Genomic DNA, 115,343 nt, shown 5'->3' on the forward strand with positions numbered 1-115,343 from the left:
ACGTCCGGTGGTCATAGCGAAGCGGGAAACGCCCGGTCCCATACCGAACCCGGAAGCTAAGCCCTTCAGCGCCGATGGTACTGCCTTCTAGCGGAGGTGGGAGAGTAGGACACCACCGGACACACACGTCAGGAAGCCCTGGTTGTGTGAAGCTTGTTAACGACGAGCTTCACACAACCAGGGCTTCTTTCGTGTTCGGCACCCTGTCGTCTGCGTTGCCTGGTCAGATGCGGCGCCGGTGGGGCGTCAATGTGAGGGTGAGCAGCGTTCTGGGGCGCGGGTGAGCCCCTCACGAAGTTGCCTGTAACGCATCCCCGGAGATGTGCGGGGGAACCGTCCCTAGGTCGCCCTTAGCGCATCGCCGGAGACTTCCGGGGGGCCTTCCCGAGGTCGCCCGTAACGCATCCTCGGCGATCAGCCGGCGGTACCGTCCTTGGGGTGCGCGTGTTGCTCATTGTGCGAGTCGTCGATGTCCAAGCCGTACCGATGATCGATCCTCTCCAGTGCCATCAGGGACTGGTCAGAAGAGGCGATCAGCTCCGGCGCTTGAAGCTGACGCGCCGTGCGCTCGACTTGACCGGCGTTCTCAAGCTCGTCGTCGACGACCTTGAGCTCAGCCATCTTCCGCGCGGTGACGAGTACGCGGCTCTCCAGGGAGCTCACGGTGCTGTTGTAGGCGCTGACCGCGTTGTCGAGTTGCCGGCCGAGTTTGCCCATGTGACTACCCATGGTCGACAACCTCGCGTGAAGCTCGCGGCCCAGATCGAGCACATGTTGCGCATTCTGCGCCAGCGACTCCTGTCGCCACGTGTAAGCTACGGTGCGGAGAAGGGCGACCAGCGTCGCCGGGGTGGCGAGCACGACGTTCCGTTCGAAGGCGTACTCGTACAGGGTCGGTGTTTGCTCGACCGCAGCGTGCAGAAAGACCTCGGACGGGACGAACATCACCACGAACTCTGGCGCGGGAGTGAACTGCTCCCAGTATTGCTTGGCCGCCAGGGCATCGATATGGCTCTTCACGTGTCGGGCGTGAGCCGCCAGCCGGGCGTTGCGCGTGGCGTCGTCCCGGGCCTCTTGAGCCTCGAGGAAACCGTTGAAGGAGACCTTCGCGTCGACGACGACGTGCTTGCCGCCGGCAAGACTGACCACCAGGTCGGGCCTGAGGCGACCGTCGGCGGTCTCCGCCATGGCCTGCTCGGTGAAGTCGACGTGCTCCAGCATTCCGGCCACCTCTACCACCCGGCGAAGCTGGATCTCACCCCACCGGCCCCGGACCTGTGGCGCACGTAGCGCCGTGACCAGCTGCTGAGTCTCCTGCCGGAGCTTCTCGGCATCCTGGCCCATGCTCTCCACCTGGGTCCGCAACGCCGCGTACGCCTCAGCACGTTCCTTCTCCAGCCGTTGCGCGTGTGCCGTCACCTTCTCCAGTTGCTCGTTCAGAGGCTTGACCAGTGCTTCGACGGCGGTGCGCCGTTGATCCAGCTCGCTCTTCGCACGGTCTTCGGATCCCTTGAAGCGCTCCGCGGCAAGCTGGAGGAACTCATCACGGTTCTGTCGTAGGGCGGCCGCAGACAGCCGCTCGAACTGCTGGCCCAGCTGTTGCTGCTCCTGGCGGAGCAGGTTGAGCTTCTCCTCCGCGTCGGAACGTGCGTGAGCCAGCTGCGTCTCCAGTCGGGCCATCTCGGCGCCGGCGTCGCGAAGTTCAAACGTGCACTGCTCGTGTCGTTGAGCAAGCTCGTCGCGCTCACCTCGTACGGCGTCCCGCTCCGCACGGGCGGAGTCGCGCGCAGCGGTCAACGTCGCCATGCGTGCCGCCGCCCGCACACGAGAGACGAGCAGGCCTAGGACACCGCCCACGGCGAAGGCGAACAAGGTTACGAGGATGCCGGCTCCGTCCATGCTTTGTACTCTGCCGCATGCCCCCGACAAAGTTGCGTACCCTAGACCCTCGTGAGCCTCACTATCGGAATCGTCGGGCTGCCGAACGTCGGCAAGTCCACACTCTTCAACGCGCTGACCAAGAACGATATCTTGGCGGCGAACTACCCGTTCGCCACCATCGAGCCGAATGTGGGCGTGGTCGGGGTCCCAGACCCCCGCATCGCCACGCTGGCGCAGATCTTCGGCTCCGCTCGTCAGATACCGGCCACGGTCGACTTCGTCGACATCGCGGGCATCGTCAAGGGAGCGTCGGAGGGGCAGGGCCTGGGTAACCAGTTTCTGGCGAACATCCGCGAGGCGGACGCCATCTGTCAGGTGATCCGGGTCTTCAACGATCCCGACGTCGTCCACGTCGAGGGACGGATCGATCCGAAGGATGACATCGAGACGATCAATACCGAACTCATTCTGGCGGACCTGCAGACGATCGAGAAGGCGCTGCCGCGGCTGGAGCGCGAGGTCAAGGGCTCCAAAGACAAGCAGGTCAACGTCGACGCGGCCCGCGAAGCGCAGGCGGTGCTGGAACGCGGGCAGACCGTCTTCACCGCCGGCCTCGATCAGGAGCCGTTGCGCGAGCTCCACCTGCTGACCGCCAAGCCGTTCCTATACGTGTTCAACATGGACGACGAGGAACTGGGAAACACCGAGCTCCGTGCCCGGTTGCAGGACCTGGTCGCTCCTGCCGAGGCGATCTTCCTCGACGCCAAGATCGAGTCCGAGCTGGTCGAGCTGGACGACGCGGAGGCGCTCGAGCTGCTGCAGTCGATCGGCCAGGAGGAGTCCGGCCTGGACATGCTCGCCCGCGTCGGCTTCGACACGCTTGGCCTGCAGACCTATCTCACCGCCGGACCGAAGGAAGCGCGGGCCTGGACCATCCGCAAGGGCGCCACCGCGCCGGAGGCCGCCGGCGTGATTCACACCGACTTCCAGCGGGGCTTCATCAAGGCCGAGATCGTCTCGTTCGATGACCTCGTCAGCGTGGGCGGCATGGTCGAGGCCAAGGCCAAAGGCCTGGTGCGCATGGAAGGCAAGGACTACGTGATGCGGGATGGCGACGTCGTGGAGTTCCGATTCAACGTCTAGCGTTGGTCGGCGATCGTCGTGGGCAGCGCAGCATCCGCGTGAACGCGCAGCGGCGTATCTATGTCGTCTGTGAGATGGAGGTGCGGACGATGGCGAACTCGTCGATCACGCCGCTGGAGGCCACGTGACCGGTCACCTGACTGTGGTCTCGGGCCTGCCCGGCGTTGGGAAGACCAGCGTGGCCGCGATCCTGGCCGCTCGCACAGGAGCGACTCATCTGTCCATCGACGCGGTCGAGGAGTCGATTCTCGGCAGCGGCCTGCCACCCGGTTGGGAGGTCGGGGTCGCTGCGTATGAGGCGACGCGCGCCATGGCCGAGATGAACCTGCGGCTCGGCCGCGATGTCGTGGTCGATGCTGTCAACGACAGTGAGGATGCGAGACAGACCTGGCGCACTGCGACCTCAGCGACCGGTGCGGTCCTCGCTTTCGTCTACCTCATGATCTCTGATGCTCGAGAGCATGAGCGCAGACTTGTGGGCAGGGATCGAGGTCTTGTTCATGTTGGCGAGCCGACGTGGACAGACGTGCAGCGACGTCGCGTGGAGTACGCGGTCTGGTCGGACGACGTACTCGCGTTCGACACATCAACTCGCTCCGCGGGTGAGATCGCGGAGATGATCACGGCGCGGATCGGACGATGACGTCGCCGCATCTCGCAGGTGGCCTCACTGCTGTACCTTCGCGCGGACCCAGTCATGAGATCCCGCTGCCGTAGGAAGACCGCTGTCGGACCGGCCGACAACCAAAGCCGGCAGGCCTCGACCACGCTGCGTCCTCGGAGGGTTCGGGTGTGGTGCTCTCCGCTGTCGTCGTCCCTGCCGCGATCAGCGCTTGGACGCGAGGAGTAGAGCGGGGTCGCGGCGCGTCCCCCCCGACGAGCGCGTGCCCTCCTCGCGCTCGATGATGGCTTCGAGACGCCCTCGGTGCTCCGCGAGCTGCGCGAGCTTGGCGTCGATGCGGGCCAGCTCCTCCTGCAGCATCGGGTCGAGGCAGGGCTCGACGTCGCCGGTCCCTCCGCAGACGCAGGCCAGGATCTGCGCGATCACGGTCGTGGAGAGACCGGCGTCGAGCAGTCGTCGGATTCGCGCCACGCGCTCGACATCGTCGGCCGCGTACAGGCGCTGGCCGGCGGCGGAGCGCTCCGGGGCCAGCAGGCCCTGCTCTTCGTAGTACCGCAGCAGCCGCGGGCTGACACCCGTCGCGGCCGCCATGTCGCCCACCCGCAATGTGTCGTCCATCACTCCGCCTTGCCCCTCTCATGCATGTGAGCATCCAGCATCGGTTCCATGATTGATACGAACTTCCTCATCGGCGGTGATCTTCCCGTTCACCGTATCGGCTTCGGCACCATGCGCTTCGCCGACCACCCGGATGCCCGTCGCGGGGCGACCGCTCCCGTCTGGGCACCGCCCACGGATCGCGACGCGCTGATCCGGGTCATGCACGCCGCCCTCGACCTGGGCGTGAACCTCTTCGACACCGCCGACGCCTACGGCCTGGGCTCAGGCGAGGAGTTCGTGGCCGAGGCGCTGGCCGGCGCGTCCGACGTCGTCGTCGCCACCAAGGTCGGCATCCTCCGGCCTGGCCCCGAGAGTTGGGTGCCGCTAGGCCACCCCGACTACCTGCGCCAGCAGATCGAGCTGAGCCTGCGCCGACTCGGTCGAGAGGCCATCGACCTGCTGTACCTGCACCGCATCGACGAGGGCTACCCGATCGCGGACCAGGTCGGTGCTCTCTCGGCCGCGGTCGAGCAGGGCAAGGTCCGGCAGATCGGGCTGTCCGAGGTGAGCACGGACCAGCTGGACTCGGCTCTGGAGGTCGCGCCGATCGCCGCGGTCCAGAACCTTTACAACATCGCCGCCCGCGACCACGAGCCCGTCCTCGACCGCACCGCCGACCTCGGGATCGCGTTTGTGCCGTTCTTCCCCTCTCCTTCGACGACTCCAAGATGACGCAGCTGCGGCAGGTCGCCGCCAGACACGGCGCGACCGCGCGGCAGGTGGCGCTGTCCTGGCTCCTGCACCGGTCCCCGAACATCGTGCCGATCCCCGGAACGACGTCCGTGGAGCATCTCGCGGCGAATGTTGCCGCCCAGGACCTTGCCCTGTCCGACGAGGATCTGGCAGTGCTCGCCTCCGCGTAGGCGGCGCGGGCAGGCGTCCGCACGTCCCATCGCCCGGATATGGGAATCGCCGGTCACCGCGCGAACATGTGGAGGCACGCGTCGACGCCCGTGACCACGATGCCGGCGGACGACACGTCGGCCCAGCGTGACCGGCGCAGGCGTAGGCGATCGGACGTCAGCACCTCGGTTCCTCTGGCATCACGCGAGATCCCGTCGAACTCGTAACCCAGCTTCCGGGATACGGCCTGCGAGGCGTGGTTGTCCTGAAAGACCTCGCTTCGCGCCGCCTCCGCGCCGTGATCGAACGCCAGGGTGAGAACGCCAGTGCGAGCCTCGGTGCCGAGTCCGTGTCCGTGGTGCGGGAGCCCCAGCCACGACGTTGTGGTCACCTCCCGCACCACTGGGAAGTCCTTCGCGCGCAGCGTCACCATGCCGACAGGCTCACCCGTGGGCATGAACATCCCCAACCCGAGGCTCCAGTCATCGACCGTCCACTCGGCCAGTTCGCTCCAGTAACTCTGCAACACGATCTGTGCTCGCTCGGCCGCGGAACCATCGGTCCACGGCGTGAGGAATGGGCGCTCCGACGGACGGTGGATGCCACGACCGGCCAGCTCTGCCAGCTGCGCGATCTCCTCTTCGCGTGGCAGTCGCAACTGCAGACGTGCAGTGGTGATGGCGAGTCGGAATGTCGGCCAGAGATCGTCGATCATGCTCGGAATGGTGCTATGAGACGGGTGGATGCGCCAGTGCTTTTCGACTGCGATCCGGACGTCGGGCTGCTTGGCCACGGATTCGTTGGAGGAGCGGGCACGTGACGTGCTTGGCGTCTGGGGCCGGTCCGCGCGGTCGCGGGCTCCGCCCATGCGGACCTACACGCGCTGATATGGTCGAGTCCCGGCACCGAACCGCTAGCAGGTGGGATCAGTGACAACCACGCCCGGTCATCGGCACATCTCTGGTATTTCCGATCTCAGGATCCGCGTGGCGCACCGTGGCGATATCCCCGAGATCCTGGATTTCTGGGCAGAGGCCGGCGAGAACCGAGATCGGCCACCTGATGGTGCCGCCCTCGTTGAGGCGTTGCTGTCCCGTGATCCGGAGGCACTCATCGTCGCGGATTCGGGCGGGCGCATTGTGGGGACCGTGATCGCGGGATGGGACGGCTGGCGAGCGCATCTGTACCGGTTGGCGGTCGCTCCTGGCCTCCGTGGACGAGGCATCGCGCGGCTACTGATGGAGCACGCGGAGGAACGGCTTCGCGCACTCGGAGCGATCCGGTTCGATGCGATGGTGCTGACCAGCAATGCCACCGGGACGGCTGTCTGGGAGGCGATGGGATATCGACTGCAGGACGATTGGGCTCGCTGGGTGAAGCCGGTCCCGTAACGTCAACGCCGGCCGTTCAGTGTACTGCCGACACCGGGCCAGCGCGCTTACCTCATGCCAGGCCATCCCGCACGCTCGCTTCGGTTGCGGCGTTGTACGCGCTGACCTCGATGTTCGTCCACACGCCAGTGCGCCAGTAGACGTCCTGTTCCATCATCGCGGTGGCGGCGTCCGCGTCGGCGGCCCGGACGACGAGGACGGAGGCGCTCATGTCGGCGAGCGCACCGGCGACGATGAGCCGGCCGTCCGACAGCATCCGCGCCACGTTGTCCAGGTGTTCGGCCCGGTACGGCTCGCGCTTGGTCGCCGCGTCCTCGACGTACGTCGCGCGGACGAAGAAGGTGGGTTCGAACTCGACGGTGTGCGCCATCTCAGGTGCCTCCCTCAGCGCCGCGACCGGGCACTGTGCTGTCGTTCGGTATGCGGGTGTGCCGTGGGACGCCGGGCATGCCGATCGGGTGCCGGTGCCCGGCGCGTACCGCCATCCTGCCACCGGTGCCCGGACCGCTCGGGCATAGGGTGAGGCTCATGGCGAAGCCGACGCGCTGGGTGACCGATACCAAGGACGGGCATTCCGAGTGGTACGTCGACCGGTTCCGGCGGATGGCCGCTGAGGGCGAGGACTTGGCCGGTGAGGCCCGGCTGGTCGATGCGATGGTGCCCCGCCGGGCGCGGGTGCTGGACGGCGGCTGCGGCACCGGCCGCGTCGGTGCCGAGCTGCACGCGCGCGGCCACGCCGTCGTCGGGGTCGACGCCGATCCGGTGCTGATCGAGGCGGCGAAGGCGGACCACCCGGGTCCCGACTGGCAGGTAGTCGACCTGGCGGAGATCGACCTCGCGACGGTCGGGCAGGATGAACCGTTCGACGCGGCGGTGCTCGCCGGAAACGTGATGGTGTTCGTCGCGCCCGGAACGGAGACCGAGGTCCTGCAACGGGTGGGCCGATGCGTGCGGCCGGACGGCTTCGTCATCGTCGGCTTCCACGTCAACCGGGAGCTCGCCCTCGCCGACTTCGACACGTACGTGACCGACGCCGGCCTGCGGGTCGAGCATCGGTTCGCCACCTGGGATCTGAAGGCGTGGCACGACGACGCCGACTTCGCGGTGAGTGTGCTGCGCCACCAGCCCGCCCCGGCGTAACGCCTCACCTGGTCGAACGCCTTCGGCGTCGCCCGGGTCGGACGCTACGGTATAGCGGCGGGTAGGGCGCAACGCACCACGGGCCAGCGGCCGGAGACGTCGGCGAGGACGACGTCCGCACGTAACCCCGGCGCCAGCCGACCGCGGTCGTTCAATCCCGCCGCGTCCGCGGGCCCAGCCGTAAGCAGGGCCACTGCGGCGGGCAATGTCGCGAGGCCGTTCCGGACCAGTTCGGTTCCGGCCGCCAGCAGCGCCGACGGCAGGTAATCCGACGTCAACGCCGTCACCCATCCCGCCTCCACCAGACGTGCGGCGGAGACGTTCCCCGAGTGCGATCGGCCCAGCACCACGTTCGGTGCCCCGGCCACCACGTGCAGGCCGAGCTCCCGGGCCCGTTCGGCCGCTTCCGGCGTCGTCGGGAACTCCGCCACCGAGCCATGTCTGCGAACGAGTGCGTCGACCTCGTCTTCCGTCGCCGGGTCATGACCGGCCAGGCGTATCCGGCCCCGGCCGGCGAGGCCGCCCAGCCAGTCCAGCGCGGCGTCGCGGGTGTGCAGCTGCGTGTCCCGTTCGACGCGCAGCCGTTCGACGTGCGACGCGGCCTGCTCGGCGCTCATCTCCTCCGCCTCGACGAGCCAGCGCCGCATGGTCCCCGGATCCGCGTACTGGCCTTGGCCGGGCGTGTGATCCTCATGTGAGATCAGCGGCGGCGGCCAGGCTTCCCGCGCCGGGTCGAGCCGTCCGGCGAGCTCGGCCACGCCGGACGGGCAACGTATGTCGAGTCGATGCAGGATGCGGTGGTCCATCCGGGGTGGCGCGCCGTGGCCCGCTCCGCCCGTGGTCGCCGCCTGGATCGTCTCGTAGACAGCGCCCGCCGTCGGCGACTCGATCGGGATCCCCACCGCCGAGCGTGCCTGGAACGCCACCCCGTGGTACGCCGTGGTGATCCCGGCGCCGAGCAACTCCGCCTCCACCGCCTGGAACGCCAGGTCCGCCGGGACCGACGCGCCGGGCCGCGGACGGCACGCCCGCACCAACCGGTCGTTGTGCACGTCCACCAGGCCCGGCAGGCAGAGCAGGCCGGCGCCGTCAACGTCGGCTCCGCGGCCGGCCGGGTGCGGCCCGACCTCCTCGATCACGCCGTCGCGGACGACGAGGCGTGCGTCGTCGACGATGCGCCCGCCGACGACCGCGCGGACGTGGCCGAGCACGAACCGGCCGGGCGCGTGGGCGGCGTGCCGGCTCTCGAGTCCCATCGCTCGCATCCGTCCAGCTTCGCAGTCGTCCGAACAACAGGTAGCGGGTTGAACCGGTTGTTCACCGAACCGGCACGCGATACGCACGACCAGTTCGGTCTGTTGTCGAACCATGGTCACCGTCAGCTGATCGACCAGGCCTCGGGGGCATCCGGGGCCGGGCGACGCGAGCGAGGCATCGGAGGAACCGTGCAGATCGAGCTTGTCTGTCTGGACATGGCCGGCACGACGGTCCGCGACGACGGCGCGGTACTGGCCGCGTTCGACGAGGCGCTGGCGGCCATGGGTCTGGAGCCGGACTCGTCGGAACTGGCCGCGGCGCGCGACTACGCCCGTCGCACCATGGGACAGTCGAAGATCGAGGTCTTCCGTGCGATCGCCGGCGGCGACGAGCGGCGCGCCGGCGCGGCCAACAAGGCGTTCGAGCGTGCCTACGTCGCCGGTTTGGACCGCGTCGTCGCAGTCCCCGGCGCCGAGACGGCGATCGCGCGGTTGCGTTCCGCGGGTGTGAAGACGGTCTTCACCACCGGGTTCTCCCCGTCCACCAGGGATGCCCTGATCGACGCCCTGGGCTGGGCGGGATTGTGCGACCTGGCGCTGTCGCCGGACGACGCCGGGCGCGGGCGCCCGTTCCCGGACATGCTGCTCAGCGCCCTGATCCGGCTGGAGATCGACGACGTGCGGGCGATCGCCGCCGTCGGTGACACGACCAGCGACCTGCTGGCCGGCACCCGGGCCGGTGCATCCATCGTCGCCGGGGTGCTCACCGGCGCGCACGATGCCGATGAACTCGGCGCGGCCCCGCACACCCACCTGGTGCCGTCCGTCGCCGACCTCCCGCAGGTCGTGGGCCGGTCCGGCTGAACAGCAGACCTTACGGCGGTCGCCGTGCCCCATGACGACAGCCACACCGGCCCATCACGAGTCAACCGACGGACACAGACTTGGAGATTCCCGTGACCACGAAGAGGAACCGTTCGACCGCCTTGGTCGCGCTGGCGTCGGGGGCGGTGCTGCTCGGCGCGTGCGGTGGAGACGCCGGCGACGACGCCGGCACCACCAGCCAGGGCTACCCCGAGCGCATCGTGCTCGGCGCGGTACCGGCGGAGAACTCCGCGGACCTCGCCGCCAGTTACGAGCCGCTGATCGCGCTGCTGGAGGAGGAGACCGGCGCCACGGTGGAGTTCAGCCAGGCCAGCGACTACGCGGGCGTGATCGAAGGGATGATCGCCGGCAACGTCGACATCGCCTTCTTCGGGTCCTTCGCGTACGTGATCGCCACCCACAACGACGCCGACATCCAACCGTTGGGTGCGGTGACCAAGGCGGAAGGGGAACCCGCCGGATACCGGTCATACGGGCTGGCCCGCTCGGACAACGACGAGATCGCTGAGCTGGCTGATTTCGCCGGCCGCGACGTCTGCTTCGTCGATCCCGGCTCGACCTCGGGCTTTCTGTATCCGGCCGCGGGCCTGATCGAAGCGGGCGTGATCGACTCGGCGACGGAAGACGCGGTCAGCGCCGGCCTCACCCCGATCTATGCCGGTGGGCATGATGCATCGGCGCTGGCGATCAAGAACGGGGACTGCGAGGCCGGCTTCGCCTTCGACACGATGGTGGAGAAGACCATGATCGAAAGCGGCGATCTGGCCGAAGGGGACCTGAAGAAGGTCTGGGAGTCCGAGCTCATCTCCGGCTCCGTCTTCGCCGCCCGCACCGACCTCGGCGACGACGTCGTCGAGCGGCTGACCGAGCTATTCACGGAGAAGGCCAACGCCGACCACATGCTCGCCGCGGGCCTCTGCGAAGGCGAATGCCTGATCACCGACGAGGACGCCTGGGGTGTGGTGCCGGCACAGGACTCGGACTACGACGGCGTCCGTCAGGTCTGCGAGCTCACCCGATCCGACAAGTGCGAAGGCTAGGACGGAGGCGAGCGCACATGGCAGGAACGGCGACGGTGCCCGCCGGCGACCCGCGGCCGGTGATCGGCGTGCGTGGCTTGACCAAGCGGTTCGCCGGTACGCCGGCGGTGGACGACGTCGATCTCGAGGTCCGCGGCGGCGAGCTGGTGGTTCTGCTCGGCCTGTCCGGTTCGGGCAAGTCGACCCTGCTGCGCTGTCTGAACGGCCTGCACCGGCCGTCCTCCGGTGAGGTGGACGTGCTCGGTTGCCGGGTGGACCTGGCGCGGGAGGGGCGGCTGCGGCGGCTGCGCACCCGGATCGGGTTCGTCTTCCAGCAGTTCAACCTGGTCGGGCGGCTCAGTTGCATGGAGAACGTCCTGATCGGAGCGCTCGGCCGGGTGCGCGGTCCGCGTTACGGTGTGCTGAGCTACCCGAAGTCGATGCGCCGGGAGGCGTTGGAGCACCTGGACCGCGTCGGCCTGGCTGACCGTGCCTTTCAGCGGGCCGACACCCTCTCCGGCGGACAGCAGCAGCGCGTCGCCATCGCCCGCACGCTGATGCATCGCCCGGCCCTGCTGCTCGCCGACGAACCGGTCGCCTCGCTGGATCCGGAGAACGCGGCCGTCGTCATGGAATTGCTCTTCCAGGTGTGTCTGGAAGAGCGACTCACCGTGGTCTGCTCGCTGCACCAGGTGGACCTCGCTCTGGGCTGGGCACACCGCCTGGTCGGGCTGCGGGAGGGGAGGAAAGTGCTGGACCAGCCGGCGGCGGGCATGAGCCGGCACGACGTGATGCGGGTCTACGAACGGGTTGCGCAGCCACAGCCGGAGCAGCCGACGCCGCCCCGGGCGCAGTCTGAGGCCGTGGCGTGACACGTACCCGCACCGGAAACGCCGGCGGCGACAGCCGCGTCGGCAGTGGTCCTATGGACGACCCCGTGCTGCGTCCCCCGCTCACCCGGCCGGTGGTCACCCTCTGGGGCGTCGGGCTGGCGGCCGTGGCGCTGACCGTGATCGCCGTGATCTCGATCGACTTCGGTCTGGGTGCGCTGGTTGACGGGTTCGACGACGTGGTCAGCCTGGCCGAGCGGATGCTGCCGCCGAGGATGCCGGACCCGCCGCGGATCGCCTCGCTGGCCGTGGAGACGCTGCTGATCGCCCTGCTCGGGACGGTCATCGCGACTGTGCTGTCCGCTCCGCTGGCGTTCCTCGCGGCCCGCAACACCACGCCGCACCGGGCGGTCCACGCGGCCGCGCGCGGCCTCATCACGTTCTGCCGGGCCGTGCCCGACCTCGTCTTCGCCGTGCTGTTCGTGCGCGCCATGGGTATCGGTGTGCTGCCCGGTGTGCTGGCGCTCGCCCTGCATTCCGTCGGCATGCTCGGCAAGCTGTTCGCCGACGCGATCGAACAGAGCGACCCCGGGCCGCGGGAGGCGGTGCGTGCCACCGGCGCCGGGCCGGTGCGCGAGCTGGTCAACGGGGTGCTGCCGCAGGTGGTGCCGGCCTGGATCGGCACCTTCGTGTACCGGATCGACATCAATCTGCGGACCTCCGTGGTACTGGGCTTCGTCGGCGCCGGTGGCATCGGCTTCGCTCTGCAGGATGCGTTGCGTGGCCTGGTCTATCCGCGTGCGCTGGGAATCGTGCTGGTGATCGTGGTGATCATCGCGGCGCTGGAGCTGGCGTCGATCGCGATCCGGCGACTGCTGCTGAACCCGGAGTCGTCCGGGCCGAAGCGGCCCTCGGCAGGACCCGGGCCACGGCTGAGCCCGCCGTGGACGGTGCAGCGGCTGTCCACCACCATCGCCGCCGCGGCGGTGGCGCTGGCGACCGGATACGCGCTGGTGTCGCTGCGGATCAACCCGCTCGACGTCCTCTGGTCTTTCGGCGACGTGGTCGAGGTGGCTGGACGGTTGCTGCCGCCGGACTTCGGCATGGTGGGCGACCGGCTCGGCGCGGCCATCGTCGAGACGCTCGCCATCGGCATGGTCGCGACGGCGATCGGTGTGCTGCTGTCGGTCCCGATCGGACTGCTGGCGGCGCGTAACGTGGCCCCGCATCCGGCCGTGTACTGGGCGGCGCGTTCGGTGGTCCTGGTGGTGCGCGCCATTCCCGAACTGATCCTCGCCGTGGTGTTCGTAGCCGCGATCGGCCTCGGACCGATCGCCGGTGCCTGCGCGCTGGGTCTCGGTTCGATCGGACTCCTCGGCAAACTTGTCGCCGACGCTGCTGAGGAGGTCGATCCCGGTCCGCGTGCGGCGGTCCGGTCCGTGGGAGGCGGCTGGTGGCAGGAGCTGTTCTCCGCCGTACTGCCGCAGACCGTGCCGAGCGTGGTGGGCTCCAGCCTCTACCTGCTCGACGTCAATATCCGGACCTCGACAGTGCTGGGCATCGTCGGCGCCGGCGGTGTGGGATTCCTGCTCTTCGAAGCGGTACGGACGCTGAACTTCGAGTTCGCCGGCGCGATCATCGCGATCATCTTCGTCATCGTCTATCTGATCGAAAGGCTCTCCGGGTGGATCCGCGCACAGGTGATGTAGAGGCCGCGCCGGCCACGACCCAGCGTCTCCGATCGACCGGTACGGCCAGCGTGCAGCTGTGGACAGGTGGCACCACCGTCGAGCGCACCGCGGTCGCCCTGCCGGCGCTGACCACCGGCGAGGCGCTGGTGAAGGTGCGGCTCGCCACCGTGTGCGGGAGCGATCTGCACACGGTCGCCGGGCGGCGCCGGTCACCCTGCCCGGGTGTGCTCGGGCACGAGGCCGTCGGCGAGATCGTGGCGACCGGGCCTGGCGGTGTGCATGACGTCTCCGGGCGTCGGCTGCGAGTAGGTGACCGGGTGGTGTGGAGCGTCATCGTCAGCTGCGGCTCCTGCGACCGGTGCCGTTCCGGCCGCAGCGCCAAGTGCCGAGCGGTCCGCAAGATCGGCCACGAGCCGTTCGGCGACGGCGGCTGGAAGCTGTCCGGCTGCTACGCCACGCACGTTCACCTGCCCAGCGGTGCACATCTGGTGCGGGTGCCGGATGTCCTCGCGGATGCGGTCGCCGCGCCCGCAGCATGCGCCACGGCGACCGTCGTGGCCACCGTGGACCGTTCGGGCGGGCTCACCGGGCGGCGGGTGCTGATCAGCGGTGCGGGCATGCTCGGCATCACGGCGACGGCGATGGCCGCGGCGGAGGGTGCGGCCGAGATCACCGTCGTCGATGTGGACCCCGGGCGGCTGGAACTGGCCGGCGCCTTCGGCGCGAGCAGGGTGATAGGGGCCGGCGCCGCCGAGCGCGACCGGCGTGGCGTGCCTGACGTCGCGGCGGATGGGGAGGTGGACGTCGCACTGGACTTCTCCGGTGCGCCCGAGGCGATCGAGCGGGCGTTCGGTGCGCTCGACGTCGAGGGTGTGCTGGTACTGGCGGGTTCGGTCGCCCCTGGGCCTGCGGTCGGGCTGGATCCGGAACGGACGGTCCGTCGGTGGCTGACGGTGCGCGGCGTACACAACTACGAACCGCACCACCTGGTCAGCGCCGTCGAGATGCTGCACCGGACGGCTGAGATCTACCCGTGGTCGGACCTGATCGGTGCCGTTCGGCCGCTCTCCGAGCTGCCCGATCTGTTCTCCCGGCGGACGAACGGCACCGCCCGGCCGCCCCGGTTCGCCCTGCACCCGGATGAGTGAAGGCGCGGAACCGTCTGTGCTGCCACGTGACGTGCGCCGGCGCCCGAACCGGCGGCCGCATCGACCCGGCGGTGTCGACGCGGGGATGTTCGGGCGCATGCGATGACGGTGAACTGAAAGGTGGTGTGCGACGCGGATGGCACGACTTGTGGTGGTCGGCGGCGGCGTGCTGGGCTCGATGCACGCGTGGATGGCGGTCGAGGCAGGACACGATGTGGTGCACCTGGAACGCGAGGCCGGCGCGCGCGGCGCGAGCGTGCGGAACTTCGGCCTGGTCTGGGTGTCCGGGCGCGCCCGCGGTGCCGAGCTGGAACTGGCGGTGCGCGCGCGTGAGCTCTGGGAACGCGTGGCCGGACGCATCCCCGCCATCGGATTCCGGGCGAACGGCTCGATCACGGTGATCACCCGAGACGACGAGCTCGCCGTGATCAGCGAGGTGTGCGCGCGTGCCGACGCCGTCGACCGTGGCCTCCGGCTGCTGGACGGCGACGAGGTGACAGCGATGAACCCGGCATTGCGCGGCCTGGCGCTGGCGGGGTTGTACGCGAGCCGGGACGCCGCGGTGGAACCACGGCTGGTGCCGGCAGCGGTGCGGGACTCACTCGCGGGCACCGGCCGCTACCGATTCCTTCCCGGCCGCGAGGTGGTGGACGTGCAGGACTCCGGCGGCGTCCGGGTGACCGACGCGACGGGGGATGTCTGGGACGCCGACCGGGCCGTGCTGTGCACCGGCGCCTGGCACGCGGGTGTGGCCGGGCGGTGGCTGGCCGACGCGCCGCTGCGCCGGGTCCGCCTGCACATGATGCAGACGGCACCGCTCGGGGAGACGTTGACGACGTCGGTAGCCGACGCGGACTCGCTGCGCTACTACCCCGCGTACGAGGGGCCGGCCCTGCGGCGGCTCGCGCCGCCCGATCCGGCGGGCGCGGCCTGGGGGATGCAGCTGCTCATGGTGCAACGGTTGGACGGCGGGCTGACCATCGGCGACACCCACCTCTACACGGAGCCGTTCGGGTTCGATCTGGAGGAGGAGCCGTACCGGCTGCTCACCCGGCGGGTGGAGCACCTGCTGGGGCGGCCGCTGCCCGCGGTCCAACGACGCTGGACGGGTGTCTACAGCCAACTGGCGCCGGCGGCGGCCGGGACGGCCGACCACGATCGCTTGGGCAACACCGCCGGGATGGGCGAGTCGACCGCCGGCACCGATCGCGGCTTGGGCATCTACCTGCATCGTGAGGTGCTCCCCGGTGTGCACCTGGTGACCGGCCCCGGTGGCCGCGGGATGACATTGGCGCCGGTGATCGCGGAGCGGACGCTCGTCGCCGCCGGACTGCTGGACTCAGCGCCGACCTCCTGACTGTCCCACCGTCGGGCATGGTGCGGTGAATGCTCGTTGGAAGGCGATTTCCACGCGGGATCAGCCTGCACTCGGCGCACCATGCGGGTGCACTCAGCGCACCATGCACGAGCCCGGACCGGCCATCGGGGGCCGGGCACAGCCGAGGGCATGTTGCGCAGCTACCGAAGGCATGTTGCGCAGCTACCGAGGGCATGTTGCGCAGCTACCGAGGGCATGTTGCGCACCTGCCGAGGGCATGTTGCGCGCCTGCCGAGTGCTCTCGGTCGAGGCGCGAGCGCAGTAGCTGGGTGCAGTAGCGAGGGACTTAAGGACCCGGCGGCTCGGTGGCCGAGCGCAGCGGCGGCGCCGGCGTCGTCCCGCTCTCGATGATGAGCCGCACCGCGTCGGCGCGCATCCAGCGCCGGGTGAGGCAGAGCAGCCGTCCCGTGCGCGCGTCATGGTTGAGGCTCTCGACCAGCCACGCGGCATCGCCCGGAGCGCATCCCAACTCCGTCGCCACATCGGCCTCGGTAGTCTCCAGGCTAGCTCGGGACCAGGCACGTTGTGGCTCGGCGCCGGCCATGTCTCGCAGGATGACGTGCAGCGAGCCGAAGTGCTGGACGGCGACGGCCAGCTCCCCGACGACGTCGGTCGGCACCCACTCCAGCCCCCACGCCGCCGGCAGGTCGTCGGTGAACGAGCGCCGCCGGAGCAGGTGACACGGTGCACCGGGCGGGTAGCCGAGCAGCCCGGCGACGTCGTCCGGCATAGGCGTGATCTCACAGGAGCGCACCACGGTGCTGGGCACCGAGCCACTCTCCCGGACGGTCTGGCTCCATGACGGTGCATGGTTCGGCGAGATCAGGTAGTCGATCCGTCGCGCGGTGAACGTGCCGACGCCCTGCACCCGACGGACCAGCATCCGTCGTTGCAGCTCGAGCAGCGCGGCGCGCGCGGCGGCTCGGCCGACGCCGAACCGCTCGCCGATCTCGCTCTCTCCGGCGATGCGGGTGCCGGGTGGAAGGCCGGCGATCTCAGCCGCGACACGGTCGGCGATCTCCCGAAACTTGCGCGCTGCCACGGCCCCTCAGCGTAGTGCCCACACCGGGCGGATACCGTGTGAACGGCCGCCCGCGCCGCTCAGGCGTTCTCGCGGCGGAACGTGCGGGCGCCGACGACGGCCAGCAGCACTGCGACCGCGATACTCACGACGCTGCCGACAACGACCTCGGAGTCGCCGAAGTCGCCTGCGAACAGCGCTCGGGCCGCGTCGACCGTGTGCGACAGCGGGTTCACCGTCGCCAGTGTCTCCAGCCACCGCGGTGCAAGCGTCATCGGCAGCAGAATCCCGGAGAGTAGCAGAAGCGGCACCGAGAACGTGTTCAGCAGGGACGCGAGCGAGCCCTCCGACCGGGTGCGCAGCGCCAGCGCGTACGACGCCGAAGACATGCCCGCGGCCACCAGCGCGACGAGTAGCAGCGCCAGCACCAGACCCGCCGGGTCCGGTCGTAGCCCGAATGCCAGCACGGCGACGACGGTGAGTAACGACGCCTGCACGAGGAGCACCACCATGTCCTTGCCGACACGGCCGAGCAGCAGTGCGCCGCGGCTCGCTGGTGTGACCCGTTGCCGCTCGATGATGCCCGCACGCAACTCCACGATCATGTTGAACCCGACGAATGCGGACCCGAATAGCGCGATCATCGTCAGCATCCCTGGGGTGAACACCAGCCAGGGGTCGTCGCCGCCGCCGAACTCGTCGCCGAGGTTCTCCAACAGCGGACCGAAAAGGACGAGATAGAGCACGGGTTGCATCAGACCGATGATCACCCACAGCGGATTCCGCAGGTTGTCGCGGAGTTGTGCGGCGAAGACCAACGCCGTGTCGCGGAGAAATGTCATGGTCAGGCTCCAGATGTGTGGTCAGTGGTTCGGTGATGAGGTGGCGGCCGCACCGGCTTCGGTCGGCTCCGTCTGGGCCGGATCTGTCCGGGCGGGGTCCGGATGCTGCTCGGCGTCCCTCAGGCTGCGCCCGGTGATGGCGAGGAAGACGTCGTCCAGGCTGGGGCGTTTGACGGTGAGCGCTCCGGGCGTGACGCCGGCACCGTCCAGGGCGCGCAGCAACGGGATCACGGACTGGTCACCGTGTTCGACGGTGAGGTGGATCCGGCCGTGCTCGGCGATCGAGGACCGCACGGCTACCGCCTTCTCGGCCACGCGTACGACGGTCTCGGCATCGCCGGCGTCGGCATGATCGAGGTCGAGCGTGATGATGTCGCCGGAGATGCGGCGCTTGAGCTCGTCCGGCGTGCCCTCGGCGACGACGGTGCCGTGGTCCATCACCAGGATGCGGTCGCACAGTGCGTCGGCTTCGTCGAGGTAATGCGTGGTGATGACGATGGTGGTTCCGCGGGCGCGCAGGTCGCGAATGTGGTCCCACAGGTTGGCCCGGCTCTGCGGGTCGAGGCCCGTGGTGGGCTCGTCGAGGAAGACCAGTCCGGGCCGGTGCACCAGGCCGAGTGCGATGTCGACCCGGCGGCGTTGACCTCCGGAGAGCTGTTTGCAGGTGCGCTCATCCAGACCGTTGAGATCGAGCGAGCCGAGCAGCTCGGTCGCGCTACGTCTCGCGTCGGCCTTGCTGAGCCGGAACAGGCGTGCCTGCAGGATGAGTTCGTCCATGACGACGCCGTCGTCGCCGGTGGATCCACCCTGCGGGACGTAGCCGATGCCGGAGCGGACGCCCCGCGGATCCAGCCGGAGGTCGTGTCCGGCGATGGTCGCGTCGCCCGCGGTGGGTGTGATCAGCGTCGTCAGCATGCGCAGGGTGGTGGTTTTGCCGGCGCCGTTCGGGCCGAGCAGGCCGACGATCTCACCGTCAGCGACGTCGATGTCGACGCCACGGACAGCCTCGACCGGGCCGGTCCTGGTCTGAAATGTGCGGGCCAGGCCGCGAGCTGTGATCATCTTCCGTCTCTTCTTCCTGTGTCGCCCTTCGCCAAGCTAGACTATTCAAGCTTGAGTATCTTAGTCAAGCTTGAATATGGCATTCGCGTCTACCGGCGCATTCAGCGGCGCGGGCCCGTGGGAAGAACCTGTGCGAGGCCGGAGACCGTTGCGGTTCTCTCGACCGCCAGTCATGGTTGACATGGGTCGAGAAGGAGGCATCATGGCGCGCAGTCAGCGAGCGAACATGGAGACCGGAAGTGGCGCCATTTACGGGCTCGGGCTGATCGGGGCGCTCGTGTACTTCTGGGGTGAGGCAGACTCATTCGGTGAGCACGTCGTCGCCGTGCTGAAGGCCATCGTGTGGCCGGCGCCGATGGTGTACGAGATCTTCCAGGCGCTGGATTGACGGACGGCGGTGTGCCGGGGAACGGTACGGGTGACGGGCGCGGCGCCTGCGTGGCGCCTGGTCAGCCGAGCGGGGCGTCGTCGGGGCCGTCACCCGGGTCGTCTGCCGGGCCGCCACGTTCGATGCTGGTCACCGGTGTGCGGTGTGCCGTCGCGTACTCGGCCTGCTGCGCGGCGAGCGATTCTTGCGCGCGGCTGGGCAGATTCCAGACGTCGAGGTCACCCGACTCGATCCGTTGCGTCAGCATCAGTGCCCACGCGTACTCGGCCTCGGCCAGCCCGAGCTGTAAGCGCATCATCTCCGCAACGTGGTGTGGTTCTTCCTTCAACGGATCTCCGCCGCCCGCCTCGACACGCTCGATGTCGCGTCGTGTCATCATGATCTCGGCCTCGAGCCGGTGCGCACGCGCCTTGAGTGCGGCGATCACGTCGTCCCGATTGCTGAACGGCAGCTGGCTGATCGCCGGCAGGAGCGGATGGGCCGGCGCGTTCGACTCCCACAAGGAGCTACGGAGCAGGGCGTGGTATTCCTTCTCACCCTCGTCCGTCAGTCGATACGTGCGGCGGGCCGGACGCGAACCCCGTTGGCCGGAGTCGACCAGCTCGATCCACTGATCACGTTCGAGCGTCTTCAACGCCTGGTAGATCGAGCCCGGCGCCACGTTGGCCCATCTGTCGGCCCGCCAAGAGAGGAGCTCCCGACGGACGTCGTACCCGTGTACCGGCTGCAACATCCGCACGATCCCGAGCACCAGGAGACGAGTCGACGACGGAGTAGCCATGCGGTCCAGGATATGCGCCGACGTCGCCGGCTGACGGAACGTGTGCCCGGGCCGGCCGACCGATTACTCGGTGGTGTCCCGACCGTTGACGATGGCGTCGATGGTGCGCGCCATATCCACATCGGCACTGGTGACGCCGCCGGCTGAATGCGTGGAGAGGGTGAACGTCAACGTCCGGTAACGGATGTCGATATCCGGGTGGTGGTCGGCTTCTTCGGCCGCGTCGGCGACGTCGTCGACGATCGAGATGGCGGTCCGGAAGTCCCGTGCCTGGACCGTACGGCTGATCGCCTTGGTATCGCCCGACCATTGAGGGATGGCCGCCAACATCGCATGCAGTGCATCGTCATCGAAAACCGTCATGGTCAGCACTCTCCTTCCCGAGCATCTCTCGGCGCCCGTGCCTGACGGCGCCGGACGCACGTCGCTCGCGTTTCGGAAAGCGTAAGGGCCATCCGATCGCCCGTGCCACCAACTCCGTGATCGTGGTGCGGTATGTCTAGTCCGTGGACGACCGGCGGAAGATCTTCGAACCCAGCCAGACCAGCGGATCGTAACGGCGGTCGACGACGCGTTCCTTGACCGGAATGATTGCGTTGTCGGTGATCTTGATGCCCTCCGGGCACACCTCGGTGCAGCACTTGGTGATGTTGCACAGGCCGACCCCGGCCTCGTCCCGCGCCGCCTCGCGATGGTCGTTCGTGTCCAGCGGATGCATCTCCAGCTCGGCGTAGCGCAGGAAGAACCGCGGGCCGGAGAACGCCCGCTTGTTGTCGTCGTGATCGCGGACCACATGGCAGACGGTCTGGCACAGATAGCACTCGATGCACTTGCGGAACTCCTGACCGCGCTCCACATCCTCCTGCTGCATCCGGTACGTGCCGTCCGGCCGGCGAGGCTCGGGCGCGAACGCCGGCACCTGTTTCGCCTTCTCGTAGTTGTACGAGACGTCGGTGACCAGATCGCGGATGACCGGGAACGTCCGCAGCGGGGTCACCGTCACGGTCTCGTCCGGGTCGAAGATGGACAGCCGCGTCATGCAGGTCAGCCGTGGCTTGCCGTTGATCTCGGCGCTACACGAACCACACTTGCCCGCCTTGCAGTTCCAGCGCACGGCCAGATCGCCGGCCTGGGTGGCCTGCAGACGATGCAACGCGTCCAAGACCACCTCGCCTTCCTCGACCGGCACGACGTAGTCGGCCAGGTCACCACCGGACTCGTCGCCTCGCCAGACTCGCATCTTCAGGTCATAACCCATATGTCACTTCTCCTCGGCGGTTCGCCACCATGAGCCCGGCCGCGCCCCAGCACAGCCGTACCGGAGCACCGGGCTCGTGGTTACGCCTCATTTCTGCTCGAACAGTTCCTGCAAGTCGTCGGGCATGGTCGGTAATGCCTCGCGGCGGATCGAGACCGCTTCGCCGGTCTCGTCCAGCACACAGTGCAGATTCACGGTGGCCCACGAATCATCGGTGGCCGGGAAGTCGTCGCGGGTATGCCCGCCGCGGCTCTCGGTCCGTTCCAGAGCGGCCTTCGCGATGCACTCGGACACCAGCAGCATGTTGCTCAGATCCAGGGCCAGATGCCAGCCCGGGTTGTACTGCCGGTGACCCTCCACACTGAGCTGGGCAGTCCGCCCGCGCAACCGCACCAGCTCTTCGAGCGCCTTCTGCATCTCGTCCGCGTTGCGGATGATGCCCACCAGGTTGTGCATGACGTCCTGCAGGTCCTGCTGCACGGCGTACGCGTTCTCGCCACCCTCCCGCTCGAACGGGGCGAGTGCGGCCTCTCCGGCGGCGCGGATGTCGTCGTCGGAAATGGCCGGGCGCTGTTCCATCGCCGTCGCTGCCTCGGCCGCCGCGGCCCCTGCCCGTCGGCCGAAGACCAACAGGTCGGACAGCGAGTTGCCGCCCAGCCGGTTGGCGCCGTGCATGCCGCCGGCGACCTCGCCGGCCGCGTACAGCCCGGATACGGAGGACTCCGCCGTGTCCGGCTCGACGGCTACCCCGCCCATCACGTAATGGCAGGTGGGGCCGACCTCCATCGGCTCGGCGGTGATGTCGACGTCGGCGAGTTCCTTGAACTGGTGGTACATGGAAGGCAGCCGGCGCTGGATGTACTCGGCCGGATGCCGGGACGCGATGTCCAGGAAGACACCGCCGTGCGGAGACCCCCGGCCCGCCTTGACCTCGGCGTTGATGGCGCGCGCCACCTCGTCACGGGGGAGTAGCTCGGGCGGGCGGCGGTTGTTCGTCTTGTCGGTGTACCAGCGGTCGGCCTCCTCCTCGGAGTCCGCCGTCTCCGCCTTGAAGAACTCCGGGATGTAGTCGAACATGAACCGCTTGCCCTCGCTGTTGCGGAGCACACCGCCGTCACCGCGGACCGACTCGGTGACCAGGATGCCCTTCACCGACGGCGGCCAGACCATACCGGTCGGGTGGAACTGGACGAACTCCATGTTCACCAGCGACGCGCCGGCCTTCAGCGCGAGCGCGTGACCGTCGCCGGTGTACTCCCAGGAGTTGGAGGTCACCTTGTAGGACTTGCCGATACCTCCGGTGGCCAGCACCACCGAGGGTGCCTCGAAGGCGATGAACCTGCCGGACTCCCGCCAGTAACCGAAAGCGCCCGCGATCCGGCCCCCGTTCTGGAGCAACTCGGTGATCGTGCACTCCATGTAGACATCGATGCCGAGTGCGACGGTGCGCTGCTGCAGGGTCCGGATCAGCTCCAGGCCGGTGCGGTCACCGACGTGGGCCAGCCGGGCGTACCGGTGGCCGCCGAAGTCACGCTGGGAGATCAGCCCGTCCGGTGTGCGGTCGAACAGGGCACCCCATTCCTCCAGCTCATGGATGCGGTCCGGTGCCTCCTGCGCATGCAGCTGCGCCATCCGCCAGTGGTTGAGCATCTTGCCGCCGCGCATCGTGTCGCGGAAATGCACCTGCCAGCTGTCTTCGGAGTAGACGTTGCCCATCGCGGCAGCGGCGCCGCCCTCGGCCATCACCGTGTGCGCCTTGCCGAGCAGTGACTTGCAGACGACGGCCACCCGGGCTCCGGCGTCACGAGCGGCGATCGCGGCGCGCAAGCCGGCACCGCCCGCTCCTACCACCAGCACGTCATACTGATGACGCTCGATTGTGCTGGGATCGGTCATCTCAGAGCCGTCTCCTTCGTTGCTGCCGGACGTGGTCGAAGAGGTGAGCCGGACCTCTGCGGGGTCTCAACCCCGCGGAGGCGGCGCTGCTGTGGCATCGTGACTGTTCCTAGTTAATGAAACGTAGGTCGTCGAACCACCCGGCTGCCAGCGCCATGATGTAAAAGTCGGTGAGCGCCAAAGTGCCCAGCGTGATCCACGCATATTGCATGTGCCGGGTGTTGAGCCGGGAGACGAAGGTCCACCACCGGTACCGGATCGGATTCTTGGAGAAGTTCCGCAGCCGGCCCCCGGTCACGTGGCGGCAGGAGTGGCAGGAGAGCGTGTAGCCCCACAGCATGACCACGTTGCCGATCAGGATCAGGTTGCCCAGGCCGATGCCGAAGCCGTCCTCGCCGCTGAACGCGAGAATCGCGTCGTAGGTGTTGATCAGCGTGATGATGAACGCGGCGTAGAAGAAGTAACGGTGCGAGTTCTGCAGGATCAGCGGGAACTTGGTCTCGCCCGTGTAGGACTTGTGCCGGTCGGGCACCGCACACGCGGGCGGGGACAGCCAGAAGCTGCGGTAATACGCCTTGCGGTAGTAGTAGCAGGTCAGCCGGAACAGCAGCAGGAACGGCAGGCTGAACGCGGCATACGGGATGATGGGGTTGTCCACGAGCACCCGGCCGAAGTGCGCGGACTCCGGTATGCAGCCGTTCGAGACACATGGCGAGTAGAACGGCGTCAGGTAGTGGTGCTCGGCTACCCAATAGTTGTTCTGCAGGAACACCCGGACGGTCGCGTAGATGACCCAGGCGCTCAGGCCGATCACGGTGAACGTCGGGACCACCCAGTAGCGATCCTTGCGCAGCGTGCGCAGGCCGATCCGGGCGCGGTGAGGGGCGTCGACGCCGCCGGGGTGGGTGGCGGTCGCGGTGGCCGCCGTCCCGGTCGGGCGTTCGGGTTCGGATGCTTCGGTTCCGGTACTTGTCATCAGGGTGCGTGCCGATCCGGGGCGCCGAGACCTTCGTCTTCGGCTCCAGCCCACATGCTGGGGTCGTATGGGGTGTCGGGAATTGACTCGAGTGGCCCGTCGATGCGACCGCGGCGGCCGGGTTCCGGCTCGCCCAACTCCTCGAGGTCGGTTGCGAGCCGTGCGACATCACTGGTCAGGCGGCGGACACCGAGTGTGTCGCCATACGCCTGGCGCAGCCGGGAGACGGCGGACTCCAGTGTCGTGACGGCAGCCGCCACCGCGTCCCGGCATTCCGGTGCGCTTCTGATGTCCAATTCGGCCTCCCTGCGAACGTCGACGGTCGCTGGTGGATGGTGATCATAGCGCGCCTACGCGGCCTGATCACGTCGCAGCTTCCCATGGACCGGCGATCGAAATCCAGAGCTTGCCGGGATTGCGCGCGCCGGTGAACAGGTGCGCCGAACGTGCCGGCACGGCCGCCACCAGCCGTGGCGAGACCGTGGCAGCGGGAGCCGCAGGAGCCGGGCGCCGTCCGGCGGATCTGGAATGTGACCAACGTAACGCCGAAATTGTGCGTAGGCTGCGGCGTGCCGGTATTGAAGCAACGGTCTCGAGGGCATGAGGTTGGTCATTACAACGATTGCGGGTCACCGGCCGAGGGTGTGCGCCGGTCCTCCGGCCGGATATGCAGGCTGCGGGAGGATTTGCGGGGGTCCGCGTGGTCAAACTGTTACATTTCGTGTTTGTCCGCCGGAAATGGATTGCAGCTCAGTAACTTCTGTCGCGCTGGCTTGTGCGCCGCTGCAGCAAATGATGATGTGTGTCAAGTGTTTTGTTGGGATCCGAATCGGAGCCCATGACGAACTGAGGAGTCCAAGTTGACATTCAAGCGCAGAGGTGGGGCGGTCCTGGCCGTCGCTGCGGCGAGCGCGCTCGTCCTCGCCGCGTGCGGCGGTGACGACGACGAGGAGCCGACCGGCGACAGTGGCCAGGCGGAGGAGGACCAGGGGTCCGACTCGGACTCGGACTCGGATTCGGACTCCGAGGCCAGTGGCGACGTCTGTCGGGAGGATCTCGGCGACCTGGAGACCCAGGACGACACGATCTTCTACTCGACTGGCGAGTCCGAGTGGAGCGGCTACAACAGCGACACGCCGAGCACGTACTCGACGTACAACAACGTGATCAACAGCCGGATGAGCCAGAGCTTCTGGTACTGGGGCACCGACGGCTCGTTCTGTGAGGACACGGACTTCGGCACCATCGAGGTCCTCGAGGAAGAGCCGCTGACGGTTCAGTACACCATCAACGACGAGGTCAGCTGGTCGGACGGCACGCCGGTGACGGCCGCCGACTTCATCCTCGAATGGGGTAGCGAGAGCCCGACGATGGTCAACGCCGACGGCGAGCCGCTCTTCGACCATGTGAGCGGTACCGACTACGGCGAGTACGCCCCGGACGGCCCGCAGGGTGACCCGACGGGCAAGCAGTTCACGGTCACCTTCGAGACGACCTACGCCGACTGGAATCTGCTGGTCGGCAAGATGTACCCGGCACACGTGGTGGCCGAGCAGGCCGGCATGAGCATCGAAGAGCTCAGCCAGGCGATCCTGGACGGGGACACCGAGGCTGTCGAGCCGGCCGCCGAGTTCTGGAACACCGGCTGGCTCTCGCCCAACCCGGGTGAGCTGCCGGATCCCGAGCTGGTCCCGGTCACCGGCCCGTACCGGCTGAAGGAAGGCGGCTGGGAAGGCGGCCAGTACATCACGCTGGAGGCGTACGACGAGTACTGGGGGCCCGCGCCGGGCACACAGGAGATCGTCTTCCGGTTCGCCGCAGCCGACACCCACGTGCAGGCGCTGCAGAACGGTGACCTGAACGCGATCGAGCCGCAGGCCACGGTGGACACCCTCGCCCAGCTGGAGGGATTGGCACCGGACATCACCACCGAGACGTACCCGACGCTGATCTGGGAGCACCTGGACTTCAACTTCATGGAGGGCAGCCCGTTCGCCGACGATCTCGCCCTGCGGGAGGCGTTCGCGATGTGCGTGCCGCGGCAGCAGATCGTCGACAGCCTGATCACGCCGATCGACCCCGAAGCCGTGGTGATGAACGCCCGCGAGGTGTTCCCGTTCCATGACGAGTACGACGAAGTGGTGGAAGCCGCATACGACGGCCGTTACGACCAGCCCGACCTGGAAGGCGCGGAGGCGAAGATCGCCGAGTCCGGTGCGGAGACCCCGATCGATGTGCGGATCGGCTACTCCGCGCCCAACCCGCGCCGCACCGACGAGGTGTCGCTGATCAAGGCCAGCTGTGACGAGGTCGGATTCAACATCATCGACGTCGGCAGCGAGGACTTCTTCCAGCCGGGCGGCACCCAGGAGAGCGGGGACTACGAGGTCGCACTGTTCGCCTGGTCCGGCTCCGGCCAGATCGCCTCCGGCCAGAACATCTACGCCACCGGGCAGCCGCAGAACTACGGTGAGTACTCCAACGAGGAGGTCGACGCCGAGTGGCAGACGCTGGCGACGTCGGCGGATCCGGAGGTTCACCTGGAGCAGACGAAGAAGATCGAGAAGCTGCTCTGGGACGACCTGTTCGGCATCCCGCTCTTCGCCCACCCGGGCGTCGTCGGATACGACTCCACGCTGCAGAACGTGCGGCCGATGTCGGCTCAGGACGGCCTGGTCTGGAACGAGGAGCAGTGGTACCGAGCAGAGTGAGGTGAGCTAGGAATCACCGACTCTGCAGGGGCCGGCCGGGTGTCATACCGCCACCCGGCCGGCCCCTTGTCGGACCGGACGCGTCGGTGGACGCGTCGCGACGCGCCGTGCCGCGTCCGGTCCGGCCACGAGTCGTGGCATCCGTGTGAAGGGCTGATACGTGCTCAGATATATCTTTCGGCGGTTGGGGATCTCCGTCCTCGTCCTATTCGGTGCGGCCACCCTCGTCTTCGTTCTGACGATCAACTCGGGCGACCCGCTCGCCGACCTGCGCGAGACGTCGGCGGACAATCGGGACGAGTTGATCGAGGCCCGCATCAGGACCATGGGGCTGGACAAGCCGTGGTACGAGCGGTACGCGGAATGGCTGCGCGGTGCGGTCGGCTGCGTGGTGCCCGGGATGCAATGCGATCTCGGTGTCACCAACCAGGGGCAGGACGTGCTCGCGCTGACCGAGTCCGCGATGTCGGCGACGCTGCGGCTGGTGATCGGCGCGACGGTGCTGGCCATCATCGTCGGTGTGGCCGTGGGTATCCTCAGCGCGGTCCGGAAGTACTCCGGGTTCGACTACGTCATCACCTTCGGTGCCTTCATCTTCTTCTCTCTCCCGGTCTTCTGGGCGGCCGTGCTGCTCAAGGAGTACGGTGCCATCCGGTTCAACGACTGGATCGCCGATCCGCGGATGAGCGTGACGCAGATGATCATCATTGCGTTGATCACCGGCTTGGTGTTGCAGTTCGCGCTGGGCGGTGATCCTCGTCGGCGGCTGCTGACCGCCGGCGCGGCGTTCGCCGTGGTCCTTGCGGCGCTGGCGTACTTCGACGCGGACAACTGGTTCCGCGACCCGTCGATGGGGCTCGGGGTGGTGATCCTGGTCTCGGCCGGGGCGGGCGTGTTGGTGACGTCGCTGGTCACCGGCTTCAGCGAGCGACGGGTGCTGTACGCGGCACTGACCACCGTCGGCGCCGGAGCCGTGATCACCTTCGCGCTGCAAGACGTGCTCGAGGACGGTGGATACGCCCTGCTCGCCGGCTTGTTCGTGCTGACCGTCGCCGTCAGCGTCGCCATCGGAGCGGCATGGGGCGGCCACATGCGTCGGCAGGCGATGCTGGTCGCCTGGGTCACCGGCGTGATCATGAGCGTCGTGGTGGTGATGGACTACGCGGTCTCGCATTGGTCCGCCATGCTGGAGCTGAAACCACGCCCGGTGCTGACCATCGGCGCGCTGTCGCCGAACTTCGAGGGCGACTTCTGGGAGCGGTTCCTGGATACCGGCACCCAGCTTCTGTTGCCCACGGTGCTGCTGACGCTGATCTCGGTGGCCAGCTACAGCCGATACACCCGGTCCTCGATGCTCGAGGTGATGGAGCAGGACTACATCCGTACCGCCCGGGCCAAGGGCGTCTCGGAACGTGCCGTGATCACCAAACACGCATTCCGTAACGCCCTCATCCCGCTCACCACGATCGTCGCCTTCGACTTCGCCAGCCTGATCTCCGGCGCGGTCGTCACGGAGCAGGTCTTCGGATGGCGAGGAATGGGGCAGATGTTCATCAACGGCCTGCGTGCCGTCGACCCGATGCCGGTGATGTCTTTCGTCTTGGTCACCGGCGCTGCCGCGGTGCTGATGAACCTGGCCGCGGACATCATGTACGGATATCTCGACCCGCGGATTCGGCGGTGATGCACGGTGGTTCAGATCAATGAGGCGCTGGAGACGGTCAAAGGCGAGGACCGGTCCTACAGCCAGGGACAGCTGATCCGCCGCCGGTTCCTCCGGCACAAGGTGGCGATGTCCGCGCTGATCGTCTTCTTCATCGCGATCGTGTTGGCCTACACCTCGATCGGCTTCGGGCCGATACCCGGGTGGTGGGGCAAGGACTACGCTTCGACGTATCCGAAGGTCGGCAACGGTGAGCCGACCATCTCGCTGACCGAGTTCACCATCGGCGAGCATCCGTTCGGTCAGGACACCATCGGCAAGGACTACTTCGCCCTGGTGATGCGGGGCATGCAGAGATCGCTGATGATCGCGTTCGGGATCGGCATCATCAGCACGATCATCGGCACGATCGTCGGCCTGCTCGCCGGTTACTACCGGGGCTGGGTCGAGGCGGTGCTGATGCGGCTGACCGACTTCGTCATCGTGGTGCCGACGCTGGTGTTCGCGGCGATCCTGTCCCAGATGGCCGGCGGTGTCGTCGGCATGACCCTGGTGCTCCCGCTGGTGCTGTGGACGTCACTGGCTCGACTGGTGCGCGGCGAGGTGTTGTCGCTACGTGAGCGGGAGTTCGTCGTTGCGGCCAGGGTGAGCGGTGCGAGCGATCTGCGGGTGATCGTCCGGCACATCCTGCCCGGTACCGTCGGCGTCATCGTGGTGGCCATCACGCTGGCTATCGGCGCGGCGATTCTGCTGGAGTCGACGCTGACGTTCCTCGGCTTCGGGGTGAGCCCACCGGACACGTCACTGGGGCTGCTGATCTCCGACTATCAGAACGCGTTCACCACCCGGCCGTGGCTGTTCTGGTTCCCCGGCCTGGCGATCCTGACGATCGTGCTGTGCGTGAACTTCATCGGGGACGGGCTGCGGGACGCGTTCGATCCGCGGCAGACAAGGAGCAAGGACTGATGACGATCCCCACCGACGCCACCCCGTCCGGCCTCGGCGGGTCGGAACCGGCCGTGCTGTCCTTCCAGGACCTGGAGGTCCAGTTCGCCACCGACCTCGGTGAGGTCAGGGCGGTCAACGGCATCTCCATGGAGGTGCACCCCGGCGAGGTGCTGGCCGTCGTGGGCGAATCCGGTTCCGGCAAGTCGGTCACGTCGATGACGGCCCTCGGCCTCCTGCCCAAGAACGCCCGGATCGGCGGCGTGGTCCGGGTGACGGAGAAAGACGTACGCCAACTGGACGCCCGGCGGTTGCGGCAGATGCGCGGCAAGGACGTCGCGATGGTGTTCCAGGAGCCGCAGACGGCGCTGAACCCGGTGTTGACCATCGGCGACCAACTGGTCGAGGCTCTCCAGCTGCACGGCGTCGCCTACGGCAACGCGGCCAAACGCCGTGCGGCCGACCTGCTCGCCGCCGTCGGCATCCCGGAGCCCGCGCGCCGGCTCAAACAGTATCCGCACGAGCTCTCCGGCGGTCAGCGGCAGCGCGTCGTCATCGCGATGGCGCTGTCCTGTGATCCGAAGGTGATCATCGCCGACGAGCCGACCACGGCGCTCGACGTCACCGTCCAGGCCGACATCCTGGATCTGCTGCGCTCTCTGAAGGAGAAGCTGAACACCGGCATCCTGCTCATCACGCACAACATGGGCGTGGTGGCGGACATGGCGGACCGGGTGGCGGTGATGTACCAGGGCGACGTGGTCGAGGTCGGCAGCGCCGAGCAGGTCCTGGTCTACCCTCAGCACGAGTACACGCGCCGGCTGCTGGACGCGGTGCCGCGGCTGGGCGCCGGCCGTGCGCAGCTGGGTATCGCGGCGGAGGCGCCGCCGATCATCACCGACGAGGTGCCCGCGCTCGAGGTGAAGAACGCCGTCGTCGAATATCACCGGCTGGGCAAGCCGTCGTTCCGCGCTGCGGAGGACGTCTCGTTCACCGTGCACCAGGGTGAGATCGTCGGCCTGGTGGGAGAGTCGGGCTCGGGGAAGTCGACGATGGCGAAGTGCGCGTTGGGCATACTCCCACCGACCAGCGGAACGGTGGCGGTCTACGGCGAGGACTTCAACCGGCTCAAGCGCAAGGACCGCAAGGCGCTGCAGAAGCGGATCGGCGTGGTGTTCCAGGATCCCGCGGCGTCGCTCAATCCACGGGTGCCGGTCGGCGACATCATCGCCGAGCCGATGGTCATCCACAAGGTGGGAACCAAGACGGAACGGCAACGCCGGGTCTATGAGCTGCTTGAGGCCGTCGAGTTGCCGAGGGCGGCGTTCAACCGGTTCCCGCACGAGCTCTCCGGTGGGCAGCGGCAGCGGGTGAGCATCGCCCGCGCGCTCTCGCTCGATCCGGAACTGCTGGTGGCCGACGAGCCGACGTCCGCGCTCGATGTATCGGTGCAGGCCAGCGTGTTGAAGATGTTCATGACGCTGCAGGCCGAGTTCCGGTTCGCCTGCCTGTTCGTCAGCCATGACCTCGCGGTGATCGACATGCTCGCGCATCACGTCGTGGTGATGGAGAACGGCCGGGTGGTGGAGCAGGGGCTGCGTGAGCAGGTGCTGCACGAACCACGTGAGGAGTACACCAAGCGGCTGCTGGCCGCTGCCCCGGTCCCGAATCCAGAGGAACAGCGGCGCCGTCGTGAGCAGCGACACGCCATGCTGGCCGCGTTCGGCGACAAGGTCGTGGAGATCGGCGACGTGCCGCACGGGCCGGAAGGTCCCTAGACGGCGCACCACCACGCGGCCCGCAGCCGGCGGAGAACCGACCGGGGAAAGATGTGCCGGGTCGGCACGTAAGGGACGGCCCGTTGGGTACCTCCACTCGACAGACGGATGCGTCTATCGAGTGGAGGCGAACTCATGAGTGGGTCGTCCCAGAACGGCGAAACCCGGACCAACAATCAGCGCCATCTCTCAAGTTACGTACCCCGCCTCGGGCCGGGCGGCGTGTCGTTGTGGGTGTTCTACCCATCGATCATCCTGATCGTCGCGGTCTGCGTGCTGACGATGGCCTTTCCCGATCGGGCGGGCGAGTTCTTGAGCACCATCCAGGAGAACGTCGTCGGCACATTCGGCTGGTACTACGTGGTGCTCGTCATCCTGTTCATGATCTTCGCGATCTGGATGGGGGTCAGCCGGTTCGGTGACATCACGCTCGGCAAGGACGGTGAGCCGGCCCAATTCAGCCTGGTGGCGTGGTTCGCGATGCTGTTCGCCGCCGGGATGGGCATCGGCCTCGTCTTCTTCGGCGTAGCAGAGCCGCTGATGCACTACGACTCGCCCCGCCCGGGCGAAGGCGCCGGCCCGGCGGCGGACGAGAACGGCTTCGGCGCGGAGGGCATCGGCTCCGAGGGCGCCGATCTGGCCCAGTACGCCATGGCTCAGACCTTCATCCACTGGGGAATCCACGCGTGGGCGATCTACGTGGTGGTCGGGCTGGCGCTGGCGTATGCGATCCACCGCAAGGGCCGGCCCGTGTCGATCCGGTGGGCGCTGGAACCGTTGCTGGGTGCGGAGCGTGTCCGGGGCTGGCTCGGTGATGTCATCGACACCGCCGCCATCATCGGGACGCTGTTCGGCGTGGCCACGTCGCTCGGGCTCGGCGTCGAGCAGATCGGCGCGGGCCTGGAGTCACTCGGCGCCATCGATGACGCGAACACCGGCGTATCCGTGCTGCTGATCGCCGTGATCACCTCCGTCGCGGTGGTCTCCGTCGTGACCGGCGTGGAGCGCGGCATCAAATGGCTGTCCAACGTGAACCTCGGACTGGCCGGTGCCTTCCTGATCGCCATGCTGCTGCTCGGGCCGACGCTCTTCTTGGTGCGCGAACTGGTCCAGTCGATCGGTGTGTACATCCAGAACCTGGTCCCGCTGACCTTCGATACGAGTGCATACGCCGGTGCGGAGGGCGAAGCGTGGCAGGGGTCGTGGACGACGTTCTACTGGGGCTGGTGGATCTCGTGGGCGCCGTTCGTCGGCGTCTTCATCGCCCGCATCTCCAAGGGCCGCACCATCCGGGAGTTCGTCGCCGGTGTGCTGATCGTGCCGACGCTGGTGACTTTCCTGTGGTTCTCGGTGCTGGGCGGCAGCGCGTTGCATCGGCAGCTCTACGGCGAGGGCGGCCTGGTCAACCGGGACTCGCTGGATCCATTCGAGCGGGTGATCCCGGAGAACGCGTTGTTCGAGCTGCTGTCGGACGTGCGGTTCGGCACAATCTTGAGCGGGGTCGCCATCATCATGGTGACCATCTTCTTCGTCACCTCATCGGATTCCGGCTCGCTGGTGGTCGACATGCTGGCCTCCGGGGGTGAGCAGGAACCGCCGACCTGGAGCCGGGTGATGTTCGCCGTGCTGGAGGGCGCCGTCGCTGCCGGGCTGTTGCTGGCCGGAGGCCTGCAGGCGCTGCGTACCGGCGCCATTCTCACCGCCTTGCCGTTCAGTCTGGTGATGATCGCGATGATGTGGGCCACGTACCGGTCACTGCGCGCAGAGCACCACGTGCGACGCGCCACGCAGGAACGAGAGAGTCGGCAAGAGCTCGAACAGAACGTCCGGCGCAGCGTGACCGACGAGCTCAGCGAGATGACGGATAGACGATAGCCGGCTTCACTGGTAGTCGCCGGCTTGTCGAGCGGCGCCGATATGGCGCGGATATGGCGCTGATATGGTGTCACCGCTCCGGCTACCGCGGGCGCGCGACGGCGCATGGCCGACACGCCACTGGACTCGTGAGCTTGACGATTCACGTTTCTCCCGTAACGGTGGTACGGCACCTGTGGGCGACGTACGGAAGGTGAAGCCATGAGTTCTCCGTCAGAGACACAGCGGTCGCGCCGCTCACCCGAAATATCGCAATATGAGCCCAAAATCGCCCGCGGTGGCGTCACGCCGGGGGTTTTCTATCCGTCACTCATCGTCATCGGTCTCGCCGTCATCGTGGCGATGATCTGGCCGGACGACGTCGGCGAGGCGCTGGGCACCATCCAGGAGAACATCGTCGGCGGGTTCGGCTGGTACTACGTGCTCGTCGTCGCCATCTTCGTGGTCTTCTCGATCTGGATGGGTGTGAGCCGGTTCGGTGACATCAAGCTCGGCAAGGACGACGATCCGCCGGACTTCAGCCTGGTGGCCTGGTTCGCCATGCTGTTTGCCGCGGGCATGGGCATCGGCCTCGTGTTCTGGGGTGCGGCCGAGCCGCTGCGGCACTACGACTCGCCGAAGCCGGGCACCGACGGCGGCGGTGCCATCGGCGGCGCCGACGCGGCGGCCGGAGACGTCGGCAAAGGGCTGGAGGGCATCGGGCCCGACGGGGCCGACCTGGCCGAGCAGGCCATGGCCCAGACGTTCCTGCACTGGGGCTTCCACGCGTGGGGCATCTACGTGGTGGTCGGGCTGGCGCTGGCGTATGCGATCCACCGCAAGGGCCGGCCGGTGTCGATCCGGTGGGCGCTGGAGCCGCTGCTGGGTGCGGAGCGGGTCAAGGGATGGGTCGGTGATGTCATCGACACCGTCGCCGTCGTAGGAACGGTCTTCGGCGTCGCGACGTCGCTCGGATTCGGCGTCAACCAGATCGCGGCCGGCCTGGTCTCGATGGGGCTGATCGACAGCGCGACCGACGGCGTCGCGATCACACTGATCATCGTCATCACCGCCATCGCCACGGTGTCGGTCGTCTCCGGAGTCGGCAAGGGCATCAAGTGGCTGTCCAACGGCAACCTCGCGCTGGCGGCCATCTTCCTCGTGGTGCTGCTGATCGTCGGCCCGTCGCTGTTCTTCCTCCGCGACTTCGTGCAGTCCCTCGGTACATACATGCAGAACGTGCTGCCGATGACGTTCGACACCAGTACCTACACCGAGGACGCCGGCCAGGCATGGCAGGGGTCGTGGACGACGTTCTACTGGGGCTGGTGGATCTCCTGGGCACCGTTCGTCGGCGTCTTCATCGCCCGCATCTCCAAGGGCCGGACCATCCGGGAGTTCGTCGCCGGTGTGCTGATCGTGCCGACCACCGTCACGTTCCTGTGGTTCGCCGTGCTGGGCGGCAGCTCGCTGTACCGGCATCTGTTCGGCGCGGGCGGGCTGGTCGACCGGGTCGACGCGAACGGCGACCAGATCGACGAGGCGAGCGAACGCGTCGTCGCGGAGAACGTGCTCTTCCAGCTCGTCGAAGATCTCCCGCTCGGCGGCATCCTCACCGTCGTCGTGGTGATCCTGGTCGCCGTGTTCTTCATCACGTCATCGGACTCCGGCTCGTTGGTCGTCGACATGCTGGCGTCCGGCGGAAATCCGGAGCCGCCGATGTGGAGCCGGGTCCTGTTCTGTGCGTTGGAGGGCGCGGTCGCCGCAGCGCTGCTGCTGGCCGGTGGCCTCGGTGCGCTGCAGACCGGTGCGGTGATCATGGCGTTGCCGTTCAGCGTGATCATGCTGGCCATGTGTCTGTCCACCTACCGCTCGCTGAAGGCGGAGTACCGGGTGCTGCAGGCGGCCGAGCGGCGGGCCCGCCGGGAGGAGATGCAGCGGCACGTCAGCACGCACGTCACCGGTCAGCTGACGGAGAACTTCGACGACCACTTCGGCGAGCAGGTCGACTCGAGGATCGACAACGCGCTGGTGGAGATCGGCGTCGGTGGCGAGGGCAACGGGAGGCGCGCGTCGTCGTCCGAGATTCCGGACGACGACGACCGGCGACCCACCCCGGAGCCGACCTGAGCGGCCGGTAGCGCGTCCCCGCCGGGCGGGGGCGCCGGGTTGCCGGAGTGACGGCGGAGGGTTTGACCGGCTCAGTCCGGTCAAACCCTCCACTCATGTCTGGACGATCGTCCACACGTTGACGTCGTCTGGAGTTCGGCGTGTGACGCAGCTGAATGCTCGTGCCCGTATCATGGGAAGGTCGGTTCCGCATCACCTGGGGCTCGACCCGACTCCCACCTCACGAAACGAGTACATCCGCATGCCCATGCGCAGACGCGACGACCTCCGGAACGTCGCCATCGTCGCCCACGTCGATCACGGGAAGACCACCCTGGTCGACGCCCTGCTCTGGCAGTCCGGCGTCTTCCGGGCCAACCAGGACGTCGCTGAGCGGGTCATGGACTCGGGCGATCTGGAGCGGGAGAAGGGCATCACGATCCTCGCCAAGAACACGGCGGTCCGGTGGGGTGAGACGACGATCAACATCATCGACACCCCCGGGCACGCGGACTTCGGCGGGGAGGTCGAGCGCGGGCTGTCCATGGTGGACGGCGTGGTATTGCTGGTCGACGCGAGCGAGGGGCCGCTGCCGCAGACCCGGTTCGTGCTGCGTAAGGCGCTGGCGGCGAAGTTGCCGATCGTGCTGGTGGTGAACAAGACCGACCGGCCGGATGCGCGGATCGGTGAGGTCGTGGACGAGACGTACGACCTGTTCCTCGACCTTGTCGAGTCCGACGACGGCGCCGGCGGGGGTTCGCTGGATGCGCTCGACTTTCCGGTGGTGTACGCGTGCGCCGTCGACGGCAAGGCATCACTGGAGCGGCCGGACGACGGGTCCGCGCCGGATTCCGAGGATCTGGCTCCGTTGGTGCAGACCATCCTCGATACCATCCCGCCGCCGGAGTACACCGAAGGTGCCCCGCTGCAGGCGCACGTGACCAACCTGGATGCTTCTCCGTTCCTGGGACGGCTCGCACTGTGCCGGGTGCGTGAGGGCGAGATCATCAAGGGATCGCAGGTGGCCTGGTGCCGTAAGGATGGCAGCATCGAGCCGGTGAAGATCACCGAGCTGCTGATCACACAGGCGCTGGACCGGGTCTCCGCGGACTCCGCCGGCCCCGGTGACATCATCGCGGTCGCGGGTATCCCGGAGATCACCATCGGCGAGACACTGGCGGATCCCGACGATCCGCGGCCGCTGCCGCTGATCACGGTCGATGAGCCGGCGCTGTCGATGAACATCGGCGCGAACACGTCACCGTTGGTCGGTCGGTCCGGCGGCAGCAAGGTCACGGCGCGGCTGGTGAAGGACCGGCTGGACGCCGAGTTGATCGGCAACGTGTCGCTGCGCGTGCTGCCGACCGAACGCCCGGACGCCTGGGAAGTGCAGGGCCGTGGCGAGCTGGCGCTGGCCGTTCTGGTGGAGACGATGCGGCGGGAGGGCTACGAGCTCACGGTCGGTAAGCCGGACGTGGTGACCAAGGAGGTGGACGGCAAGCTACACGAGCCGGTGGAGCGGCTGACCATCGACTGCCCGGAGGAGTTTCTGGGTGCGGTGACCCAACTGCTGGCCGGCCGCAAGGGCCGGATGGAGCAGATGACCAACCACGGTTCCGGCTGGATCCGGATGGAGTTCGTGGTGCCGGCACGCGGGCTGATCGGATTCCGGACCGATTTCCTCACCGAGACCCGGGGCACCGGGCTGGCACACCATGTCTTCGAGCGCTACGAGCCGTGGACCGGCGAGCTGCGCACCCGTCGTACGGGTTCCCTGGTCGCCGACCGCAGTGGGGTGGCGACGTCGTACGCGATGTTCAACCTGCAGGAGCGCGGCACCTTGTTCGTGGAGCCGGGCACGGACGTCTACGAGGGGATGATCGTCGGCGAGAACTCCCGCCCTGACGACATGGACGTCAATATCACCAAAGAGAAGAAGCTCACCAATATCCGTTCGTCTACCGCGGAAGAGCTGGAACGGCTGATTCCGCCGCGAAAGCTGTCCCTCGAGCAGGCGCTGGAGTTCTGCCGGGATGACGAATGTGTAGAGGTCACCCCGTCGGCGGTGCGGCTGCGAAAGGTCACTCTGGACGCGACCGAGCGTGCGCGAGCGGCGGCACGGCGGAAGCATCAGAACTGACCGGACGTCGAAGAATGCCCGAATGGCCCATAGGGGGCCATATTTGTGGAGCATCCACAATCCCGTAATGTGTGCACTTGTGGAGGTGCACGTGAGGCGGTCTGCTCGTGGCGTCGTTCAGGTCGCCTGTGGTGTGGCGCTCATGCTGGCCGCGTGTGGCACGGACGAGCCGACGGGCGGCCGGGCGGACGCGATCACCGTTCGCGGCTGCAAGCCGGAGAACCCGCTGGTGCCGAGTATGACGATGGAGTCGTGCGGTGGCCAGGTCGTTGACCAGCTGTTTTCGAAGCTGGTCCGGTACGACCCGGACACCGCCGAGCCGGAGTACGAGATAGCCGAGTCCATCGAGTCGACGGACAACCAGACCTGGACGGTCACCCTGGAGGACGGCTGGACATTCCACAACGGCGATCCCATCACCGCGCAGAGTTTCGTCGACGCGTGGAACTGGGCCGCCTACGCCCCCAACGGATCGCCGAACTCGCACTTCTTCCGGCGAATCGAGGGTTACCAGGACCTCCAGCCGGAAGGCGAGAACGGATCCGGAGAGCGGGCGATCACGCCGGACATGGTGGCGAGTACGGAAATGTCCGGCCTGCGGATTGTTGATGAACTGACGTTTACCGTGACTCTTTCTCAGCCGGAGGCGTCATTTCCGAAACGTGTGGGATATGCGGCGTTTGCGCCATTGCCCGATGAATTCTACGAGGATCCGGAGAGATTTGGAGAGAATCCGATAGGCTCGGGCCCGTTCGAGTTCGTCGAGTGGATAAGGAATTCCGAGATCAAGCTCCGCAGATATGACGGCTATCAGGGCGACACCGAACCGCAGATCGACGAGGTGACGTTCCGGATCTACCAGGATGAAGGTGCCGCCTATAGCGATCTGCAGGCCGACAACCTTGATCTGGTACCGCAGCTGCCGACGTCGGCGCTCGCCGACGACGCCTACCGGGACGATCTGGGGGAGCGCTACGTCGAGAAGGAAGCACTGGCGGTCAGCACGATCTCGTTTCCGCCGGAGTCGGTCGATGACTCCTATGCTGACCCGCGGCTACGGCAGGCGATATCGATGGCGATCGACCGGGAGACGATCACCGAGTCGATATTCCACGGAAGCCGCGAACCGGCCACCGGGTGGGTGGCGCCCGGCGTGGCGGGATACGAGCCCGGAGTGTGCGGTGACAACTGCACCTATGATCCCGAGCGAGCCCGTGAGCTGTTCGATGAGGCGGGCGGTTACGACGGTACGATGACCCTGTCCTACAACAGTGACGGGGACAACAAGCCGTGGGTGGACGCCGTCTGCAACAGCATCAAGAACACGCTGGGTGTTGACTGCGTGGGTGTGCCGGTCGCCGACTTCAGTACGTTTCGGTCGCAGATCAACAACCGCGAGATGACCGGGATGTTTCGCAACCTGTGGCAGGCGGACTACCCGAGCATCGAAAGCTTCCTGGCCGAGGTCTACGTGACCGGAGCGTCCGGGAACGATACCGGATACAGCAACCCGGAGTTCGATGAGCTGATCAAGGACGCCGCATCACTGCCGGAGGAGCAGGCGATGGCCGCGTACCATGAGGCCGAGTCGCTGCTCGTGGACGACATGCCGTCGGTGCCGCTGTGGTACACCACGACCATCGCCGGTTACTCCACCAAGGTGGACAACGTCAAGATCACACCGTTCCAGACGATCGACCTGCTCAGCGTGGTCATCAAATAGACGCGGACGGGGTTCACGATGGGCCGGTATGTGCTGCGGCGGGTCCTGCACATGGTGCCGGTGTTGCTCGGCACCACCTTCGCCATCTACGCGATGATGTGGTGGCTTCCGGCCGATCCGCTCGCCGGACGGTGCGGCGGGAGAGTGTGTCCGGACAGTTATGTCGCGCGGATGACCGAGGCGTATCACCTCGATGATCCGTTGCCGGTCCAGTACGCGAGGTACATGCTCGACCTGGTGACCGGTGACTTCGGCACGACCTTCTCCGGTGCTCCGGTCGCCGACGAGCTCCTGCAACGGTTCCCGGTGACGCTGCAACTGGCCGGGTTGGCCGTCGTCGTCGAGATCGTCATCGGCATCATCGCCGGGGTACTGGCCGGACGGCGGCCGGGTGGCTTCGTCGACAACCTGGTGCTGGTGAGCACGCTGGCGGTGCTGGCCGTGCCGGTGTTCGTGCTGGCGCTGACGGCACAGTCGGTGTTCGGCGTGCAGCTCGGCTGGTTCCCGGTCACGTCCGACGGCGGGTTCGGGTCGTTGATCCTGCCGGCCGTCGTGCTGGGCGCGGTGCCGTTGGCATTCGTCGCCCGGATGATGCGCGCGACCCTGATCGAGAATCTCACCGCCGACCACGTCCGCACCGCGCTCGCGAAGGGGGCCTCGGAACGCCGGGCCGTGCTGGTGCACGGGGTGCGCAACTCCCTGATCCCGGTGGCGACGCTGGCGGCGGCGGACTTCGGAGCGCTGGTGGCGGGCTCCGTCGTCGTGGAGACGGTGTTCAATATCGACGGCGTCGGCGGTCTGCTGGTGCGCAGCGTGCGCGACGGTGAGATCGGGATCGTGACGACCGCGGTGACCCTGCTGGTCTTGCTCTTCCTTGCGGTGAACCTGATGGCCGACATGCTCTATCCGATTCTCGACCCGAGGATCCGTCATGCGTAGCCCGGAATCGATGCGCTCGCGGCGCTCCGGCGCCGGTGGCGGAGAGGCGCTGCAGGTACCGGCGCGGGGCCGGGCCGGGCTGCGGATCCGGCGCGGGCTGTGGGGCCCGGGCGGGACGGGCGACCGGGGCGGGGCAGGTGACCGGGGCGGGGCAGGTGACCGGGGCGGGGCGCGGGTGTGGATGCGGCTGCGCAGACGCCCGGCGTTCTGGATCGGGTGCGGGTTGCTCGTCCTGCTGGTCCTGGTCGCGATCGTTCCGGGACTGTTCACCGGGCGGGATCCGGCCTACTGTGACCTCGCACTCTCCCGGCGCGGTCCCGGGGACGACGCCGTCTTCGGGTACAACCTGCAGGGGTGCGACGTCTATGCGCGCACGATCTACGGAGCGCGTGCCTCTGTCCTGGTCGGCGTCTTCGCCACGGCGGCCGTCGTCGTCATCGGCGGCCTGATCGGAACGGCGGCCGGCTACGCAGGAGGCCGGCTCGACTCCGTGCTCTCCCGGTTGACCGACGTGTTCTTCGGGATCCCGCTGCTGCTCGGCGCCCTGGTGGCGTTGGTGGCCTTTCCGTCCGACGAGTCCACCCCGGGCTGGCAGACGACCGCCAAGGTGGTGCTGGCGCTGGGCATACTCGGGTGGACCACGGTGGCCCGGATCGCGCGTGCGGCGGCGATCCAGGTGCGGCACATCGACTATGTGGTGGTGGCGCAGGCTATGGGCGGCGGCCACCTGCAGGTGATCCGCCGGCATGTGCTGCCCAGCGTTCTTCCGCCCGTGCTGGCGTGGTCGACGATGGCCGTCGGCGGGTTCATCGCCGTGGAGGCGACGCTGTCCTTCATCGGCATCGGGCTGCAGCCGCCGGTGATCTCGTGGGGTGTGGAGATCAGCGAGGCTCAGGCGTACCTGCGGCAGTCACCGCATATGTTGATCGTTCCGAGCGCGGCGCTGTCCCTCACGGTGTTCGCGTTCATGACCCTCGGCGAAACTCTCCGCGCCGCGCTCGACCCCCGCACGCCCCACCTAAATGATCATGTGAAGTAGGTTTTCTCGTGCTTCAACAGGTCTGCAGACATGGTAGTGCTGGAGAAAACCCACTTCACATGATCATTTGGAGGTGGAACGTGGCGTGCTGAAGAAAAGGGGGGCTTTAAGCTTCAGCACGCCACGGGTCTGTGGGTAGACGCGACCGGACGGGCCGATGGGGCGTGACATTGGTCTGGCCCGTCCGGCCCGGTGTCAACGACGTTAGCGCACGCACCGTTGCATCCACGTTGCGAACGTCACGGCCGGCCCCGCAGCGAGCTGTCCAGCGCATCGAGCGCGGCGCCGACCTCTTCGCGTCGCCGCGAACCGTACGGGAGACGGGCGAGGCAGGCCTGCCACAGCTCGGCGTCGTCCTGCCCGGCCGGCGACCGGGCGAAGCGCAGCAGGACGTCCGCACGCGCGTGCCGGAGCAGCGACGTACGCAGCCAGCTGTGCAACTGCCGCCGGTAGGTGATCACGCCGGGTGCGTCCGACCGAGGAAGCACCGGCGCCCGGTACAGGTCGACGGCCCGCCGGTGGGCGCCGCGCTGCAGGCAGTCGGCCACCTCGGCCGCGTCGGTGCGCAGCGCCACCCGCAACCGGTATGGGCGTCCCGGGGTCAGCAGCTGTGGCCACGCCTTGCGCAGCCGGGACAACTCGGCGCGGACGGTGACCTCGGCCGCGTCGTGCTCGTACATCAGCTCGGCGAGTTCCGCGGCGGTGAGGCCGTCGGGGTTGAGCGTCAGCAGCATCAGGAGCTCGGTGTGCCTCAGACTGAGCTCGGCGACACGGCCGGAGAAGGTGAGCTCGCCGCGATCGCGACCCAGGACGCGGAGCGAGGCCGCATCGGGAGGGGCGAGCTGGGTGGGCACATGCAGACGGAGCTCGGCTTCGACGGCGGCCACCGCGGAGCGGATGAGCAGCGCGGATTGCGGCGACGCCACGTCGTCGCGGCCGGCGATGGCGAGTGTGCCGTGGACACGTCCGCTGTGCGGGTCACGGATCGGCGCGGCTGTACAGCTCCACGGGTGGACCGCTTTGGCGAAGTGCTCGCTGCCGAAGATCTGGACCAGCTCGCCGACGACCAGCGCGGTGCCGACCGCGTTGGTGCCGGCGGCGCTCTCGCTCCATACCGCCCCATGGGCGATGTGGATCCGCTCCGCGCCTCGGAGTAGCGACTGATCACCGTCGGCCCACAGCAGCCTGGCCTCGGCATCGGTGACCGCCACGATCACTCCGGCTTCCGATGCGTCACGGACGAGCAGGTCCTGCACGACCGGCATGACATGGCGCAGGGGATTGGCCTCCCGGGCCTCAGTGAGGGCGTCGTCGGTGAGCACGATCGGCGGACCGGCCGCATCGGGGTTCACCTCGAGCCGGTGCGAGCGTTCCCACGACTCGAGGACGACGGGCCGGACGGATTCGGGCGGCTTCCCTAGATTCCCCCGGCCGACGAACCGCTCATGCGCCTCTGCTGTGTGCCGCCATCGCTGCGCCGCGTCGATGCCGAGCGGCAAGGCAAGCGATGGCGTGGAGCGCCCCCACGCTCGGTCCAGAAGATCCCCCCGTTCCGTGTCCCCGGCGCCCAGAATCTTGTGCCGTGTCCGCGGTCGTTTCGCTCCAGTGTAGACGGTGCGTGCGGATCCGCTGTGGTGCGCGGGTGCCGCTGTCGGTGTCACTGACTATCGTTGCGGTCATGGTCGACATCAACTCTCAGCGCCGGATGCTGCTGGTGCACGCGCATCCCGACGACGAGACCATCGGCACCGGGGCCACGATGGCCCGTTACGTGGACGAGGGCGCACACGTGACCTTGGTCACATGCACCCAAGGAGAGCAGGGTGAGATCTTGGTGCCAGAGCTGGCGCATCTCGCTCCAGAGCGAGATGACGCGCTCGGTGAGCACCGTGCCAAGGAGCTGGCGGCGGCGATGGCTGAGCTGGGTGTGACCGACTACCGCTTCTTAGGCGGGCCGGGACGCTACCGGGATTCGGGCATGGTCTGGGGTGATGAGGGGCGTCGGGCAGTGGCACCGGAGTCGGTGCGGCCGGACAGCTTCTGGGCCGCGGATCTGCTGCGGGCGGCGGACCACCTGGTCGAGGTCATCCGAGAGGTGCGTCCGCATGTGATGGTCACGTACGACGAGAACGGCGGGTACGGCCATCCGGACCACATACAGGCGCATCGCGTGGCGATGTATGCGCTGCTCCTCGCCGGGGTCGACAGCTATCGGCGAGACCTGGGCGAGGCCTGGCCGGTGCCGAAGGTGTACTGGACCGCCATGCCGCGCAGCGTCATCCAGCAGAGCATCGAGATGTACAAGGACCATCCGGACAGCCCGTTCGGTGAGGCCAAGTCCGCCGACGATTTCGGTTTCGTGGTCGACGACGCGGACGTCACCGCCGTCGTGGACGGATCCTCCTGGCTGGGACGCAAGGCGGCGGCGATGCGTGCACACCGGACCCAGATCGACGTCGACGGCCCCTTCTTCGCCCTCTCCGACAACATGGGGCAGGAGATCTGGGGTAAGGAGCACTTCCGGCTGGTGCACGGCACGCCAGGCGATGTGGACCCGGAGACCGGTTGGGAGACCGACCTGTTCGCCGGCCTCGAACCTTGACGACTCAGGGCCTGCTGAGCACTCTCCTGCGAGGTGCGATGCTGCTCGCTCTGGCCGGGATAGCCGTGGTCACCGCGGTGGCGGGCGCGTTCGTCCACCGGTGGTCGGCGGGGATCGGGCTTTTCCTGGCCATCGGAGCGGCGGTCGGCGTATGCGTGCTCTCGCGCAGGGTCGCGCGTTCCCGGCTGGGAATCGGAGTGGTGGGGCTGTCTTGGCTGGTGCCTGTGTTGATTCTGGCGCAGCAGCGGCCGGCCGGCGACGTCGTCATCGCCTCCGACGCGACAGGGCTCGTGTTCCTGTTCGGCGGTGCGATCGGTGTCGCCGTGACGCTCGGCATGGGAGCGAACAGAGCGCCCGTCGCTGAGATGGAGACACGCGGAAAGGCAGAGCATGGATCAAGATCGAGTAACGGCGTCATAAAGGGGGACGATTCGCCATAGCTCGAGTAAGATGCGCTCGGCAGACTGTCGTGTCTGTTCTTCACATGGATATGTCGCGTGTTAGGTATGCCCAAAGGTGACCGACAAACAAACCAATGCGAGCGGCTCGCCTGCGCACGCGGACGGCGCCAGTCGTCCGGCAGGTGCTGTCTCCTCTGATGATGCAGATGCGTTGACCGATGCCGAGGCCGCCGCGTCAGCCGGGTCGTCGTCCGACGACGCGGCTAACGAGGCCTCCCCGGCTGACGGTCCTCCGCCGGCCGAGCCCTCCGCAGCCGACGGTCCTGGCGGTGAGACCCCCGCGACCGACCGTCCATCCGGTGACGCTCAGCCGCCACAACCTCCTCCCGCCGGGGCTTCGTCCGCCGGGGTCTCGTCCGCCGGGGCTTGGTCGGCTGGAGCTTCGAATTCTGGGGTGTCGAACGGAGACGTTCCGCCGCCCAACGGCCGGCCGGCTGCGAACACCGCCACCGGTGCGCCGACTGCAGGCGCCCCGACGGCCGGTTCGCTGGGCGACGCCGTCAGACCACGCAGCGCGTCGTTTCCACCACCGGTGGCCCCACCACCGGCCGCCCAGCCGCCGGCTCCAGGCGCGAACGCGCCGAGTCAGCACCCCGAGCCGGCGACCCAGGAGATCGCGGTGCCGGTCCTCGATCCGTCCGGTGGAGACACCTCGGACGGCGGGTCCGGCGCGGGCGACGACGAGTCGGACCGGCCCCGCCGCCGAGGCCGGACGGTGGCGATCGTCGCGGGCGTCGTCATCGCGGTACTGGTTGTGGCGTACGGCGTCATTTACCTCATGTTCGGTGGAAAACTGGCGCAGAATGCCACGGTCGCCGGGATCGACGTCGGCGGCCTCACGCCGGCTGAGGCCGAGGCCAAGCTGGAAGCCGAGCTGCCCGCCGTCGTCGATGATCCCATCCGTGTGCAGTTGGGGGAGACCGAGAGCGCGTACGACGTGGTGCCGTCCGAGGCCGGCATGCAGATCGACGTGCCCGCCACGGTAGGTGCGGTGCCGGGCGGCAGCGCGAATCCGATCTCGCTGATGCAGGCTTTGTTCGGCGGCGACGAGGTGGAGCCGCGGCCGGTGATCGACACCGACCGGTTGCGCAGCACACTGGAAGGCATCGCCGAGCAATCGAACACCGAGCCGGTGAACGGGTCGGTCGCGTTCGACGGAGGCGAGGTGGTGACCAGCGAGCCGCAGATCGGGACGGAGCTGGACGTGGACGGCGCGATGGAGGTGCTGTCCGGCGCCTTCTACGGCAGCGACGCGCGGGATATGCCGATCGGCGAGCTGACCGTTCCGGTCGACGAGGTGCAGCCGAACGTGACCGGAGACAAGGTCGAGGCAGCGGTGGACGAGTTCGCCGCGCCGGCCATGTCCGCCCCGGTCACGGTGGTCGCGGGTGATGAGAGCGTCCAACTGTCGCCTGAGCTGATCGGCCAGACGCTGAAGCTGACCGCGAATGAGAACGGCGACCTGCAGCCCGAGCTGAACGGCGACAAGCTGGTCGAGCTGGCCTCGGACGAACTCGAGGAGCTGGGTCAGGAAGGCAAGGACGCATCGATCACGATCCAGAACGGCGAACCGGTCGTCGTGCCGGCCGAGGCCGGGAAGGGGATCGAGAAGGGCTCGCTCGGTGACGCGGTCTTGCTGGCGCTGACCGAGGAGGGCGACAGCCGCCGTGCGGAGGTCGAACTGGTAGACGTCGAACCGGAACTGACCACCGAGGCCGCGGAGGAACTCGGCGTCAAGGAAGTCGTCTCGGAGTTCACGACGTACTTCCCGCCGGCGGAGTACCGGGACGTCAACATCGGCCGGGCCGCCGAGCTGATCGACAACACATTCCTCGAACCGGGAGATGAGTTCAGCCTCAACGGCATCGTCGGTGAGCGCACCGAGGCCAACGGCTTCACCTCCGGGACCATCATCAACGGTGGGCGTCTGGAGGATGCCATGGGCGGCGGCGTCTCGCAGGTTGCGACGACGACGTTCCACGCGGCGTTCCAGGCCGGCCTGGACGACGTCGAGCACTGGCCGCATTCCATCTACTTCGACCGGTACCCGATCGCGCAGGAGGCGACGGTGGCCTGGGGCGCGAAGGACATGCGATTCGCGAACGACACGCCGTACGGTGTGCTCGTGGACACGGAGTTCACCCCGAGTGCCGGCCGTGACCAGGGTGTCCTCACGGTCCGGATCTGGAGCACCGAGCATTACAAGGTGGAGACGTCGGTCTCCGAGCGCGGCAATTTCACGTCGCCGCAGACGATCTACGACAACGGTCCCAACTGCGCCGCGCAGTCCGGGAGCCAGGGATTCGACATCACGTCCTACCGCAAGGTGTGGACGCTCGACGGCGAACTGGTCAAGGACGAGGCCGACCCCTGGACCTACAACCCGAACCACCAGGTGATCTGCGGGCCGGACCCGGACGAGGGCGGCGGCGACGACTGACCTCGCCCGTGATCATCGATGGTGAGACCGGTCATCACCGGTTCAACGGTCGATGATCATGGCGAGCGGTAGTGGTAACTGTGGTGGTCGGCGAAGCCGAGCTTCCGGTATGCGGCCTGGGCAGCCGTGTTGGTCTCCTCGACCTGGAGGTAGGCGTGGGTGGCCGCGAGCCGGGCCGCCCACGCCGCCAGGCCGGCCACCACGTGGCTGCCGAGGCCGCGTCGCCGCGCCGTCGGCGCCACCTCCACCGCTGTGACGCCCAGCCAACGACGGCCGCTGGGGGCGTCGGTGACGGCGCCTCGTGCGATGGCGACGCGCTGCCCCGCGTCATCCACGGACGCGAAGCCGACCTGGTCCGCGTTGGTCAGGACATGGATCGCGTGCTCGGGAAGCTCGTCGCCGCGGTAGTGGTAGCAGCCCAGCCACGCGTCGTCCGGCCGATCGTCGATGCGCACGGCCGGCAGGTCATCCCGGGCGCCCGCCCGCACGTCATCGACATCCGCGGTGAGCACCAGCACGTCTTCGCTTCGTGACCATCCCCGGGCGTCCAACGCGGGCCCCAGGGCCAGCTCGAGCGGGCCGGGGACCTGGAAGCACGGAGGCAATCCGCGCTCGGCGTACCAGTCGCGCACCGCGGCGATGGCGTCGTCGAGGGCCATCCCGGGATCGTCGAGGGGCATACAGGAGTTGGCCCGGCGGGTGAAGCCGTCCGCCGCCCTGAGCAGCCAGCCCCCGATCCGGTCGGTCTGCAGCGCCCGCCAGCCGCGCGCCGCTGCGGCCTCCAGATCGCGTACCGCACGCCTGGTCACCGGTTGGGCGGGAATCGCCTTGATCGCCATGACGTCGCCCTCGGCCACCACCACGATCTCGCCCTCTGGGCGTGACGACCGGCCGGAACCGCTGGTGCGACGCAGCTGCAGCCGGCCGCCGGACCAGGATTCGAGAGTGCCCAGCACATCCGTCGCGGACTGCTCGGCGTCGTGCAATCGGTGCCGGACGACGACACGGCGGCCCACAAGCCGATCCCGTGCACCGCCAGAGGGAAGGTGTCTCATAGGCTGACCTCTGTTGCAAAGCGGAGTGGGTGCACCGCGATACTAGGTGGTGCAAGGCGCTCAACGGCGCCACGACCCGTCTGGAGGAGACCGTCGTGACATACGTCATCGCGCAGCCGTGCGTGGATCTCAAGGATCTGGCTTGCGTCGAGGAATGCCCGGTTGACTGCATCTATGAAGGGGAACGGATGCTCTACATCCACCCCGACGAGTGTGTCGACTGTGGTGCGTGTGAGCCGGTCTGCCCGGTGGAAGCGATCTTCTACGAAGACGACCTTCCCGAGCAGTGGAAGGACTACTACCAGGCGAACGTCGAGTTCTTCGATGACCTCGGCTCGCCCGGTGGAGCCGCAAAGCTCGGCGCGATCGACAAGGACCACTCACTGATCGCAGCGCTGCCGCCACAGGACACCGGGGAGCACTGACCGGCCCACGCGAGGTGAGCGCTAAGAGCGTGACGATCCATGGGTGATGTCGCCGGAACGGCCGGTCCGCTGAACCTGCCGGCGTTCCCGTGGGATTCGCTGGTGCCGTACCGGGAACGGGCGCATGCCCACCCGGACGGCCTGGTGGACCTCTCGGTGGGGACGCCGGTGGACCCGACGCCGCAGGTAGCCCGTGAGGCGTTGGCGGCTGCGGCTGATGCTCCCGGCTATCCGACGACGCAGGGGACGGCTGCGGTACGTGCGGCCGCTGCGGGCTGGCTGCGGCGACGGTTCGGCATCGGCACGGTGGACCCGGACGGCGGCGTGTTGCCGAGCATCGGCTCGAAGGAGCTGGTGGCCTGGCTGCCGACGCTGCTGGGGCTGGGTGCCGGCGACGTGGTCGTCCACCCCGAGCTGGCGTATCCGACCTATGACATCGGTGCGCGACTGGCTGGTGCGCGGCCGGTGGCGGCCGACTCGTCGGTGGCGCTGGGACCGGAGCGGCCGGCGTTGGTCTGGCTGAACTCTCCGGCCAATCCGCACGGTGCGGTGCTGCCCGCCGAACACCTGGCGAAGATGGTGGCGTGGGCACGGGAACGTGGCGCGATCGTCGCCGCGGACGAGTGTTATCTGGAGTTCTGCTGGGAAGCCGAGCCGGTGTCGGTGCTGGACCCCGCGGTGAACGGCGGCTCGTTGGACGGCATCCTGGCCGTCCATTCGTTGTCCAAGCGCTCCAATCTCGCCGGCTACCGCGCCGGGTTCGTCGCCGGAGACCCAGTACTGCTGGACAAGCTGCTGCAGGTTCGCCGGCACGCCGGAATGATGATGCCGGCACCGGTGCAGGCGGCGATGGCGGCCGCTCTCGACGACGACCGGCACGTCGACGAGCAGCGGGAGCGATACCTGCGCCGACGGACGACGCTGCACGCCGCTCTGACGTCGGCCGGTTTCCGGATCGACCACTCCGCAGGTTCCCTCTATCTCTGGGCGAGCCGGGACGAGCCATGCTGGGACACCGTCGGTTGGCTTGCCGATCGGGGCATACTGGTGGCGCCCGGCGAGTACTACGGTCCGCCCGGCCGATCCCACGTACGAGTGGCGCTGACCGCCACGGACGATCAGATCACCGCCGCCGCGGAGCGTCTGCGCGGCGTGTGATCGACATCTCCGGCTAGGACTGGCTAGCGAGCCGTATCGGCCTCGCCGGCGGGCACGTCGATGGCCGCGGACGCGATGTCGATGTCCGGGCCGATGCCCAGCGCCACCTCGTCGATTCCGTCGCAGGCGATCACCGCTGACTGGCTCGGGCCGTCGAACACGTGGCGTCCGTCGTCCTCGGCGGTCGAGGCGGCATCCGGGAAGGCCGCGCCGTAGTACTCCCGGACGGTGTCGCACAGGTCCGTACCGTCCGGGTGCTCGGCCAACACCACGCCGACGGCCGTGTCGCCGGAGCGGTCCCAGACGGTGACCTCGCCGCCCGCCCAAGCCTCGGTACGGCCGAGCGCATCGTCGAGCGCCGCGTTCTCGTCTCCGCCGGGCGCCTCCAACAGGAAGAGCAGGTCGGCCGCGCCGAACGTGTCGCGGTGGACCTCCTGCCAGCCGTCCGGGCCGTCGAGATCACGGACGTCCTGTGCCTCCTCACCGGACGCGTACCGCTCTGGGAACAGGATCTGCGCGCTCGTCGTGGGAACCTGCGCGTACAGGTCGTCGATCGCGGCCCAGTCGCCGTCGAGGTAGGCGTGGCAGGCGAACGACATCCCTTCCAGATACGGGAAGGACAGACTGCGCTCGACGTAGTGCGGCAACGCGTCCAGGCTCGCGGTCGTGCCGGACGACTCCAGCTCCAGGGTCAGCAGATCGGTCAGCGATAGATGCGTGGTGATCATCATCTGGCCGTAGAGGGTGGCGTCTCCCTCCAGCGCGCTGAGCGCGGCCAGCGCGGCGTCGCTGCCCTCGTCGGAGGCGAGGGTGTCCAGGTCGGGCAGGCCGAAGGTGGCGTCGGCGAGCGCGTGCACCATCTCGTGCGCGGTGACGTAGGTGCCCATCGGATCCATCTGTTCCGAGCCGATCACCAGCTCCTGGGTGTCCGGGTTGTAGAAACCCGCCACACCCTCGCCGAGCGCGTCGAGCTGGGCTTGTGCAAGATCGAGGTCCGGTTCGACGGCGCCGAGTGTGGCCAGCATGCGGGACTCGACGGCGATCGCCTCCGCGTCGAGGTCTTCCTCGCTCATCTCGACGACGCGCCGCTGCAACTCATCGGCCGGGACGAACTCGATGTCGAGCTCGCCGTCGGCGGACAGGCCGCGTTCGGACTCCACGATCTCGCGCACCGCACGGACCTGCTCCTCGATCTCGGTGTCCGGGATGGAGTCGCTGTTCAGATCGGTCATACCGGGCGCGAGACATTCGAAGACAGCGGTGTCGACACCGAGATCCTCGGTACCGAGACCGCCGCCGTCGCCGAGGCCTTCATCGCCCAGTGCGTCGGCACCGTCGTCGAGCAATTCGCCGAGGTCCAATCCCTCCATCAGGTCGAGAAGATCACCCAGGTCAGTACGAGACTCGGCGGCGGCGAGATCGTCCTCCAAGTTCTCGACCCTGCGGTCCATCACCAGGTAGACGGTGCCGGACAAGGCCAGCCCCAGCGCTGCGGTGAGTGCGGTGGCGACCCTCCATCGCCGGACGGCGCCCGGACGATCCGCCGTTACCGGTGCATGGCTGGGATGGACCTCGGCAGGCCGACTGCTCTGGCTGGAGGGCGGGTCGGGTCGTTGCGGCGGCGGAGGCGGTGGTGGCTCGCTCATGATGTGGCCACCCTATCGAGACGGTGCGCTCAGCGAATGGCGGCGTATGCCGTGGCTGCGTGGATGTGCGCGTCAGGGCGGGTGGTCGGCGCTAGCCTCGGCGCAGGCGAGGCCTAACTCCGGCCTTCGACGACGTCGATGTGGATGTGGTCGAGATGGCGAAGCGTCGGGTTCTCGGTGTCTCCCGACGGGTGTTCATACGGGCGCCAGCCTTCACTCGACCGGCGCGCGGTCCAGATCATGTCGTCGTAGATGACCGTTGCTATGCCGAGACGCTGCGCATGGGCGACAGCCCAGTGGGCGACCGCCCACCCGTAGCGGTTGACGTCACCGTTCTCGTAGTCGCGGAACATCACGTCGATCGCCCGGCCGTCGTAGTGCGCCGAGCCCTCGATATGGCCGGAGCTGACTCCACCCGGCTGGAAACCGCCCATGTCCAGGTCACCGAAGCGCTCGAGCAATTCGTCATGGACGGTGCGCGCTCGCGGGGTCAGCCCGCCGTCGTCTATCTGCTGCACCCTGTGTCCGTCGAACGCGTCCATGGAGAACTGGCAGTGAAAGGCGGCCCCGGAATGCCCGGCGAACGAGGAGGCCAGCGCCCGGGCCTTCTCTTCGTGTTGCGCGTACGCGTCCGGAAAGGCGCTGCGCTGAACGGTCTGCGCGGCCACGGTGATCTCCATCTCCCGGTAGCCGTCGACCTGGACCAGCGCGTCGTAGAAGGCCCCGGCGGCATAGACCGGGTCCTGAACCTGCTCCTCGGTGCCCCACCCTTGGGACGGACGCTGCTGGAACAACCCGAGCGAGTCCCGGTCGCCGTAGTTCAGGTTGTACAGGTCGGACTCCTGATATGCGGTGGCCAGCGCGATGGTCACCGCTCGAGCCGGCAACCCTCGCTGCACGGCGATGGCGCTGATCGTCGCGGCATTCTCAGCCTGCTGCGTCGTCAGCTCCGCCTCATAGCCGCCGGCGTTGGCTATGCACCGCTCCCGAGTGCCGAGCAAACCGCCGTCGTTCTCCAGCCGCCAGATGAGCAGGAGCATCAGTCCCACGCCGAGAACGACCAGAACCGCCACCGTGCGCAACAGCCGGGCGGCACGCCCCATCGGCCTCGGTGTTTGGCTATAGCGGCTCATCTTTGGCTGTAACGGCTCATCTATGCCTGCGAGTTCCAGTCACCCACCCGGCGACGCGCGTCAGTTCGCGTGCAGGGCGGCGTTCAGGCCGCCCCAGTCGCCCGATCTCGCCAGTGCCTCGATGGCGCCGGAGACGCTGTTGCGCCGGAACAGCAGACCGCCCTGGCCGGAGAGCTCGCGTGCCTTGACCACCCGGCTGTCGGGGAGGCTGACTTTCGTCCCGGCGGTGATGTAGCAGCCGGCTTCGACGACACATCCGTCGCCGAGTGAGATCCCGACGCCGGCGTTCGCGCCCACCAGGCATCCCTCGCCGATGGTGATGACCTCCTTGCCGCCGCCGGAGAGCGTGCCCATGATGGACGCGCCGCCGCCGATGTCGGAGCCGTCGCCGACGACGACGCCCGCGGAGATCCTGCCTTCCACCATCGAGGCTCCGAGCGTACCCGCGTTGTAGTTGACGAACCCTTCGTGCATGACGGTGGTACCGGCGGCGAGATGCGCACCGAGGCGTACCCGGTCGGCGTCGGCGATCCGCACTCCGGACGGCACGACGTAGTCGACCATGCGCGGGAACTTGTCGATGCCGAGTACCGCGACCGGCCCTCGTTGCGCGAGGCGGAGCCTGGTCTGCTCGAAATCCTCCACCGCGCAGGGGCCGTGGTTGGTCCAGACGACGTTCGACAGCACGCCGAAGATACCGTCCAGATTCTGTTCGCGCGGCGCCACGAGGCGGTGCGAGAGCAGATGGAGCCGCAGATAGGCGTCGGCGGCGTCGACGGGCGGTGTGTCGAGGTCGGCCACGGTCTGCACCACGCGACGACGTACCTGGCGATCGGGGTCATCGGTCTCGAGATTGCGCAGCTCAACGAGGGCATCCGAGCCTACCGGCGGTTTGCCGAGCTCAGGCGACGGGTACCACACATCCAGGATGGTGCCGTCGAGCGTCGTGGTCGTCAGGCCAAATCCCCAGGCGGGTCGTGCGTCGGGCATACCGCCAGCTTAAGGGGAGCGGCACCGATCGCTGCGCTGCGGGGTCGCCCCGCATGACCTACCCTCCTGGCGAAGGATCCATGCACCGGCACGAGGAGAGACGCATGCTCGACAGACTCAGCGCTCGGATGAAGCGAGGCACCGTGGGAGCGTTGGGAGCAGCCGCATTGCTGGCGGCTCCTTTCATGGCCGGACAGGCCAGTCCGGACAACGGCACCGCGCACAGCGGCACCGCGCCCAGCGGCCCGCTCGCGGAGGAGATGGCCGAACTTCTGGAGCTTCAGCCGGGTGGTGTCCAGATATCCGACAATGCGTTGGCCTGGGACGACGGCGCAACCGTGGTGGTGTGGCCCAGCCCCGGGGAAACCGTGGCGCCGGCTGGGCTCGGGGAGAACGTGCGGGCCGATGTGGTCGAGGAACTCGGTTCCGAGACGCTGCAGGAGCAGTCGGAGACGGGGAACGCCGCAGCGGTGGAGGGTGATGCGGCCGGCGCCGCGTCGTCGGATCTTCAGCCGGCCGGGAGTTACACGTCATGCCCGTACTCCTACTACTGCTTCTACACCGGATCGAACTACGACGGCACCCGGTACCAGTTCTCCAGCACGTGCTCGTCGTACGCGTCCAACTGGGGATTCAACAACCAGACCACGTCGTGGGTGAACCGTGGCGGCAGCGGGAAGGCCATCTACGCCTTCGACTACCAGGGCAGCTCGCGGCTGTGGTACGAGGCGGTGGGTACTCAGGATTCGTACGTGGGCTCCAGCGACAACAACCGGATGAGCTACTGGACCTGCACGTACACCGGCTGACCAACCCGCGGGCCCGACCTAAATGATCATGTGAAGTGGGGTTTCTCGCGCCTCAACAGGTCTGCAGACATGGTAGGGCACGAGAAAACCCACTTCACATGATCATTTAGGAGTGGTGGTGGGTCAGAGGAAGAGGGTGTAGTCGATGACCGCCGGAGCGGCGGCGTCGAACTGCTCGACGTCGTCCAGCAGCACTTGCTCGTAGCCGAGGAGTCGACCGTCGTCGCGGTCGATGAGCAGGACGTGGCGAATCGGCCAGCCGCTCCCGTCCGAATCTGTGGCGAACGCCTGGACCGTGCGACCGGCGCGGTCCGTCGTCTCGCCGAGGGACTCGACGTCCGGTGCGTCGGCGAGCAGGCGGAGGATCGCGGCCCGGACAGCGGAGTCCGGAACCTGCTCGAGGTGGACATCGCGGACGGCGCGGAACAACTCGGCGCTGTCGTCGGCGAGCGCGGGTCGCTCGGTCGCGAGCACATCGCGCAGCTCCGCGGGCTGCGTCGGCAGGTCGTCCGGGTACATCGTGGCCCAGGCGCCGGCCTCGAGCGTCTCGTCGCGCAGCACCTCGCCGGCGGGGCCGGGACGGCCATCCTCGGTCCATGCCCGCCGGTATGCCTCGCTCGGGAACTGTGGTTCGCCGCCCACCTCGCGCACGGAGACGGTGCCGTTCGCGTGCCGGATCAGATCGCGCCGAATCGGGATGACCGCCGTGCTGACGTTGCTGCTCGTCGCCGCGTCACCGGTTGACGCGGTGGCGCCGTCATCCGCCCGGCCTTCTGGGGCCGCATCCGGTGCGGCACCTTCCGGCGGCGCGTCGCCCTCGGCTGCCTTCGGGCCGCTCTCGGTGATCTCGAGCGACCACCGTTCGGTACGGATCGCGAGGCCACCGCCGCTTGCCGTCGCCCCGTCGAGACCCTCTGAGTCCGCGCCCACGTCCGAGTCCGCACCCGGGTCCGAGTCCGCGCCCGCGTCCAGCTCCGCGTCCGTGGCGACGCGCGTAGCCAGGGCGGTGAGCTCGGCCGAAGCCGGGTCGCCTGCGGACGTCTCGTGTCCGATCAGCGCCGGTGTGGCAGCGTGCGCGACGCCCATGTCGGAGCGGAACACGTCTGCGGCGACCAATGAGACCGCTACCAGCACCCCGGCTGTGGCCGTCGCCAGCGCCATTCGGGCCAGCTGTATCCGCGGCCGCCACGCCGGCTTGCGGCGCTTTGATCCGGCCGATGCCTCCAACGTCTCCCGCGCGATCGACTCGAGCAGGTCGCGGATGGCGCGTTCGCGGTCCTCGGGGAGCTCACCGGAAGGAGGACGCTCGACGCTGCCGAACTGAAGTGTCGGTGAGTTCATGGTGCTACGTGGCCTCCCGGGTCGGGTTGAGCATGCACAGCCGGCCGGGACGTCGTTGGTCGGGCGGCACCCTCCACCAGGCGGCGGAGATGTTCGTGGGCACGGGCCAACCGGGAACGGACCGTACCCACCGGGATTCCGAGCGCCACCGCTGCCTCGGCGGCGGTGCGCTCACCCCAGACGCACAACGCGAGCACCTCTTGCTCACGCTGGGGGAGTCGTCTGAAGACACGCAGGATCTCCTGCATCTGCTGCTCGGCCTCGACACGGGCAGCGTGGTTCTCGTCGCCGCGTTCCTCGATGATCGCCGGCGGCAGCTTGGCCAGTAGTCTGCGGTGTCGTTTCACCGCTCGGGTGCTGTTCCGCGCGGCCTGCGACGCGATGCCCAGCAACCAGGCCATGAGCGTGTCGCCGTCGGCGGTGAACCGGGCCCGCTGGCGCCAGGCTTCCAGGAACACCACCGTGGTGAGGTCTTCGGCGATGTCCCAGCTGCCGGTCAGCCGGAAACAGAACGTGTAGACGGCGTGTGAGTGCCGGGTGAACAGGTCACCGAAGGCCGCGGGATCGCCCCGGCGAGCGCGCGACCACAGCTGTTCATCGCTGGGTCCGCCCTCGGTGGTCCCGGGCTCTACCACACTCATCGCCTCAATGGTGTACCACCCGCCGGATAAAACCAAACCGGACGCCGTGTACGTGCAGGTCACGTCGCATTCTGCGGCATTCTGGAAAGCCTTGGCTGCGGTGTGTGCGGCGCAGCGGTCCGGCGTCAGCGCCGGAGTAGTCCTAAGGTGGCGGGCGTGGACACAGGACTCGATCTGAACCAGCCCGCTCCGGAGTTGACCGCCGCGATCTGCGATATCGCCTCGGTCAGCGGTGCCGAACGCCCGCTCGCCGATGCCGTCGAGCAGGCGCTGCGTGCCCATCCGCACCTCAGCGTCGATCGGGACGGCGACGCCGTGGTCGCTCGCGCCGGCGAGGGCCGCGTCGGCCGGGTCGTCGTCGCCGGCCATTTGGACACGGTGCCGATCGCCGGGAACCTTCCCACCAAGCGAGACGGCGACGTGCTCTGGGGTCGCGGCACCGTGGACATGAAGGGCGGCGTCGCCGTCATGCTCCGGCTCGCGGCGCAGATCGCGTCGCCGGTTCGGCCGGTGACCTACATCTTCTACGACAACGAAGAGGTCGAGGCGGAGCGGAACGGGCTGGGCCGGATCAGCCGGACCCGTCCTGAGCTGCTGGAGGGCGACTTCGCGGTGCTGATGGAGCCGACCTCGGCGATGGTCGAGGGCGGATGCAACGGAACGCTCCGCGCTCGGGTTACGGTCCGGGGCACGGCCGCGCACAGCGCACGCTGGTGGATGGGGAGTAACGCGATCCACGACGCGGCTCCGGTGCTCGAGCGGCTGGGCGCCTACCAGCCGGCAAAGGTGGAGGTGGACGGGCTCGTCTACCGCGAAGGGCTGAACGCGGTGGCGATCGAGGGCGGCATCGCCGGCAACGTCATCCCGGACCGGTGTGTGATCGCCGTGAACTATCGGTTCGCGCCGGACAAGACCGAGCAGGCCGCGTTCGACCACGTCTGCGAGGTGTTCCGTGGCTGGGACGTGGACTTGGCGGACAGCGCCCCCGCCGCCCGCCCGGGCTTGGACCGGCCGGCCGCGCGGGAGTTCGTCGCGGCGGCCGGTGGGGAGGTGCGGGCGAAGGAAGGCTGGACCGACGTGGCCCGCTTCGCCGGTCTCGGCGTTCCCGCCGTCAACTTCGGACCGGGAGATCCGCAGCTGGCGCACGCCGACGACGAGCGGGTGAACATCACGGAGATCGTGGAGTGCGAGAATCGGATGCGTGCCTGGCTGGCTCCGGACGAGGGCTGATCCGCCCGGAGCCAGTACGCGGACGCGACCGCTACCACACGTGGCTCTGCAGGTGGTCGAGGACGAGGAACCTGGTCCGTGGACTCGCCTCGGCCACCGCCTGCCGGAGCGTATCCAGGCCACCCCAGTCTTTCGCCGGCTCGTCCAAGGGGTAGTCGAAATCGTCCCAGTGGGTCGGTACGACGTATCGCGGCTTCCCCAGCGCGGACAGCAGCCGGGGCACGTACTCGTGGACCGACGCACCGCCCGGCGGCACCAGCGCGACGTCCGGCTGCACATCAGCGAGCTCTGACTCGATGTAGTTCGATCCACCGAAGTCGATCACCGAGAACCCGGAGTCGGCGGTCACCAGGTATGCGAGTGTTCCTCCCTCGACCAGGTCCTTGATGACGGCGGGCGTCTCCGGCGGCGCTGCCGGCCGAGTGCCCGGATAGGCGACGCGAGCCCGCGGCCCCGTCGCGGAATGCAGCGAGCGCAGCACCCGGATCGTGTACCCGTCGAAGCTCAGATACTCACCGCCGGTTGCGACGGACAGCTGGTCGGTGGGAGCGCCGAGCGCCCGCATCAGGTTCACGTGCGTCTCGGTCCCGATCACCGTCGCGCCCGTTCGCTCGGCGAGGTATGGGACGTCGGTCAGATGGTCGTAGTGTCCGTGGGTGACGAGAATGTGGTCCGCTCGCAGCTCGCCGCTGTCGACGTAGCGGTCGATCAGCTCCTTGTCGACCGTGATCGGGGTGTCCGGGTTCGCGCCGCCGGGTGCGTAGGTCCCGGTCTCGAAGCGGGTCACCCAGGGGTCGATCAGGATCGTCCGGGTCGCCGATTCGTCGTCGCCCCCATCGTCCTGGTCGGGCACACGGATCCGGATCTCCCAGCTGTTGTTGCCCCACCAACGCAGCGTCACACCGGCTCTGCCGGGACGACGACGTTCGGGCTGGGTGTTAGCACGCCGCGGTTCCTCCCGTCCAGCGCCGGCGATGGTCGGGAAGGTGCTGCCGGCCAGACCGGCTCCGGCGACGGCGCCGAGCAGTCCGCGCCTGCTCCACCGGCCTCCGTCCCGCGTCGTTGTGTTGACATTCGTTCGTCTTGTGGTGGTCATTGCGTTCCGCCTCACATGTCCGGTCCGTCTGGAGAGCGATCACCGAACCACGTCGAGCGACCTACCGTCCAAGATCCGGATTTGTCCGCAGGGCGGCCAGAACGGATATCGTCGCATGTCGCGTCCGCGGGGGAGAGCGGCCTCGTGAGTCAGATCAGTCCTCGCGACGGTGCGCGGGGCGGCAGGTCTCCCTTGATCGCGGCCACCATGTCCAGTACCTGACGGGTGGCCGCGACGTCGTGCGCGCGGAACACCCGGGCGCCCTGCCACGCGGCGACGGCGGTGGCGGCCAGCGTGCCGTTCAGCCGCTCCGCCACCGGGAGGTCGAGCGTCTCTCCGACGAAGTCCTTGCGGGAGAGGCTGACCAGCACCGGCCAACCGGTGTCGATCAGCTCGCCCAGCCGTCGGCTGACCTCCAGCGAGTGGTAGGTGTTCTTGCCGAAGTCGTGGGTGGGATCGACGACGATGCCGTCCGGACGGACACCGAGTTCGACGGCGTGCCGCGCCAGGCCGGTGGTGCCCGCGATCACGTCCGCCATGACGTCGTCGTAGGTCACGCCGTGTGGATCGGTACGGGGAGCGTGCCCGCCCGTATGGCTGCAGACCAGTCCGGCGCCATGCCGCGCGGCGACGGCGGCGAGGTCCGGATCGGCGGCGGCCCAGGCGTCGTTGATCAGGTGTGCACCGGACTCGCACAGCACATCCGCCACTCCGGCGCGGTAGGTGTCGACGCTGATCACGGCCTGCGGAAGCTGGCGGTGGATCTCGGCGACCAGTCCGGCGGTGCGATCGATCTCCTCGGCTTCGCTGACCGGCGGCCCGACCCCCGCCTTCACCCCGCCGATATCGATGATGTCCGCGCCTTCGGAGATCACCTGCTCGACCCGGCGCCACGCTCGGTCGAACTCGAACGTGGCGCCCTTGTCGTAGAAGGAGTCCGGGGTGCGGTTCACGATCGCCATGACGGCGAAGGTTCCGGGGCTGAAGGTCGCCGACCCGAGCCGCAGGACGGAGGCGTCACATGGCACGATCAGCATTATGTACGTCGTCTTCGTCATCGTCGCGGCCGCGGTGCTCTTCGCGGTCGTGGCGGTCACGTTGGGGCGAGGCGACCTGATGGAGGCCGAGCCTCCGGCGGTGGCGGGGCCGGAGCTGAGCCCGGATGCGCTGCACGCCGAAGATCTCGATGAGCTGCGGTTCTCGGTTGCGGTGCGTGGCTACCGGATGGACCAGGTCGAGGTCGTGCTGGACCGCCTCGCCACGGAACTCGCCCAGCGAGACCGGCACATCGCCGAACTCAGGGAGCAGCTGGACCGGTTGGCGGCCGCCGCGCCCCGCCAGCCGCGTCCGCCGTGGACACCGGGAACACCGGGAACACCGGAGACTCGGAGGCCACCGGGAACACCGGGCACGCCAGGGACGCCGGGGATCTGAACTCGGCTAACGGTGGGCACATCCGGCCAGGTGATCGTTGACCAGCCCGGCCGCTTGCATGGTGGCATACGCCGTGGTCGGCCCGACGAACACGAATCCGCGCCGCTTCAGGGCCCGGGCCAGTGCGGTCGACTCGGGCGTGAGAGCGGGGACGTCGTCGAGCGTCCGCGGTGCGGGACGGCCGTCGTCGTCCGGGGCGAACGACCAGATCAAGCGGTCCAACGCGCCGTCGCCCTCCTCCTCCCGCAGCCTGCTCAGCGCCCGTGCGTTGGTGATCGCCGCGTTGACCTTGGCCCGGTTACGCACGATGGCGGTGTCGTCCAGCAGCCGGGCGACGTCTGACTCGTCGTACTCCGCCACTACGGACGGCTCGAAGCCGGCGAACGCCCGCCGGAACCCATCGCGCTTGCGGAGAATGGTCAGCCATGACAGACCGGACTGGAACCCTTCCAGGGTCAGCCGCTCGTACAGGGCGACGTCTCCGTGCACCGGTCTGCCCCACTCGGAGTCGTGATAGACGATGTAGTCCGCCGACCCCAACGCCCACGGGCAACGCGGGGTGCCGTCAGGCCCGTGTGCTGCTTCCCGGCTCATCCGTTCCGGCGCCTCCTCCTCGGCCGATCGGTCCCGACATCGTCATCGAAACGGCCGCGACGACGTCGATCTTCGAACGAGTGTACGGCACTCCATGCGGTGATCGAATCGGCACCCGAGCGCTGCCCGGTTCCCCGTTGTGGCGAGGTTTTCCACATCAGATCTCGGCTGACTCCCCGTGTCGCCGTTCCATGCGGGATAATGTGACGGTTCGTGACGTGCACAGGTATCGCCTTCTGGACCAGTCAGAGGGCGTCGTGCATGCCTGATGAGGAAGGAGTGCGCGGATGGCGGCGATGAAGCCGCGGACTGGCGACGGGCCACTTGAGGTCACGAAGGAAGGGCGCGGAATCATCATGCGCGTCCCCCTCGAAGGTGGTGGACGTCTCGTCGTCGAGATCTCGCTGGACGAGGCTCACGCGCTCAGCGATGCGCTGAAGGACGTCACCGGCTGACGGGCATGACGGTCCAACGTCGGCCCGCATGCTGCTGACATAGATACTCTGCGCCCCGTCCGATGTCAGTCGGCATCGGACGGGGCTTTAGAGTGTCGGCAACGAGGCCGGTGCCGCCGGCCGAGCCGTCGTCCGGCGTGCCACCCGGATGAGCGCAGTGTGTGGATGGAGAGAGTTCGTGTTGGACGAGAACCGGGTCAAGCCCACCGCTGTGGTGACCGATGTCCGGGGCATCCTGGACGTGGACGCCGGTGTGCTGGCCCTGCCGGTATGGCCCAGTTCGGCCGAAGCGGCGACGGCGGACGAGGCCGGCGAGAGCGACGTCGAGGAGGGCGTCGCGGGCACGGACACCGGCGCGGACGTCGAGACGGCTGGGACTCTGGACGACACACCTGGCGACGGTGCGTCGAGCCCGTGGATCGGCCCCGGTGGTGCGGAGGTCATGGACGCCCTCGGCATCGACCTGCTGGCACTGCTCGAACGTGAGCGCGCCACCGGCAAGGCCGGCGAGGTGGTCTCCATGCCGGTGCTCAGCGAGGGCCGAGGCGCCGGCAGCGTCGACGGTGAGGTCGACGTGGAGCGTGTCGTGCTGGTCGGTCTCGGCGACGGGTCGGCGCGGGCGCACCGCAAGGCGGGCGCTGCCCTGGCCCGCAAGGTCCGCGGCGTCGACAGATTGGCCAGCACCGTCACGACGGCCTCCGGCGACGAGGGGATGCGCGCCTTCATCGAAGGTGTGGTGCTGGCGACGTTCGGTCTGAACCTCGAACGCGGCGCGCCGGTCAAGCCGGCCGAGCTGCCGCTGCACACGCTGGTGCTGGCGGGAGAGGGCGATGACCGGGAGCCGGTGGCCGGTTCGGCCGTGGCCGTGGCGCGCGCCGCATGGTTCGCGCGTGAACTGGTGCACATGCCGTCCAACGTCAAGGACCCGGCCTGGCTGGCCGAGCGCGCCCGGGACGTGGCCCGTGCGGCGCAGCTGGACGTGCACGTCCGGGACGAGAAGAAGCTCGCCGCCGAGGGGTTCGGCGGCCTGGTCGCGGTCGGCATGGGTTCGTCCCGGCCGCCTCGGCTGGTGGCATTGCGCTATGAACCGGCCGATGCCGGTGCACGGACGCCGCACGTCGTCATCGTCGGCAAGGGCATCACGTTCGACACCGGCGGTCTTTCGCTGAAGCCGCGCACGTCGATGGCGCAGATGAAGACCGACATGTCGGGCGCCGCCGTGGTACTCGGTGTGCTGTCCGCGGTGCGGGAACTGAACGTCGGCGTGCGCGTGACCGGTCTGGTGGCGGCGGCGGAGAACATGCCGGGTGCGTCGGCACAGCGCCCGGGAGATGTCATCCGGCAGTACGACGGCACGACGGTCGAGGTGCTCAACACCGACGCCGAAGGCCGCCTGGTCCTGGCGGACGCGATGGCCTATGCGGTGGCGGAGCTGGAGCCGACCGCCGTCGTCGATGTCGCGACGCTGACCGGGCACGCCACGCAGGGGCTCGGCCGGACCCACGCCGCCCTGTTCGCCAACGACGACGCGCTGGCGCGGGCGCTGACGGACGCGGGGGAGAGTGCCGGAGAGCGGATGTGGCGGATGCCGCTGGTCGAGGAGTACCGCCAGACGCTGGAATCGCCGGTAGCCGACGTGGCGAACATCGATCGCTCGCGGCGTGGTGGCGGATCGATCACGGCCGCGCTGTTCCTGGAACGGTTCGTACGGGAGGTGCCGTGGGCGCACCTGGACATCGCGGGGGCCGGCCGCGCGGACAAGGACTCCGCCGAACTGGTCAAGGGCGGCACCGCGTTCGGCGTCCGCGCCCTGCTCAGATACCTCGAGTCCTATGCATGAGCCCCGGCCCGTGATCATCGGCGGTTGAGCCGGTGATCATCGGTCTGCTCGAGCCGGACGATCACGGCGACGCCGTGGTGGCGGCGGTCTGCTCGAGCCGGACGATCAGCGACTTCGACGCGGGTGTGTTGCTGATCTCCGCCGTGTGGTCCAGTGGCACCAGCGCATTGGTCTCCGGGTAATACGCGGCCGCGCACCCACGGGCGGTGGGATAGGCCACCACCCGGAACGCCGGCGCGCGACGTTCGCCGTCCGGCCATTCGCTGACCAGGTCGACCGGTGCACCGTCGGCGATGCCGAGGGTGGCCAGATCGTCGGCGTTGACGAAGACGACGCGACGGCCGGCGTACACGCCGCGGTACCGGTCGTCCAAGCCGTAGATGGTGGTGTTGAACTGGTCGTGGGACCGGATGGTCTGTAGCAGCAGCCGCCCGTCCGGCACCGAGATCACGTCGAGTTCGTTCGCCGTGAACCGGGCATGCCCGTCCGAGGTAGGGAACCGGCGCTCGTCCCGCGGCGGGTGCGGAAGGACGAATCCGCCTGGGTGGGCGATGCGTCGTTCGAAATCCTCGAAGCCGGGCACCACCCGGGAGATGCGCTCCCGGATCCGGCTGTAGTCCGCCGCGAACTCCTCCCACGGCGTGGCGTCGTCACCGCCGAGCACGCGCCGGGCCAGGCGGGCGATGATCGCGACCTCACTGCGCAGCTCGGCGGAGGCTGGGCGGAGGTTGCCGCTGGACGCATGCACCATGCTCATCGAGTCTTCGACGGTGACGAACTGCGCACGCCCGGCCTGCATGTCACGCTCGGTGCGTCCCAGGCACGGCAGGATGAGTGAGCGCCGTCCGGGCACCACATGCGAACGGTTCAGCTTGGTGGAGACGTGCACGGTCAGCGGGACCGAGCGCAAAGCGTCGGCGGTGCGCTCGCTGTCCGGCGTAGCGGCGGCGAAATTGCCGCCCAGAGCCATGAACACCCGGATCCGTCCGTCCACCATCGCCCGGATCGTGTCCACCGTGTCGTAGCCGTGCCGCCGGGGCGGCTGGAATCCGAACTCGGCGGCGAGGCGGTCCAGAAACGCCTCCGGCATCTTCTCCCAGATTCCCATGGTCCGGTCGCCCTGCACGTTGCTGTGACCCCGCACTGGGCACGCTCCCGCCCCCGGCCGGCCGATGTTGCCGCGCAGGAGCAGGAAGTTGACGATCTCCCGGATGGTGGGAACGGACTTCTTGTGCTGGGTGAGTCCCATGGCCCAGCAGACCACGACGCTGCGCGCGGAGATCACCTCGTCCACGAACGAATCGATCTGGCGCGACGTGAGCCCGGTGGCGGCGGCGACCTCGGCCGGGTCCAGTTTCCGCCACACCTCGGCCGCCTCGGACAGGCCGCTGGTGAACTGGTCGATGAACGCATGGTCGACGACGTCGCCGGTGCGTTCGTCGGCCTCCATCAGGGCTCGGTTGACCGCCTGGAAGAACGCCAGGTCGCCGCCGACCCGGATCGGCAGGAACAGGTCGGCCAGCGGCGTCCCCGCACCGACGACACCGCGGACGGTCTGCGGGTTCTTGAAGGTGCGCAGGCCCGCCTCCGGCAACGGATTGATGGCGACGATCCGCGCCCCGCGCCGCTTGGCCGTCTCCAGCGCGGTCAGCATGCGCGGATGGTTGGTGCCCGGGTTCTGGCCCACGACGACGATCAGCTCGGCGTGGTCGGTGATGTCGGCCAGGGTGACGCTGCCCTTGCCGATGCCGATGGTCTCGTTCAGTGCGGCGCCGGACGACTCGTGGCACATGTTGGAGCAGTCCGGAAGGTTGTTGGTGCCGAGTTTGCGGGCGAAGAGCTGGTAGAGAAAGGCGGCCTCGTTGCTGGTGCGGCCGGAGGTGTAGAAGGCCGCCCGGTCCGGCGAGTCCATCCCGGCGAGTTCCTCCGCGATCACGTCGAAGGCGCCGTCCCAGCTGATCGGCCGGTAATGATCCGCATCCGTGTCGCGGAACATCGGCGCGGTGAGCCGGCCCTGCTGGCCGAGCCAGTAGTCCGACTTGGTCGCCAGCTGACCGATGGAATGTGCGGCGAAGAACCCTGCGTCCACCCGTCGGAGTGTCGCCTCCTCGGCGACTGCTTTGGCGCCGTTCTCGCAGAACTCGGCCAGGTGTGGCGTCTCGGGTTCCGGCCACGCGCAGCCGGGGCAGTCGAAGCCGCCGGGCTTGTTCAGCACGCGCAGGGTTCGAACCCCGCGACGGACGCCGGCCTGGTCGACGACGTCCTTCAGGCCGTGCACCACACCCGGCAACCCCGCGGCGCTGCCCTTGGGCGGGCGTACGTGCAGGCCCGAGTCGTCGTAGTCATGATCGGGTGCGCCCTTCGTCATAGTCCGACGCTAAGGCTTGTCACATGGTTTTTCCACTGTCCTTCGATATGCCGGAAGTGGGTGGTACTGAACCTTTTTTGTGCGGGTTCTCCGAAAACGCGCCAAACTGGTGAGGGAGCCGCATATAGTCACGCGCACAGCGATCGCATGGCAAGATGATCAAGGGAAGGCGACGCGATGCTCCTCATCTCCGGGGCATCGCCTCAGACCCGCGAGGCAACGCCTCGTACGCCAGGCGGAGGAGGAGACGATGCCGAGCATCGCGCGACCAGCACAGCCGAACGTCGTCGATCTGATGGATCGGCCAGGAGAACCCGCGTTGATGGTTCGGCCAGGAGAACCGGTGTGATCTCGGCTGCCGGGGCTGCTGAGCCAGTGCGTGAACGTGTCGGTCGGCGGCGTGCGGTGCGCCGCGCCTTCCGGGACCGTTCATGACCTGTGCCGGACCCGGGTCGCAGAGTAGAGGGCAACGTGTGTGGGCGGAGCATGTCAGAGCGAGGCGAAGGGTGGGTCCATGGGGCGGATGACCACACGGCAGCCGGTACTGCGGCTGCGAGCGGGCAGGGCTGCGCGGCGGCCCGACACGCTGGCCGTCGAAGAACCGTTGCTGGTGCGTGTCGGCGGTGAGGTGCTCACGCTGACCATGCGTACGCCTGGGCAGGATTTCGATCTGGTCGCGGGATGGCTGGTGAGCGAGGGCGCCGTCGCCGCACCGGGCGACATCGTGACGATGCGGATGTGCCCCGACGAGGACAACACGGTCGAAGTGGTGCTGGCCCCGGATGCCACGCCGCCGCGGCCACGTGCCTTTGTGAGCAGCAGCGCCTGCGGGGTCTGCGGGGCGGACAGCGTGGAGGCGGTACGCACCGCGTTGCGGTGGCCGGTCAGCGAAGACGACACCCAGTTCGACGTGGGTGTGCTGTCGGTTCTACCGGACGCGTTGCGTTCGGAGCAGAAGGTGTTCGATCGCACCGGCGGTCTGCACGCGGCCGGATTGTTCACCGCGGGCGGACGGTGCATCGAGGTGCGCGAGGACGTCGGCCGGCACAATGCGGTGGACAAGGTGGTGGGCGCCGCGCTCCGCGATCGGCGGCTGCCGCTGACCGGGCATGTGCTGCAGGTCAGCGGGCGGGCGTCGTTCGAGCTGGTGCACAAGGCCGCGGCGGCGGGTATCCCGGTGATCGCCGCCGTGTCGGCTCCGTCGAGCCTCGCCGTGGACCTGGCCGAGGAATGCGGACTGACCCTGCTGGGGTTCGTCCGTGGCGGCGGGATGAACGTGTACACGCACCAGCAGCGTGTCCGGGTAGGCCCCATTCCGCGGCAGCGTGAACTGCAGTAGCGGCCGCTGCTCCGTGCTGATCCGGCCGCGTCACCGCCCGGCGAGTACGGAGCGGTACACCTCGACGGTCTGCTCCGCCACCGCGTCCCAGCCGAACTCCGCCTCGGCGCGGGCACGTCCCGCTCGCCCCATGGCGTCGGCCGTGCCCGCGTCCTCGACCAGCCGGGTGATCGCGTCGGCCAGGCCCGCCTCGAAGGCTCGCGGATCGTCCCGGTCGTAGTGGACCAGGAGGCCGGTCTCACCGTCCGCCACCACCTCCGGGATGCCGCCGACGTCGCTGGCGACGACGGCCGTCCGGCAGGCCATCGCCTCCAGATTGACGATGCCGAGCGGCTCGTACACCGACGGGCAGCAGAAGACCCGGGCGTGCGAGAGCACCTGCCGCAGTTCCTCCCGCGGCAGCATCTCGCTGACCAGGACGACGCCGGTCCGTTCAGCCCGGAGACGTTCGACCAGGCCGTCGGTCTCGCGGGCGAGTTCGGGCGTGTCCGCCGCGCCGGCGAGCAGGACCAGCTGCGTCTCGGGCGGCAGCGACAGCGCGGCCCGCAGCAGGTGCGGGACGCCCTTCTGCCGGGTGATCCGGCCGACGAACGTCACGTACGGCCTGGACAGATCGACGCCGAGCCGTTCGAGCACGTCGGTCTCCTCCACCGGGCGGTAGAAGTCGGTGTCGATGCCGTTCCGGATCACGTGCACGCGGCCGGGGTCGATGCCGGGATAGGCGGTGCAGACGTCGGCGCGCATCCCCTCGCTGACCGCGACGACGGCGTCCGCCGCCTCGTACGCGCTGCGTTCGATCCAGCTGGACAGCCGGTAGCCGCCGCCCAGCTGCTCGGCTTTCCAGGGCCGCAGCGGCTCCAGCGAATGCGCGGTGACGACGTGTGCGGCGCCGTACAGCAGTTGGGCGAGCCGACCGGCCGCGTTCGCGTACCAAGTGTGCGAATGCACGACGTCCTGACCGCCGAGCGCGCCCGCCATCGCGATGTCCGCGCTGAGTACCCGCAGCGCGGAGAGCTCCTTCTCCAGATCGGGCCGGTGCTCCGTGGCCGGGCCGGAACCGGCGCTGATCCTGGCGGGATCGAGGCGGGGATCGTCTTCGGCGTAGGTGTGTGCGCCGTCCCGTGGCTCACCCAGGGCATGCACCTCGACGTCGACGCCCGGCTGCTGCCGGAGGTGGCGGACGAGGAAGTCGACATGGACACCGGCGCCGCCGTAGACGTACGGCGGGTACTCCCGGGTGAGGACACCAACGCGCATAGGCGGCAGCGTACCGTCCACGGTCCGGCGTACACCGACGCGCAGCCCCGCCCTAAATGATCATGTGAAGTAGGTCTTCTCCAGCACTACCATGCCTGCAGACCTATTGAGGCACGAGAAAACCCACTTCACATGATCATTTAGAGGTCGGGGCGTGCCTCGGCAAGGGGTGTGAATGCGCTCGTGCCCGGGCTGGTGCGTTCCGGCGCCGAAGCTCGTAGAGTGCCGGTATGTCGAAGCGGTCGCACGTTCTGGGGATCGTCCTCGCCGGCGGCGAGGGAAAGCGTTTGATGCCGCTGACGGCGGACCGAGCCAAACCGGCGGTGCCGTTCGGGGGCAGTTACCGGCTCATCGACTTCGTCCTGTCCAACCTGGTCAACGGCGAGATCGACCGCATCTGCGTGCTGACGCAGTACAAGTCCCACTCGCTCGACCGGCACATCTCCGTGACCTGGCGGATGAGCACCATTCTCGGCCAGTACGTCACGCCGGTGCCGGCTCAGCAGCGCCTCGGCCCGCGCTGGTACCAAGGCAGTGCGGACGCCATCCACCAGTCGGTCAACCTGATCCACGACGAGCGTCCGGACCACGTGATCGTCTTCGGTGCGGACCACGTATACCGGATGGACCCGCGGCAGATGCTCGAGGCGCACATCGCCAGCGGAATGGACGCCACCGTGGCGGGCATCCGGGTGCCCCGCGAGGGCGCCAGCGCGTTCGGCATCATCCATACCTCGGACGGGCACAAGATCGACGCGTTCCTGGAGAAGCCGGCGGACCCGCCCGGTCTGCCGGACGATCCGAAGAGCTGCTTCGCCTCGATGGGGAACTACGTGTTCACCGCCGACGCGCTGATCGAGGCGTTGCGTGTCGACGCGGACGATCCGTCGTCGTCGCATGACATGGGCGGCAACATCATCCCGATGATGGTCGCCAAGGGCGCTGCGGCGGTCTACGACTTCGCCGGCAACGACGTCCCCGGCAGCACCGATCGCGACCGCGGGTACTGGCGCGACGTCGGCACGCTCGACGCCTACCACGAGTCGCACATGGATCTGGTCTCGGTGGTGCCGATCTTCAATCTCTACAACGACGAGTGGCCGATCCTCACCAGCCACCCGCAGCTCCCCGGAGCCAAGTTCGTGGAGGGCGGGCATGCCCGCGAGTCCATCGTCGCGCCCGGAAGCATCCTCTCCGGTTGCCTGGTGGACCACTCGGTGCTGTCGCCCGGCACGTTCATCATGGAGGGTGCGGCCGTCTCCCGCGCGGTCGTGCTGGACCGGGTGCGCGTCGGCGCCCGGGCGACCATCCGGGACGCGATCCTGGACAAGGACGTCGTGGTGCGGGACGGGGCCACGGTCGGCGTGGACAAGGAAGCCGACCGCGCACGTGGCTTCACCGTCACCGCCGGTGGCATCACCGCGGTCGGCAAGGGCACCGTCGTCGAGTGACGGCGCGGCGTCAGCGGTTCTTGTACGCCACCAGCAGTCCATCGCCGACCGGCAACAGCGTGGACGTCAGCTGCGTGTCGTCGCGGATGGCCTCGCCGACCTCCCGGATCGCCACCGTGTCCGGATCGCGCTGAGCCGGATCCGCGACCCGGTTGTGCCACAGCGCGTTGTCGAAGACCACCAGACCGCCGGGTCGCAACAGGCGGAGCGCCTCGCGCAGGTACTCGACGTATTCGGACTTGTCCGCGTCGCAGAACACGAGATCGTACGCGCCGTCGGTGAGCCGGGGCAGCACCTCGAGCGCCGCTCCCGGGATCAGCCGGGTGCGATTCGTCGAGATGCCGGCCTCACCGAACGCCTCGCGTGCCAGGCGTTGGTGCTCGGACTCGATGTCCACGGTGGTCAACACGCCGTCGGTGCGCATGCTGCGCAGCATGTAGAGGCCGGAGACGCCGGTGCCGGTGCCGATCTCGACCACCGCACGTGCGTCGATGGCGGCGGTCAACAGACGGAGCGCCGATCCGCCGCCGCGCCCGATCGGTGTGACGCCGACCTCATTCGACCGGAGCCGAGCCTGAACGATCACCGGATCGTCCTCGACGTAGGCCTCGGCGTGCACCCACGAACTCGCCGTTGGCGGGTCGATGCCTTGGGTCTCGATGACGGCCTCCCACGATGCTCCGGCGTGCGCCGCGTCATGCGCACACATGTCCAGGCCGAAGCCTAGTGGGTCGATGGTGGCCGGTGGAACCTTCGGCGCGGTGTGTGCGTTGTGTGTTCATACCAACGGCGCCGATTAGCCAGAAGAGGGGGCGATGAGTCACCATGTCGTTACACGTCGCCCCTGTGCGCTTGGCCGAGGGAGGAATGCCGGTGTCGGATGCGGAGGCTTGGACGCCACCCAGCTGGGAAGAGATCGTGAGCCAGCACTCCACGCGGGTGTACCGGCTCGCCTACCGGCTCACCGGCAACGCCCATGACGCCGAAGACCTCACTCAGGATGTCTTCGTGCGCGTGTTCCGGTCGCTGTCGTCGTACACGCCGGGGACGTTCGAGGGTTGGTTGCATCGGATCACGACCAACCTGTTCCTCGACACGGTCCGGCGCAAACAGCGTATCCGGTTCGACGCGCTGGCCGATGACGCCGCGGAGCGTCTGCACGGCCGCGAGCCGACGCCGGAACACGTGCTCACCGACCGGATGCTGGACGCGGACATCCAGGCTGCGCTCGACGCGATGCCGCCCGAGTTCCGGGTGGCCGTCGTGCTGTGTGACATCGAAGGACTTTCGTACGAGGAAATCGCTGCGACGTTGGGGATCAAGCTGGGCACCGTGCGGAGCAGGATTCACCGCGGCCGGGCGCAGCTGCGCGCCGCGCTGGAGCATCGCGCTCCGGACGACGCCCGCGCGCTGGAGAACAGCACCGGCGGCACGGGCGGCCCGGCCGAACCCAGCGGCTCAGGGGAGCCGGCATGAAACACCTCGATGACCGAGTCAGCGACCTGGTCGATGACCGTCTCGATCACGACGAACGCGACCGGGTCCTGGCGCATCTCGCCGTCTGCGCGCAGTGCCGCGAGTCGGTCGAGATGGAGCGGTACGCCAAGGGTGCGTTGACCTCGCTGGGCGACGTCGACGTCCCGGCATCGTTGACCGACAAGCTGATGCGTCTGGCGGAGCCGGGCGGGCCGCTGCCGTCAGAGCGCGCGCACGCGGAGCACACCGCGAGCGTCGCCTCCTGGGGCCCGAGCCCCGGCGCGGCCGCCGGCACGGCGCTGCGGACCAGCACGCCGACGTCGGCCGAGCACCAGCATCTGCGCGGGAAGTTCGTCGACCGGCACCGCCGCGGCGTACGGATGGTGGCCGGTGGGATGGTCTCCACCGGTGCGCTGCTGGTGATGCTGGCGTCGTTGGGGGCACCGGGAAACACCGGTCTCCAGGAGACCCCGTCGGCCGTGGTCCCGCCGATGGACGAGTTCACGCTCGAGTACGCCCGGTCCACCGGTTCGATCTCGTTCGCCGAACCCGCTTCCATCCTCGCTCCCGCGATGAGCGGCTGGGAGGACAACCCGGCGGGCTCGTCCGGTACCGACCCGTCGTCCGGAAACGGCGCGTCGAGCCTGCTGCCCGGAACGGCGGACGCCGGGCCGTGGCCGGTGCAGACCAGTGTGCGGATCTCAGAGGACGGCAGGTGAACGACGGTCAATCCAGCTGTGCCGCCGCAGCCCTCGGTGGCGCTCCAGTGTTGCGCGGCGCCGGAACGCTGAAGCAGGTCGCGTTGGTGGCCGTGCCCGTGCTGATCGGGGCGTTGGTGTTCCTGGTGCCGCCCGCGGCCTCGGCGGCCCCGGACAGCCTCGCGGGCACGGACGACCGCGATGCGGTGGAGTTGCTCAACCGCTCCGCGACGGCGTCGACCAGGGTCTCGTACCAGGGGACGCAGTACGTGTCTGCCTGGTCGGCACTGACCAAGTCGGGTTCGTCGTCGAGCGCCGTGGTGCAGGTGCGGCACCGGGCGGGCGGACGCACCGAGATCGGGGTACAGGACGCCCAGGCGGAGATCCTCACCAGCCAGACCGGTACATCGTGGCTGGCCGAGGACGAGGGCTCGGTGGACCTGCTGGTGCGCAGCTACGACATCCGGCTGGTCGGCGAGGCGCAGGTCGCCGGGCGCCGCACGGACGTCGTCGAAGCGCGGCATGCGGACGGTTCCGTGGCCGCCCGCTGGTGGCTCGACCAGGAGACGGCGCTCAGGCTGCGGCGGGAGGCGTTTCTGCCGGACGGCCGGCTGCTCAGCGCGAGCGCCTTCGTCGACGTCTCGATCGTCTCCGTCCCGCCGTGTTGCATGCGCAGCAGCGTCGACCACGAGGCCGAGGCGACGCTGGCAGCGGAGCAGACCTCGTCTCAGGATGCGCCGTCGCCGGAGAAGACGGCGCTGCAGTGGGAGGACATCGAGCGGCTCCGGCAGGAGGGTTTCCACTGCCTGGAGAGCCTCGGCGAGAGCCTGGTGCTGTACGAGGCGCGGGAGATCGGCGGCGCCATCCAGCTGAGTTACTCCGACGGTGTCATGACCGCATCCGTCTTCGAGCAATCCGGTCACCTCGATCCGGCGCAGATGAGCGGCTACACGTCCAATCAGGTGGGTGAGGGCGTGGTCTACACGAGACCGGGTCCGCCTGCGACCTTTGTGTGGTCCTCGCAGGGCAGGGTGGTCACCGTCGTCGCGGATGCGCCCTCCGAGGTGATCGAGGATGTCCTGCGTGCGTTGCCGCCGGATGCCGCCGAGCTCGATGAGGAGCACGAAGGCGACGTGATCTCCCGGATCGGGCGCGGCGCGAAGAAGGTCGGCTCGTGGCTCAACCCGTTCGGGTGACCTCCCCGCCGAGGCGTTCGGGTGAGGTCGCAACGAGGGGCCGGGGACGGCGTTCCATCGGGCGAGCAGAGGAATGCCGCGCGGTCGTATCGCGCTTATGATTGCTCTCTGTGATGGGCGGTTGGATCCCGATCGACGGTGCGTCGGCGTCGGACGGTACGGCGACGGGCCGTTCTTCCCGTGTCGACCCGTGGGCAGGCGGCGAGTGGACGGTCCGGACGGCGGCCGGGCCCGCGCGGACCGTCTCTGCCGACCGCGGCCACGGTGCCGTAGAGCGTGAGTGGGTCCGTCCCGGGCTGCTGCATCCTCAGACGGTGTCGATCCTGCGGCCGGAGCACGTCGCCGGCGGCCCTGTGTCGGCCACCGACCATCCGGGTCACGTCTCTCGGCACCCGGATCGACGGATGAGCCGTCGGGCGCCGATCGCCGTGCTGTTCGTCGTGGCGGTCTTGCTCGCCGGTGCGCTCGGTGGGATCGTGGGGGCGCAACTCGACCGGAGCACACCCGGGTCGGCGAACACCGTCACGGTCATCGGCGCGGATCCGGCGACGGTGGGAGAGCTACCGGACAACTCCACGGGCAGCGTCGCCGCTGCCGTGCTTCCCAGTGTCGTCTCGATCACCTCGGCCGACGGCGGCGGCTCCGGGTTCGTCATCTCCACGGACGGCTACGTGCTCACGAACCACCACGTGGTGGCCTCCGGAGCCGACGTAGACGGCGGCAGCATCAACGTCGAGCTGTTCGACGGGCGCCGACTCGAGGCCGAGATCGTGGGTGCCAGCCCGAGTTACGACCTGGCCGTGTTGCATGTCGAGGCGGATGACCTGGAACCCGTCGTGATCGGAGACTCGGCCGCGGTCGAGGTGGGCGACCCGGTGATCGCGATCGGCAGCCCGCTGGGTTTGGACAGCACCGTGACCAGCGGCATCATCTCGGCGCTGGACCGGCCGGTGACGGCCGGCAGCCAAGCCGACACGCAGTCCTACATCAACGCGCTGCAGACGGATGCGGCGATCAACCCAGGTAATTCCGGTGGTCCGCTGGTCGACACGGACGGCCGGGTGATCGGGGTGAACTCGGCGATCGCCACGCTCGGCCTCGGCGCGGACGCCGGAAGCATCGGACTCGGCTTCGCGATCCCGATCGATCAGGCCAGCCGCACCGCGGAACAGCTGATCACCGACGGCGAGGCGGTCTACCCGATCATGGGCGCGTTGCTGGACAACACCCACCAGGGCCCGGGTGCACGGGTGGCCGACGGCGGCGACGAGCCCGGCATCACCCCGGACGGACCCGCCGAGCGAGCAGGCGTCCGGCCCGGGGACGTCATCACGGAGCTGAACGGCGAGCGTATCCGCAACGCGGCCGAGCTGATCGTCATGTTGCGTTCGCACGAGCCGGGCGAGCAGGTGACGCTGACCATCGAGCGCGGAGACAGCTCGCAGGAGATAGAAGTCACCCTCGGGTCCCAGGTGGGTTGACCACGGACGTACCCTTGAAGGACGGCACAAGCGGGCGAGGTGAGCGGCATCAGTATTCCGGAGATCGCGGTCATTCTGGTCATAGCCCTGCTCGTTTTCGGGCCGGACCGGTTGCCGGACATGATCAAGCAGGCGGCGGCGTTCGTCAAAGACCTGCGCAAGATGGTGGCGAACGCGCGTCGTGACCTGTCCGACAGCGTCGGCGACCTCGGTCTCGATGAGGAAGATCTGAAGACCCTGTCCGACCTGCGCAACCCGAAGTCGTTCATCCGGCAGAAGGTTCTCGACGGCGTCGACCTGGACTCCATCGGCCTGGACGAGATCAAGGAGGTCGGTGACGAGCTGGAGCTGTCCAACGGTCGCAAGGGCAAGGCGGTGACCGGCGCGGCGCGCAACCGCAAGGCGATCGCGGGCTCCTCCGCGAGCAAGAGCGGTGCGGCGAGCAAGACTGGGACTGCGAGCAAGGCCGGCACGTCGTCCGCTCGCACGACCAACGGCAGTACCAGTAACGGCAGTACCGGCGGCGGCGCCAACGGCAGCTCGGCGGGTACGCCGGCGGTCGAGATCAAGCCGCTGTCATCGCCGACCGGCGCGCGATTCGACCCGGACGCCACCTGACCCTCCCCGCTGGCCCGATCACGCTTCGAGGCTGATCACGCTTCGAGGCTGATCACGCTTCGAGGGCTGGGAGGGCCCCCGCTCAGTCGGGCGGGCTCAGGTTCGTGACGTGCGACGGCGCCGCTCAGCCGGCCGGGCTCAGGTTCAGCGACATCCCGGCCAGACCACGCTCCCGATGGGACAGCCGCCGCGCGGCGTCACGCAGCGCCGTGGACGCGGGTGCATCCGGCTCCTTGAGCACGAACGGGATACCGGCGTCGCCGCTCTCCCGCAGCCCGATGTCCAGCGGAACCTCACCGAGCAGCGGAATCCGTGCGCCCAGCCGGCGACCCAAGCCATCGGCGACCTGCTGACCGCCGCCCGAACCGAACAGCTCCAGCCGGTGCTCCGGGCCGCAGTGCGGGCAGGGCAGGTACGACATGTTCTCGATGACGCCGGCGACCTGCTGGTGGGTCTGGATGGCGATCGAGCCGGCCCGCTCGGCCACCTCCGCCGCGGCCAGCTGGGGCGTGGTCACCACGACGATCTCCGCGTTGGGCATGAGCTGCGCTAGCGAGATCGCGACATCCCCGGTGCCGGGCGGCAGATCGAGCAGCAGGACGTCCAGGTCCCCCCAGTAGACGTCGGTGAGGAACTGCTGGAGCGCGCGGTGCAGCATCGGCCCGCGCCAGGCGACGGGGGTGTCCCGGTCCTGCTTGAACATCTCGGTGGAGATGAGCTTCACGTCGTGCGCCGGTATCGGCATGATCATGTCGTCGACGACGGTGGGCCGCGAGCCTTCGACGCCGAGCATGCGCGGTGCGGAGTGACCGTAGATGTCCGCGTCCACCAGCCCGACCCGGACGCCGTCGACGGCCATCGCCGCGGCCAGGTTGGCCGTGATCGAGGACTTGCCGACGCCGCCCTTGCCGGAGGCGACAGCGTAGACGCGGGTCAGCGAACCGGGCTGGTTGAACGGGATCTCGCGCTGCGGCCGGCCCCCGCGTAGTTGCTCGGACAGGGCCTTGCGCTGCTCCTCGGACATGACGTCGAGCGCCACGTCGACCGCGGTCACGCCGTCCAGCGCCTGGACCGCGGCGGTCACGTCCCGGGTGATCGTGTCCCGCAGCGGACATCCGGCGACGGTCAGGTACACCTCGACACGGACCCGTCCGTCGTCGCCGACGTCCACGGACTTCACCATGCCGAGCTCGGTGATGGGCCGCTTGATCTCGGGGTCCTTGACGCCCTCGAGCGCCGTATGCACCTGCTCGGCTGTAGGCAACGAAGTCATATCCCGATGCTACGTCGCAGCAGGGGTGCGCGGACAATTCATCGGGCCGCGCACGCTCGATCGCGGCTGTGTGATCCGGCACACGGCGGTTGAGCCCGCCGGCTCCATGGATACCGTACGGACCATGCGATACGTGATCTATGGCGCCGGTGCGATCGGCGGCGTGCTGGGCGCCCGGCTGTTCTCGGCGGGCTTCGACGCGACCGTGATCGCGCGCGGGCCGCACCTGGAGGCGATCCGCCGGAACGGGCTCCGGGTGGATTCGCCGGACGGCACCGAGACTGTGCCGGTCCCCGCCGTGGCCGCTCCGGACGACGTCGGTATCGCCGCCGGCGACGTTGTCATACTCGCCATGAAGACGCAGGATACGGGCGCGGCGCTGGCTGCGCTGCGCGACTCCGCCGATCCCGCGACCGCGATCGTCTGCCTGCAGAACGGCGTGGAGAACGAGCGGATGGCCCTGCGGTCGTTCGAGCACGTTTACGGCGTGTGCGTGATGTTTCCGGCGACCCACACCGAGCCTGGGGTGGTGCAGAGCCAATCGACGCCGATCCCGGGTCTGCTCGACATCGGGCGGTACCCGCACGGTGCGGACGACACCGCAGAGCAGGTGGCGGCCGCGTTCCGCAAGGCGTCGTTCGTATCCGAGGTCCGCGAGGACATCATGCGGTGGAAGTACCGCAAGCTGATGATGAATCTCACCAATGCCGTGCAGGCCTTGTGCGGAACCGGGGAGGAGGCCCGGCCGCTGGTGGAGCGGATCCGCGCCGAAGGACTGGCGTGCCTGCAGGCGGCCGGGATCGACGTCGCATCCGAAGCCGAGGAGACCGCGCGCCGTGGTGATCTGCTGCAGGTGCGTCCGGTCGCGGGGCAGACCCGTACCGGCGGGTCGTCCTGGCAGAGCCTGCACCGTGGCACGGGGGCGATCGAGGCGGACTATCTGAACGGCGAGATCGTTCTGCTCGGGCGGATACACGGGGTACCCACACCGGCCAATGAGGCGGTGCGCCGGTTGGCGAACAGCGTGGCGCGCGAGCGCGGACGGCCCGGTTCGGTCCCGGTTCAACAGATCCTCGACGCTCTGCCGCGGCAGAGCTGAACGACGAGGACACCGAGGGACGCGACGGCCAGGCCGCAGACTTGCCGGAGCTCCAGCGACTCGCCCAGGAAGACCCACGCCAGCACAGCGACCTGGATCAGCATGGTGTTGTTGATCACGCTGGACTCGGTTGCGGAGAGCGTGCGCAGGGTCAGGTTCCACATTGTGAAGGCGACCGCCGTATTGACCACGGCCAGCCACCCGACGATGACCCAGCCGGTGACCGGCAGCGCCGGCAGACCCTGTGTCATCAGGCCGACCGCCAGGAGCACCGCCGCTCCGGCGCCCATGCTGACCGTGGTCACCACCAGCGGTCCTGGTGTGCCCGTGCGGTTCGCCGCACGGCCGAGCACCGCCGCGCTCGCGTTGGCCAGCAGCCCCAGCGCCGCGATGGCGAGCCCCGCGAGCTGGTGCTGGGCGAACCCGGTCGGATAGAGGAAGACGGCGGCGCCGATCAGGTATACGCCGATCCCCGCCCACTGTGCCGGCCGCGTACGCTCAGCGAGGAACGCGGTGCCGAGCAGCGCGACCACGGCGGGGGAGAAACTGAGTAGCAAGCTGACCGTCGCGGCCGGGAGTCTGTCCAGAGCGAGGAATTGCGCGCCCTGGGTGACGGTGTACATCACCAGGCCGAGTGCGATGAGCAGCGGCCAGTGCCCGGGGCCGAGCCGCCCGAGCCGGTCCAGGTGCGGGCGGCGCAACGCCAACGGCAGCAGGCAGAGGAAGGCGCCGGCGTAGCGCAGACCGGCGAACGTCAGCGGCGGAATGTCGTCCAGCCCGATCTTGATCAACACCCAGGAGCTGGACCAGAGCGATGTGACCAGGAATGCCAGCAGGATCGCTCTGGTGTGTGCCGGTGGGCGGGCGTCGACAGGGTGGCCTGTGGGCAATGCCTCGACCTTTCGTGCGGGAACGGGCGCGCCATCGTGGCGTCCGCGTCTCCCCTCGAGGCTTTTGTCCTAGTAAGGTGCGGGTCGCGAGCCGCTCGCCCTCCTTGAGTCTGCGGTGCACGCCCCGGGGACGTGCTGCGGGCGCCGGCGACACGTCGACGTTCTACGGCGCTCGGACCGGTCCGGCCGCCACGGCGGCCGCGGAACCCTAGCCGTCCTTCAGCAGACAGCTGCCGATGTTACCGCTCGGCGCGGTCCGCTGGAAGGTTCGCGTGGGTCCTGGGCGGAGCGCGGCTGCGCTCCCGCCATCTGGATGACGGCTAGTGTTCGCCCAACCGTCGCGCCGGCGTCTGGTGCCGCCCGACGCGACGCGATGCACTGGAGGCATGAGTCATCAGCATCGCCACGATCAGCCGGACGGCGACGGTGCGCGCGGAAGCCGAGCGGGCCGCGCGGACCGCGCGGACCACGCGGACCACGCGGCTCGCGCTCACGACGCTGGATCCGGATCGATGTCGCGGCGGAACCTGCTGGCCGTCACCGGCGGTTTATTGATGGTCGCCGCGGCGCCGGGCACAGCGGCGGCGTCGACGACGCGGCCGGCAGCGGTCGGCACACCGCAGAGCGTGCCGTTGCCCGGGGCGGCCCGAGCGTCTCGGCTGCAGCGGCGGACCACGCTGGTCCATGCCGACTTGCACAATCACACGGTGCTGTCGGACGGGGATGGCGATCCGGAGCAGGCGTTCGCCTCGATGCGCGAGGCCGGTCTGGATGTGGCGGCGCTGACCGATCACGCCACCCTGTCCGCGGGATTGCTGGGTATCCTCGACCCGCTGCTGCCGCCCGGCGCCAGCGAGATCACCGGCATCAGCCCGCGTGACTTCGAGCTGGTGGAGAAGCTGGCCGACGCCGCGGACGATCCCGGTTCCTACACCGCGATCCGTGGCTTCGAATGGTCCCATCCACTGCTGGGACACGCGAACGTGTGGTTCACCGAGGATTTCACCGATGTGCTGGACGCGTTCGCGATGGACCGGTTCTACGACTGGCTCACCAGTGAGAGATGGGGGTTGTTCGGCCACCGAAGGGGCGGTGCGGCCGGTGTGGCCGGGTTCAACCATCCCGGACGCGAGCCGCGACGGTTCTCCGAGTTCGCCCTTCAACCGAAGGCGCTGGACCAGATGGTCAGCATGGAGATCTTCAACCGGCGCGATGACTACCTCTTCCGTGGCTGGTCCGACGGCACGCCGTCACCGCTGGTCACATGCTTGAATGCGGGCTGGCGCACCGGTCTGACCGGCGTCACGGACGAGCATGGCGACGACTGGGGATTCCACGAGGGCAAAGGACGTAGCGGCCTCTGGGTCACGGAGAACACCCGCGCGGGTGTCCTGGCCGCGATGCGGGCGCGCCGGTTCTTTGCCACCCGGGTCTCCGGCCTGCGGTTCGATGCGACCGCCGACGACGTGCATATGGGCGGCACGCTTGACGTGGCCCGCCGCGATGTGCGGTTCGCCGTGGATCTGGATCGTGGCCCGCAGTGGGACGGCAAGCCGTTGCTGATCCAGGTGTTGCGGCCCGGCACGGACATTCCCGAGGTGGCCGACGTCATACCGGCCCGTACCGGCGGGCTCACCCGGTTCACCGTGTCGCTCGACGTCGCGGACGGTGACTGGGTGGTACTGCGGGTCTCTGACCCGGACCGGCCGAACGACGCACCCGGTCCGGAAGGACACCCGTGCAACGATTGGGGCGTGGCGTACAGCAGCCCGTGGTGGCTGGAGCCGGCGTGACGGCGATACCATCGCGTGTCTCGCTGACAGTGACAGCGTGAAACGGGTAGACCACGTCCAGGGTGGCCTTGTGGACGTGTGAGCAGCGTGGCGCATATCGGTCCGGGCCCGGTCCGGACGGTGAGGGGAGGTACGGCCGTGAAGGTGGGGAAGTGGCTTGCCGCGGTCGCGGTGGCGGCGCTGGTCGCCGCCTGCGGCGGCGGTGACGACGACGGCGAGCCGGACGGCGGCGGCAACGGTGACGGCGGAGCCGATGCCGCGACCGGCGGTGACGACGACGGCGCCCGGGAAGGCTGGCCGGACGAGCTGACGTTGGTGTTCACCCCGTCCAGCGAGGCACAACAACTGGTGGAGGATGCCGGGCCGCTCGCCGAGATGCTCGCCGAGCGGCTCGGGGTGGACGTGCAGCCGTTCGTGGCGACCGACTATGCCGGCGTCATCGTCGCGCTGGAAGCGGGGCAGGCCAGCATCGCCGGCGGCCTGGGACCGCAGCAGATGGTCCAGGCGGAGAACCAGGCCGGGGCGGAGCTGATCCTGCAGTCCGAGCGGTTCGGAGATGTTCAATACGTCACCCAGTGGTTCACCAACAATCCGGACACGTATTGCCAGAACGATCCGGTCGACGTGGACGGGTTCCTGTTCTGCAACGGTGTCGAGGATGCGACCGGGCCAGGCGACGGCCCGATCGGCGAGGAGGCGATCTCCGAGGTCGCCGGGACATCGGTGGCGTTCGTCGACCAGGGTTCCGCGTCCGGACATCTCGTCCCGTCGCTGCAGCTCTTCGAGGCGGGCATCGATCCGGAGAACGGCGTGGAGGCGATCTTCGCGGGCGGGCACGACAACGCGGTGCTCGCGGTGTACCGGGGTGACGCCGAGGTCGGGGTGTCGTTCAACGACGCCCGCGGGGACGTGGTGGATCAGGCCGCGGACGTGGGCGAGCAGGTGGTCGTCTTCGCGTGGTCGCCGCCGATTCCGAACGACGGTTTCGCGGTCGCCGGTGACCTGCCAGAGGATCTGAAACAGGCGATCACCGACGCGCTCGTCGACATCGCCGACACGGACGAGGGTCGGGAGGTGCTGAACGAGCTCTACAACATCGAGGATCTGGTGCCGGTGGACTCGTCCGCGTACGACCCGATCCGGAGGCTCGTGGAGGAGCTCGGCCAGCTGCTCGACCAGTGATTCATCCGCCGACCATCAACTTCTCAGACCCGTCATGATCCGGCCGACGGTTGATGATCATGGGAATCGGGAGGATCGATGATCCGCTTCACGCACGCGTCGGTGACCTATCCGGGTGGGGTCGCCGCGCTGAAGGACCTCAGCCTGGACATCGCCGAGGGCGAGTTCGTGGTGGTCGTCGGCCTCTCCGGTGCCGGTAAGTCCACGCTGATCCGTACCGTCAACGGCCTCGTCCCGCTCAGCGGCGGCAGCGTCGAGGTGGGATCGCGTACTGTCGGCGACCTGAACCGGTCGCGGCTACGGGCCCTGCGCGCCGACGTCGGCATGATCTTCCAGCACTACAACCTGGTGAACCGCACGACGGTGCTGAACAACGTGTTGATGGGCCGGCTCAACCGGGTGCCGGGCTGGCGGTCGATGCTCGGCTGGTGGGGCCGGGACGAGGTGGAGCGCGCCATGCGCGCGCTCGAGGTGGTCGAGATCGTCGAAAAGGCGTACGTGCGCGCCGCCAACCTCTCCGGCGGCCAGCAGCAACGCGTCGGGATCGCGCGGGCGCTCGCGCAGGAGCCGACCGTGCTCCTCGCCGACGAGCCGGTCGCGTCGCTGGACCCGCCGACGTCACACACGGTCATGCGCTACCTGCACCGCGCCAACCGGGAGCTGGGCATTACCACCCTGGTCAATCTGCATTTTCTGGACCTTGCCCGGCAGTACGCGGATCGGATCGTCGGCCTGCGGGCGGGTGCGGTCGTCTTCGACGGACCCGCGTCCGCCGTCGACGAGAAGGTGTTCGAGCGGATCTACGGCCGCAGCCTGACCGCCGACGATGTGCTCGAGGCCGAGGCCTCTCTGTGAGTTCGCGCCAGCCTGGACTGACGCGGCCACGGCGTCCGCGGCCGAGCCCGTTCGCCGCCGCCGGACTGGTCGGGCTGGCCGCGGTCACCGTCCTCGCCGGCGCGGACTGGGAGTACGGTATCGGATTCTCGCTCGTGGAGATCTGGGACGGACTGACCCGTGCCAACGCGCCGATGCGTGGGCTGGCCGATATCGACCTCGGCACGCTGCTCGGATCCCGGGCACGCAGCGGGTTCCTGGAGACGTTACAGATGGCGGTGGTGGGCACGGTCACCGGTGCGACCGCGGCGTTGCCGCTGGCGCTGCTGAACTCGCGTCTGGGCGCGCCGAACCGGGCCGGGTACGTGGCGGTGAAGCTGTTCAACAACATCATCCGGGCCGTCCCCGACTTGCTGTGGGCGTTGCTGTTCGTGGCCGCCGTAGGGGTCGGGGTGCTGCCCGGCATCCTGGCGCTGTTCTTCTTCTCGCTCGGCGTCGTCACCAAGCTGACGTCGGACACCATCGACGGCATCGACCACGGCCCGGTGGAGGCGGCACGGGCCGGCGGGGCCTCCCACCCGCAGATGCTGCGGTACGCGGTGTTACCGCAGGTGCTGCCGGCGTATACCGCGTTCTCGATGTACTGCTTCGAGCTGAACCTGCGCGCCTCCGCGGTGCTCGGCTTCGTCGGGGCCGGCGGGATCGGAGCCGTGATCGACTTCTACCGGGGCCAGGGGCAGTGGGACCGCGTGTGGGGAGTGGTGGCCGGATTCCTGGTCGTGGTCATCATCGTCGAGCGGATCTCCGCCCTGGTGCGTAGGCGGCTGCTGTGACCGGCGCGCAGCAGACCCGGCGGGCGGCCGACGAACGCTTGCGCCGTGCGGTCCGGCCGGAGAAGCCGTTCAACTGGTTCCGGCTGGTGGTCACGGTGGCCGTCGTGGCCGGGTTCCTGCTGGCCACGTCCACCGTGGACGCGCATTGGGGACGGTTGCCGGAGGCTCCCGCACAGTTGTGGAACATCCTCGGCCTGATGATCGGCGAGCTCGCCCTGGCCGATCTGCCGGATGCGTTGGCGTCGATGTGGGAGTCGGTCGCGATCGCCTGGCTGGGCACGATGATCGCTGCGGTGCTCTCGTTTCCGCTGGCGTTTCTGGCCGCACGGAACATCGCCGGGCCAGGGACGGTGGTGGTGACGCGGCAGCTGCTGAACATTCCGCGAGCCATCCCGGAGATCATCTTCGCGGTGGCGTTGATCCCGATCTTCGGCCTCGGCCCGCTGGCCGGGACGGTGGCGATCGGCCTGAGCTCCACGGGCACCATCGGGAAGCTGTCGGCCGAGATCATCGAAGGGTGTGAGCGCGGTCCGATCGAGGCCGCCGACGCAGCCGGGGCGAGCAAGCCGCAGCGCGTGCGCTGGGCGGTGATACCGCAGGTGATGCCGGAGATCGTGGCATTCTGGCTGTACCGGTTCGAGATCAACATCCGTGCCTCCGCGGTGCTCGGTGTGGTCGGTGCCGGAGGCATCGGCACCATGCTGCAGCAGAGCATCGAGTTCCGCCAGTGGGGGCAGGCCGGCATGGCACTCATCGTGGTCATCGTGGTGACGATCGTCATCGACGCCGCGTCCGGTGCGATCCGGCGGCGGATCATCCGCGGCCCGTCGTCGTGATCCTCCCGACCCCACTCCCCAGAGTGCCGGCAGACTTCTACAGGGCGCGCAGGCGGCGCCGGGCGAGATAGGTCGCCGCGACACCGAGTACGGCCAGCGCGGCCAGGCCGCCCAGCCAGGCCAGCGGGTTGTGCCGCCACAGGACGTCATCGGGCGAGTTCGGCATCAACTCGGTGACGTTGACGGTGGACGCGGCCATGGCGTATCCCCATCGGCTCGGCGTCAACCAGGACAGCTGGTCGACGAAGGCACGTCCGGTGATCTCGATCAGGCCGCCGCAGAACACCAGCTGGGCCATGATGACCAAGACCAGCGGCGGCATGGTCTGCTCGGGGGTCGACACCAGCGACGAGACGACCATACCGAGGACGGCGGAGACCACGGCGGTCGACGCCAGGGCGATGCCGAGCTCGAGGCCGCCGTCGCCGATGAGGACGCCGTCCTCGGGACCGTCACGGACCGTCAGCGTCAGCATGAGCAGCAGCACCGACTGGATCACCGCGATCGAGCCGAAGATGATCAGCTTCGACGCCAGGTAGGCCTCCGGGATCAGGCCGGCCGCGCGTTCGTGCCGGTAGATCCGCCGTTCGGCGACGAGGTCGCGGACGGTGGCGGCCATGCCCATGAACGCCGCGCCGACCACCAGGATCACCAGCAGCCGCATCGCCTCGGTGCTGCCGCCGTATGCCGGCCGGCCGAGACCGCTCTCATTCGGGATGACCAGGGCCAGGATCGCCAGCCCGACCGGCAACGCGAGCATGAACGCGGCGAACGGCCGGTCGGCGAAGATGAGGTGGAGCTGCCTCCGGCAGAGCACCGAGGTCTGCTGGCGCCGTCGTTTCTCGTCGTCGGCCGCTCGGGGCCCGACCACCTCGGGTATCTCGGTGCGGCGGCTGAGCAGCCGGGTCGACAGCACCGAGCGTGAGCCCGACACCCGTCCCGCGACGGTGCGTACCGCCGGCGACGGCGGGATCGAAGGCGCGGGCGAGGTCGGTGGTGCGGACGGCGAGTTGGACGCCGGGGCGGTCGGCGGCGTCGGGGGAGACGGATCCGGACCGGCCTGGACGGCCTTGAGCTGCTCGAAGATGTCCGCCCAGTCGCCGGTGCCGAAATGGTCGGCGATGCCGGACGGCGGTCCGTAGTACTCGATCTTCCCGCCCGGCCGCATGATCAGCACGTCGTCGCAGAGATCGACGTGGGCGAGGTCATGCGTGGTGACGATCACCAGCCGGCCGTCGTCGGCCAGTTCGCGCAGCGTGGTCATGATCTGCCGGACCAGGGCCGGGTCCAGGCCCGAGGTGGGCTCGTCCAGCACCAGCATCGACGGCCGGGTGATCAGCTCGAAGCCGATGGCGAGCCGGCGTTGCTGCCCGCCGGACATGTTCTCGATCCGGGTGTGCCGGCTCTCCGCCAGGCCCAGCTCCTCCAGCACCTGGTCGACGCGGCCGGTGCGCTCCGCCGCCGTCGTGTCGTGGGAGAGCCGCAACTGCGCGGTGTAGAGAAGCGCGCGGCGGGCGCCGAGTTTGCGGTGCGCGATGGTGTGCTGGGGGACCACCCCGATCCGGCCGTGGATCTCTTCCTGGTTGTGGTGCGTGTCGAACCCCTGGTAGTGCACGGACCCCCGGGACGGTTTCAGCTCGCCATTGATCAACCGGAGCAGTGTGGACTTGCCGCATCCGGACGGCCCGATGACGGCGACGAGGCGGGAGCCGGACAGCGACAGGTTGACGTTCTCGGTGAGTGTGAGGCCCTTCGGCAACGTGTAGGACAGGTCACGGACGGTCAGCCCGCCGTCCGCCGGCGCGTCGGCGAGCAGCGTCAGCCCGGACGGTCCGACGACGAAGCGCGTCTTGCCGAAGGTGACGATGTCGCCGTCGCGGACGTAGATGCCGCGCTCGACCAGCACACCCTGGGCGAACGTCTGGTGGTGGCCGCTGAGGTCGTCGAGCCGGTATCCGTCCCCGGTCGGGGTGAGCCGGGCGTGATGCCGAGCGGTCAGCAGGTCGTCGATGACGATGTCGTTGTCGGCGGCGCGGCCGACCCGGATGAGCTGCGGACGCGGCGGCTGAGATGGTTGGGGCGGCTGAGGCGGCACGTGTCCCGGGCCCGGCGCGGAGCCGTCGTGTGGCCTGGGGTCGCCGGGCCGTGGGTGGCCTGGGCCGATCACGTGTCCTCCGCGGTGCTTGTGCGTTCTCCTCCGGCGGCCCAGCATAGAGCGTCCCGGTCTGTGGTGCGGGAGGACGTGCCCGCGGGTCGGATCACGGCTCCGGCGCGGCACGATGGAGAGGTGACCGCCGGGGCGGCGGTGGCAAAGGATCTGCGGCCGATTCCACGCATGTTGAGACAGATGTCTCGCATCATGGACGGACGACACGAGATCCTTCGGAGTTCGCGGACACTGGGGAAGCGGCTGGATGCTGGGTCGGGGTGTGGATACCTCGAGAGGGAGGATGCGGATGAGCACACTGCGCGTGGCGCTCCTCGGTTGCGGAGTGGTCGGTTCCGAGATCGCTCGGCAGATGGTCGAGCACTCCGACGATCTTGCTGCTCGTGTGGGGGCGCGGCTGGAGCTCGCCGGGATCGCGGTCCGCCGCACGGGCCGGGACCGGGCCATCCCGGGGGTCGATCCGGAGATCTTCACCACCGACGCCGCCGCACTGGTCGCCCGCGACGACGTCGACCTGGTGGTCGAGGTGATCGGCGGCATCGAGCCGGCCCGCGGCCTGATCATGGCCGCCATGGAGCGCGGCAAGTCCGTGGTGACGGCGAACAAGGCGTTGCTGGCCGACGACGGGTTCGCCCTGCACACGGCGGCCGACAAACACGGCGTCGACCTCTATTACGAGGCCGCCGTCGCCGGTGCCATCCCGCTGCTGCGGCCGCTGCGCGAATCCCTCGCGGGTGACCACGTCACCCGGGTGCTGGGCATCGTCAACGGCACCACCAACTACATCCTCGACCAGATGGACACGCACGGCAGCGGCTTCGCGGAGGCGCTGGAGGAGGCACAGGCACTGGGGTACGCCGAGGCCGACCCGACGGCGGACATCGAAGGCTATGACGCCGCGGCGAAGGCCGCGATCCTGGCCGGTATCGCGTTCCACTCACCGGTGAGCCTGGCCGACGTCCATCGAGAGGGCATCAGCGAGGTCACGGCGGCGGACGTCGCCGGCGCCAAGGCGATGGGTGCCGTCGTCAAGCTCCTGGCCATCTGCGAGCTCGCTCCGGGCGGCGAAGCCGTCGGGGTCCGCGTGCATCCGGCGATGATCCCGCGCGAGCATCCGCTGGCCGGCGTCCGCGGAGCGTACAACGCGGTCTTCGTGGAGGCCGCGTCCGCCGGTCAACTCATGTTCTACGGGCCGGGTGCCGGCGGCACACCGACGTCCAGTGCGGTGCTGGGCGATCTGGTCACAGTGGCACGCAACCGGGTGGCCGGCGTGACCGGCCCGGGCGGCTCCTGGTACGCCGACCGTCGGGTACGCCCGATGGGAGAGACCGTCACCCGCTACCACATCAGCCTGGACGTGGACGACCGGCCGGGCGTGCTGGCCGCCGTGGCGACGGTCTTCGCCGGCCACGGCGTATCGATCGAGACGGTCCGGCAGCGTACCGAGGTGCCGGACGGCGCCGAACTAGTGGTGGTCACCCACCAGGCACCGGATGAGGCGCTCTCCGCCACCGTCGACGAGCTGGCCAAGCTGGACACGGTTCGCGAGGTCATGTCCGTCAAGCGGGTCGAGGGCGAATAACCCCCATGATCATGAACACCTACCGTTCAAATAGCACGGCTACTGTTCATGATCATGGGGACGGTCGAAGCCGGGCGCGCCGCGCGACGTGAAGCATGGATAATGGACGCCGTGACCAGTGGAATGGTTGATGCGCCCACCCGTACCCGCCTCTGGCGCGGGGTCATCGAGGAATACCGTGACCGGCTCCCGGTGTCCACACACACGCCGGTGGTGACCCTGCGAGAAGGCGGCACGCCGCTCGTGCCCGCGCCGTGGTTGTCCGCGCAGACGGGCTGTGACGTGCACCTCAAGGTAGAAGGCGTCAACCCCACCGGGTCGTTCAAGGACCGCGGCATGACGGTGGCGATCTCCAAGGCCGCCGAGGAAGGCGCGGAGGCGGTCGTCTGCGCGTCCACCGGCAACACCAGCGCGTCGATGGCCGCGTACGCCGTCCGTGCGGGCATGCGGCCGGTCGTTCTCGTGCCCGACGGCAAGATCGCCGGTCCGAAGCTCGCCCAGGCCGTCGTCCACGGCGGTGTCATCGCCGCGGTCGACGGGAACTTCGACGACTGCCTGCGGCTGGCGCGCGAACTCGCTGAGACGTACCCCGTCGCGCTGGTGAACTCGGTCAATCCGTTCCGGCTGGCCGGACAGAAGACGGCGGCGTTCGAGGTGGTCGACGATCTCGGCGACGCGCCGGACATCCACGTGCTGCCGGTCGGCAACGCGGGCAACATCTCCGCCTACTGGATGGGCTACACCGAATACGCGGCCGACCGTGTCGCCACCCGCCGGCCCCGGATGTGGGGCTTCCAGGCGGCAGGCGCGGCACCGCTGGTGCACGGTGTGCCGGTGTCCGCGCCGGACACGGTGGCCAGTGCGATCCGGATCGGTAACCCGGCCTCCTGGACGCTCGCCGTGGCCGCACGGGACGAGTCGGAGGGACTGATCGACGCGGTCAGCGACGAGCAGATCCTGGCGGCGCAGCAGGAGCTGTCCGGCCGGGAAGGGCTGTTCGTCGAGCCGGCGTCGGCCGCCGGTGTGGCCGGCCTGCTGCAGTACGCCCGCGAGGGCCGGTTGGATCCGGGACAGCGGATCGTCGTGACCGTCACCGGCCACGGTCTCAAGGACGTCGACACCGCCAGCTCGTTCTACGGCGAGATCCGCCCGTACCCGGTGGCTGCCGAGGCCGCGGCCGCAGCCGAGGCGCTGGGACTGGGCTGAGTGCCGGCAGCATCCGAGCGGCGTCCGCTGGACGCGCGCGTCGTCGTCCGGGCTCCGGCGACCAGTGCGAACCTCGGCCCCGGGTTCGACGCGCTCGGGCTTGCGCTGAGCCTGCACGACGTCGTCGAGGCGGCGGCGACCTTCACGGCGGCGTCGACCGGCGGCGGCGCTGCACCCGGCAGCCGTGATGGCGTTCGGCGGCATGCGGAGCAGGGCGCCGCTTCGGGTGCCCGTGCGCTCGAGCTGAGCGTCGACGTCGAGGGTGTCGGCGCCGAGGTGGTGCCGCGGGACGAGAAGCATCTGGTGGTCCGGGCGATGCGTGCCTGCTTCGACGAACTCGGCGTGGTGCCGACCCGTCTGGAGCTGACCTGCCGCAATGTGCTGCCGCACGGGCGTGGCCTGGGATCGTCGTCGGCGGCGATCGTGGCGGGCGTGGTCGCGGCGCGTGCGCTCGCCGGAGCCGACGTCACCGGCCAGACGGCGCTGGCCGACGCGCTGGCGCTGGCCGGCCGGATCGAGGGACATCCGGACAACGTGGCGCCATGCCTACTGGGCGGATTCACCATCGCGTGGACTCACCAGGACGGGGAGGCGCGGGCGGCCCGGCTGGACCCGCATCCGGCGATCGCGCCGGTGCTCTGTGTGCCGTCGACGGAACTCGCCACCGCCACGGCGCGCGGCCTGCTACCGGACTCCGTGCCGCACGCGGACGCCGCGCGCACCGCGGGGCGCGCGGCACTGCTGGTCGAGGCGGTGACGCGGCGACCGGATCTCCTCTTCGAAGCCACCGAGGACCGGCTGCACCAGGCGTACCGGGAACCCGCGATGCCGGAGTCGGTGGCGCTGATGTCGGCGTTGCGACGGCGCGGCCTGGCTGCGGTGGTGTCCGGCGCCGGACCGTCCATCCTGGTGTTGAGCAGCGGTGATGAGGCCTCGGTCGTGCGCGAGGTGGCGTCCGGCTGGGACGTGCGCGAACTCGCGGTCGACACCGCGGGTGCGGTGGTGAGCGGTCGGTGAGCCGTAGGGCGGCCGACACATGGCAAAACGGGCATCCCCTGCTCTGGGAGATTCGGGTTCTGACGTGCTACGCTCGTATCGCACCGACGCAATGCATGGTCGGTAAGCCATGGCGTAGCGGAATCTCTGCAGCGAGCCGTGGATCTGTACACCTCTTCCAGGGCCGGCGCACGCTAGGTCTGATATGGGGTTGACCACCAGTTGCATCGTGCACCGAATATTCGTCCTCGGGGATGTGCCCCGAGGTGTTAAGGCGCACCGGTGGCTCTCGCCGGTGCTGGCCCAGGGAAGGACCCTGAGTGACAAATACCGAGATTCCCGGCGTTTCTGAGGCGCTGGACTCCGAGAACACCGCATCGACCGCTGGCGATGCCCCGGCGAAGCGGCAGCGCAAGCGCGCTCCCGGCCTCGAGGGCATGGTCCTTGCCGAGCTGCAGCAGGTGGCTAGCCAGCTCGGCATCAAGGGTTCGGGCCGCATGCGCAAGGCGCAGCTGATCGACGCCATCAAGGCGACCCAGTCCGACGGTCCGGCGCCCAAGGCAGCCCCGTCGAAGAAGAACTCCGCACCGTCCGCGGACGACGGCGCGACGAGCGCCGGCCGCTCCGGCGCGGACAACGCCGACGAGGCTTCGAAGCCTGCCCGGCGATCCTCCCGGCGCGCCACGCGCGCACAGGCGGCACCGGACCAGGGCGAGAGTGCGGTCGCCGCGGCGGCCGCCGACGCCGCGTCCGTCTCGTCGGTCACCGTCGACACCGGGGACAGCGGCACCACCAAGGACGACGGCGGCCAGGCCAAGCAGGGCCGGGACGGCAACGACGACCGCTCCAGCGGCCGCGGCGGCGCCGACTCGAGCCGGAATGAGCAGTCCGCCGGCGGCGACGGCGGTGGTGAGCGGGATGGTGGCCGCGGCGATGATCGTCGCCCGGACAACCGCCGCCAGGACAACCGCCGTCCGGACAACCGCCGCCAGGACCGGCAGAACAACCGCGGCGGCGACCGCGACAACGAGCGGGACAACGACAACGACCGCCGGCAGGGTGGTCGGTTCGACGACGATGACGACCAGGGCGGCCGGAACCGGCGCCGGCGTCGGGACCGGGGGCGCGGCGGCAACCGCGACCGTGACCGGCGCGGCGGTGGACGCGAGCGCGCCGACGAGCCGCAGATCAGCGAGGACGACGTCCTGATCCCGGTCGCCGGCATCATCGACATCCTGGACAACTACGCGTTCGTGCGGACATCTGGCTACCTGCCCGGCCCGAACGACGTGTACGTGTCGCTGGCGATGGTCCGCCGCCACGGTATGCGCAAGGGCGACGCCATCACCGGCGCCGTGCGGCAGCCGCGCGAGGGCGAGAAGCAGCAGAAGTTCAACGCCCTGGTACGGGTCGACACGGTCAACGGCGCCGACCCGGAGACGGCCAAGCAGCGGCCGGACTTCGCCAAGCTCACTCCGCTGTATCCGCAGGACCGGCTGCGCCTGGAGACCGAGCCGGGCAACATCTCGACCCGGGTGATCGACCTGGTGGCGCCGATCGGGAAGGGGCAGCGCGGACTGATCGTCTCGCCGCCGAAGGCCGGTAAGACGCTGATCATGCAGGCGCTCGCGAACGCGATCACCACGAACAACCCGGAGGCCCACCTGATGGTGGTGCTGGTGGACGAGCGCCCGGAGGAGGTCACCGACTTCCAGCGTTCGGTCAAGGGTGAGGTGATCGCCTCCACGTTCGACCGCCCGGCTGATGACCACACCACGGTGGCCGAGCTCGCGATCGAGCGGGCGAAGCGGCTGGTCGAGCTGGGCCACGACGTCGTGATCCTGCTCGACGGCATCACCCGGCTGGGCCGCGCGTACAACCTGGCCGCTCCGGCCAGCGGGCGCATCCTGTCCGGTGGTGTCGACTCGGCCGCGCTCTACCCGCCGAAAAAGTTCTTCGGTGCGGCGCGGAACATCGAGAACGGCGGCTCGCTGACCATCCTGGCCACGGCGCTGATCGAGACCGGCTCGAAGATGGACGAGGTCATCTTCGAGGAGTTCAAGGGCACCGGCAACATGGAGCTCCGGCTCCGCCGGGACCTGGCCGACAAACGGCTGTACCCGGCGATCGACGTCGACGCCTCCAGCACACGGCGCGAGGAGATCCTGGTGTCGCAGGAGGAGCTGGCGATCATGTGGAAGCTGCGCCGGGTGCTGTCCGCGCTCGATCCGCAGCAGGCCATCGAGCTCATGCTGGACCGGCTGAAGAAGACCGGCAGCAACGCCGAGTTCCTGATGACCGTCCAGAAGACCACGCCCGGCACCCTCGGCGCGAACGGTTCGAAGGACGACGACTAGGAGTAGGACGTGCCCCGGCGCCGCACTTGCCGAGCGCACGTCACGTGTGGCGGGCTTCTACGGACCCCTCGGCGTTACGTGAGCTCAGGAAGTCGGCTTGATCCGGCGATCGGGCGAACCGGCGGCCGGATGGCCGGGCACGGTGCGGTTTGGCGATGGCGGCGGTGAGCTGGAATACTAGAGCGGTTGGTTCCGGTTCACGGTGCGGCGGCCTGCCGTATCGACCCGGCGCTCGTATCAGATCCAGGAGTGAAGTCCATGAAGAGCGACATCCACCCGCAGTACGTGGAGACGACGGTCACCTGCACCTGCGGTAACACGTTCACCACCCGGAGCACGGCGTCGAACGGCGTGATCCACGCCGATATCTGTTCCGCCTGCCACCCGTTCTACACGGGCAAGCAGAAGATCCTCGACACCGGTGGCCGCGTGGCCCGGTTCGAGTCCCGCTACGGGAAGAAGAAGTCCGGCTCCAAGTAGCTTCGTGAACGGCGGGCGCACGCGGTAAGCGTGCGCCCGCCGTTGTCGTGTGGGCTGATTCGATGTGCTCGTGGCCGGCGGGTACCGGCATTTCAGCGGCGGGTTCGCCGTCAGCCGGAGTGTTCCCGGTCAGGGGAGGAAGAGGAGACGATGTTCGAGGGTGTGAAGGCGCTCGAAGCCGAATACGAGGAGCTCGAGAACAAGCTCGCCGACCCCTCGATCCATGCTGACCAGGGGTTGGCGCGCCGGCTCGGGCGACGCTACGCGGAGCTGACGCCGACGGTTCGGACGTACCGTGCCTGGCTGCAGGCCGGGGACGATCGGCGGGCGGCGCTGGAGCTCGCGGACGACGATCCCGCGTTCGCCGCCGAGGCGAACGAGCTGGCTTCGCGCGAGGAGGAGCTCGCCGACGCGCTGCGGCTGCTGCTACTGCCGCGCGATCCGAACGACGGCCGGGACGCGATCGTGGAGATCAAGGCCGGCGCCGGCGGTGAGGAGTCGGCGTTGTTCGCCGGCGACCTGCTCCGCATGTACATGCGCTACGCCGAACGCGTCGGCTGGAGTACCGAGCTGATCGACGCCGAGGAGTCCGATCTCGGCGGCTACAAGGATGTCTCGCTCGCGGTCAAGGCGAAGGGTACGCCGGAGCCGGGAACGGCCCCGTACGCCCGGCTGAAGTTCGAGGGCGGCGTCCACCGGGTCCAGCGGGTCCCGGTCACCGAGAGCCAGGGCCGTATCCACACCTCGGCGGCGGGTGTGCTGGTGCTGCCCGAGGCCGACGACGAGACCGAGGTGGAGATCAACCAGAACGATCTGCGCATCGACGTCTTCCGGTCGTCCGGGCCGGGCGGGCAGAGCGTCAACACCACCGACTCCGCGGTGCGGATCACCCACCTGCCGACCGGCATCGTCGTCTCCTGTCAGAACGAGAAGAGCCAGCTGCAGAACAAGGAGCAGGCGATGCGGATGCTGCGGGCCAGGCTGCTCGCGGCCGCGCAGGAGGAAGCGGACCGGGAAGCGGCCGACGCGCGCCGGAGCCAGATCCGGACGGTGGACCGGTCCGAGCGGATCCGCACCTACAACTTCCCGGAGAACCGCATCTCCGACCACCGCATCGGTTTCAAGGCGCACAATCTGGACACCGTGCTCGAAGGCGACCTGGATGCCGTCATTCAGGCCCTGGTGGACGCGGACACCAACGCGAAGATCTCCGTGTCGGGCGACGACGCCGGGTCCGGCGACGGCTAAGACGGGACCACGCTGCGTGCAAGGAACGACTTTGTGGTCGCCACCGCAACCGCGATGTCGTTCGTCGCGTGTCTGGGCCCGCGTTGACCCGCGTGAGTGTCGCTGCCGGCGCCGTGATTGCCTGGAGCGGTGATGTCGCTGCGTGAACAGATCCGGGACGCCGCCGCACGGCTGGCCGACGCCGGCGTGCCGTCCCCTCAGCACGACGCCGAGGTGCTGGCGGCCCATGTGCTGGGCATCGAGCGGTCTCAACTGGCGGCGCGGCTGGCCGGGGCAGTGAGCAGCAGGTCGCCCGGAGGTGCGCCGGCGGGAGGCGCGTCGGCCGGCGAGACTGCTGTCGACGCGGAGACGGAGCGGTTCACCACCGAGTACGGCGGGCTGGTAGCGCGGCGGGCGGCGCGCGAGCCGCTGCAGCACATCACCGGTGTCGCGCACTTCCGCCACCTGACGCTGAACGTCGGGCCGGGGGTCTTCACGCCGCGCCCGGAGACGGAGCTGACGGCGGGCGCAGCGATCGCGGAAGCGCAGGCCGTCGTCGCCGATGGGCGGGTCCCGGTGGTGATCGACATGTTCGCCGGCTCCGGCGCGATCGCGATCTCGGTGGCGCGTGAGGTCCGCCCATGTGTGGTGCACGCGGTCGAATCCGAGGACGACGCCATCGAGTGGTTGCGTAAGAACGCGGCCGGACAATCGGTGGTGGTGCACCGGGACGACGTGGGCGGCATCGTCGATCGGAGCATGTCGATGCTCCTCGGTTCGGTCGACGTGGTGGTGGCCAACCCTCCGTACGTGCCGGTGGGCGCGGTGATCCGGGATCCGGAGGTGGTCGAGCACGATCCCGCTGCCGCCCTGTGGTCAGGCGAGGACGGGCTGGACGCGATGCGGACGCTGGAATCGGTGGCGGCGCGGCTGCTCCGGCCGGGCGGACTGGTCGTCGCCGAGCACGCGGACGAGCAGGGCGAGTCGGCGCCGGCCGTGTTCCACGGATCGGGCCGGTGGGATGAGGTGGTCGACCATCTCGATCTCAACCAGCGGCCGCGATACGTCACCGCCCGGCTCGCCGCCGCGGGGTGACTTCCGGGCCTGTGATCGGTGGTCGCGCAGGAGTGTTTCGTCGAGGATCGCTGGGGCTATCACACCCGCGATCCTCGATGATCACCGGCCGTGCCTGACCCGGATGGGCGGAGCCGGGCAGAGCACGGTTAAATACACGGCGTGGCTCTGCTCTATGACTGCTCAGACCCGACCAAGCGGACTCGTGGCATGGGGGTCGCCGCACGTGCGATCAAAGCCGGCCGTCTGGTCGTGCTCCCGACGGATACGGTGTACGGCGTCGGAGCGGATGCGTTCTCGCCCGAGGCGATCCGCAAGCTGCTCGACGCGAAGGGCCGCGGCCCGGACATGCCGGTGCCGGTGCTGGTCGGTTCCGCGGACGCCTGGACCGGAGTGGCGGTCACCAACGAGGCGTCCGAGGCGTTGGCGGCCGTGTTCTGGCCGGGCGGGCTGAGCCTGCTGTGCCAGGAACAGCCCTCGCTGGACTGGAACCTGGGCGACACCGGCGGCACCGTGGTGGTGCGCATGCCGCAGCACGATGTGGCGTTGGAGCTGTTGCGCAAGACCGGTCCGATGGGCGTCAGCAGCGCGAACCTGTCCGGTCACCCACCCGCGCGGTCGGCGCAGGAGGCCCGGGAACAGCTGGGCGACGCGATCGCGGTCTATCTCGAGGGTGGTATGACCGCCGCCGATGTGCCGTCCACCATCGTGGACGTGACCGGGGAGGTCCCCCGGGTGGTGCGGGCCGGTGCGATCAGCCTGGAGCGCCTGCGCGAGGTGGTGCCGGAGATCATCGGGCCCGAGGACGAATCGACTGAGCCGGCGTCGGCGGCGACCGCCGAGCCGACCGCGCAGGACGGCGACGCGCAGGACGACGGTGACGCCGCGGGGCCTGAAGTGGTGGATGAGGTCGTGGCGGTCGATGCCGAGCAGGACGACGGTGACGCCGCGGGGCCTGAGGTGGTGGATGAGGTCGTGGTCGCGGATGATGCCGCGCATGACGACGACGCAGGCGAGAATGACGGCGCTGCCGAGAAGTGAGTCGTTCCGCGCGGATGAGCTCCCTGTCGAACGGCGGTTTCGCGACGTGGTCGGCGCGTAGAGTTGCCGTCGTGAGAACGACCGGTTCGATCCGAGACAAGCGAGGTGTCCACGGGCCGGCATCGGCCGTCCGCCCGTGGTCATCGGCCGGCGGTTGGAGAGGTGCGGTCGCCACGTGCGCGAGTACCTGCTGACGTTCTTCATCGCCGCCTCGCTGACCTACCTGGTGGTCGCCCTGTGCGGGCGGATCGCGCACTGGGTCGGAGCGATCCCGCCGCCGCGCGAGCGCGATGTGCACAAGGGCGCGGTGCCGCGCATGGGCGGCGTGGCGATGCTGGTCGGGATGCTCGGCGCGATGTTGGTCGCCAGCTACCTGCCGCGCATGCGCGAGGTCTTCGTCGAGTCGACCGACGCCCAAGCGCTGATCACCGCGGCCATCGTCATCTGCCTGGTGGGCGTTGCGGACGACATATGGGACCTGTCCGCGCTGGCCAAGTTCGCCGGGCAGTTGCTGGCGGCGGGCCTGCTCGTCGTCCAAGGCGTCGAGCTGCTCTGGATCCCGCTGCCGAACGGGGTGTTCACCCTCGACCCGTCGCAGCGTGCGTTGCTGACCGTACTGCTGATCGTCGGCGCGGCGAACGCGGTGAACTTCATCGACGGACTGGACGGCCTCGCCGCGGGCGTCGTCGGCATCGGCGCGGCGGCGTTCTTCTCTTACGCCTACCTGCTTGCGGTCGAGCAGGGCGACACCAGGATGACCACGCCGGCGCTGGTGGCGGTGGTGCTGATGGGGATGTGCGCCGGATTCCTGCCGCACAACATCTCACCAGCGCGGATCTTCATGGGCGATTCCGGGGCGATGCTGCTCGGCCTCCTGCTCGCGGCCGGATCGATCACCCTGACCGGCCGTTCGGCGAGCCACGAGGTGGAAGAGACCACGTTCCTGCTGGCCCTGTTGCCGCTGATCCTGCCGGCCGCGGTGATCGCGCTGCCGTTCCTGGACATGATGCTGGCCGTGGTCCGCCGTACCCGCGAGGGACGGATGTTCAATTCCCCGGACAAGAAACACCTGCACCACCGGCTACGTGAGGTGGGTCACTCGGATGGCCGGGTGGCGGCGATCATGTGGGCGTGGGCGGCCCTCGTCGCCGGTGGCGTCGTCGCGATCGCGTTGGTCGGTGACTGGACCATCTACGCGCTGCTCGGCGTCGCGATCATCGTGCTGATCGCGTTCACCACCCGCCGGCCTCGCCGTCTGCTGCGGCGCCGCACGCTGGAGGCCCGGCCCTGACGGTGGTCCGGCGGCCGGAACGAAGATCGTTTAGGTCCATGGCCAGGCCAGCACGTAGGCTTGACTTCCGTGTCCGAACCGACGACGCCGCCGGGTGTGGCGGCCTTCGTAACGCCGATGCGGCGTGTCCTCACCACCGCCGGCGCGGGCCTCGCGGTTCTGTTGCCGGTGGGGACGGCGGTCGGTTGGGCGCTCGGCGGTTCCGGCGTCGGCCTGGGCATCCTTCTCGGGCTCGCGATACCGGCCGCGTTCTTCGGCGGCACGGTCCTCACCGGTGTGTGGGCCGCGCGGATGGACAACACCCGCTTCGTCGGCGTGGTCGTCGGATCGTGGCTGGCCAAGATCGTCATCCTGATGGTGATCATGGCGCTGATCAAGGACGCGGAGTTCTTCGCCCGGACGGCGTTCTTCATCGCGTTCGTCGTCGGCGTCGTGGGCTGGCTGGCCGCCGAGTGCATCGTGGTGCTCCGCACCCGCGTGCCGTACCTCGACATCAGCCCGAATCAGCCTCCGACCAGCGTAGATGGTGCGGTGGAGGCAGAGGCGGGAGAAACCGCACAACGGGAGTCCAGGGGTGTGTGAGGCACGCCTGTCAGGGGCTTGGTATGGTCGGTGCGCCGAATGAGTGAACGGGCACATACTTCCCACGGCGGGGAGTCCATTGTCTGGCACATCATGGGCACCCTGATCGCCGGGCCGCTCCTGTACGGACTGCTCGGTGCCGGGGTGGACAAACTCTTTGACGTGTCGTTCGGCCTGCCGACCGGCATCGTCATCGGATTTGTCTTGGCAGGCTACATCATCTATACACGGTACGGCCGGGAAGCAGCCCCGGGCCCCGATCCCTACGGAGAAGACCCTGAGCGCGCTCACGACGACGACCTACCTCGCCGCTGAGGACGACGGATTTCACGCTCCGTCGCTGGCAGACTTCTTCCCACCGGCGATCCTGTTCGAAGACACCATCTTCGAGTTCAACCGTGTCAACCTGGTTCAGCTGATCATGACCATTGCGGTCGCGGCTTTCTTCATCGTCGCATTCCGTAATCCCAAGGTCGTGCCGCGAGGCATGCAAAACCTCGGCGAGCTGGCCGTGAACTTCGTGCAGACCCAGATCATCGACACGATCATGGGTGTGGGCGGCAGGCGTTATCTGCCGTACCTGGTCACGCTGTTCTTCTTTATCCTGGCGATGAATATCGCCGGCGTTATCCCGTTCCTGAACTTGGCCGGGACGAGCGTCGTCGCAATACCCATGATGTTCGCCATTGTGACCTGGGTGGTATTCAACGCGGCCGGAATTCGGAAACACGGCTTCGGTAGCTACCTGAGGCTGAACCTTTTTCCGCCCGGTGTGCCGAAGCCGATCTACGTTCTGCTGACGCCGATCGAGTTTCTGTCCACGTTCATCCTGCGTCCGGTGACGCTGACGATCCGTCTGCTGGCGAACATGATGGCCGGGCACCTCATGCTGGTGCTGTTCTTCTCCGGTGCGACGTACCTGCTGCTGGACGCGGAATGGCTGTTGAAGCCGTTCGGGCTCGGTGCCGCCGCCATGGGCTTCTTCATCACCGCGTTCGAGATCCTCGTCGCGGTTCTGCAGGCTTACATCTTTACGCTTCTCACCGCGCTCTACATTGCCGGTGCGGAGAGTGAAAGCCACTGACGGCACAGTCGACGTCCGGGCAACCCGCCCGGACGCCAACACAAGAAAGGAAACACCGTGGAGCTTCTCGCTCAGGTTGAGGGCAACGTCAACGCCATTGGCTATGGCCTCGCCGCGATCGGTCCGGGCATCGGCCTCGGCATCCTGATCGGCAAGGCCCTGGAGGGCATGGCTCGCCAGCCCGAGGCCACCGGCGTTCTGCGTACCAACATGTTCATCGGTATCGCTCTGGTCGAGGCGCTGGCCCTGCTGGGCATCGTCGCCGGGTTCCTCTTCACGTGAGTCATGACATGGTCCGTGCAGCTGAAGATCATGTGCGCGCAGCCGAAGGTGACGTGCCGGAGGGCATAGACCTCTTCATCCCTCCGTGGTACGACATCTTCTGGAGCGCGGTGATGTTCGTCGCGCTCTTCTGGATCTTCTGGAAGTTCGTACTGCCGAACATGAAGAAGGCCCTCGCGGCCCGCAGCGAAGGCATCGAGCAGAAGCTCGAGCAGGCGGAGGCGGAGCGGAACGAGGCACAGTCGCTGCTGGCTCAGTACCGCGAGCAGCTGGCCGAAGCCCGGTCCGAGGCCGCACAGATCCGCGCCGACGCGCAGGCCGAGCGGCAGTCCATCGTCGCCGAAGCCCGTACCGAGGCGCAGGAGGCCGCCGCTGCGGTCACCGAGCGTGCGGAGGCGCAGCTGACCGCCGAGGCGGATCGGGTGCGCAGCGTGCTCTCCCGGGACGTCGGGCGCCTGGCCACCGAGCTCGCCGAGAAGATCGTCGGTGAGACGCTGGACGAGCAGAAGGTCAACGCCACCGTCGAGCGGTTCATCGCCGACCTCGAGACCGTTGCCGCGGAGGAGGAGACACGCTGATGCTGGGCTCCAGTCGGTCCTCGTTCGCCGCCGCCCGCGAGGCGCTTGCCGAGCGGGACGTCGCGAGCGAATCGGACCTGTCGGCCGAGCTGCTCGCGATCGCCAATGCGCTCGCCGGCTCAGCCGGCTTGCGCGGCGCCCTGTCGGACTCGGGAACCGAGGCGGCGAAGCGTGTGGCGCTGGCCCGTTCGGTCTTCGAGGGCAAGATCTCCTCCGCCGCGATGGAGGTGCTCACCGACCTGGCCGGGCGGCGCTGGAACAGCGGCTCCGATCTGGTCGACGCCGTCGAAGGGCTGGGTTTCGAAGCGGCCCTGATCACGGTGGAGGCCGCGGGACGCCTCGACACGGTCGAGGACGAGCTGTTCCGGATCGAGCGTCTGATCGCAGGTGACGACCAGTTGCGGCAGGCCCTCTCCGACCGGGCGGTCGAGCCGCAGGCGAAGGCCGAACTGATGCACAGCCTGCTGGAAGGCGTAGCGGATCCGGTCACCCAAGGCCTGGTCCGGCAACTGGTCGAGCATCCGCGTGGGCGGCAGCTCGGCGAGGCACTGACGGCTCTGGTCGAGCAGTCGTCGAGGCGCCGGCAACACCTTCTGGCGACAGTCACCGTGGCGGCGCCGATCTCCGCTGATCACCAGACGAGGCTGGCTGCCGCGCTGGGCCGTATCTACCGCCGTGAGATCGACATCCAGCTGGAGATCGATCCTGAGGTTCTGGGTGGCGTCAAGGTTCGCATCGGTGACGAGGTCATCGACGGAAGCGTCGCCCATCGGCTGGAAGGGATACGCCGGCGATTGGCCGGCTAGGCGCGAAACACGTAACAATCGACGGGTTCGAGGACGAAAGAGTAGGGACAAGAGATGGCGGAGCTGACGATCCGGCCGGAGGAGATCCGGGACGCGATCGAGCGACACGTCCAGTCGTACGCGCCGGAGGCCTCTCGCGAAGAGGTCGGCCGGGTTGTGGACGCCGGCGACGGCATCGCTCACGTCGAGGGACTTCACTCGGCGATGGCCAACGAGCTGCTGGAGTTCGAGGACGGCACGCTCGGTCTGGCACTGAACCTCGAAGAGCGCGAGATCGGTGTCGTGGTCCTCGGTGAGTTCAAGGGCATCGAGGAAGGTCAAACGGTACGCCGCACCGGCGAGGTGCTGTCCGTGCCAGTGGGTGACGGCTTCCTCGGACGTACCATCGACCCCCTGGGCAAGCCACTGGACGGGCTGGGCGAGATTCAGGCCGAGCAGCGGCGTGCGTTGGAGCTGCAGGCACCCTCGGTGGTCCAGCGGCAGCCGGTCTCCGAGCCGCTGCAGACCGGCATCAAGGCGATCGACTCGATGACGCCGATCGGGCGCGGACAGCGCCAGCTGATCATCGGCGACCGGCAGACCGGGAAGACGACGATCGTCACCGACACCATCCTGAACCAGGTGGAGAACTGGAAGACCGGCGACAAGACGAAGCAGGTGCGCTGCATCTACGTCGCGACCGGTCAGAAGGGTTCGACCATCGCTGCGGTGCGTCAGGAGCTGGAGGAGGCCGGTGCGCTGGAGTACACCACCATCGTGGCCGCTCCGGCCTCGGACCCGGCGGGCTACAAGTACCTGTCGCCGTACACCGGCTCGGCGCTCGGCCAGCACTGGATGTACCAGGGCTACCACGTCCTGATCGCGTTCGACGACCTGACCAAGCAAGCTGAGGCGTACCGTGCCATCTCGCTGCTACTGCGCCGTCCGCCGGGCCGTGAGGCCTACCCCGGCGACGTGTTCTACCTGCACTCGCGGTTGCTGGAGCGCTGCGCGAAGCTGAACGACGAGATGGGCGCCGGCTCGATGACCGGACTGCCGATCATCGAGACCAAGGCCAACGACGTGTCGGCGTACATCCCGACCAACGTCATCTCCATCACCGACGGCCAGTGCTTCCTGGAGTCCGACCTGTTCCACTCGGGTATCCGCCCGGCGGTCAACGTCGGTATCTCGGTCTCCCGGGTCGGTGGTGACGCGCAGATCAAGGCGATGAAGAGCGTCTCTGGAACGCTGCGTCTGGACCTGGCACAGTACAACGAGCTCAAGGCGTTCGCCGCGTTCGCCTCGGACCTCGACCCGGCCAGCCGCGCCCAGCTGGACCGCGGCGCACGCGTGACCGAGCTGCTCAAGCAGCCGCAGAGCGCGCCGATGGCGGTGGAGCGTCAGGTCGTATCGATCTGGGCCGCCACCAGCGGGCAGATGGACGAGGTGCCGGTGGAGGACGTGCGCCGGTTCGAGGCGGAGTTCCTCGACTACATGGGCCGCGAGCAGTCGTCGCTGCTGGACTCGATCAAGAGCACCGGCAAGCTGAGCGACGACGACACGTCGCTGCTGGAGCAGTCGATCGGCACCTTCAAGCAGCAGTTCGTCACGTCGTCCGGCGAGTCGCTGGTCAAGGACGAGCCGGTGGAGGCGCTGGAGGAGGACGAGGTCGACCAGGTGACGCTGCGTCGTCGCCGGCACACGGCCGCGGACGTGGAGCAGGCGGCCGGTCCGCAGGGTGAGACCGGGGCGCCCTCGCCGTGATCGTCACGCCGATGCAGACGATGCTGAAGATGAGAGAGGAGGTGCTGACCAGTGGGTGCACAGCTGCGTGAGCTTCGGCGACGGATCCGGTCGACGGAGTCGATGAAGAAGATCACCAAGGCGCAGGAGCTGATCGCCGCGTCGCGGATCATCAAGGCGCAACAGCGTGCTGATGCCGCCAAGCCGTACAGCCAGGCGCTGGTGCGGGCGCTCGAGGCAGCCGCGGCGCGCTCGAACCTCGACCACCACCTGCTGGAAGGCACCGGAACGCCGGTGCGTTCGGCGATGCTGGTGGTCACGTCGGACCGCGGCTTCGCGGGGGCCTATTCGGCGGGCGTGATCCGCCAGGCGGAGGCGCTGACCGGACTGCTGCACGAGCAGGGCCAGGAGGTCCGGCCGTACGTGGTCGGTAAGAAAGGCGTGAACTGGTACCGGTTCCGCAACCGCGAGATGTACGGCGAGTATGTCGACTTCTCCGGCAACCCGAGCTACACGGACGCGCGCCGGATCGCCGACGACCTGCTCGAGGCGATCAACACGCCGGCCGACGAGGGCGGTGTCGACGAGATCCACGTCGTCTCCACCCACTTCAAGAACATGGTCAGCCAGGAAGTGCGCGCTCGCCGGCTGTTCCCGATCGTCGTCGAGGATGTGCCGGAGCCGGTGCACCACGTCGAGGCGGGCGCTCCAGCCGGCGCGGACGATGCGTCGGCAGCGGGCGGACCGACGCCCACCTCCCCGGCGGAGGACGAGACGCTGCCGCTGTACGAGTTCGAGCCGTCGGCGGAGGAAGTGCTGGACGCGTTGTTGCCGCAGTATGCGGGTAACCTCGTATACACAACGCTGTTGGACGCGGCGGCGTCCGAGTGGGCTGCCCGTCGTCGGGCCATGAAGTCGGCGACGGACAACGCCGGGGAGATGCAGGAGACGCTCACCCGGGAATCCAACCAGGCCCGCCAGGCGGAAATCACCCAAGAGATCAGCGAGATCGTCGGTGGCGCAAACGCGCTGGCCGCTGCAGGAAGCGAGTAGAGGTATGACTGCCACTGTTGAGGAGACCGAGGCACCGGCCGCGACCGGTCGTGTCGTGCGGGTGATCGGGCCTACCGTCGACGTTGAGTTCGGTGACGGCCACATGCCCGCCATCTACAACGCTCTCACGGTCGACGTCGAGCTGTCCGAGGAGTCCGGCGGCAACCACACGTTGACGTTGGAGGTCGAGCAGCACATCGGCGACGGGCTGGTGCGCACCATCTCGATGCAGCCGACGGACGGCCTGGTGCGCGGCACGGCCGTGCGGGACACCGGCGCCGGCATCAGCGTGCCGGTGGGCGAGGGTGTCAAGGGCCACGTGTACAACGCGCTCGGCGTGCCGCTGGACTGCGACCCGTCCGAGATCAAGGCCGACGACCGCTGGGTCATCCACCGCAAGCCGCCGGCGTTCGACCAGCTGGAGAGCAGCACGGAGATGATGGAGACCGGCATCAAGGTGCTGGATCTGCTCACTCCGTATGTGCGAGGCGGGAAGATCGGCCTGTTCGCGGGTGCCGGTGTGGGCAAGACGGTGCTGATCAAGGAGATGATCACCCGAGTCGCCCGGAACTTCGGTGGCACCTCGGTGTTCGCCGGCGTGGGCGAGCGGACCCGTGAGGGTACCGACCTCTTCTTGGAGATGATCGAGGCAGACGTGCTCAAGGACACCGCGCTGGTGTTCGGGCAGATGGACGAGCCCCCGGGTACCCGTATGCGGGTGGCGCTGTCCGCGCTGACCATGGCGGAGTACTTCCGGGACGTGGAAAACCAGGATGTGCTGCTGTTCATCGACAACATCTTCCGGTTCACCCAGGCCGGCCAGGAGGTCTCCACGCTGCTCGGCCGGATGCCGTCCGCGGTGGGTTACCAGCCGACGCTGGCGGACGAGATGGGTGAGCTGCAGGAACGTATCACCTCGACGCGTGGCCGGTCGATCACCTCGATGCAGGCGATCTACGTGCCCGCCGACGACATCACCGACCCGGCGCCGCACACCGCGTTCGCTCACCTGGACGCGCGGACCGTGCTCTCGCGGCCGATCTCCCAGCTGGGCATCTACCCGGCCGTGGACCCGCTGGACTCGTCCAGCCGGATCATGGACCCGGCGATTATCGGCGAGGAGCACTACCGGATCGCGAGCAATGTGAAGCAGATCCTGCAGAAATACAAGGACCTGCAGGACATCATCGCGATCATGGGTATCGACGAGCTGTCCGAGGAGGACAAGGTCACCGTGCAGCGGGCACGCCGCCTGCAGCGGTTCCTTTCCCAGAACATGTTCGTGGCCGAGGCATTCACCGGCCAGCCGGGCGTCTTCGTTCCGCTGTCGGAGACGCTGGAGTCGTTCGACGCGGTCTGCAAGGGCGAGTACGACCACCTGCCCGAGCAGGCATTCAGCTACGTCGGGAACATCGAGGACGCCGAGAAGAAGGCCAACACGCTCGCCTCGTAAGGCGCGCACGGAAGGAACAGGCGTGGCGGGAGAGCTGAACGTCGAGGTGGTCGCGGCGGACCGCAAAGTGTGGTCCGGCGTGGCCACCCTGGTGGTCGCCAAGACCACCGAAGGCGAGATCGGCATCATGGCCGGGCACGAGCCGGTGCTGGGGTTGCTGGCGACCGGCGTGGTGACCGTGCGTACCACCGACGGCGAGACGGTTCGGGCGGCGGTGGACCGCGGCTTCTTGTCGGTGTCGGAAAACCACGTCGCGGTACTCGCGGAGGTGGCCCAACTTGCCGATGAGATTGATACCGCTAGTGTGGAGTCAGAACTCGCCGCAGCAGGAGACGACCAAGCTGCCGGCCGGTGGGCTCAGGCCAGGCTTCAGGTAGCAGGAGCGAAATAGTCCGCCCACCGCGGCAGGGACGGTCGCGCACAGGCATATCGGGGGTGATAGGTGGCGCTGATCGCATGGGTCGCGGTGATCCTCATCGCGGTTGCGGTGCTGGTCGCCGTCGCCCTGGCCGTCCTCTACCTGCGCCGAAGTGTGCTTCAGCGCGAGGGCGGGTTCGACATGTGCATGCGGGTCGGAAGCCAGCAGGGCTGGGCCGGCGGCTGGGTGTTCGGTATCGGCCGTTATCGGGGAGAGCAGCTGGAATGGTTTCGGACCTTCAGTTTCGCGCCACGTCCGAAGCGCTCGTTCCGCCGCGGTGAGCTGGCGGTCAACAGCCGCCGCGTGCCGGACAGCGAGGAGGATTACGAGCTTCCTGCGGGCCATGTGGTGCTGGGATGTGCCGTCGGACCCACCACGGTCGAGGTGTCGATGACCGAGCCGGCGTCGACCGCGTTCCTCGCCTGGCTCGAGGCGGCACCACCGGGGGGACACCTGGTCCGCTAGAGGCCGTGTGGCCTCGTCGTGCGGAATCCGCTGAACGGGAGATAAGAAAGCAGTGGAAAGACTTCGAGTGAGCGGTGGCACGTCCCTGCGCGGCTCGGTGCGCGTGAACGGCGCGAAGAACAGTGCCCTCAAACTGATGGCGGCCGCGCTGCTGGCCGAGGGGCGCACGACGCTGCACGACGTGCCTTCGATCACGGACGTGCGCTACATGGGCGAGCTGTTGCGTCGTCTCGGTGCCGACGTGTCGCGAGACGACAGTACGGTCGTGATCGACGTCCCCGAGAAGGTCAGCCACGAGGCGCCGTACGAGCTGGTCCGCCGGCTGCGTGCGTCGATCTGCGTGCTCGGTCCGCTGCTTGCCCGCTGCGGCGCCGCCGACGTGGCGCTGCCCGGCGGGGACGCCATCGGATCGCGCGGGCTGGACATGCACATCGCGGGGTTGCGGCGACTCGGCGCGAGCGTGGAGGTGGAGCACGGCTACGTGGTCGCGCGGGCGCCGGACGGCCTGAAGGGCGCGATGATCGGGCTCGACTTTCCGAGCGTGGGAGCGACCGAGAACATTCTGATGGCGGCGGTGCTGGCGGACGGCGAGACCGTGATCGACAACGTCGCCCGCGAACCGGAGATCCTGGATATCTGTCACATGCTGATCGGCATGGGAGCGCAGATCGAAGGCGTCGGCAGCTCGACGTTGCACGTGCAGGGCCTTCCGGGATTGTCGCCCGTAGAGCACACCACCATCCCGGACCGGATCGTGACCGGCACCTGGGCGGTCGCCGCGCTGATGACACGGGGCGATATCACGGTCACCAACGGGCGCGCCGAGGACCTGGAGCTGGTCTTGGACAAGCTGGCCAGCGCGGGGGCGGTGATCGAACCGGGTGCCGGTGAGGACGGCGCGGGCCTGCGGATCGCCATGTCCGGCCGGCCGCGTGCGATCGATGTGGTCACGCTCCCGTATCCCGGATTCCCGACGGATCTGCAGCCGATGGTCGTCGCACTGAACGCGGTTGCCGACGGGACGGCGATGATCACCGAGAACGTCTACGAGGCGCGGTTCATGTTCGTCAACGAGCTGGCCAGGCTCGGCGCGGAGGTGCGGATCGACGGTCACCATGCGGTAATCCGGGGCCGGGAGAGCTTGTCCGGCGCGCCGGTGGTGGCGACCGATATCCGCGCCGGTGCGGGTCTGGTGCTAGCCGGACTGGTCGCCGAAGGGGAGACGTTGGTGTCTGCCGTGCACCACATCGACCGCGGATACCCTGATTTCGTCGGGCAGCTGAACGGACTCGGTGCCGATGTCGTGCGGGAGCCCGATCCAGACCGATTCGAGGCGTGATTTCCGGTTTCGGCGTGTCATGATACGTGTCCATGACACGTGCGGCCGATTCCGTCCACGCCGATCCGACCGGCGGTGACCGGATGACCGTCGGCGGCGGCGACGACCGCCCGCAGCTCGTCTGGGAACAGCCGTGGCGGAGCGTGCTGGCGCCGTTGCACGGTCTGACCGGTGGCTGGTTGACGCCGGCGCGGGCGGCGGCCGTGGGCTACGTGGCCGGGCTGCTCTGGTTCGCGCTGGCGCAGGGGCTCACCGTCGACTGGGCGGGACGCGTCGCCTGGGTGGCGGTGGCCGTGGCGGGCATCCTGCTGGCGCCGCAGTGGCCGTGGCTGACACCGGGCAGGCTGGGTCTGGGTGCGTTCGTGGCCATGTTGCTCTGGTTCAGCGTGGCCCAGGGGATCCCGATCGACCGGATCGGGCAGACCGGGTGGATCCTGGTCGGCATCCTCGGCGCGGGCCTCGACCGGACGTGGCGGCAGCACCTGCGGGTGCTGGTGGACTGGATGCCGCTGCTGGCCGCGCTGATCCTGTACGACCACACCCGCGGCATCGCCGATACGTTGGGCATGCCGTTGCGGGTGGAGGAGCTGGTGGACGCGGAGCGCTGGCTCTTCGCCGGCGAGCTGCCCACGTTGTGGCTGCAGGACCGGTTCTTCGACGCCGCGCAGGTGCACTGGTGGGACGTGGGTGTGGCGATCGTGTACTGCACCCACTTCGTCCTGCCGTGGGCGATCGCCGCGGTGCTGTATGTGTGGTCGCGGCCGGCGTGGGTCTCGTACATCCGACGCGTATTGCTGCTCTCCTACGCCGGCTTGCTGACCTATATCCTGATTCCGGCCGCCCCACCGTGGTACGCGGCGCGTGAAGGCATCATCTCCGGCGACGTCGAGCGGATCTCCACCCGTGGATGGTGGGAGCTCGGTCTCAGCTTCGCCGACGGGTGGCTCTCCGGGGCGCAGGCGCAGAGCAATCACGTCGCTGCGCTGCCGTCGTTGCACGCCGCGTTCTCGCTGCTCGCCGTCGTCGCGCTGTGGCCGTATGTCCGGCGGCTCGGGCGGGGCCGGAGCGGTGGCGACGTTGCTCCGGCGTCGGCGGGCATCGGTACGGCCGGCGGACGGTGGGACGCGGTGCGGGTAGGGGTGGAGGCACTGCGGTGGGTGTTGCTCGCCGTGCTGGTGCTGTTTCCGCTGTCGATGGCGTTCTCGCTGGCCTACAGCGGTGAGCATTACCTGGTCGACGTGCTGGCCGGCTGGCTCTACGTGGTGCTGGTGTGCCTGATCGCCCGCTGGTGGGAGCGCCGTCCCGCCGCCGTCTCGACGCAGCCCGCCCCAGTGCCACGGCCATGACGGCCGGACGGCCGGGCGACTCGTACGGCACCCACGAGCGGGTACGGGGCGCGATATGTGCGGACTCCGGAGAGCACATGTGGGAGTATGCCCTCGTGCCTGACTCGCTTGAGGATCTCACCGCGTTGCTCGACCTGGAGACGATCGAGGACAATCTGTTCCGGGGACGGCAGCCGCGGACCCGGCTGCAGCGCGTCTTCGGCGGCCAGGTGGCCGGGCAGGCGCTGATGGCGGCGGTGCGCACCGTACCGACGGAGCGCGCGGTGCACTCGCTGCACTCCTACTTCCTGCGTCCGGGGGACACCACCGTCCCGATCGTCTACGACGTCGAACTGGTCCGGGACGGGCAGTCGTTCACCACCCGGCGCGTGGCGGCCCGGCAGCACGGCCGGCCGATCTTCTACTTGACGGCATCGTTCCAGAAGGCGGAGAGCGGCCTCGACCATCAAGACGTCATGCCGGATGCGCCGGAGCCGGAACGATGCCCGCGTATCGCCGACGTGCTGGAGTCGGTCTCCGGGCAGCCCAGCACGTTCTGGGACCAGGAATGGGCAGCGCTGGATGTGCGCTACGTCGGCGACTCACGTCCCGGCGGGCAGGTGACCTCGCCGGAACATCCCGCCTTGGCGCGGCTGTGGTTCCGTGCGGCCGGACGACTGCCGGACGAACCCACCCTGCACGCGTGCGTGCTGACCTATGCCAGCGACCAGACGCTGCTCGGCGCGACGCTGATTCCGCATGGGACCTACATCGGTGCCGGGGACCTGCAGACCGCCTCGCTGGACCACACCATGTGGTTCCACCGGCCCTTCCGCGCCGACGAATGGCTGCTGTACGACCAGGTGGCGCCCTCCGCCTACGGCGCACGCGGGCTGGCGCTCGGGCGCGTCTTCACCCAGGACGGCACGCTGGTGGCGACCATCGCGCAGGAAGGGCTGATCCGCCGGATCACCCCAGCAAGGAGTTGAGCCGCTCCTCCTCCCACTCCTGCTTGGCGCTGAAACTGGCGCGATCCGGCGGGGAGAGCCGCACGTCCGGCCGTGGCGTGGCGTAGAAATCGCCGGCGACGGTGGCCACGCGCTGGCCGGGCAGCTCCAGAAAGCAGTACCCGTAGCCGTCGAAGGTGAGCCGGTCGCCCCCGTACACGTCCGCGACCAGGTTCGTCGCCGCGATCTTGCCGGCGGCTTCGGCGAACACGCCGGCCTTCGGCAGCTGAGCGGTCGCGGTATGGATGAGCGTGCAGTCGCCGACCGCGTACACCCGCTCGGCCGAGGTGGCGAACGTACGTCGGTCCGGCTCGATCCATCCGCTCGGTCCGGCGAGCGTGCTGGCGTGGATGACGGGCGGCGGCACCGCCGCGGGGATGGCCAGGAGCAGCTCGAAGTCCAGGGTCCGCGAGTTCTGGAACGTGACGGTGCGGCGATCCGGGTCGATAGAGCCCACGGTGTGCTCGGTGAACACGCCGACGCCGGCCGCGGTCAGTTCCTCGGCGAGGAAGCGGCTGGCGTCCGGCCCGGCCACCGGCAAGGTGAGCGGCGCCGGCGTGGAGATCGCGATGTCCACCCGGTCGCGCAGCCCTGCGCTGCGCAGCCGATCCTCCAACAGCAGTGTGGCCTCGTAAGGGGCCGGCGGGCACAGATAGGGCGTACCCATGATGGAGACCAGCAGACGGCCGTCGGTCAGGTCGTTCAACGCGGTATGAATGTCCGGCAGCGACGGGGCGTGGTAGAGGTTGTACGCGCCGGCCTCGATCAGTTCGCGGTGTCCGGGCCAGTAACCCGCGCCCAAGGCGACCACCATGCCGTCGGCGGAGATCGGTCCCGCGGTGGTCTGCACCGAGCACGTGGCGGCATCGATCGAGGTCACCTCGGCATGGACGAATCTGATGCCGCGTTCCTCGAGACGTTCCAGCATGCGCGTACCGTCGGCAAGCGGACGGCTGCCGGCCAGGTCCCAGAGCTTGGCGAAGCCGACGAAGAACCGGTCGCTCATGGCGACCACGGTCACCCGGTCTCCCCGCGGCAGCCGCCGTCGCAGTTCGTGGGCGGCGGCGAGCCCACCGAAGCCGCCGCCCAGCACAAGAAAATCTGCCATTCAGGTAACCTCCGCCGCGTTACCACGTGTTCTATCGTGCCGAGCGGGAAACGGTCCAGCGGTATGCCGCCCCTACCCTCAAGACCGTGTCCGTGGCTGAACCTACACCCAGTTCGCGATCTTGTCATCGGTTCGGGCCCGAGACCGTCTGACTCGGCCGCGGTGGGCCGGTCTCGGCACCCTCCAGCACCGCGCTGGTCCGCCCTGGTCGCGCGGATTCCGGATGCAAGCCCAACGCGCGTGCCTCTTCCCACAACTCCTCACGCACCCGCGGATGCGCGGCTCGGTCGATGAGGTGAGCGGCCTGTTCGGCTTCGGGCCGGCCGAATATCTCCGCCGTCCCCTGCTCGGTGACGACGGCGCTCGGCTGGAACGACGTCACCGGTTCTTCGACCATGGGAACGATCGTCGAGCAGTCGGCGCGCGGGTGCCACGACCGTACGGCGATGATCGCCTGGCCATCCCTGGAATGCAGGGCGCCGACGATGAAATCGGTCTGGCCGCCGAAACCGGAGTGGATCCGCCCACCGATGCGGGACGCGTTGACCTGGCCGTAGAGGTCCACCTGAAGGGCGGTGTTGATGCTGACCATGCGGTCGTGGGCGTGGATCCGGGACGGGTCGTTGGTGGTCTCGGTGCGCAACATATGCAGCCGCGGATTCTGATGTGCCCACCGGTACAACTCCGCCGAACCGAACAGGAACGACGCGGTGACCGGGGCCCACGGGTCCAGGACCCCGGTCCGCTCCAGGGCGAGCACGCCGTCGCTGACCATCTCGCTCCAGATGCGCAACCCGTGCCGGCCGGCCAGTCCGTGCAGTGCAGCGTCCGGGATCGCGCCGATGCCGAGCTGCAATGTCGAGCCGTCCGCCACCCGCGCGGCTACCCGTTCTCCGATGCTCAGCGCGGTGTCGTCGGGCGTGCCGGCCGACGGCGACGGCAGCGGCTCGTCCGCGACGATGGCGTAGTCGATGTCGTCCAGCGGGATGACCGCGTCCCCGTGCGTATAGGGCATCTGCGGGTTGACCTCGGCGATGACCAACCCGGAGCGGCGCCGTACCGCCTCGATCGCAGCTGGGAGGATATTGACCTCGATGCCCAGTGAGACCGTCCCGCTGCGCGGAGCCGACGTCTTGACCACCACGACGTCCGGAGTGATCGTGGTGCTGAACAGCCGGGGCACCAAGGAGAGCCGGCAGGGCAGGTAGCGCAGCCGCGGGCTGCTGCGCATGCCCGGACCGACGAAGGACGTCTCCAACGCCACGCCGGGCCGGTCCGGTATGCCGGCCTGTGCGTTGAGCATGTACAGCCGGTAGGACTCCAGGCACCGGTCGAGGATCGACAGCAGCCGGTACGGCGCTGCGAAGTTCCCGGACGAGATCACCCGGACGCCCGGTGCGCACCGGGACAGCCTGGACGTCAGTTCCGTCTCGGAGAGAAATCTCATGGATGCATCGCCGCCTGACGTTTCGGATCCGCCGCCGATGGGGCTACCGGTTCCCACCGTGCACCGTCCGCGACGCGCCGGACCAGTGCCCAACGGGCTGCCCGCAGATGACGTTCGGCCCTGCGGAAGGAGCACGGGTGCGAGGTGTGCTTGAGAAGGAAACGACATGTCGAGTGGCTCTGAGACGGGCCAGGACGTCAGAGGTGCAACCATGAAGGCAGCTGTAGTGCGAGAGTTCGGCCGACCGCTGGTGCTCGAGGACCGGGCGGATCCGGAACCCGGTACGGGGCAGGTACTGGTACGCGTCGAGGCGTCCGGCCTGTGCCACACCGACATCCACGCCGCCCACGGCGACTGGCCGGTGAAGCCGCACCCGCCGTTCGTCCCCGGGCACGAGGGGGTCGGCGTGGTGGAGCGGCTCGGTGCGGGAGTGACACACCTGGACGTCGGCGATCGGGTGGCGGTCCCGTGGCTCGGCTGGGCGTGCGGACGCTGTGCGCATTGCCTGAGCGGCTGGGAGACGCTCTGCCATGCGCAGAAGAACACCGGCTACGGCGTCGACGGTGGTTGGGCCGGTTCGATGCTCGCCTGGGCCGACTTCGCCGCACGTGTGCCGGACGGCGTCGACCCGCGCGAAGCCGCTCCGTTGACCTGCGCCGGCGTGACGACGTACAAGGCCCTCAAGGTGGCCGACATCGGCCCCACCGATCTGGTCGCGATCTCCGGCGTCGGCGGCCTCGGGCACCTCGCGGTGCAGTACGCGAAGATCGCCGGCGCCACCGTCGCCGCCATCGACATCACCGACGAGAAGCTCGCGCTCGCCAGTGACCTGGGCGCGGACATCGTCATCGATGCGCGCAGCGACGATCCGGCCAAGGTGCTGCAGTCGCACGGCGGTGCGAGCGCGGCCATCGGCCTCGCCGTGGACAACGCGTCGTTCGCGACCGCGTACGCAGGGCTACGCCGGGGCGGCCGGCTGGTGCTGGTGGCGCTGCCCGCAGCCGGCTCGATCGAGATTCCGGTGTTCGACACCGTTCTCAACGGGACATCGGTGATCGGTTCGATCGTCGGCACCCGCGCCGACCTGGACGAGGTGTTCGCACTGCACGCGGCGGGGCGCACCAGGGTGATCTACGAGACACGTCCGCTTGCCGCCGTCAACGACTCCATCCGGGAGGTCTTGCAGGGAACGGTCAAGGCGCGGATCGTCTTCACCCCATGATCTCTCGGTCGGCCGGCCCGGCAGGACCTACCGCCGTGCCGCCGACCCGCAGAGCCCCTGGTCTTCCGTGCCGCCATGCGCGGTCTCCTCGCCCTGAGGCGTCACGGAAGACCAGGTACACGGCTGGTTGTGCGGGGCACGCCCGCTCCGCTCAGCAGAAAGTGGTCGAGTTCGGTCAGGAACTGGCGCCAGGCCGGGTCGCGTTCCGGCAGCAGATGGTTACAGCTGTCCAGCGGCACCAGCCTGCTGCCCGGGATGAGACCGGCCAGTAGGCGGGACTCCTGAAACGGTCCCACCTGGTCGTGACGGGCGCCGATGATCAGCGTCGGCGCCGTCACCTGCGGCGCCAGGTCTACGACGTCGATATCGGCGAACTCGTTCATGAAACGCCACGCGTTCTCCGGAGAACACGACCGGACCTGTAGGTCATCGAAGACCCGCCATTCGGATTGGGTGCCGTCCGGCAGGAACGAGGCCGCGAACATCTGCCGGTATATGGGGGTCGGTCGCTCCCAGCCCAGCCGGACGAGGTCGATCATCGCCTCGACCAGCTCCACGTCGCTCGAGGTCACTGCCCGCTTGCGTCTGCCCTGCGCGTAGCTTCCGAACAGCACCAGATGACTGACGCGTTCGGGATGCCGGACGGCGTAGGCGATGGCGACCGGCCCGCCTTGGGAGATGCCGAGCAGCGGGAATCGGTCGAGTCCGGCCGCGTCGACGACGGTTTCCAGGTCGTCGACCCAGGCGTCGAACGAGAATCTCGGCACCTCCCAGTCGGAGAGCCCGCAGCCACGTTCGTCATAGCGGATGAGTGTGAACCGCGACGAGAGTTCGGTGAGCCAGTGCCGCCAGACCGGGCTGTGCCAGTCGTAATCCAGATGGCTCAGCCAGTTCGCCGCCTTGACCAGCGGTGGCCCGGAGCCCATGGTGGCGTAGGCGAGCCGCGTGCCGTCAGCGGCCGTGCGGAACCGGATCTCCTGCTCCGGCGGCCGCGCTGTGGCCGTGGGGGCGACGCCGGTGCCTGTGGTGTCCGGCGTGCCCGAGCGCTCGCTGACGTCGCCGACGAACTGGTAGCCGCGGCCGTGCACGGTGCGGATGAACCGCTGCGCCCGCCCGTCGTCGCCGATCGCGCGCCGTGCGGCTTTGACCCGGCTGGTCAAGGCGGACTCGCTGACGAAACGGTCTCCCCACACGGCGTCCAGCAGCTCGTCCTTGGACACGACCCGGCGCCGGTTGCGGATCAATTCGGTGAGCACGTCGAAGACTTGAGGCTCGACGGCCCGCACCGCGCCGGTCCGGCGCAGCTCATACCGGCCGAGGTCGAGCTCGCAGTCGCCGAATACGTAGATCATGGCCCCCTGACCTTCATGCCGGCCGGCCGTGCGGACGTGCGATACCTGCGCGGTCGCCGTACCGATGGAGATTACGCCGTTCTCCACCTGATCTCCACGTCTCCTCCAAGTTTGCTCCCATATGCGGCGGCACAGTCAGAGGCGGCACGGACAGGTCGCGGGAAGGTCTCGGGAAGGCGGCCGGGACACCGTGACCGCGTCAGATACCCACGGGGAGAACCACTATGGACACGATCCACCTGCTCGTCGCCGCGCAGAACCGCCGCCTGTCGCAGGCGCGGTTCGCATCACCGCAGTGGCAGCATCGCCTCCACCCGTCGGCCCGTCCGCCGGCACGCTCCTTGGCCACGCCGCTCCCGGGCGCGACGACCGCCACCGCGGCAGTGCGCGCGGTCATCGGACGCCTCACCGGAGCCGGTCGGCGGCTGCGCCGTCGCCGGCCCGTCGGCGCATCGGCGGCGTCGCGATGAGCGCGACGACGATGGCGGGACCGCGGCTCGCCGCACATCACTCCGATGCGCTCGCCGGCGCCCGGGCGATGCTGCCCTGGCTGGCCGGAGTGACCCCGTTCGGCCTGGTGATCGGGGTCAGCGCCGCCCAGGCCGACATCTCGACGTTCGCGGGATGGCTGACCGGCCCGTTGATCGTGGCCGGCAGCGCCCAGATCGCCACCATCGAGCTGCTCCACGCCGGAGCCGCGCCGCTGGTGATCGTGGTGAGCGCGCTGATCATCAACCTGCGGCTGGTGCTGTACTCAGCGGCGATGGCCGGATACTGGCGGCGACGGTCGCGGGCATGGCGCATGTTCGCCGGCTACTTGCTGATCGATCCGTCGTTCGCGGTCGGCATCGCCCGTTACGAGCAACCGGGGGACCGGCGACGCGCGGATGCGTACTACGTCGGTGGTGCGGTATTGCTGTACGCGACCTGGTTCGCCGCGATCGCGGCGGGAGCCCTGCTCGGGGCGCAGCTGCCGTCCGTGCTCCGCCTGGAACTGGTGATCCCGCTGTTCCTGGTGGGCGAGGTCGTACCGCGACTGCGCGAGCGAGCGACTCGGCGTGCGGCGCTCACCGCTGCTGCGGTGGCGGTGCCGGCTACCGCCGTCCCGCTCCATCTCGGCCTGATCATCGCGATCGTCGCCGGGCTCGGCGCGGGATTGACACGGGCGGAGGGCAAACGATGAGCGTCTGGCTGGTCATCGGGCTGATCGGACTCGGAAGCTACCTGTTCCGGATCAGTATGGTCCTGTTGATCGACCGGTTCGAGCTGCCGGACCGGATGCGCACAGCATCGGCGTTCGTCGCCCCGGCCGCGTTCGCGGCGTTGGCCGTGAGCGGCCTGGCGACCCAGGTCGGCGGGGCCGAGGCGCTCGAGGCGCTGCCCGTGCTGGGGGCCCTGGCCGCGGCCTTGGCCGCGGTGTATGTGACCGGCAAGTCCTACCTCGCCCTGCTCGTCGGCATGCCGGTGCTGTGGGCGCTGACCGCCGTGATGGCCGCCTGATGTCGGCGACGGCGCGGCCGCGGAGCCCACCGAGAGTCTGTAGCTACGCCGCTTGCGCGTCCCCGTACCTACCGCACCACCACCGTCCATCAATCCATCGAGCACAACCCATCAGGTTCATACTCATCCATTTCAAGGAGACGATCATGAGCACCACCACCGAACGCGCACCGCTCAACGGGGTCGACAC

At 68.6% G+C, this 115,343-nt stretch carries 107 protein-coding genes and 1 rRNA gene (1 of these 108 running past the window's edge); 75 read left to right on the forward strand and 33 right to left on the reverse strand.

Translation table 11 applies throughout. The annotated features are described in order from the left end of the window. The first annotated feature begins 3 nt into the window (after positions 1-3). A 5S ribosomal RNA gene (gene rrf, locus G1H10_RS09915) occupies positions 4-121 on the forward strand. Between the two features lie 293 nt (positions 122-414). Here the strand turns inward: rrf and G1H10_RS09920 are convergent. After that, complete coding sequence (locus G1H10_RS09920; RefSeq protein WP_216853095.1) at positions 415-1,899, reverse strand: DNA recombination protein RmuC; 1,485 nt, start codon at positions 1,897-1,899, stop codon at positions 415-417. Positions 1,900-1,950: 51 nt separating this feature from the next. Here G1H10_RS09920 and ychF point away from each other — a divergent pair, with 51 nt between their 5' ends. Further along, positions 1,951-3,024 (forward strand): redox-regulated ATPase YchF, encoded by a 1,074-nt coding sequence (ychF, locus tag G1H10_RS09925; protein WP_163736348.1) that lies wholly within the window; start codon positions 1,951-1,953, stop codon positions 3,022-3,024. A 124-nt stretch (positions 3,025-3,148) separates the two neighbouring features. After that, positions 3,149-3,667, forward strand: coding sequence for a P-loop nucleotide/nucleoside kinase family protein (locus tag G1H10_RS09930; RefSeq protein WP_163736351.1), 519 nt, complete (start codon positions 3,149-3,151; stop codon positions 3,665-3,667). A gap of 183 nt (positions 3,668-3,850) precedes the next feature. On the opposite strand, the gene G1H10_RS09935 is transcribed toward G1H10_RS09930, so the two are convergent. Then, the gene (locus tag G1H10_RS09935; RefSeq protein ID WP_216853096.1) at positions 3,851-4,264 is read right to left on the reverse strand and encodes a MerR family transcriptional regulator; all 414 of its coding nucleotides are present in this window, start codon (positions 4,262-4,264) and stop codon (positions 3,851-3,853) included. A 48-nt stretch (positions 4,265-4,312) separates the two neighbouring features. Between G1H10_RS09935 and G1H10_RS09940 the strand changes: the two genes are divergently transcribed. Together G1H10_RS09940 and G1H10_RS35270 are read left to right on the forward strand one after the other, a co-directional pair. Beyond that, positions 4,313-4,978 (forward strand): aldo/keto reductase, encoded by a 666-nt coding sequence (locus tag G1H10_RS09940; protein ID WP_216853097.1) that lies wholly within the window; start codon positions 4,313-4,315, stop codon positions 4,976-4,978. Next, positions 4,975-5,169, forward strand: a complete 195-nt coding sequence (locus tag G1H10_RS35270; RefSeq protein ID WP_216853098.1) for an aldo/keto reductase — start codon at positions 4,975-4,977, stop codon at positions 5,167-5,169. Before G1H10_RS09940 ends, G1H10_RS35270 begins: the two co-directional genes overlap by 4 nt. A 53-nt stretch (positions 5,170-5,222) precedes the next feature. Here G1H10_RS35270 and G1H10_RS09945 read toward each other — a convergent pair whose 3' ends face one another. Then, positions 5,223-5,864 (reverse strand): GNAT family N-acetyltransferase, encoded by a 642-nt coding sequence (locus tag G1H10_RS09945; protein WP_163736354.1) that lies wholly within the window; start codon positions 5,862-5,864, stop codon positions 5,223-5,225. A 214-nt stretch (positions 5,865-6,078) separates the two neighbouring features. Between G1H10_RS09945 and G1H10_RS09950 the strand changes: the two genes are divergently transcribed. Continuing rightward, entirely contained in the window at positions 6,079-6,540 is a 462-nt protein-coding gene (locus G1H10_RS09950) for a GNAT family N-acetyltransferase (RefSeq protein WP_312856561.1), read from the forward strand. A 52-nt stretch (positions 6,541-6,592) separates the two neighbouring features. On the opposite strand, the gene G1H10_RS09955 is transcribed toward G1H10_RS09950, so the two are convergent. Next, entirely contained in the window at positions 6,593-6,910 is a 318-nt protein-coding gene (locus G1H10_RS09955; protein WP_163736357.1) for a YciI family protein, read from the reverse strand. A 158-nt stretch (positions 6,911-7,068) separates the two neighbouring features. Between G1H10_RS09955 and G1H10_RS09960 the strand changes: the two genes are divergently transcribed. After that, on the forward strand, positions 7,069-7,680 hold the full coding sequence (locus tag G1H10_RS09960; protein ID WP_163736360.1) for a class I SAM-dependent methyltransferase: 612 nt from the start codon (positions 7,069-7,071) through the stop codon (positions 7,678-7,680). A 44-nt stretch (positions 7,681-7,724) separates the two neighbouring features. On the opposite strand, the gene G1H10_RS09965 is transcribed toward G1H10_RS09960, so the two are convergent. Next, positions 7,725-8,936 carry an alpha-D-ribose 1-methylphosphonate 5-triphosphate diphosphatase gene (locus G1H10_RS09965; RefSeq protein WP_163736363.1) on the reverse strand — a complete coding sequence of 404 codons (1,212 nt, stop codon included), beginning with the start codon at positions 8,934-8,936 and terminating at the stop codon, positions 7,725-7,727. A 189-nt stretch (positions 8,937-9,125) separates the two neighbouring features. Here G1H10_RS09965 and G1H10_RS09970 point away from each other — a divergent pair, with 189 nt between their 5' ends. The 6 genes from G1H10_RS09970 to G1H10_RS09995 all read left to right on the forward strand — a co-directional run bounded on the left by G1H10_RS09970 (position 9,126) and on the right by G1H10_RS09995 (position 15,866). Next, positions 9,126-9,800 carry a phosphonatase-like hydrolase gene (locus G1H10_RS09970; RefSeq protein ID WP_163737034.1) on the forward strand — a complete coding sequence of 225 codons (675 nt, stop codon included), beginning with the start codon at positions 9,126-9,128 and terminating at the stop codon, positions 9,798-9,800. A gap of 92 nt (positions 9,801-9,892) precedes the next feature. After that, a complete protein-coding gene (locus G1H10_RS09975; protein ID WP_163736366.1) occupies positions 9,893-10,861 on the forward strand; it encodes a phosphate/phosphite/phosphonate ABC transporter substrate-binding protein in 969 nt (322 codons plus the stop codon). A gap of 17 nt (positions 10,862-10,878) precedes the next feature. Next, on the forward strand, positions 10,879-11,712 hold the full coding sequence (gene phnC, locus G1H10_RS09980; protein ID WP_163736369.1) for a phosphonate ABC transporter ATP-binding protein: 834 nt from the start codon (positions 10,879-10,881) through the stop codon (positions 11,710-11,712). A gap of 53 nt (positions 11,713-11,765) precedes the next feature. Next, the gene (gene phnE, locus G1H10_RS09985) at positions 11,766-13,379 is read left to right on the forward strand and encodes a phosphonate ABC transporter, permease protein PhnE (protein ID WP_163737037.1); all 1,614 of its coding nucleotides are present in this window, start codon (positions 11,766-11,768) and stop codon (positions 13,377-13,379) included. A 50-nt stretch (positions 13,380-13,429) separates the two neighbouring features. Then, positions 13,430-14,509 carry an alcohol dehydrogenase catalytic domain-containing protein gene (locus G1H10_RS09990; protein WP_163737040.1) on the forward strand — a complete coding sequence of 360 codons (1,080 nt, stop codon included), beginning with the start codon at positions 13,430-13,432 and terminating at the stop codon, positions 14,507-14,509. A 136-nt stretch (positions 14,510-14,645) separates the two neighbouring features. Beyond that, on the forward strand, positions 14,646-15,866 hold the full coding sequence (locus G1H10_RS09995; RefSeq protein ID WP_163736372.1) for an FAD-dependent oxidoreductase: 1,221 nt from the start codon (positions 14,646-14,648) through the stop codon (positions 15,864-15,866). A gap of 307 nt (positions 15,867-16,173) precedes the next feature. Here the strand turns inward: G1H10_RS09995 and G1H10_RS32900 are convergent, their stop codons facing one another. The 3 genes from G1H10_RS32900 to G1H10_RS10010 are packed head-to-tail and all read right to left on the reverse strand — an operon-like array spanning position 16,174 to position 18,812. Continuing rightward, on the reverse strand, positions 16,174-16,929 hold the full coding sequence (locus tag G1H10_RS32900; protein WP_163736375.1) for a GntR family transcriptional regulator: 756 nt from the start codon (positions 16,927-16,929) through the stop codon (positions 16,174-16,176). Between the two features lie 59 nt (positions 16,930-16,988). Further along, complete coding sequence (locus G1H10_RS10005) at positions 16,989-17,750, reverse strand: ABC transporter permease (RefSeq protein WP_163736378.1); 762 nt, start codon at positions 17,748-17,750, stop codon at positions 16,989-16,991. Between the two features lie 21 nt (positions 17,751-17,771). After that, positions 17,772-18,812: an ATP-binding cassette domain-containing protein gene (locus G1H10_RS10010; RefSeq protein ID WP_163736381.1), complete on the reverse strand. Its 1,041-nt coding sequence runs from the start codon at positions 18,810-18,812 to the stop codon at positions 17,772-17,774. A 202-nt stretch (positions 18,813-19,014) separates the two neighbouring features. Between G1H10_RS10010 and G1H10_RS10015 the strand changes: the two genes are divergently transcribed. After that, positions 19,015-19,200, forward strand: a complete 186-nt coding sequence (locus G1H10_RS10015; RefSeq protein WP_163736384.1) for a hypothetical protein — start codon at positions 19,015-19,017, stop codon at positions 19,198-19,200. 61 nt (positions 19,201-19,261) lie between these two features. On the opposite strand, the gene G1H10_RS10020 is transcribed toward G1H10_RS10015, so the two are convergent. The 6 genes from G1H10_RS10020 to G1H10_RS10045 form a co-directional block, all read right to left on the reverse strand. Then, entirely contained in the window at positions 19,262-19,981 is a 720-nt protein-coding gene (locus tag G1H10_RS10020) for a PadR family transcriptional regulator (protein WP_163736386.1), read from the reverse strand. Positions 19,982-20,044: 63 nt separating this feature from the next. Next, complete coding sequence (locus G1H10_RS10025; RefSeq protein WP_163736388.1) at positions 20,045-20,344, reverse strand: 4a-hydroxytetrahydrobiopterin dehydratase; 300 nt, start codon at positions 20,342-20,344, stop codon at positions 20,045-20,047. Between the two features lie 136 nt (positions 20,345-20,480). Further along, a complete protein-coding gene (locus G1H10_RS10030; RefSeq protein ID WP_163736390.1) occupies positions 20,481-21,239 on the reverse strand; it encodes a succinate dehydrogenase/fumarate reductase iron-sulfur subunit in 759 nt (252 codons plus the stop codon). Positions 21,240-21,326: 87 nt separating this feature from the next. Beyond that, positions 21,327-23,135 carry a fumarate reductase/succinate dehydrogenase flavoprotein subunit gene (locus tag G1H10_RS10035; RefSeq protein ID WP_163736393.1) on the reverse strand — a complete coding sequence of 603 codons (1,809 nt, stop codon included), beginning with the start codon at positions 23,133-23,135 and terminating at the stop codon, positions 21,327-21,329. 109 nt (positions 23,136-23,244) lie between these two features. Continuing rightward, positions 23,245-24,111: a succinate dehydrogenase subunit SdhC gene (gene sdhC, locus G1H10_RS10040; RefSeq protein ID WP_174264242.1), complete on the reverse strand. Its 867-nt coding sequence runs from the start codon at positions 24,109-24,111 to the stop codon at positions 23,245-23,247. Beyond that, complete coding sequence (locus G1H10_RS10045; protein ID WP_216853104.1) at positions 24,111-24,407, reverse strand: Rv0250c family protein; 297 nt, start codon at positions 24,405-24,407, stop codon at positions 24,111-24,113. Before G1H10_RS10045 ends, sdhC begins: the two co-directional genes overlap by 1 nt. Before the next feature lie 564 nt (positions 24,408-24,971). Between G1H10_RS10045 and G1H10_RS10050 the strand changes: the two genes are divergently transcribed. From G1H10_RS10050 to G1H10_RS10095, 10 genes are all read left to right on the forward strand, one after another. After that, on the forward strand, positions 24,972-26,822 hold the full coding sequence (locus tag G1H10_RS10050; RefSeq protein ID WP_216853105.1) for an ABC transporter family substrate-binding protein: 1,851 nt from the start codon (positions 24,972-24,974) through the stop codon (positions 26,820-26,822). Positions 26,823-26,982: 160 nt separating this feature from the next. Next, positions 26,983-28,506: an ABC transporter permease gene (locus G1H10_RS10055; protein WP_163736395.1), complete on the forward strand. Its 1,524-nt coding sequence runs from the start codon at positions 26,983-26,985 to the stop codon at positions 28,504-28,506. 6 nt (positions 28,507-28,512) lie between these two features. Beyond that, positions 28,513-29,451, forward strand: coding sequence for an ABC transporter permease (locus tag G1H10_RS10060; RefSeq protein ID WP_216853106.1), 939 nt, complete (start codon positions 28,513-28,515; stop codon positions 29,449-29,451). Next, positions 29,451-31,208 (forward strand): ABC transporter ATP-binding protein, encoded by a 1,758-nt coding sequence (locus G1H10_RS10065; protein ID WP_163736398.1) that lies wholly within the window; start codon positions 29,451-29,453, stop codon positions 31,206-31,208. Before G1H10_RS10060 ends, G1H10_RS10065 begins: the two co-directional genes overlap by 1 nt. A gap of 135 nt (positions 31,209-31,343) precedes the next feature. Continuing rightward, on the forward strand, positions 31,344-33,083 hold the full coding sequence (locus G1H10_RS10070) for a BCCT family transporter (protein ID WP_163736401.1): 1,740 nt from the start codon (positions 31,344-31,346) through the stop codon (positions 33,081-33,083). A gap of 342 nt (positions 33,084-33,425) precedes the next feature. After that, on the forward strand, positions 33,426-35,192 hold the full coding sequence (locus G1H10_RS10075; RefSeq protein ID WP_246219397.1) for a BCCT family transporter: 1,767 nt from the start codon (positions 33,426-33,428) through the stop codon (positions 35,190-35,192). Positions 35,193-35,439: 247 nt separating this feature from the next. Continuing rightward, positions 35,440-37,311 (forward strand): translational GTPase TypA, encoded by a 1,872-nt coding sequence (typA, locus tag G1H10_RS10080; RefSeq protein WP_163737051.1) that lies wholly within the window; start codon positions 35,440-35,442, stop codon positions 37,309-37,311. Between the two features lie 91 nt (positions 37,312-37,402). Beyond that, positions 37,403-39,034, forward strand: a complete 1,632-nt coding sequence (locus tag G1H10_RS10085) for a peptide ABC transporter substrate-binding protein (RefSeq protein ID WP_216853107.1) — start codon at positions 37,403-37,405, stop codon at positions 39,032-39,034. 18 nt (positions 39,035-39,052) lie between these two features. Beyond that, entirely contained in the window at positions 39,053-39,973 is a 921-nt protein-coding gene (locus G1H10_RS10090) for an ABC transporter permease (RefSeq protein ID WP_163736410.1), read from the forward strand. Further along, positions 39,966-41,012: an ABC transporter permease gene (locus tag G1H10_RS10095; protein ID WP_163736413.1), complete on the forward strand. Its 1,047-nt coding sequence runs from the start codon at positions 39,966-39,968 to the stop codon at positions 41,010-41,012. Before G1H10_RS10090 ends, G1H10_RS10095 begins: the two co-directional genes overlap by 8 nt. Positions 41,013-41,251: 239 nt before the next feature. Here the strand turns inward: G1H10_RS10095 and G1H10_RS10100 are convergent, their stop codons facing one another. Then, positions 41,252-42,673 carry a helix-turn-helix domain-containing protein gene (locus G1H10_RS10100; RefSeq protein ID WP_163736416.1) on the reverse strand — a complete coding sequence of 474 codons (1,422 nt, stop codon included), beginning with the start codon at positions 42,671-42,673 and terminating at the stop codon, positions 41,252-41,254. 17 nt (positions 42,674-42,690) lie between these two features. Between G1H10_RS10100 and mshB the strand changes: the two genes are divergently transcribed. The 3 genes from mshB (at position 42,691) to G1H10_RS10115 (ending at position 46,515) form a co-directional block, all read left to right on the forward strand. After that, positions 42,691-43,614, forward strand: coding sequence for an N-acetyl-1-D-myo-inositol-2-amino-2-deoxy-alpha-D-glucopyranoside deacetylase (gene mshB, locus G1H10_RS10105; RefSeq protein ID WP_163736420.1), 924 nt, complete (start codon positions 42,691-42,693; stop codon positions 43,612-43,614). A 38-nt stretch (positions 43,615-43,652) separates the two neighbouring features. Then, positions 43,653-44,054, forward strand: a complete 402-nt coding sequence (locus G1H10_RS10110) for a DUF6113 family protein (RefSeq protein ID WP_163736422.1) — start codon at positions 43,653-43,655, stop codon at positions 44,052-44,054. A gap of 415 nt (positions 44,055-44,469) precedes the next feature. After that, positions 44,470-46,515 carry a VanW family protein gene (locus G1H10_RS10115; protein ID WP_163736425.1) on the forward strand — a complete coding sequence of 682 codons (2,046 nt, stop codon included), beginning with the start codon at positions 44,470-44,472 and terminating at the stop codon, positions 46,513-46,515. A 56-nt stretch (positions 46,516-46,571) separates the two neighbouring features. On the opposite strand, the gene G1H10_RS34485 is transcribed toward G1H10_RS10115, so the two are convergent. Next, positions 46,572-47,531 (reverse strand): GNAT family N-acetyltransferase, encoded by a 960-nt coding sequence (locus G1H10_RS34485; protein ID WP_216853108.1) that lies wholly within the window; start codon positions 47,529-47,531, stop codon positions 46,572-46,574. Between the two features lie 134 nt (positions 47,532-47,665). On the opposite strand from G1H10_RS34485, the gene fdxA reads away from it, so the two are divergent. Both fdxA and dapC read left to right on the forward strand, forming a co-directional pair. After that, a complete protein-coding gene (gene fdxA / locus G1H10_RS10125; protein ID WP_163736428.1) occupies positions 47,666-47,995 on the forward strand; it encodes a ferredoxin in 330 nt (109 codons plus the stop codon). Between the two features lie 39 nt (positions 47,996-48,034). Further along, positions 48,035-49,153, forward strand: coding sequence for a succinyldiaminopimelate transaminase (gene dapC / locus G1H10_RS10130; protein WP_163736430.1), 1,119 nt, complete (start codon positions 48,035-48,037; stop codon positions 49,151-49,153). A gap of 23 nt (positions 49,154-49,176) precedes the next feature. Here the strand turns inward: dapC and G1H10_RS10135 are convergent, their stop codons facing one another. The 3 genes from G1H10_RS10135 to dapD form a co-directional block, all read right to left on the reverse strand. Beyond that, entirely contained in the window at positions 49,177-50,799 is a 1,623-nt protein-coding gene (locus G1H10_RS10135; RefSeq protein ID WP_163736433.1) for a hypothetical protein, read from the reverse strand. Between the two features lie 113 nt (positions 50,800-50,912). Next, positions 50,913-51,902 (reverse strand): VldE C-terminal domain-containing protein, encoded by a 990-nt coding sequence (locus G1H10_RS10140; protein ID WP_216853109.1) that lies wholly within the window; start codon positions 51,900-51,902, stop codon positions 50,913-50,915. Between the two features lie 90 nt (positions 51,903-51,992). Beyond that, the gene (gene dapD / locus G1H10_RS10145; RefSeq protein ID WP_163736436.1) at positions 51,993-52,922 is read right to left on the reverse strand and encodes a 2,3,4,5-tetrahydropyridine-2,6-dicarboxylate N-succinyltransferase; all 930 of its coding nucleotides are present in this window, start codon (positions 52,920-52,922) and stop codon (positions 51,993-51,995) included. A 104-nt stretch (positions 52,923-53,026) separates the two neighbouring features. Between dapD and G1H10_RS10150 the strand changes: the two genes are divergently transcribed. After that, positions 53,027-53,731 (forward strand): peptidase inhibitor family I36 protein, encoded by a 705-nt coding sequence (locus G1H10_RS10150; protein WP_163736439.1) that lies wholly within the window; start codon positions 53,027-53,029, stop codon positions 53,729-53,731. Between the two features lie 123 nt (positions 53,732-53,854). Here G1H10_RS10150 and G1H10_RS10155 read toward each other — a convergent pair whose 3' ends face one another. Together G1H10_RS10155 and G1H10_RS10160 are read right to left on the reverse strand one after the other, a co-directional pair. Continuing rightward, on the reverse strand, positions 53,855-55,072 hold the full coding sequence (locus tag G1H10_RS10155) for a hypothetical protein (RefSeq protein WP_163736442.1): 1,218 nt from the start codon (positions 55,070-55,072) through the stop codon (positions 53,855-53,857). After that, positions 55,069-55,713, reverse strand: coding sequence for an RNA polymerase sigma factor (locus G1H10_RS10160; RefSeq protein ID WP_163736445.1), 645 nt, complete (start codon positions 55,711-55,713; stop codon positions 55,069-55,071). The genes G1H10_RS10155 and G1H10_RS10160 overlap by 4 nt, the downstream gene beginning before the upstream one ends. 156 nt (positions 55,714-55,869) lie before the next feature. On the opposite strand from G1H10_RS10160, the gene dapE reads away from it, so the two are divergent. After that, positions 55,870-56,943, forward strand: coding sequence for a succinyl-diaminopimelate desuccinylase (gene dapE, locus G1H10_RS10165; RefSeq protein WP_163736447.1), 1,074 nt, complete (start codon positions 55,870-55,872; stop codon positions 56,941-56,943). A 31-nt stretch (positions 56,944-56,974) separates the two neighbouring features. Here the strand turns inward: dapE and G1H10_RS10170 are convergent, their stop codons facing one another. Together G1H10_RS10170 and folP are read right to left on the reverse strand one after the other, a co-directional pair. Further along, positions 56,975-58,039 (reverse strand): MBL fold metallo-hydrolase, encoded by a 1,065-nt coding sequence (locus G1H10_RS10170; RefSeq protein WP_163736451.1) that lies wholly within the window; start codon positions 58,037-58,039, stop codon positions 56,975-56,977. A gap of 149 nt (positions 58,040-58,188) precedes the next feature. Next, a complete protein-coding gene (gene folP / locus G1H10_RS10175; RefSeq protein WP_163736454.1) occupies positions 58,189-59,076 on the reverse strand; it encodes a dihydropteroate synthase in 888 nt (295 codons plus the stop codon). Between folP and G1H10_RS34490 the strand changes: the two genes are divergently transcribed. Continuing rightward, a complete protein-coding gene (locus G1H10_RS34490) occupies positions 58,982-59,473 on the forward strand; it encodes a DivIVA domain-containing protein (protein ID WP_216853111.1) in 492 nt (163 codons plus the stop codon). The genes folP and G1H10_RS34490 overlap by 95 nt on opposite strands. A 6-nt stretch (positions 59,474-59,479) precedes the next feature. Here G1H10_RS34490 and G1H10_RS10185 read toward each other — a convergent pair whose 3' ends face one another. Beyond that, positions 59,480-60,067, reverse strand: a complete 588-nt coding sequence (locus G1H10_RS10185) for a DNA-3-methyladenine glycosylase I (RefSeq protein ID WP_163736457.1) — start codon at positions 60,065-60,067, stop codon at positions 59,480-59,482. 287 nt (positions 60,068-60,354) lie between these two features. On the opposite strand from G1H10_RS10185, the gene G1H10_RS10190 reads away from it, so the two are divergent. Continuing rightward, positions 60,355-60,522, forward strand: coding sequence for a DUF3117 domain-containing protein (locus G1H10_RS10190; protein WP_129667163.1), 168 nt, complete (start codon positions 60,355-60,357; stop codon positions 60,520-60,522). 178 nt (positions 60,523-60,700) lie between these two features. Next, on the forward strand, positions 60,701-62,362 hold the full coding sequence (locus G1H10_RS10195; protein WP_216853112.1) for a leucyl aminopeptidase: 1,662 nt from the start codon (positions 60,701-60,703) through the stop codon (positions 62,360-62,362). 61 nt (positions 62,363-62,423) lie between these two features. On the opposite strand, the gene G1H10_RS10200 is transcribed toward G1H10_RS10195, so the two are convergent. Then, positions 62,424-64,730, reverse strand: a complete 2,307-nt coding sequence (locus G1H10_RS10200; protein ID WP_163736460.1) for an FdhF/YdeP family oxidoreductase — start codon at positions 64,728-64,730, stop codon at positions 62,424-62,426. Positions 64,731-65,244: 514 nt separating this feature from the next. Between G1H10_RS10200 and fdhD the strand changes: the two genes are divergently transcribed. Beyond that, a complete protein-coding gene (gene fdhD, locus G1H10_RS10205; RefSeq protein ID WP_174264245.1) occupies positions 65,245-66,069 on the forward strand; it encodes a formate dehydrogenase accessory sulfurtransferase FdhD in 825 nt (274 codons plus the stop codon). A gap of 30 nt (positions 66,070-66,099) precedes the next feature. On the opposite strand, the gene glgA is transcribed toward fdhD, so the two are convergent. Beyond that, positions 66,100-67,326 carry a glycogen synthase gene (gene glgA, locus G1H10_RS10210; protein ID WP_163736465.1) on the reverse strand — a complete coding sequence of 409 codons (1,227 nt, stop codon included), beginning with the start codon at positions 67,324-67,326 and terminating at the stop codon, positions 66,100-66,102. 230 nt (positions 67,327-67,556) lie between these two features. Between glgA and glgC the strand changes: the two genes are divergently transcribed. Next, positions 67,557-68,777, forward strand: a complete 1,221-nt coding sequence (gene glgC, locus G1H10_RS10215) for a glucose-1-phosphate adenylyltransferase (RefSeq protein ID WP_163736468.1) — start codon at positions 67,557-67,559, stop codon at positions 68,775-68,777. A gap of 10 nt (positions 68,778-68,787) precedes the next feature. Here glgC and G1H10_RS10220 read toward each other — a convergent pair whose 3' ends face one another. Then, entirely contained in the window at positions 68,788-69,486 is a 699-nt protein-coding gene (locus G1H10_RS10220) for an O-methyltransferase (protein ID WP_163736472.1), read from the reverse strand. 116 nt (positions 69,487-69,602) lie between these two features. On the opposite strand from G1H10_RS10220, the gene sigE reads away from it, so the two are divergent. From sigE to G1H10_RS10245, 5 genes are all read left to right on the forward strand, one after another. After that, positions 69,603-70,253, forward strand: coding sequence for an RNA polymerase sigma factor SigE (sigE, locus tag G1H10_RS10225; RefSeq protein WP_163736475.1), 651 nt, complete (start codon positions 69,603-69,605; stop codon positions 70,251-70,253). Beyond that, on the forward strand, positions 70,250-70,972 hold the full coding sequence (locus G1H10_RS10230) for an anti-sigma factor family protein (protein WP_163736478.1): 723 nt from the start codon (positions 70,250-70,252) through the stop codon (positions 70,970-70,972). Before sigE ends, G1H10_RS10230 begins: the two co-directional genes overlap by 4 nt. Beyond that, positions 70,969-72,147: a sigma-E factor regulatory protein RseB domain-containing protein gene (locus G1H10_RS10235; protein WP_163736481.1), complete on the forward strand. Its 1,179-nt coding sequence runs from the start codon at positions 70,969-70,971 to the stop codon at positions 72,145-72,147. Before G1H10_RS10230 ends, G1H10_RS10235 begins: the two co-directional genes overlap by 4 nt. Positions 72,148-72,260: 113 nt before the next feature. After that, a complete protein-coding gene (locus tag G1H10_RS10240; protein WP_216853113.1) occupies positions 72,261-73,628 on the forward strand; it encodes a S1C family serine protease in 1,368 nt (455 codons plus the stop codon). Between the two features lie 39 nt (positions 73,629-73,667). Continuing rightward, complete coding sequence (locus tag G1H10_RS10245) at positions 73,668-74,246, forward strand: twin-arginine translocase TatA/TatE family subunit (RefSeq protein WP_163736485.1); 579 nt, start codon at positions 73,668-73,670, stop codon at positions 74,244-74,246. Between the two features lie 124 nt (positions 74,247-74,370). On the opposite strand, the gene G1H10_RS10250 is transcribed toward G1H10_RS10245, so the two are convergent. Continuing rightward, complete coding sequence (locus G1H10_RS10250; protein WP_163736488.1) at positions 74,371-75,519, reverse strand: Mrp/NBP35 family ATP-binding protein; 1,149 nt, start codon at positions 75,517-75,519, stop codon at positions 74,371-74,373. A 124-nt stretch (positions 75,520-75,643) separates the two neighbouring features. Between G1H10_RS10250 and G1H10_RS10255 the strand changes: the two genes are divergently transcribed. Next, positions 75,644-76,618: a ketopantoate reductase family protein gene (locus tag G1H10_RS10255; RefSeq protein WP_163736491.1), complete on the forward strand. Its 975-nt coding sequence runs from the start codon at positions 75,644-75,646 to the stop codon at positions 76,616-76,618. Here G1H10_RS10255 and G1H10_RS10260 read toward each other — a convergent pair. Further along, entirely contained in the window at positions 76,582-77,508 is a 927-nt protein-coding gene (locus tag G1H10_RS10260; RefSeq protein ID WP_163736495.1) for a DMT family transporter, read from the reverse strand. The genes G1H10_RS10255 and G1H10_RS10260 overlap by 37 nt on opposite strands. A 386-nt stretch (positions 77,509-77,894) precedes the next feature. On the opposite strand from G1H10_RS10260, the gene G1H10_RS10265 reads away from it, so the two are divergent. The 5 genes from G1H10_RS10265 (at position 77,895) to phnE (G1H10_RS10285) (ending at position 82,986) form a co-directional block, all read left to right on the forward strand. Then, positions 77,895-79,301, forward strand: coding sequence for a CehA/McbA family metallohydrolase (locus tag G1H10_RS10265; RefSeq protein WP_216853114.1), 1,407 nt, complete (start codon positions 77,895-77,897; stop codon positions 79,299-79,301). 138 nt (positions 79,302-79,439) lie between these two features. Further along, entirely contained in the window at positions 79,440-80,483 is a 1,044-nt protein-coding gene (locus G1H10_RS10270; protein WP_216853115.1) for a phosphate/phosphite/phosphonate ABC transporter substrate-binding protein, read from the forward strand. 78 nt (positions 80,484-80,561) lie between these two features. Next, the gene (gene phnC, locus G1H10_RS10275) at positions 80,562-81,338 is read left to right on the forward strand and encodes a phosphonate ABC transporter ATP-binding protein (RefSeq protein WP_163736498.1); all 777 of its coding nucleotides are present in this window, start codon (positions 80,562-80,564) and stop codon (positions 81,336-81,338) included. Then, positions 81,335-82,150 (forward strand): phosphonate ABC transporter, permease protein PhnE, encoded by an 816-nt coding sequence (gene phnE, locus G1H10_RS10280; protein ID WP_163736501.1) that lies wholly within the window; start codon positions 81,335-81,337, stop codon positions 82,148-82,150. The genes phnC (G1H10_RS10275) and phnE (G1H10_RS10280) overlap by 4 nt, the downstream gene beginning before the upstream one ends. Beyond that, complete coding sequence (phnE, locus tag G1H10_RS10285) at positions 82,147-82,986, forward strand: phosphonate ABC transporter, permease protein PhnE (RefSeq protein ID WP_163736504.1); 840 nt, start codon at positions 82,147-82,149, stop codon at positions 82,984-82,986. The genes phnE (G1H10_RS10280) and phnE (G1H10_RS10285) overlap by 4 nt, the downstream gene beginning before the upstream one ends. A 37-nt stretch (positions 82,987-83,023) precedes the next feature. Here the strand turns inward: phnE (G1H10_RS10285) and G1H10_RS10290 are convergent, their stop codons facing one another. Beyond that, positions 83,024-85,153 (reverse strand): ATP-binding cassette domain-containing protein, encoded by a 2,130-nt coding sequence (locus tag G1H10_RS10290; protein ID WP_163736507.1) that lies wholly within the window; start codon positions 85,151-85,153, stop codon positions 83,024-83,026. A 283-nt stretch (positions 85,154-85,436) separates the two neighbouring features. On the opposite strand from G1H10_RS10290, the gene G1H10_RS10295 reads away from it, so the two are divergent. From G1H10_RS10295 to G1H10_RS10405, 23 genes are all read left to right on the forward strand, one after another. Continuing rightward, the gene (locus G1H10_RS10295) at positions 85,437-86,735 is read left to right on the forward strand and encodes a homoserine dehydrogenase (RefSeq protein WP_163736511.1); all 1,299 of its coding nucleotides are present in this window, start codon (positions 85,437-85,439) and stop codon (positions 86,733-86,735) included. A 102-nt stretch (positions 86,736-86,837) separates the two neighbouring features. After that, complete coding sequence (gene thrC, locus G1H10_RS10300; RefSeq protein WP_163737067.1) at positions 86,838-87,941, forward strand: threonine synthase; 1,104 nt, start codon at positions 86,838-86,840, stop codon at positions 87,939-87,941. Beyond that, positions 87,942-88,958, forward strand: coding sequence for a homoserine kinase (gene thrB / locus G1H10_RS10305; RefSeq protein ID WP_216853118.1), 1,017 nt, complete (start codon positions 87,942-87,944; stop codon positions 88,956-88,958). Positions 88,959-89,257: 299 nt separating this feature from the next. Continuing rightward, positions 89,258-91,294: a transcription termination factor Rho gene (gene rho, locus G1H10_RS10310; RefSeq protein WP_163736514.1), complete on the forward strand. Its 2,037-nt coding sequence runs from the start codon at positions 89,258-89,260 to the stop codon at positions 91,292-91,294. A gap of 258 nt (positions 91,295-91,552) precedes the next feature. After that, entirely contained in the window at positions 91,553-91,774 is a 222-nt protein-coding gene (gene rpmE, locus G1H10_RS10315) for a 50S ribosomal protein L31 (protein ID WP_163736517.1), read from the forward strand. Positions 91,775-91,924: 150 nt separating this feature from the next. After that, the gene (gene prfA, locus G1H10_RS10320; RefSeq protein ID WP_163736520.1) at positions 91,925-93,022 is read left to right on the forward strand and encodes a peptide chain release factor 1; all 1,098 of its coding nucleotides are present in this window, start codon (positions 91,925-91,927) and stop codon (positions 93,020-93,022) included. 132 nt (positions 93,023-93,154) lie between these two features. Further along, on the forward strand, positions 93,155-94,096 hold the full coding sequence (locus G1H10_RS10325; protein ID WP_163736523.1) for a N5-glutamine methyltransferase family protein: 942 nt from the start codon (positions 93,155-93,157) through the stop codon (positions 94,094-94,096). A 141-nt stretch (positions 94,097-94,237) separates the two neighbouring features. Continuing rightward, positions 94,238-95,116 carry an L-threonylcarbamoyladenylate synthase gene (locus tag G1H10_RS10330; RefSeq protein ID WP_163736526.1) on the forward strand — a complete coding sequence of 293 codons (879 nt, stop codon included), beginning with the start codon at positions 94,238-94,240 and terminating at the stop codon, positions 95,114-95,116. A gap of 175 nt (positions 95,117-95,291) precedes the next feature. After that, the gene (locus tag G1H10_RS10335) at positions 95,292-96,407 is read left to right on the forward strand and encodes an MraY family glycosyltransferase (RefSeq protein ID WP_163736531.1); all 1,116 of its coding nucleotides are present in this window, start codon (positions 95,292-95,294) and stop codon (positions 96,405-96,407) included. Positions 96,408-96,476: 69 nt separating this feature from the next. After that, the gene (locus G1H10_RS10340) at positions 96,477-96,989 is read left to right on the forward strand and encodes a Cg1360 family ATP-synthase-associated protein (protein ID WP_163736532.1); all 513 of its coding nucleotides are present in this window, start codon (positions 96,477-96,479) and stop codon (positions 96,987-96,989) included. Between the two features lie 93 nt (positions 96,990-97,082). Then, positions 97,083-97,304: a hypothetical protein gene (locus G1H10_RS32920; protein ID WP_163736345.1), complete on the forward strand. Its 222-nt coding sequence runs from the start codon at positions 97,083-97,085 to the stop codon at positions 97,302-97,304. A gap of 25 nt (positions 97,305-97,329) precedes the next feature. Beyond that, positions 97,330-98,073, forward strand: a complete 744-nt coding sequence (gene atpB, locus G1H10_RS10350) for a F0F1 ATP synthase subunit A (protein ID WP_376778599.1) — start codon at positions 97,330-97,332, stop codon at positions 98,071-98,073. Between the two features lie 57 nt (positions 98,074-98,130). Then, positions 98,131-98,355, forward strand: a complete 225-nt coding sequence (atpE, locus tag G1H10_RS10355; RefSeq protein ID WP_112258178.1) for a F0F1 ATP synthase subunit C — start codon at positions 98,131-98,133, stop codon at positions 98,353-98,355. 53 nt (positions 98,356-98,408) lie between these two features. Beyond that, entirely contained in the window at positions 98,409-98,933 is a 525-nt protein-coding gene (locus tag G1H10_RS10360; protein ID WP_216853120.1) for a F0F1 ATP synthase subunit B, read from the forward strand. Next, the gene (locus tag G1H10_RS10365) at positions 98,933-99,739 is read left to right on the forward strand and encodes a F0F1 ATP synthase subunit delta (protein WP_163736538.1); all 807 of its coding nucleotides are present in this window, start codon (positions 98,933-98,935) and stop codon (positions 99,737-99,739) included. Before G1H10_RS10360 ends, G1H10_RS10365 begins: the two co-directional genes overlap by 1 nt. A 54-nt stretch (positions 99,740-99,793) precedes the next feature. Continuing rightward, complete coding sequence (gene atpA, locus G1H10_RS10370; protein ID WP_163736540.1) at positions 99,794-101,485, forward strand: F0F1 ATP synthase subunit alpha; 1,692 nt, start codon at positions 99,794-99,796, stop codon at positions 101,483-101,485. 51 nt (positions 101,486-101,536) lie between these two features. After that, positions 101,537-102,517, forward strand: coding sequence for a F0F1 ATP synthase subunit gamma (locus tag G1H10_RS10375; protein WP_163736543.1), 981 nt, complete (start codon positions 101,537-101,539; stop codon positions 102,515-102,517). A 4-nt stretch (positions 102,518-102,521) separates the two neighbouring features. Continuing rightward, on the forward strand, positions 102,522-103,970 hold the full coding sequence (gene atpD, locus G1H10_RS10380; RefSeq protein ID WP_163736545.1) for a F0F1 ATP synthase subunit beta: 1,449 nt from the start codon (positions 102,522-102,524) through the stop codon (positions 103,968-103,970). A gap of 22 nt (positions 103,971-103,992) precedes the next feature. Continuing rightward, the gene (locus G1H10_RS10385) at positions 103,993-104,361 is read left to right on the forward strand and encodes a F0F1 ATP synthase subunit epsilon (RefSeq protein ID WP_163736548.1); all 369 of its coding nucleotides are present in this window, start codon (positions 103,993-103,995) and stop codon (positions 104,359-104,361) included. A gap of 51 nt (positions 104,362-104,412) precedes the next feature. Beyond that, positions 104,413-104,853 carry a DUF2550 domain-containing protein gene (locus tag G1H10_RS10390; RefSeq protein ID WP_216853121.1) on the forward strand — a complete coding sequence of 147 codons (441 nt, stop codon included), beginning with the start codon at positions 104,413-104,415 and terminating at the stop codon, positions 104,851-104,853. A gap of 52 nt (positions 104,854-104,905) precedes the next feature. Further along, the gene (gene murA / locus G1H10_RS10395) at positions 104,906-106,192 is read left to right on the forward strand and encodes a UDP-N-acetylglucosamine 1-carboxyvinyltransferase (RefSeq protein ID WP_163736550.1); all 1,287 of its coding nucleotides are present in this window, start codon (positions 104,906-104,908) and stop codon (positions 106,190-106,192) included. A gap of 32 nt (positions 106,193-106,224) precedes the next feature. Then, positions 106,225-107,538 carry a phosphatase PAP2 family protein gene (locus tag G1H10_RS10400; protein ID WP_163736553.1) on the forward strand — a complete coding sequence of 438 codons (1,314 nt, stop codon included), beginning with the start codon at positions 106,225-106,227 and terminating at the stop codon, positions 107,536-107,538. 95 nt (positions 107,539-107,633) lie between these two features. Next, positions 107,634-108,506: an acyl-CoA thioesterase gene (locus G1H10_RS10405; RefSeq protein ID WP_163737079.1), complete on the forward strand. Its 873-nt coding sequence runs from the start codon at positions 107,634-107,636 to the stop codon at positions 108,504-108,506. On the opposite strand, the gene G1H10_RS10410 is transcribed toward G1H10_RS10405, so the two are convergent. Both G1H10_RS10410 and G1H10_RS10415 read right to left on the reverse strand, forming a co-directional pair. Then, complete coding sequence (locus G1H10_RS10410) at positions 108,487-109,632, reverse strand: NAD(P)/FAD-dependent oxidoreductase (protein ID WP_163736557.1); 1,146 nt, start codon at positions 109,630-109,632, stop codon at positions 108,487-108,489. The two genes, G1H10_RS10405 and G1H10_RS10410, sit on opposite strands and share 20 nt — an antisense overlap. A gap of 124 nt (positions 109,633-109,756) precedes the next feature. Further along, on the reverse strand, positions 109,757-111,079 hold the full coding sequence (locus G1H10_RS10415; RefSeq protein WP_163736559.1) for an acetyl-CoA hydrolase/transferase family protein: 1,323 nt from the start codon (positions 111,077-111,079) through the stop codon (positions 109,757-109,759). Between the two features lie 211 nt (positions 111,080-111,290). Here G1H10_RS10415 and G1H10_RS10420 point away from each other — a divergent pair, with 211 nt between their 5' ends. Beyond that, positions 111,291-112,301, forward strand: a complete 1,011-nt coding sequence (locus G1H10_RS10420; protein WP_163736562.1) for a zinc-dependent alcohol dehydrogenase — start codon at positions 111,291-111,293, stop codon at positions 112,299-112,301. Between the two features lie 101 nt (positions 112,302-112,402). Here G1H10_RS10420 and G1H10_RS10425 read toward each other — a convergent pair whose 3' ends face one another. After that, complete coding sequence (locus tag G1H10_RS10425; RefSeq protein WP_163737082.1) at positions 112,403-113,653, reverse strand: alpha/beta hydrolase; 1,251 nt, start codon at positions 113,651-113,653, stop codon at positions 112,403-112,405. 224 nt (positions 113,654-113,877) lie between these two features. Between G1H10_RS10425 and G1H10_RS10430 the strand changes: the two genes are divergently transcribed. From G1H10_RS10430 to G1H10_RS10445, 4 genes are all read left to right on the forward strand, one after another. Further along, positions 113,878-114,123 (forward strand): hypothetical protein, encoded by a 246-nt coding sequence (locus G1H10_RS10430; RefSeq protein ID WP_163736565.1) that lies wholly within the window; start codon positions 113,878-113,880, stop codon positions 114,121-114,123. Further along, the gene (locus tag G1H10_RS10435; RefSeq protein ID WP_163736568.1) at positions 114,120-114,836 is read left to right on the forward strand and encodes an AzlC family ABC transporter permease; all 717 of its coding nucleotides are present in this window, start codon (positions 114,120-114,122) and stop codon (positions 114,834-114,836) included. The genes G1H10_RS10430 and G1H10_RS10435 overlap by 4 nt, the downstream gene beginning before the upstream one ends. After that, positions 114,833-115,153, forward strand: coding sequence for an AzlD domain-containing protein (locus tag G1H10_RS10440; protein WP_163736571.1), 321 nt, complete (start codon positions 114,833-114,835; stop codon positions 115,151-115,153). Before G1H10_RS10435 ends, G1H10_RS10440 begins: the two co-directional genes overlap by 4 nt. Before the next feature lie 146 nt (positions 115,154-115,299). Continuing rightward, positions 115,300-115,343, forward strand: the beginning of a protein-coding gene (locus G1H10_RS10445; protein ID WP_163736574.1) for an OsmC family protein. Its footprint extends 526 nt past the window's final position; the window shows 44 of its 570 coding nt (coding positions 1-44); it begins with the start codon at positions 115,300-115,302; its stop codon lies off the right edge, out of view.

The organism is Phytoactinopolyspora halotolerans, assembly GCF_010550675.1.
GTDB classification, from domain to species: domain Bacteria; phylum Actinomycetota; class Actinomycetes; order Jiangellales; family Jiangellaceae; genus Phytoactinopolyspora; species Phytoactinopolyspora halotolerans.

Excerpts from the sequence above, each read along its gene's own strand:
- atpD (WP_163736545.1), top strand. The coding sequence starts at position 102,522 with ATGACTGCCACTGTTGAGGAGACCGAGGCACCGGCCGCGACCGGTCGT.
- glgA (WP_163736465.1), bottom strand. The coding sequence starts at position 67,326 with ATGCGCGTTGGTGTCCTCACCCGGGAGTACCCGCCGTACGTCTACGGC.
- G1H10_RS10410 (WP_163736557.1), bottom strand. The coding sequence starts at position 109,632 with ATGGCAGATTTTCTTGTGCTGGGCGGCGGCTTCGGTGGGCTCGCCGCC.
- G1H10_RS10265 (WP_216853114.1), top strand. The coding sequence starts at position 77,895 with ATGAGTCATCAGCATCGCCACGATCAGCCGGACGGCGACGGTGCGCGC.
- phnC (WP_163736369.1), top strand. The coding sequence starts at position 10,879 with ATGGCAGGAACGGCGACGGTGCCCGCCGGCGACCCGCGGCCGGTGATC.
- G1H10_RS10160 (WP_163736445.1), bottom strand. The coding sequence starts at position 55,713 with ATGAGTGTGGTAGAGCCCGGGACCACCGAGGGCGGACCCAGCGATGAA.
- G1H10_RS10425 (WP_163737082.1), bottom strand. The coding sequence starts at position 113,653 with ATGATCTACGTATTCGGCGACTGCGAGCTCGACCTCGGCCGGTATGAG.
- G1H10_RS09920 (WP_216853095.1), bottom strand. The coding sequence starts at position 1,899 with ATGGACGGAGCCGGCATCCTCGTAACCTTGTTCGCCTTCGCCGTGGGC.
- G1H10_RS10170 (WP_163736451.1), bottom strand. The coding sequence starts at position 58,039 with ATGACCACCACAAGACGAACGAATGTCAACACAACGACGCGGGACGGA.
- G1H10_RS10255 (WP_163736491.1), top strand. The coding sequence starts at position 75,644 with ATGCGATACGTGATCTATGGCGCCGGTGCGATCGGCGGCGTGCTGGGC.
- G1H10_RS10430 (WP_163736565.1), top strand. The coding sequence starts at position 113,878 with ATGGACACGATCCACCTGCTCGTCGCCGCGCAGAACCGCCGCCTGTCG.
- G1H10_RS10015 (WP_163736384.1), top strand. The coding sequence starts at position 19,015 with ATGGCGCGCAGTCAGCGAGCGAACATGGAGACCGGAAGTGGCGCCATT.
- G1H10_RS10365 (WP_163736538.1), top strand. The coding sequence starts at position 98,933 with ATGCTGGGCTCCAGTCGGTCCTCGTTCGCCGCCGCCCGCGAGGCGCTT.
- rpmE (WP_163736517.1), top strand. The coding sequence starts at position 91,553 with ATGAAGAGCGACATCCACCCGCAGTACGTGGAGACGACGGTCACCTGC.
- G1H10_RS10140 (WP_216853109.1), bottom strand. The coding sequence starts at position 51,902 with ATGGGGCGTGCCGCCCGGCTGTTGCGCACGGTGGCGGTTCTGGTCGTT.
- G1H10_RS10420 (WP_163736562.1), top strand. The coding sequence starts at position 111,291 with ATGAAGGCAGCTGTAGTGCGAGAGTTCGGCCGACCGCTGGTGCTCGAG.
- mshB (WP_163736420.1), top strand. The coding sequence starts at position 42,691 with ATGGTCGACATCAACTCTCAGCGCCGGATGCTGCTGGTGCACGCGCAT.
- G1H10_RS10090 (WP_163736410.1), top strand. The coding sequence starts at position 39,053 with ATGGGCCGGTATGTGCTGCGGCGGGTCCTGCACATGGTGCCGGTGTTG.
- G1H10_RS10065 (WP_163736398.1), top strand. The coding sequence starts at position 29,451 with ATGACGATCCCCACCGACGCCACCCCGTCCGGCCTCGGCGGGTCGGAA.
- G1H10_RS10240 (WP_216853113.1), top strand. The coding sequence starts at position 72,261 with ATGGGCGGTTGGATCCCGATCGACGGTGCGTCGGCGTCGGACGGTACG.
- G1H10_RS10220 (WP_163736472.1), bottom strand. The coding sequence starts at position 69,486 with ATGTGTGCGCATGACGCGGCGCACGCCGGAGCATCGTGGGAGGCCGTC.
- G1H10_RS10200 (WP_163736460.1), bottom strand. The coding sequence starts at position 64,730 with ATGACGAAGGGCGCACCCGATCATGACTACGACGACTCGGGCCTGCAC.
- G1H10_RS10250 (WP_163736488.1), bottom strand. The coding sequence starts at position 75,519 with ATGACTTCGTTGCCTACAGCCGAGCAGGTGCATACGGCGCTCGAGGGC.
- dapC (WP_163736430.1), top strand. The coding sequence starts at position 48,035 with ATGGGTGATGTCGCCGGAACGGCCGGTCCGCTGAACCTGCCGGCGTTC.
- G1H10_RS09945 (WP_163736354.1), bottom strand. The coding sequence starts at position 5,864 with ATGATCGACGATCTCTGGCCGACATTCCGACTCGCCATCACCACTGCA.
- G1H10_RS09960 (WP_163736360.1), top strand. The coding sequence starts at position 7,069 with ATGGCGAAGCCGACGCGCTGGGTGACCGATACCAAGGACGGGCATTCC.
- prfA (WP_163736520.1), top strand. The coding sequence starts at position 91,925 with ATGTTCGAGGGTGTGAAGGCGCTCGAAGCCGAATACGAGGAGCTCGAG.
- G1H10_RS10400 (WP_163736553.1), top strand. The coding sequence starts at position 106,225 with ATGACACGTGCGGCCGATTCCGTCCACGCCGATCCGACCGGCGGTGAC.
- G1H10_RS10025 (WP_163736388.1), bottom strand. The coding sequence starts at position 20,344 with ATGACGGTTTTCGATGACGATGCACTGCATGCGATGTTGGCGGCCATC.
- G1H10_RS10070 (WP_163736401.1), top strand. The coding sequence starts at position 31,344 with ATGAGTGGGTCGTCCCAGAACGGCGAAACCCGGACCAACAATCAGCGC.
- G1H10_RS10005 (WP_163736378.1), bottom strand. The coding sequence starts at position 17,750 with ATGACATTTCTCCGCGACACGGCGTTGGTCTTCGCCGCACAACTCCGC.
- G1H10_RS10230 (WP_163736478.1), top strand. The coding sequence starts at position 70,250 with ATGAAACACCTCGATGACCGAGTCAGCGACCTGGTCGATGACCGTCTC.
- G1H10_RS10295 (WP_163736511.1), top strand. The coding sequence starts at position 85,437 with ATGCGGATGAGCACACTGCGCGTGGCGCTCCTCGGTTGCGGAGTGGTC.
- G1H10_RS10110 (WP_163736422.1), top strand. The coding sequence starts at position 43,653 with ATGCTGCTCGCTCTGGCCGGGATAGCCGTGGTCACCGCGGTGGCGGGC.
- G1H10_RS10325 (WP_163736523.1), top strand. The coding sequence starts at position 93,155 with ATGTCGCTGCGTGAACAGATCCGGGACGCCGCCGCACGGCTGGCCGAC.
- G1H10_RS09995 (WP_163736372.1), top strand. The coding sequence starts at position 14,646 with ATGGCACGACTTGTGGTGGTCGGCGGCGGCGTGCTGGGCTCGATGCAC.
- G1H10_RS09955 (WP_163736357.1), bottom strand. The coding sequence starts at position 6,910 with ATGGCGCACACCGTCGAGTTCGAACCCACCTTCTTCGTCCGCGCGACG.
- atpA (WP_163736540.1), top strand. The coding sequence starts at position 99,794 with ATGGCGGAGCTGACGATCCGGCCGGAGGAGATCCGGGACGCGATCGAG.
- G1H10_RS10010 (WP_163736381.1), bottom strand. The coding sequence starts at position 18,812 with ATGATCACAGCTCGCGGCCTGGCCCGCACATTTCAGACCAGGACCGGC.
- G1H10_RS10030 (WP_163736390.1), bottom strand. The coding sequence starts at position 21,239 with ATGGGTTATGACCTGAAGATGCGAGTCTGGCGAGGCGACGAGTCCGGT.
- G1H10_RS10075 (WP_246219397.1), top strand. The coding sequence starts at position 33,426 with ATGATCTGGCCGGACGACGTCGGCGAGGCGCTGGGCACCATCCAGGAG.
- G1H10_RS10440 (WP_163736571.1), top strand. The coding sequence starts at position 114,833 with ATGAGCGTCTGGCTGGTCATCGGGCTGATCGGACTCGGAAGCTACCTG.
- G1H10_RS10415 (WP_163736559.1), bottom strand. The coding sequence starts at position 111,079 with ATGAGATTTCTCTCCGAGACGGAACTGACGTCCAGGCTGTCCCGGTGC.
- fdhD (WP_174264245.1), top strand. The coding sequence starts at position 65,245 with ATGGGGCGGATGACCACACGGCAGCCGGTACTGCGGCTGCGAGCGGGC.
- phnE (WP_163737037.1), top strand. The coding sequence starts at position 11,766 with ATGGACGACCCCGTGCTGCGTCCCCCGCTCACCCGGCCGGTGGTCACC.
- G1H10_RS10435 (WP_163736568.1), top strand. The coding sequence starts at position 114,120 with ATGAGCGCGACGACGATGGCGGGACCGCGGCTCGCCGCACATCACTCC.
- folP (WP_163736454.1), bottom strand. The coding sequence starts at position 59,076 with ATGCTGATCGTGCCATGTGACGCCTCCGTCCTGCGGCTCGGGTCGGCG.
- G1H10_RS32920 (WP_163736345.1), top strand. The coding sequence starts at position 97,083 with ATGGGCACCCTGATCGCCGGGCCGCTCCTGTACGGACTGCTCGGTGCC.
- G1H10_RS10190 (WP_129667163.1), top strand. The coding sequence starts at position 60,355 with ATGGCGGCGATGAAGCCGCGGACTGGCGACGGGCCACTTGAGGTCACG.
- sigE (WP_163736475.1), top strand. The coding sequence starts at position 69,603 with ATGTCGTTACACGTCGCCCCTGTGCGCTTGGCCGAGGGAGGAATGCCG.
- G1H10_RS10135 (WP_163736433.1), bottom strand. The coding sequence starts at position 50,799 with ATGAGCGAGCCACCACCGCCTCCGCCGCCGCAACGACCCGACCCGCCC.
- dapD (WP_163736436.1), bottom strand. The coding sequence starts at position 52,922 with ATGCCCGACGCACGACCCGCCTGGGGATTTGGCCTGACGACCACGACG.
- G1H10_RS10020 (WP_163736386.1), bottom strand. The coding sequence starts at position 19,981 with ATGGCTACTCCGTCGTCGACTCGTCTCCTGGTGCTCGGGATCGTGCGG.
- G1H10_RS09940 (WP_216853097.1), top strand. The coding sequence starts at position 4,313 with ATGATTGATACGAACTTCCTCATCGGCGGTGATCTTCCCGTTCACCGT.
- G1H10_RS10155 (WP_163736442.1), bottom strand. The coding sequence starts at position 55,072 with ATGAACTCACCGACACTTCAGTTCGGCAGCGTCGAGCGTCCTCCTTCC.
- sdhC (WP_174264242.1), bottom strand. The coding sequence starts at position 24,111 with ATGACAAGTACCGGAACCGAAGCATCCGAACCCGAACGCCCGACCGGG.
- glgC (WP_163736468.1), top strand. The coding sequence starts at position 67,557 with ATGTCGAAGCGGTCGCACGTTCTGGGGATCGTCCTCGCCGGCGGCGAG.
- G1H10_RS09965 (WP_163736363.1), bottom strand. The coding sequence starts at position 8,936 with ATGGGACTCGAGAGCCGGCACGCCGCCCACGCGCCCGGCCGGTTCGTG.
- phnC (WP_163736498.1), top strand. The coding sequence starts at position 80,562 with ATGATCCGCTTCACGCACGCGTCGGTGACCTATCCGGGTGGGGTCGCC.
- G1H10_RS10035 (WP_163736393.1), bottom strand. The coding sequence starts at position 23,135 with ATGACCGATCCCAGCACAATCGAGCGTCATCAGTATGACGTGCTGGTG.
- G1H10_RS10185 (WP_163736457.1), bottom strand. The coding sequence starts at position 60,067 with ATGAGCCGGGAAGCAGCACACGGGCCTGACGGCACCCCGCGTTGCCCG.
- G1H10_RS09935 (WP_216853096.1), bottom strand. The coding sequence starts at position 4,264 with ATGGACGACACATTGCGGGTGGGCGACATGGCGGCCGCGACGGGTGTC.
- thrC (WP_163737067.1), top strand. The coding sequence starts at position 86,838 with ATGGACGCCGTGACCAGTGGAATGGTTGATGCGCCCACCCGTACCCGC.
- G1H10_RS35270 (WP_216853098.1), top strand. The coding sequence starts at position 4,975 with ATGACGCAGCTGCGGCAGGTCGCCGCCAGACACGGCGCGACCGCGCGG.
- G1H10_RS10095 (WP_163736413.1), top strand. The coding sequence starts at position 39,966 with ATGCGTAGCCCGGAATCGATGCGCTCGCGGCGCTCCGGCGCCGGTGGC.
- G1H10_RS10150 (WP_163736439.1), top strand. The coding sequence starts at position 53,027 with ATGCTCGACAGACTCAGCGCTCGGATGAAGCGAGGCACCGTGGGAGCG.
- typA (WP_163737051.1), top strand. The coding sequence starts at position 35,440 with ATGCGCAGACGCGACGACCTCCGGAACGTCGCCATCGTCGCCCACGTC.